Below are 115,343 nucleotides of genomic sequence, written 5' to 3'. Positions count from 1 at the left end.
ATGCATTCTAATTGTGTTCCGTTACGAATGTCTATTCCGGTTGGGCAGACATGAACGCATAATTTACAATCGATACAATCTCCTTTTCCGGTTGACGCTCTGTCTTCTTGTTTATTGAATTTGGCTCTTCCTAATTCTTTTTCACCACGTACATAATCGTAAGCAACATTGATTGATTTATTGTCTAATAAAACCCCTTGCATTCTTCCGTAGGGACAAGCAATAATGCAGACTTGTTCTCTAAACCATGCAAAAATGAAATAAAATACAGCCGTAAAAATCAATAAGGCAATAAGTGTACTGGTGTGTAAAGCCGGGCCTTCTTTTATCATTAATAGCAGTCGATCACTACTCACCAAATAAGCTAAAAATACATTGGCGATGAGGAAGGAAAATATAAAAAAGATAATCCATTTTGTAACTCTCTTTCTAATTTTTTCGGCGTTCCATTCTTGTTTTTGTAAACGAATTTGTGCTCCTCTATCACCATCAATCCAGTATTCGATTCGGCGAAAAACCATTTCCATAAAAATAGTTTGTGGGCAAAACCATCCGCAAAAAATTCTTCCAAACGCAACTGTAAACAGAGCTAATCCTACTACCCCAATGATCATGGAAACTACAAAAAGGTGAAAATCCTGAGGCCAAAACGGAAAACTAAAAATATTAAACCTTCTTTCTAATACATTGAACATCAAGAACTGATGTCCGTTAATTTTAATAAAAGGTGCGGATACTAAGAATATTAATAAAAAATAGCTTAAGAGTTTTCTTTTGTCGTAAAAAGGTCCTTTTGGCTTCTTGGGAAGAATAAAAGCTCTTTTACCTTCTTTATTGATGGTTCCGATCGTATCTCTAAAGCTTTCTTCGGGTAACTTGTTCATGCTTTTGTTTTTAAATTTACAAATCCCGCTTTGATACGGGATTTGTATTTTTTATTTTATGGCAACTTCTGCCACTGTTTTGGTAGAATCTGTAACAGTAGAATCTTTAATTGTTTCGGCTTTTGGTGCATTTTCATCGACCCAAATATCTCCTTCGGCAGGTTTTGCATCCGGTGGATTTGTTCCTTGAAGTGATAAAACATAACTGGCTACTTTTTGCAAATCAGACGGTTTTATGGTTGCTTTCCACGACACCATACCTTTACCTTCGCGACCACCTTCCATTAATGTATTGAAGACGTTTTTAATACCTCCGCCTAAAATCCAGTGTTCATCTGTAAGATTTGGTCCGATAGAACCTCCTCCATCTGGTTTGTGACATGCAACACAATTTGTTTCATATAATTTTTTACCTTCTGCTAATGCAGTTGCATCTGTTAATAAAGTAACTTTATCCTTATCCATTAAATCAGGAGCAGTTAATTTATACTTTTCAACCTCTGCTTTTGCGATAGCCATTTCGGTTTCAAATTCCGTAGCTTGGTCATAATCATTGTATATGTGGAATCTCACCAAATAAATAATGGCAAAAATGATAGTTAAATAGAACAAATTCACCCACCAAGGAGGCAATACATTGTCTAATTCTTTGATGCCGTCATAATCGTGGTCCAGCAAAATATCGTGCTCTTCTTCGATTTCTTTAGAACGAGTTAATTTTTTTGACAAACTTTGATAAAAAGCACTTTCCGTGAAAGGTAATGATTGTGCTTCCTCCAATTGTTTTTTCTGTTCTTCAGAGAGCATGTGGTAGGTTACTTTATCTACGGCACTTACTACAATTTCGATGGCGACCAATAAGAAAAGGAAAACTCCTAAAAATAAGGCAACCATTGGGTATTCGATAAAAGCCGGTTTGTCTCCTGAGTCTATAAAATATTCCATAGCACCCATTACAAGGGCAAAAATCAATGGAACTCTGACGTATGATGGAATTAATTTTTTCATTTTTTACGTTTAATAGGTTTTACTAATTATCTTCTTTTAAAGGTATATCACCTAGTTCATTGATTGTTTCTTTGCTATAGGAAAATACCCACACTAAAAGCAATACAAAGAATCCAAAGAAAATGCTCAATGAGATGATAGGATATATTTCAATTCCTACGATCGTATCCATGTGGTGTTTGATAAACTTTAGCATGACTATTTATTTTGAACAGTTTCTTTTACTTTAATATCAGTTCCTAAACGTTGCAGATAGGCAATTAACGCTGTAATTTCTCTGTCTTTCATCGGAACAAATTCTTCGCCACGAGTTGCTGCATTCTTTTTGCTTTCTTCATACGATTTTACAAAATCAGGATCGGCATAAAGATTTTTTTCAATTTGAGCACCTTGTTCGTCGATAGATTTTCTGGCATTTTTAATGTCTTCTTCTGTATAAGGAACACCTAACGTTACCATCACTTCCATTTTTTTCTCAATTAATGAATAATCCATTGGATCATTGTCATACAACCATTTGTAGCCTGGCATAATTGAACCAGGAGATGTACTTTGAGGATCCCACATGTGGTTGAAATGCCAGTTGTCATTGTATTTGGCTCCAACTCTATGTAAATCCGGACCTGTACGTTTAGAACCCCATAAGAATGGGTGATCATATACATATTCTCCTCCTTTTGAATATTCACCATAACGTTCTACTTCTGAACGGAAAGGTCTAATCATTTGCGAGTGACATCCTACACAACCTTCACGGATGTATAAATCACGTCCTTCCAATTCCATTGGTGTATATGGTTTTACAGAAGCGATAGTTGGTATGTTAGATTTCACTACTATGGTTGGAATAATTTGAATTATACCTCCAATTAAAATAGCTACTAGCGATAAAACTGTAAATTGGATTGGTCTTCTTTCTAACCAAGAATGCCATTTTTCGCCTTTCATTCTTCTTGAAGAAATTACGGCTAAGGCTGGTGCTTCGGCTAATTCATCTTCTACTTTTGAACCGGCAGCAACTGTTTTGATTACGTTATATACTAAAACTAGTAAACCTGCAACATATAATGTTCCTCCGATGGCACGCATCCAATACATTGGCATAATTTGCGTAACTGTTTCAAGGAAATTACCATATACTAAAGTTCCGTCTGGATTGAATTGTTTCCACATAGAAGCTTGTGTAAATCCTGCAACATAAAGTGGCAATGCATATAATATGATTCCCAATGTTCCGATCCAAAAATGGAAATTGGCTAATTTTTCAGAATATAATTTGGTTTTGGTCATTCGTGGTATTAACCAATAAATCATACCAAAAGTCATAAATCCGTTCCAAGCCAAAGCTCCAACGTGTACGTGAGCAATAATCCAATCTGTAAAGTGAGCAATAGCGTTAACGTTTTTAAGCGAAAGCATTGGTCCTTCAAACGTTGCCATACCATAACCGGTGATTGCAACAACGAAGAATTTTAACACTGCATCGGTTCTAACTTTATCCCAAACACCTCTTAATGTAAGAAGTCCGTTGATCATACCACCCCAAGATGGAGCAATCAACATCACAGAGAAAACAACTCCTAAGTTTTGAGCCCAATCCGGTAAAGCTGTGTATAATAAATGGTGAGGTCCGGCCCAGATATAAATGAAAATCAACGACCAAAAGTGAATGATAGATAATCGGTAAGAATAAACCGGACGATTAGCCACTTTTGGAACAAAATAATACATCAATCCTAAAAATGGTGTTGTCAGGAAGAAGGCAACGGCATTGTGTCCGTACCACCATTGCACCAAAGCATCTTGAACCCCGGCATAAACCGAATAACTTTTTAAACCAGAAACCGGTAATTCTAAACTATTAAAAATATGAAGAATAGCAACGGTAACAAATGTGGCGATATAAAACCAAATTGCTACATAAATATGACGTTCTCTACGTTTCAGAATTGTCATAATCATGTTAATACCAAATACCACCCAAATTAAAGCAATGGCAATATCAATTGGCCATTCTAATTCGGCATATTCTTTAGAAGTTGAATAACCTAATGGTAAAGTAATTGCTGCAGCAACAATGATTAATTGCCATCCCCAGAAATTAAGATTACTAAGTAAATCACTGTACATTCTGGTTTTTAGCAATCGTTGCATCGAATAGTAAACACCTGCAAAAATGGCATTTCCAACGAAGGCAAAGATTACTGCGTTGGTATGTAAAGGTCTTAATCTACCAAAACTAAGGAACGAAATTCCATCGGTTAAATTGGGAAATAAAAACATGATGGCCAATAAGAGGCCTACTAACATTCCGACTACACCAAAGACGATACATGCGTAGAGGAACTTCTTTACAATTTTGTTGTCGTAATAAAATTGTTGCATCTCCATAATTATACTTGTTTTTCTTTAATTGTTTGTATTGGTTTTTTGTTTGTTGAGATTTTGAGTTCATCGTCAAAAAGCATTCTGACGGATGGAGTGTAATCATCATCGTATTGACCGTTTTTTACTGCTCTAATAAATGCATACAGAAAAAAAATAGCCACGATGATACTAATGGTGATTAAAATGTAAATGACGCCCATACCTTAAATTTATGTTAACAAAATTAGACTTACTCGATTTTATAAAATATGATAATTGTCATGCAGTATTATTTTTTGTTGCGGGTTGAAAGTTGCGGGTTACGGGTTGCGAGTTTCGTGCATAAACATTTGTCATAATCGTTACAAAACTTACTATAGTAATGGTGCTCAATGGCATAATAATAGCTGCCACTAAAGGCGATAAATTACCAGAAACTGCATAAGTCAATCCAACAATATTATAGGCTAAAGAAAGTGCAAAACTCATATAAATTGTTTTCATGGCATTTTTGGAATACTGCATAAAAAAGCCAATTTTTTGAAACTGAGAAGCATCCAAAATTCCGTCACAAGCGGGCGAAAAAACATTAACATTTTCGGAAATAGAAATCCCGATGTTACTTTGTGCTAAAGCTCCGGCATCGTTTAAACCATCACCAATCATCATGACATTTTTGCCTTGTTTTTGAAGTTCTTCAATATATTCCAGTTTTTGTTCCGGCTTTTGATTAAAAACCAATTTTGTAGTGGATGGAAGCATTTTCTCCAATATTTTTCGTTCACCATCATTATCACCGGATAAAATAATAAGGTTGTACTTTTTTGATAATTGAAGAAATAACTGCTCTAAACCTTCTCGGTATTGGTTATTAAACACATAGCTTCCTTTATAAATCCCATTTATTTCAACATGTACTTTGGTTTTTTTATGCGTGTTTTCGCTCATATGTTCCAAAAATTGAGAAGAACCTAGTTTTATAGTTCCTTCTTCAAAAGTTGCATTGATTCCTTTACCAATTACTTCTTCAAAATGTGTTGGAGTAAGTTTAATTTGTTTGGGAATAAAATCATACAATCGTCTGCTTAAAGGATGATTGGAACCTCGAAGAGCATTGTTTAATAACTTTAAATCAAAATCAGTTAAAGGAGTTCCTTCATAAGTGATAGACGTTTTTTTATTGGTTGTAATTGTTCCTGTTTTATCAAAAACGATACTATCTACTTTGGCTAATTGTTCAATAACAATGGCATTTTTTAGATAGAATTTTCGTTTACCTAAAATTCGCAACACATTTCCCAACGTAAAAGGAGCGGTTAATGCCAATGCACACGGACAAGCTACAATCAAAATTGCTGTAAAAACATTAAAGGCTGTGTTGGTATCAATGAAAATCCAATACAAAAAAGAAATAATTGCTAAACCAAGCAAAGCCGGTGTGAAATATCGACTGATTTTATCTGTGATTGTTTTGTGTTTGATATCAATTTTCTTCTGAAAAACATCGTTACTCCACAATTGAGTAAGGTAACTTTGAGAAACCGAAAAAAGCACTTCCATTTCGATGACTTTGCCGACTTGTTTTCCGCCTGCGAAAATTTTGTCTCCTGATTTTTTTTCGATAGCAACCGCTTCTCCCGTTACAAAGCTGTAATCAATAGATGCTTTTTCGGAAATTAAAATGCCGTCAACCGGAATCAATTCTTGGTTTCTGATTAAAAGTCGATCCCCTTTTTGAATATCATATACTTGAACAGAAGTTTCTGAACCATCTGCTAAAATTTTGGTGATTGCAATCGGAAAATAAGATTTATAATCACGTTCAAAGGATAAAAAATCATACGTTTTCTTTTGAAATAATTTTCCCAAAAGCATAAAGAAAATCAGTCCGGTCATACTGTCAAAAAAGCCTTGGCCGTAATCAAATACGATGTCAACTGTGCTTCGGATAAACATCACCACAATCCCCAATGCAATCGGAATATCGATATTGAGCATTCCCGATTTGATGCTTTTGTATGCCGAAACATAATATCCGCTTGCCGAATAAAAAAAAGCCGGAAGCGAAATAGCAAAGATCAACCAACGGAAAAATCCACGGTATTCGTTGATCCAATATTCTTCTACTTCAAAATATTCAGGAAACGAGAGCAACATAATATTTCCAAAACAGAAAAAAGCAACTCCAATTTTATAAATCAAACTTCGGTCGATGACTTTTTTACCTTCATCAAAATTGTCTAAACTGATGTAGGGTTCATAACCAATGGAACAGAGAAGTTCAACTATTTTTTTGAGTGAAGTTTCTTCGGGATTGAATGTTATTCTAACTTTCTTCTCCGGAAAATTTACTTGCGAAGTAATTATTCCTGATTGAAGTTTCTGTAAATTTTCCAAAATCCAAATACACGAACTACAGTGTATATGAGGAATATAGAGTGAAACAATATGTGTTGTATCCTCTTGGAATTCGAGAAGTTTTGAAACAATATCTTCATTGTCTAAAAAATCATATTTACCTTTAATGTCAAGTGGTGTTGCACCCGGAGATGCTTGAAAATCATAATAACATGATAAATCATTTTGACTAAAAATTTCATAAACCGTCTTACAACCGTTGCAACAGAAACTTTTTTCGTCATAAATAATCTCTTCTTTTTTGTTGATTTCTAAACCACAATGGAAACAATTTCCAGTGTTCATAATTTGCTCATTTTACCTGTAACAAAGGTTGCAAAAGGATGAAAATTAAAATATGATATTTGTCATACTTTAATTATCTTTGTAAATACCAATAAATCTAAATAGTAATGAGCAAATGTGAACAATGTATTGTGAGGGAATTCAGTTCATTAAAAGCCCTAAACAAAGATGAGCTATTAAAAATGGCTAATTGTAAAACATCTTACACCATAAAAAAAGGTGAACCTATTTTTGAAGAAGGTGAATCTGTTAATGGTATATACTGCATTAAAGATGGTGTTTGTAAACTATCTAAGTTAAGTGCCAACGGAAAAGATCAAATTGTAAAATTGGTTAAACCCGGTGAACTTTTGGGTCAACGTTCGATGATTAGCGATGAGCCTGCGAATTTGAGTGCCGTAGCTTTGGAAGATATGGAGGTTTGTTTTATTCCTAAATCGGAAGTACTAGGGTTTTTCAACAATAACAACCAGTTTTCGATGAATATGATGAAAACTATTTGTGGCGATTTAAAAGACGCAGATGATCACATGGTTTCAATGGCTCAAAAAACAGTGAAAGAACGTTTAGCTGAAACTTTGCTCTATTTAGAAGACACCTTTGGCAAAAATGAAGATGGTTCACTTCACATTCAATTATCAAGAGAAGAATTAGCAGGAATGATTGGAACGGCAACTGAAAGTTGTATTCGATTACTTTCTGAATTTAACAAAACAGGTTTGATTGATATTACCGGAAAAAAAATAGTGATTTTAGATAAAAATAAATTAAAACGAATGGCGGAGTAATTTTTTGGATAAAGTATATTTTAAAACTGTTTTTTAAACAGTTTTTTTTATTTTTAACGGTACTTAGTTAATTAAAAATAATTTATGCACTCAGGAAGACAATACTCACTCAAAGAATTTTTATTTTGGACAAGAAGAGACATTTATGTTCTCTTATTTTTAGCCATTATCCCTACCCTACTATTTCAGTTATTTGAATGTAAATGGATGTCTATTCCATGGGTTCCGATTGCATTAGTCGGGACAGCCGCAGCCTTTATAATTGGTTTTAAAAATACGCAAACCTATAATCGTTTATGGGAAGCTCGTCAAATTTGGGGAGCGATTGTCAACTCGAGTCGGTCTTGGGGAATAATGACAAAAGATTTTGTTATAGCGGATAAAACTATTCACCAGGAATTAATTTATCGTCATTGTGCTTGGTTGACTGCTTTGCGTTATCAATTGAGAGAACCCAGGAATTGGGAAAATATGACCAAAAGTTATAACGTTGAATACAGCCGTTTGTTTACTATTTTAGAAAAATCAATTCCGTTGGAGGAAGAATTAAAAAAATATTTATCCGAAGAAGAACAAAAGTACATCTTATCAAAAAAGAACAGAGCCACTCAGCTCATCGCCTTTCAATCTAAACGATTAGCCGAATTATATCAACAAGGAAAAATCGAAAATTTTCAATATGTTGAAATGGAAAAACGCTTAGCCGATTTATATGACCAACAAGGAAAATGTGAACGAATTAAAAACTTTCCTTATCCTCGGCAATTTGCCAGTATCAATTTATTCTTTATTTGGTTGTTTGTCATTTTGTTACCTTTTGGAATGTTGAACGAATTTCAAAAATTGGGAGAGCATTATGTGTGGTTAACTATTCCTTTTAGCATAGTGGTTTCGTGGGTTTTTGTATCGATGGAAAAAGTAGGCGAAAGTACCGAAAATCCATTTGAAGGAAGTGCAAACGATGTTCCAATTACTGCATTGAGTCGAACAATTGAAATCGATTTAAGAGATATGTTAGATGAAGAAAATCTTCCTTCGCCAATAACAGCAGAAAATAAAATTTTAATGTAAATCTAAAAAATATCAATTATGGAAATTGAAAAAGTATTTAAAAACAACGAAAAGTGGATCGCTGAAAAACTATCAGTTGATGCCAATTATTTTGAAAATTTATCAAAAGGGCAAAGTCCTGAAATTCTCTACATCGGTTGTTCCGACAGTCGTGTAACAGCCGAGGATTTAATGGGTGTGCAACCCGGAGAAGTTTTCGTTCACAGAAACATAGCCAATATGGTGATTAGCATTGATTTAAACGTAATGTCGGTTATGAATTATGCCGTGGATCATTTAAAAGTTAACCACGTGGTGGTTTGCGGACATTATTTTTGTGGCGGTGTAAAAGCAGCTATGCAAGCACAAGATTTAGGAATTTTAAATCCGTGGTTACGTAACATTCGCGATGTGTATCGACTTCATAAAAAAGAATTGAATGCTATTACTGATGAAAACGCACGATACAATCGTTTGGTTGAACTCAATGTGCAGGAACAATGTGTCAATTTAATTAAAACTGCCGCCGTTCAAAAAGCGTATCGCGAAAGAAATTTACAAGTTCACGGATGGGTTTTTGACATTCATTCCGGAAAATTGATTGATTTAAAAATTAATTTTAAAGAAGTTTTAAAAGATATTATGGAGATTTATAATTTGGGAGAGTAAATTTTCTCCTAACTGAAAAAAATCAAGTTCGATTAGATTTAATTCTTAATTGAACTTGATTTTTTTTATTTCTGAAAACTATATTCCTTTTCAACTAAACAAATTCGAACAATATAATTTTCATACCATTTTGAAATTCCTTTTTGTTGAGCATCCAAATGATCTAAATTTTGTTTCCATTGTTTGATGGATTCCAATGATTGCCAATAGGAAACGGTAATTCCTATGTCATTTCTAGCCGATTCTACGGCAAGAAAACCTTCTTGCTTTTTGGCTAATTCAACCATTTTTGTTCCCATTTCGTTATAATCATCATCCACCTCAGTTCTGGTCGATGTAAAAATAACTGCATAATAAGGTAAATTCATTTCTATAAAATTAAGTTCTATTTAGGAAGTTTTTTTGCTTCTTCCCAAAACACATCCATCTCAGCCAATGTCATATCTGATAAAGGTTTTCCTAATTCACCTGCTTTGCTTTCTAAATACATAAATCGTTTCATGAATTTTTTGTTTGTTCGCTCCAAAGCATCTTCAGGATTAATTTTTAAAAACCGTGCATAATTAATCATCGAAAACAAAACATCGCCAAATTCGGCTTCCATCTTCTCAAAATTTCCTGATTTTACTTCTTCCTGAAATTCTGAAATTTCTTCCTGAACTTTATCCCAAACTTGATGTGGTTCTTCCCAATCAAAACCAACGCCTTTCACTTTATCTTGAATTCGACTTGCTTTAACAAGTGCTGGCAAGCTTTTCGGCACACCTTCCAAAACTGATTTTTTACCTTCTTTGAGTTTTAGTTTTTCCCAATTTTGCTTCACTTCTTCTTCATTGGCAACAACTACATCACCATAAATATGTGGATGACGATCAATCAATTTATCACAAATACTGTTCGCTACATCAGCAATATCAAAATCATTTGTTTCGCTGCCGATTTTTGCATAAAAAACAATATGCAGCAACAAATCGCCCAATTCTTTTTTGATTTCCTGCAAATCATTGTCCAAAATGGCATCGCCTAATTCGTAGGTTTCTTCGATGGTAAGATGGCGTAAACTTTCTAAGGTTTGCTTTTTATCCCACGGACATTTTTCACGCAAATCGTCCATAATATCCAATAAGCGACCAAAGGCTTCCAGTTGTTTTGCTCTTGTATTCATTTGATTTTGATTTCTGTAAAAATAAAAAATCCTACTCGAAAGCAGGATTTAATTATGATTTAATTTTTTATAAAATTATTCAGCCGGTTTTTCAGCTTCTTTCAATTCCTTTGATAATGCTTCAACCGAAACTAATCCTTTTGGTTGCAACATATTGTACCAATTAATGATTTTTTTAATATCCGAAGGATACACTCTGTCTTCATCAAATTCAGGCAAAACTTCTCTGAAATAAGTCGTTAAAATACTGTTATCGTCTTTATGAGAAATAGTAGTTGGTCCGTCATTTTCCTTTGTAGCAATGGCTTTAAAAACTTCGGCTAACTTAATTTCTTCGTTGTAGGTGTAAACGGCAATTTCAGAAAGTAAACTCACATTGCTTCGCATTCCAACAGTGATTTTTTTTCCGTCTAAAAAACTTTCTGCAACAAATCCTGTTCTGGTTTGAATTTTTAATTCGAATAATCCCGGTTTTCCCGAAATGGCTAATATTTTTTGTAAACTCATATTGTGTAATATATTAAACTTTTAAAACCTCACCCCTAGCCCCTCTCCAAGGGAGAGGGGAAAGTTTCAAGGTAATTATCTTCCTTTCTTGTTGAAAAACTTCATTCTATAATCAGGAAAAATTTTTCCGTCGATGATGTTTTGCAATCTTTTTTTAATTAACGTTTTTTTGAGTGATGATATTTTATCGGTAAACAAAATGCCTTCAATATGATCATATTCATGCTGAATAACTCTGGCGATTAGACCATCGTAAACATCGGAATGTTTAACGAAATTTTCATCAACATATTCAATTGTAATTCGCTCTTTTCTGAAAACGTCTTCACGTACTTCGGGAATGCTCAAACAACCTTCGTTGAATCCCCATTCATTGCCTTCTTCTTTTACAATTTTAGCGTTGATGAATGTTTTTTTAAATGATTTTAATTGCTCTGTTTCTTCTGTTGATAAATCATCGCTTTCGGCAAATGGAGCGGTATCAACAATGAATAAACGAATGGCTAAACCAATTTGAGGAGCCGCCAAACCAACGCCATATGCATTGTACATTGTGTCATACATATTTGCAATAAGTTCCGATAAATTGGGATATTCCGGTGAAATTTCTGCACCTACTTTTCGTAAAACCGGATCACCATATCCAACAATTGGTAAAATCATAAGAGCAATTTTAGTGAATTAGAATTTAAAAATTTTGATTAAATTCGGATGCAAAAGTAATAAAAAGAATCTTGATTTTTGCTTTAATTCAGGTAGGTTTTCTGTTAAATCATTTTTCTGGTCAAATAATCCTGTAACAAAATGGTTGCGGCAATTTCATCCACTAAACCTTTATTTTGGCGTTGTTTTTTACTTAAACCGCTGTCTATCATCGTTTGAAAAGCCATTTTGGATGTAAAACGTTCATCCACACGAACGACTTTCATCTCTGGAAATTCAGTTGAAAAGGTCGTCACAAATTTTTCAATAATTGGTGTGCTTTCTGATGGTAAACCGTTCATTTGTTTGGGTTCGCCAATTAAAACAGTAGAAACATTTTCTTTTGAAAAATAGTCTTTCAAAAAAGAAATGATTGTTTCGGATGGAATGGTTGTTAGTCCGGATGCAATGATTTGCAATTCATCGGTAACTGCAATTCCGGTTCGTTTGATTCCATAATCTATGGCGAGGATTCTTGGCATTTTATAAAGATTCTTTGTATTTAATAAAACCAAAAATGGTTACTATTTTATTTTCTGTGTCAATGAAATAAACACAAACATAGCCTTTGAAAACGTAATCTCTGATAATTTCATTATCAAAATGTATGGATTTTTTAAAATGAAATGGTCTTTTTAAGTCTTTGCGGAGATTTTTAACCAAATCAGATTTAAACTTTCTTGCAGCTTTTGGTTTATCTTTTGCAATATATTCAACTTGTTCGTTTAATGCCAATAAAAAATCCTTTTCAAATCTAATCTTCATATTTAGAAATCGTTTTTTCTAAATAATTATCAAGTTCATCAAGTGAATAATACTCGGCAGTTCCATTTGCCATTTTTTCTAAAGTGGCCTCAAGTTTTTTCTTATCGTTTATAAATGATGCATCTTCTGTGATTATTTTATAATCGTTTGAAGAAAAATTATTTAAAAACTCTACTATTTTAGTTTTGATACTTGGTTCGCAATCAATTCTTATCGTTTCCATAACAAATACTTTTTACAAATATACATGATTATTTCATCGCTTCAAACCTCGCTAACGGAGCCATTCTTGCTCTATTGAATGATAAACTATTTCCGTTTATACTGTAATTATCAACTTTTTCAAGCATTTCTGCAAATTCTTGTTCAGTTGTCATATCCGGACAAGCCATCATAGTGGAAGCTCCTTTGGTGAATTTGATTAGTGACTTTTCATCTTTCAACTCAAATCCGCCCATCATATTATTACAACCGGCAAAAGCGGAATATCTACTTTCATTGTTCAGTTGAATAAACATTTCCTTTTTGTGATCATTATTATTTATAACAGGTTTACCATTAAGTTCAACTAATCTCCATTTATTTTTAATCAAAGAAGTGTTTTCAAGACTCTTAGGGTGATATGAAACATCTTTTATCAATATTGGTGCTGGTGGCGGAGGTGGAGGTAACACTTTTACATTTGATTTCTTTTGCAACACATACTTCTCAGCCAAATCACCTTCAATTTTATTTCCATCCATATCCAATTGTTTTAGATAATTTTCTCCCACAAAATAACGATTTGGAGCATTTTCAATACCTTCTAAAATAATAGTATTTCCTTCATTGTTCCAAACATATGAACCTCTAAATTCAGACTTAGTTTTACTCTTTTTACCCAAATAGTTGGTGAATAATACATAGTTGTTTTCATCAATCCATAAAGTAGTTTCAATTCCCTCGCAATCAGCACATGGTAAAATACCTTGATACATTCCCATATAATCTAAAGAATTCTTTGCATTATGATCATCATTAACAACAACTTCAGTTGAATCTACAACCGTTGTATCGGTTGTTTCATTTTTATCCTTTTTAGCACAGCTCACTACTAAAAAAAATAGAGTCATTAGAGTAATTACTTTTATTTTCATATTTTGCTACTTTTAGGTTTATCACAAATTTACTGCTTTTTGTTTTCAAAAAATTTAAAGTTTACAAAAATCAAACCATTTTTTGTGGTTAAAAGATTTTATCTTTGTTTCAAATTAAAATAACCATGAACGAATTACAATCTATCATAGAAAAAGCTTGGGAAAACAGAGCTTTATTGCAAGAAGAAACTACAATTTCAGCCATTAGAAATGTTATTGAATTATTAGATAACGGAAAACTTCGCGTTGCCCAACCAACAACTGATGGTTGGCAAGTGAATGAATGGGTTAAGAAAGCCGTAGTGATGTATTTCCCAATTCAAAAAATGGAAACGTGGGAAGCCGGTATATTTGAATACCACGACAAAATGCTTTTAAAACGTGATTATGCTGCAAAAGGCATTCGTGTTGTTCCTCCAGCTGTGGCTCGATATGGTTCATATATTTCCAAAGGTGTGATTATGATGCCGAGTTATGTGAATATCGGTGCGTATGTTGATGAAGGAACAATGGTGGATACTTGGGCAACCGTGGGCAGTTGTGCTCAAATTGGAAAAGACGTTCACTTGAGTGGCGGAGTTGGCATTGGTGGCGTTTTAGAACCGCTTCAAGCTGCACCGGTTATCATTGAAGATGGAGCTTTTATCGGTTCAAGATGTATTGTTGTAGAAGGAATTCGAGTAGAAAAAGAAGCCGTTTTAGGTGCGAATGTTGTTTTAACCGGTTCAACTAAAATTATTGACGTAACAGGCGAAAGTCCAGTTGAATATAAAGGATTTGTTCCTGCTCGTTCAGTGGTAATTCCGGGAACTTATACGAAAAAATTTCCAGCAGGAGAATTTCAAGTTCCGTGTGCGTTGATTATTGGTCAGCGTAAACCATCCACAGATTTGAAAACGAGTTTGAACGATGCGTTAAGAGAATATAATGTGGCGGTTTAGTTTTTTTGCAACTTAATCAACTTTGCATACTTTGCATATGAAAAAAAACCTTGAATTAAAGAAATAGTTAGACCATCTAAACCGTTCAGAAATCCTTTTTTGAGAAAATAACATCTTAAAAATGCAATTGAACCGTTTAGAACTGGTTTAAAAGCGTTGATTCTTTTTCCTTGGTCATAAAGTTGTTGAGCATGCCACGTTGAATATTGATTTTTCTTAGCAATTATTTGGTCTAAAGAAGCCCAGCCATAATGAAGAATGTGAACTGAAACCTTTTTTTCGTTTTGCGTAATGATTTTTTGATGCACTTTTGAATCAGACGGTCTGGCAGTTTGCTTATTAAAAAATCTAACTTTATGATCGGGATACCATCCTGCAAAATCAATTAATTTATCTGCAAGATAATTTTTAACTCTAAAGCTAAAAGCATCGTAATTTCCAATTAAATACTTTTCTTTTACAATAAATTCTTCAGCATCTTTGTCTAAAAACTCATCGGCATCCAAATTCAAAATCCAATCATTTTTGCAGTAAGGCAAACCATGAGATCGCTGCGGACCATCACCTAAAAAAGCTTGTGAAATAACGATCGCTCCTTTCTCTTTAGCAATTTCAACCGTTCTATCTTTACTTAATGAGTCAACAATAATCACTTCGTCACACACTTTAAACAATGCATCGATGCACTTGCCAATCATTTTTTCCTCATTAAAAGTTATAACCAAACCACTTATTGCCATTTTCTAAAAATCATTAATTTGAAAACAAAAGTATAACATTTAGCATTATTTTATTCAAAAAGTGTGAATCAAAGAAACCGTTCTACAAATAGTTTGTATTTTAGCAACCGGATAAAACCTTAAATAAATATGAAAATTTTAGTGATTCAACAAAAGAGAATTGGCGATGTTTTAACGAGCACTATTCTTTGTAACAATCTGAAAAACAAATATCCGGATGCTAAAATTGATTACATGTGTTATCCAAATTGCATTGATGTTTTGCTTGAAAATCCATCGATTAATGAAATCATAGTTTTAACTAATACGGTTAGAAAATCGTATCCAAAATTATTCAAATTCATTTTTGAAATCAGAAAGAAAAAATATGATGTGGTTATTGATGCTTACAGCAAATTAGAAACCAATTTAATTACTTTCTTTTCAGGAGCAAAGTATAAAATTTCTTATGATAAAGGCTATTCGTCTTTTTTTTACAATCACAATATCAAGCGATTTAAAAACGGGACAAAATCGGAATTAGGTTTAGCAATTGATAATAGACTTTTGCTTTTAAAACCATTAATTTCTGAACCTATTACAGATTATAAACCAAAAATTTTTCTTCGAAAAGAAGAGATTGAAGCGGCAGAACAATTACTTCAAAAACATGAAATCATTTACGGTCAAAAGCCTTTAATTATGTTTGGAATTTTGGGAAGCGAATGGTATAAAACCTATCCGATTGAAAAAATGGCTAAAATTATTGATTTTACGGTTGAAAAACTCGATGCAGATATTGTCTTTAATTATATTCCTTCTCAGTTGGAAGAGGCACAAAAAGTATATGATTTTTGTGATGAAAAAACAAAAAATAACATTCATTTTGATTTGTATAGTGAAGGTTTACGACCTTTTTTGGCTTTACTTTCACGTTGTTCAATGTTAATTGGAAATGAAGGCGGAGCAGTAAATATGGCAAAAGCATTAAGTGTTCCTACTTTTTCTTTATTTTCTCCTTCGGTGGATAAAGAAACATGGCAAATTTTTGAAAATGAAAAAGAAAATGTATCAATTCACTTAAAAGATTTGAAACCGGAAATTTATGAAGAGCATGATGAAAAATACATCAAAGAGCACACTTTTAAGTATTTCGATGAATATCCGTTAGAGTTAATTTTAGAAAAATTGAATGATTTTTTCAACGAATTAAATGTCAAAAAAGCTTAAAGCGAATCAATTCCTTCTTCAATTTTAATCACTTTGTGCTTTTTATTATATGCTCTAATAGCGTTATTTGTATTCCATATTTCGGGGGAAGAATAACCTCTTTTGTGATCTAAATGCAAGCAAATAGCACTGTATCTAATTTGTTTAGACAACAATCCTAAATTAAACAATCGCTCACCTAATTCTCTGTCTAAACCGCCATATTTCATTTGGTGATTAAATCCGTTTACGGCTAGAATATCCTTTTTAAATCCGGAAGAATTGTGTCCGTTCCAGGAGCGTTTTGTTGGTGTAAGCCAATTCATAAATCCTGCAAAAAGCCTACTGTGTGTGAGTTTTGTGAGCTTAAAACTCACTTTGAGTCCATGTTTTTTAAGCCAAGCAATTTGAAAACAGTTTTGATTGAGAATATCTTCTGCTGAAATTGCCTCAGAAATAAACATTGGAAGTTTAAAATATCCACCGGACAAAAAATAGCCTTCTTCTTTATTATTTAGATGGACTTCTACAAAATCTTTTCTAGGAATACAATCTCCATCTGTAAACAAAAGATAATCTGAGGATGATTTAAGTATGGCTCGATTTAAAATTTTTGATTTTTGAAAACCATCATCTTCATGCCAAACATGAACAATTGGATGTTTAAATTTTGATGAAAAGCTATCAATTATGTCTTTTGTTTTTGAAGTAGAACCATCATCGGCAATAACAATTTCAAAATCATCTACAGATTGAACGCTAAATCCAATTAAGACTTTTCGCAACCATTCCTCTGCATTGTATGTGGTGATAATTATTGAAACTTTCATCAACTCTTTAAAAGAATGGAAATTTAGTGGTTTTTTTAGACATATTATTTCCAAAAAAGGAATTTCTTTTTCAATCTTTTTTTTCTGTAATATTTGTACTGAAAATCAGCAGTATATTTCCACAACGTTTCAAAAATTAAACTTTCAGATTCTCCGGAAATTCTAGCATACTCGTTACTCATGACGGCTACCATTTCTTTATGAGGAGTAAGTCTGCATAGGTTTTTCATTCGAAGATTAAAATCCATTTTATCATGAAATTCCATCCGATTTAAATCGACTAAAAAGAATTCATATTCTCCATTTTCGGTTTTCTTAATTAAAGTATTTCCCGGAGAATGGTCTTTGAACTCAATTCCTTTTTGATGCAATTGATAAGAAAACTGAGTAAATTGTCTTAAAATTTTATCTCGATTAGGATAATCCGGAATTTCAACCAACTCACGGTAAGTCAAATCACAATTTAAATGTTCGCTAACATAATAGCTGTCCTTCAAACCTATCCAATCATAATTTTCTAAAAAAGCAAAGGGTTGCGGAGTGCCAATTCCGTTTTCTAACAATTTATTTGCAAATTCAAAAGAACGTCTTGCTTTAGATTTTCTAAAAAAACGATAAACTATTTTGTTAATGAAGTTTGGGATTTTAAACGACTTTACATTGATTGTTATTTCATTAAATTGAAAAAGTTTAATTTTATTTCGCTTTCGATCATCAAACAATTTCCCTTTTTGATTGAAATTTTCAATTACATCAACAATTTTTTCTTTATCAACATTTTGTTGAATCAAAAAGGATGATTTCATATTTCTAATAGATGAATAAATCTTTAAATTTTTGTTGAGCCTCGGATGTTTTTAAATAGTTGGGTAAGTTATACGATAAATCAACAACTTCAAATTCCATATCTCTTCCAAACAAATCTTTACCCTTTTTTATCAATTCGCTTATCTTATTGATATCTTTAAATTCATCTAGATTATATTCTGTGTGAGAAAATGATTCCAACTTTTCAACTATTTTTTTTGCTCCACCAACATACGTAAAATGCCATCCTGCATTGGGAAGAATTTCATAAACTTCTCCTCTTCTTTTCGTTCGCATTATCGTTTTTCTAATTTTATAGGGTTTTTTCTTTAAAAGTTTATAAGGCAATAATGCTGTACAGTGCCATATACCATCTTTTGATTCTTCTTTAGACATGTTACTTCCTCCATCAAAAGTGAGTTTATTATTAAGATAGTACATAAACATATCCATCTTTAATCCATATATTTTATGAACTCCTTTTTCTATTTGATTTTTAATTACCACCGGATTTGGTATTTCATCCACATCCGAAATCATGATTATATCATCGGGCTTACAGTTAACTAATCCATTAACAACAGAATCACGTTGAAAAAATTCAATTTTCCATGGTGAAAATGGATTAATGACCGGTATAAATAATGGATATTTAGTAAGTTTTATGTGTATTATTTTATGTAAATACTTTGAAAAACGTTCTTTATTTTCTTCAAAAATGAAAGGTTTTTTTGTATTTTGAAATGTTCTGTCAGCTTCAACTAAAACAAATTTATCAACCACACCATCTAATTCATTCAATCTAATTTCCAACAAATCCAATTCGTTGAAAAAAATGAAACAATCATATAACATAATGTATTTTTTACAAATATAAAAAAATATCCTAACTTGCCAGATTATTTAAAAGTATGAAAAATAAACTTAAATGTTCACTCGTAACTCCAACATACAATTGGCCGGAGGCATTGGATTTGTTGTTATTGAGCATAATGAATCAAACGGTTTTGCCAAATGAAGTAATCATTGCAGATGATGGCTCAAAAAGTGATACAAAAGTTTTAATTGACTATTATCAAACCATTTTTCCGGTTCCATTAATTCATATTTGGCAAGAAGACATTAAAAATCGTAAGCCGCGAATAATGAATAAGGCTATTGCCAAAGCTCAATATGACTATATTATTGAAATTGATGGTGATATTATTATGAATAAACATTTTGTTGAAGATCATCTTCAATTTGCTCAAAAAGGGTTTTATCTTTTTGGCTCAAGGGTAAATATTCAACCATCGCTTTTAGAGGATCTTTTTTCAAAAAAAATAATTCATTTTAATTTATTTTCAAACGGAATAAAAAAACGAGGTAGAACAATTCGTATTCCGTTCATGATGAACTTTGCTAAAATTGTAGAGAAAAGATCCTCAAAACTCAGGGGTTGCAATATGTCATTTTGGCGAGAAGATTTCATTAAAATAAATGGTTTTAATGAAGATTTAGTGGGCTGGGGTATAGATGATTCAGAAATGATTGAACGATTGCATAATTTAGGAATCAAAGGAAAACGGCTCAAATTTGCCGGAATTGCGTATCATATTTACCATAAAGAACAATCAAAAAGTCACATCGAAATTAACCATGAAATTGAACGTCAAACAAAAGAAAAAAAACTGACTTTCATCGAAAAAGGAATAAACCAATTTTTATAATATGTTTGATATTGCAATAATTTTGATCAATTATAATTCAAGCGAGTTAAGTATTGACTGTATTAATTCAATTTATGAAAAAACATCAAACGAAATTAATTTCCAAGTAATCATAACTGATAATTGTTCTGAAAACAAAGATTTTGAAAACCTGAAAAGCTTTTGCGATAATTCAAATTTACCCAATTTAAAACTGCTTAAAAATAATATTAATGCGGGTTTTGGTGGCGGAAACATGTATGGTTTTAAACATTCTAACGCAAAATATCTTGCATTTGTAAACAACGACACACTCTTTTTGAATGATTGTTTGGCTATTTTAAAAAATGAACTTGACAATAATTTATCGATAGGAATTGCAGGAGCTCAAGCATATAAAGAAGACAATAAATTTCTAATTTCATTAGATCATTTTGCCTCTCCAGCTAGAGAAATTTTTGGAAGAAGTTTTTTGGAACTAATTAATCCTAAAAAATACCCTAAACGAAAAAAGAAATACAACTCGCCTATCGAAGTAAATTTTGTTCCGGGAAGTTTTATGTTCATTAGAGTTGATGATTTTGTAAAAGTGGGTGGTTTTGATCAGCAAATTTTTTTGTATTACGAAGAAACTGACCTCTGTTTAAGACTCGCTAAAATGAATAAATTTGCTTATTTAATTCCTGAAGCAGAGTTTATCCACTTTCACGGAGCAAGTACCGAAAAATCGTTAGCTATAAAAAAAGAACTCAAAATTTCCTTGCTTTATGTAATGAAGAAACATTACGGTAATTTTGGTTATCAATCAGTTCGATGGTTTTTACTTGTTAAATATGGATTGAGTAGTTTAATTAAAGCTAAAAACAGACCTTTGTTTTCATTAATTTGGAGAGGAGCTCCAATGAGTGAATCACTCCAATACAAACAAAAATAATTATGAACGACATCAACACCGAAATCCACAACGCCTTCGAAGTCATTCAAAACGGAGGCATCATCCTCTACCCAACCGATACCGTTTGGGGAATTGGTTGCGATGCTACAAATCCCGAAGCCGTAAAAAAAATCTATGCTCTCAAAAAAAGAGAAGAATCAAAAAGTATGATCGTGCTGATGAATGGTGAAAAAATGATGTACAATGTTTTCAAAGATATTCCCGAAGTCGCATGGCAAATTCTAGATTTATCAGAAAAACCAACGACTTTAATTTTAGATAAACCACGAAATGTGGCTCCAAATATTATTGCAGAAGACCAATCTTTGGCCGTTCGATTGGTGAAAGAACCGTTCTGTTTTAAATTGATGGAACGCATGAAGAGACCTTTGGTTTCTACTTCTGCAAACATTTCCGGTCAACCTACTCCAAAATCATTCAAAGAAATCAGTCCCGAAATTATTAAAGGTGTAGACTATGTTGTAAATTTGCACCGCGAAAAAATTTGCGATAAGCCATCCACGATTATTAAATTGACGTTGGACGCGAAGGTTCAAATTATTCGGAAATAAAGTTGTACGGCACAAATTATATTTTTTTGCCACTGATTCACTGATTTTTTTTGAATTTTTACAAACCAAAATAATAAATATATGCCTGAATATCTATACGAGAATGAGAGTTATACAATAATTGGAATTTTATATGAAGTTCATAAAAATCTTGGGAAAGGTTTTTCAGAAATAGTCTATAAAGACGCTTTAGAGTATGAATTCAATAAAAATAATATTCCTTTTGAAAGAGAAAAAGAATATAAAGTAAATTATAAAGACACAGTCTTAAAACACAAATTTTATGCTGATTTTGTGGTGTTTGATAAAATAATTTTAGAAATTAAATCTACTGATTCGTTTGTTAACAATCACTATGCCCAATGTCTAAACTATTTAAAAGTTTCAAAAAATAAACTAGCTTTATTAGTAAACTTTAACCAAACATCAGTTGAATACAAAAGAATTATAAATTCCAAGTAAATCAGTGAATCAGCGACCATAAAAATAATTAAAAATCCGTTGAATTTAAAAAGAATTATAAATTCCAAATAGATCAGTGAATCAGCGGCTAAAAAAATGAATTACACACAAGCCCTACATAACCCAATCTTCAAAATCATCTCCAAAGCAGCACAAGAGCTTGGTGTAGAAACCTATGTAATTGGTGGTTTTGTACGTGATTTTTTGTTAGAACGAGATTTCAAAAAAGACATCGACATTGTTGCCATTGGTAGCGGAATCGAACTGGCTCTCAAAGTTTCAGAACTTCTTCCAAACAAACCAAAAGTGCAGGTTTTTAAAACGTATGGAACTGCGATGCTTCGATTTCAAGAAATTGACATCGAGTTTGTAGGTGCTCGAAAAGAAAGCTATCATTTTGAAAGTCGAAATCCGGTTGTAGAAAACGGAACATTGCAAGACGATCAAAACCGACGCGATTTTACCATTAATGCCTTGGCTTTTTCGTTGAATGAAAAAAATTATGGCGATTTAATCGATCCTTTTAATGGTTTGGAAGATTTAGAAAATAAAATTATCAGAACACCTTTAGATGCTGATATTACCTTTTCGGATGATCCATTGCGAATGATGCGAGCGATTCGTTTTGCCACTCAATTGAATTTTACGATTGAAGAAAAATCATTAGCTTCCATTTTAAAAAATTGTGATCGAATCAACATCATTTCCGGTGAACGAATTGTGGATGAATTGAACAAAATTTTATCGACAGAAAAACCTTCCATCGGATTTATTTTATTGTATCAAACTGGTTTGCTAGATTTGATTTTACCGGAATTGACTGCATTAAATCAAGTGGAAGAAATTGAAGGTCTTACACACAAAAACAACTTTTATCACACTTTAGAAGTTGTAGATAACATTTGTCCGAATACCGAAGATGTATGGTTGAGATGGGCGGCTTTGCTTCACGATATCGGAAAAGCTCCCACCAAAAAATTCAACAAAAAACAAGGTTGGACATTTCACGGACACGAATTTTTGGGTGGAAAAATGGTCAAAAAAATCTTCGAACGATTGCATATGCCACAAAATCATAAAATGAAATTTGTATCAAAATTGGTGATGTTGAGTTCACGACCGATTGTGCTTTCGCAAGACATCGTTACAGATTCCGCCGTTCGACGTTTGCTTTTTGATGCCGGTGAAGACATTGAAGATTTAATGATTTTGTGCGAAGCAGATATTACCACCAAAAACCCAAATAAATTTAAAAAATACCATAATAATTTTAAGGTCGTTCGTCAGAAAATTGTAGAAGTAGAAGAACGCGATCACGTGCGAAATTTTCAACCGCCCATTTCCGGAGAAGAAATTATGGCCATTTTCAATTTAAAACCCTCTCGTGAAATTGGGGTTTTAAAAGAAGCCGTGAAAGAAGCAATTTTAGAAGGCGAAATCCCGAATGAATATGAAGCTGCTTATGAGTTTGTTTTAAAACGTGGAGCCAAGCTAGGTTTGACAAAAGTTTAAGTTTTGTTTTATCTAAGATTGATGAAAAATTCTTAATTTTATAAAAATTTAGATTTATGAATATTGATAAATTAAAATTGGAAATTATAGCCAAAATCATTGCTACTGATGATGTGGAACTTTTAAATGGAATTCAAGAAATTATTTATTCTTACAAATCTAATTTGTTGGTCAATGAACCTACTGCTACTTATGAAACTTCTGAACGAATGCATATTTTAAATGATTGGCAAAAAGAAAGAATTGAAAAAGCCCTGAAACAAGTTGAAAATGGTGAGTTTATTACTAGTGAAGAGGCAGAAATTGAATTACAAAAATGGTTCCAAGAGCAAGAAAAATTATATGGTCAGTAGAAGCGTTAGTTACAAAAAAGAGTCTATTCGAATATTGGAATCATCGAAATAAATCTACTCTTTATTCCAAAAAATTAAATTTACTTTTTAACGATAAACTATTGCAAATTGCTAAATATCCTGAAGCATCAATAGCAGTTGATTATGAAAATATAAGAATGGTTCTAGCGAGTAATTATTATCTAATTTTTGAAGTTTCACTTGAATTTATTAAAGTATTAGACATTTGGGATACTAGAAAAAATCCTATAAATTTTCCGATTTAACACTTTTGATTAATGAAATTTGATTTCATATTTTATGACAAATTATTTGATAAAAGTTTAAGTTTTGTTTCATTCAATATTATCTAAAAATTCTTAATTTTATAAAAATTTAGATAGATGAACATCGATGCATTAAAATTAGAAATTATTGCCAAAATCATTGCTACTAATGATGTTGAACTTTTGAATAAAATTCAAGAAATGATTAGCTTCTACCAAACAAATACTATGGTAAACGAACCACCATCAACATATCAAAAAACAACTAACCAAAAAGTTCGTGTTTTTAATGAACGGGAACAAAAAAGAATTGACAAAGCATTGGATCAACACAAAAATGGAGAATGTATTTCTGATGAAGAAGCCGATAAAGAAATTCAAAAATGGTTAGAAGATTAATTTGGTCTATTGAAGCCAGAACCTCAAGAAAAAACATTTTTGACTATTGGAATAATCGTAATAAATCTAAAGTTTACAGCAACAAACTGAATCAGCTTTTTAAAGAAAATTTACTTATTGTGACCAAACTACCAGATTTTGGAAATCCAACCAAAAATGACGATATAAAATTTATAATAGTCAGTCATTTTGAAATTATTTATAAAATCACTGATTCCGAAATTGTTGTTTTAGACATTTGGGACACAAGACAAAAACCTGATAACTTTCCTATCAAATAAAAATGAAAACAAACAAACCCGTCATAATTTGGCTTCTTTCCGGCTGTGTTTTATTGTTTATTATGGTAATGGTTGGTGGTATCACTCGCCTTACCAATTCCGGACTTTCTATGACCGATTGGCATTTGGTGACCGATACTTTTCCTCCTACTTCCGAACAAGCTTGGAATGAAGCGTTTGAAGAATATAAAAAATTTCCCGAATACCAGAAAATCAATATTCACAACGATTTTACATTAGACGATTACAAATTCATTTATTTCTGGGAATGGTTTCACCGCTTCATTGGTAGAATCATCGGAATTGTATTTATCATTCCGTTTGTTTATTTTTTAATAAAGAAAAAGTTAGACGCTTCAACCATTAAAAAATGTATCATCCTTTTATTTATGGGTGGATTTCAAGGATTTTTAGGTTGGTTTATGGTGAAAAGTGGTTTGATTGATAATCCTGATGTGAGTCATTATCGACTGGCTTTGCACCTAACTTTTGCGTTTATCACATTTGCATATACACTTTGGGTTGCGTTGGATTTAATCTATCCCAACAAAATTGAAGTCATTTTACCGTTGCGGAAATTAGCCCGAATTGCAATGATGGTTTTGATTATTCAAATCATTTACGGTGGATTTGTAGCCGGTTTAAACGCTGGATTAATTCATAATCATTGGCCATTGATGAGCGAAGGAAAATTGATTCATGAAACCGTTTGGATTGAACAGCCCACTGTTTTACAAAACTTAACCGAAGGAAAAAGTGGTGTTCAATTTGTGCATCGAACATTGGCTTATGTTGTGGTTGGTTTGATGATATTATTATTTGTTAGAAGTAAAAAATATTCTCTTTCAACACTTCAATCAAAATCAGTTAAAACATTGGTTTTGTTTGTGTTTATTCAATTTATTTTGGGTATTTTTACCCTTTTATTTCATGTTCCGCTTTGGTTGGGATTGGCTCATCAATTGATGGCTTTTTTATTGCTGAGTGCCATGACGTTTACTTTACATCGTTTTAGTAAATAAATTTTCAGACTATATTGTCGCAGTTTCGTTAGAATATATTAAATGTCTAAACTCGCCGCTCAGGATAAATTTTTAGATTTATCCGATTATGGTAGAACCTTCGGAAGAATTTTTGCTTTACAATTAAAAAAAACACGCTTTACTCCTATTCATGTGACGCTCCTTTTTGGAATAAGCGGATTGATTGCTATATATTGCATCCTTTATAATCATTATGTTTGGGCTGCTTTTTTTATCATTTTGAAATCCATTATTGATGCGGCTGATGGTGAATTAGCTAGGTTGAAAAAAACACCTTCCTATTCCGGAAGATATTTAGATAGTATCTTTGATATTTTCTTGAATTTCGGTTTTCTAATGGCGATTTGTTATGTTTCTTCCACATCCTTTTGGTTCACCATTTTAGCTTTTTTAGCCATTCAATTACAAGGAACATTATACAATTATTACTATGTAATTTTGCGAACAAAATCGGTTGGCGGCGATTCAACCAGTAAAATTTTTGAATACAAAACACCCAAAGCATTACCTGGAGAAAGTCAAACAGTAGTAAATATTCTTTTTAAAATTTACAATATTGTGTATGGATCGTTTGACAAAATTATTCACTTTTTAGATTTGGATGCATACAAAGTCAAAACCTTTCCTAATTGGTTTATGACGTTGCTTTCTGCTTATGGATTAGGATTTCAATTGTTAATTATTGCCATTATGCTTCCTTTAGGCTGGATTGAATTTATTGTGCCGTTTTTTGTAATTTATTCTATTTTACTATTTGTATTGATTGGAATTCGGAAAACATTCATTTCATAAATAAGTTCAAGCTTATTTTTAGTTATATTTGATAATTAAGCCAAAATTATCACTATGAATTTACTTTGGAAATACTTAAAGCCATACAGCAAATGGGTTTTTCTTGCTTTATTTTTAGCCGGAATTGCACAAATTTTAGCTTTATATGACCCTATTATTTTTGGTCAAATTATTGATGATTATGCTCTGAATCCCGGAGATAAAACCAATGAAGAAAGAGTTAGCGGTGCTACAAAATTACTCTTTTTGGCTATCGGAATCGCATTGGCATCGAAACTGATTTTATCCTTCAAAGATTATTTTATTCGCTTAGTAGTTCAAAAATTTGGTATGCAGATTTTTAACGACGGACTTCGTCAAACCTTACGTTTACCTTTTCAAGAATTTGAAGATCAAAGTAGTGGCGAAATTTTATCGATTTTACAAAAAGTACGTTCGGATACAGAACGGTTCATTTCTTCTTTTATCAATATTTTATTTTCCTCTGCAGTCGGAATCGGATTTTTACTTTGGTATGCTATCACAAAACATTGGGCTTTAATTCCTGTTTTCTTAATTGGAATTGTTTTGCTGGGCGGATTAACAAGTGTTTTAAGCCGTTCTATCAAAACATTGCAACGTTCATTGATTAGGCAAAATCGTCAAATGAGTGGAACAATTACGGAAAGTTTACGCAACATCGAATTGGTAAAAAGTCTTGGACTCACCTACCCTGAAATTCGCCGATTGAAAGTTCACACACAAGAAATCTATGATTTGGAAATGGAAAAAGTCAAAAAAATGCGAGTGCTTACTTTTTTGCAAGGAAGTATTTTGACGCTTTTAAAACAATCCATTTTATTTATTTTGCTATGGTTGATTTTTAAAGATGTTTTAACGCCGGGAGAATTAATTTCAATGCAATTTATTTCCACCGGAATTATTGGTCCGTTGCAAGATTTAGGAAGCATTATTTTATCGTATCGTGAAGCAGAAACAGCTTTGCAATTATTCAATGAATTGATGCAAAAACAACCGGAATTCAGTCCCGAAGAACCGGTAGATATTGGTCCGATTGGAGAATTGTATTTTAAAGATGTTGTTTTCCGACATAAAAATGCGAGTTATAATGCCATTCAAAATATTTCATTTAAAGCAAAATTAGGCGATACAATTGCATTCGTTGGGCCGTCCGGTTCAGGAAAATCGACTTTAGTAAAATTATTAGTTGGATTATATCGTCCGATTGAAGGTGATATTTTGTATGATTCCATTTCCATAAAAGAATTACGTTACAACAGAATTAGAAGACAATTAGGATTTGTCACGCAAGACACCCAACTATTTTCAGGAACAATTCGTGAAAATTTATTGTTTGTAAAACCTGAAGCTACCGAAGAAGAAATGTTGGAAGCCATCAAAAAAGCATCGGCTATTTCAATTCTTCAAAATTCAGAAAAAGGATTAGATACGGTTTTAGGTGAAAACGGTAAAAAACTTTCCGGTGGCGAAAAACAACGTTTGTCAATTGCCAGGGCTTTACTTAGAAAACCTCGTTTATTAATTTTTGATGAAGCCACTTCTGCTTTAGATTCGTTGACCGAAGAACAAATTACGGAAACCGTCAAAGAAATTTCGGCCAATAAACAACAAATGACCATTTTGATTGCACATCGATTATCGACGATAATGCACGCTGATACAATTTACGTTTTAGAACGAGGAAAAATTGTTGAAGAAGGCAACCACGACGAATTAGTGGCAAAAAAAGGATTATATTTTGCAATGTGGCGTCAACAAATTGGAGAACGAAAAGTTTTTGAGGTGGTTGAGGATTAATTTATTAATGCCAAGAATTTCACTAATTGCACGAATTAACTTGTGGATATTTGTGAAATTCGTGGAAAACTAAAGTGCAGAATTTTAAACTATTTCCAAACCAATAAAAAACCACAAATTCTCAAATTTTAAATTCGTGAATTTGTGGTTGATTTATAATTACTAATTCTCTATTACTTAAAACGCCGTATTAATAGAAAGTGAAAAACCTGTGCTTTCCGGAACAAAACGACAAACGCCTCCCACGCAAACCAAACCACCACGTTGACGACCATAATTCATGGCAATACGTGTTGAATTAATTCGATAAGCTCCACCAAAATTGTAATAATGTTTTTGTTTGGAAGAATCATCATTTCCATAATTGATAATATCCCAAACATAAAAAGAATATTTATCATTTAAGTTAAGTTCGACAGTTCCGCCTGCCCAATTTTTGAAATCGGCATCTGCCCACATATGTTCCGCTTCAAAACGGATGGATTTGTTGGATTCAAAATTATAAACAGCTTCTCCGGTAACAATATTCGTTCGAACATCAGAACTACCGTCTTCAACCCAAGGTTTGTTGTAGTATTGATTGATATAGTAAAAACCTGTTCGCCAATTTTCAGACAATTGTTTCTTAACTTCTAAATTATAATCAGAAAAATATTTTGTTCCAACTCCAAAAAAGTTTGTTTCATATTCGGCCGGAGTTAATCGATATTGGCCTGGTAAATTATACCAAGATGCCATATTTAAAGCGACTTTGGTTCCATATTTTCCACCTAATTTTGAGTCTTTGGCAAATTCATAAAACACATCAATTTGTCCTCCTGTTTCACCTACTTTTAAAATACTAGGATCTTTAAAATCAAAACCAGCTTGAGCTTGATATACATAAATATTGGCCAAATTTGAATGATGTTGTTTGGTTAAAGCGGGTGTGAAATTGACCACTTTATCATTAAAATTCAAACTAGTGTTATCTCCAGAAACCGTTGGAACTCTTTCGGACAAAAAAGTCATATTTTCTGTTCTACGCAATGTGGCATCAATTCCTAAACCTTGTTTAGAATAACCTAAATTTAAACTTACTGCATTACCATCTTTAATTAAATTTTCATCTAATGTATTACTGATTCGGTTTAAAACAGCATCTTTTGATTTGTAATTGTATTCAAAATTAGAATAAAAAGCATTATAACTATAATTCACTCTTCCTGAAATTCCATGTGTAATTTCATCAAATTTAGGATTTTCAATCGCTAAATCAATCGCTTCATCTCTTCCCACGTAGCTTAATCCAAAAGACAAATCAGATTTATCTAATTTTAATAATTGTGCTAACTGAAAATCGGAATCAAATCCGAAAATTTTTCCATCGGAAACATCAAATCCGGTTCGTTGTTGACCATACAAACCTGTAAGTCGAACATTATCAGAAGGACGATAAATAATTCTACCTCCACGCAAAGCCGTATTAATACCTAATGCTCTGTCTTCCCACGCACGAAGCAGCATTCCGCTACCAAATTGTTCGTAGAAATATCCAGCTGTTATATCAAATTTATTGGTTTTATAATTGATGAAATAAGTAGCAACATTGGTTCCTTCAAATTCCGGATTGTAGTTTAATAAAGCATTTTTTTCATACGCTTCAACCTGAACACCAGCTGTCCAACCTTTGATTTGATAGTTTAAGAATAAATAATTATTTGAACGAATTGGATCTTCCGGTTGAATGATTCCTCGACCTTTGTCATTCAAATACCACTGCGAATTGGATTCAAATCCGCCATAAACTCTGCCGTAGTCTTTTTTAACTTCGGTTGAATCAACTTGTGAAAATGCTAAAGCCGAACAGCTTAAAAAAGCTGATAAAAGTATTTTATTTATTTGCATTACTAAAGTTGTTTCAATTTGTTAAACAACTCTTTTTCTGCACCTTGACTGTATCCGTTGTGAACATACACAATTTTTTGATTCTTTACAACCACTGTATAAGGAACGTTGGCAATCGACAAAGCTCTTTTTAAATCTTGATTAGTATCTAACAGAACTGTGTAAGGCCAATTTTTTCCATTTAAAAGTGGTTTTACTCGTTTTTGAGTTCTGGTATCGTCAATAGAAACAGCAACAACTTCCATATTAACTTCTTTTGTCCATTCGGAATAATTTTCCTTAATAGCATCTAATTCATTGAGACACGGAGCACACCAAGTTGCCCAAAAGGTGAAGACATATAATTTATCTTTTTCATTAAAGTCGTTTTTTACATTAAATGATTTATTGTCATTTGATTTTAAAACAACATTTGGCATTTGTTTTTGAGCATGAAGGCTGAAACTTGAAATAAAAAGTAGTGTAATAATAATATTTTTCATTGTTGTGGTTTGTGAAAAGTAGTTAGTTTAAAATTTTGTTTGTATAATTAATTTAGGACAATATTAAAAAAATACTTTCAATTTTAGTTTATTAGTTAAAAAAATGTTTAAAAAAAATTAATGAAATGTGAATTATTTTGAAAAAAAGTATATTTTTGAAGAATATTAAATTTAGTTAAACTATTAATTAACAAACCACTAATTACTTTACTAAACAAACCACTAAACTATGAAAAAAACACTACTTACAGCAATTTTGCTGACTTTTGGTTTTGCAAATGCCCAATTTTTTGAAGGATTTGAAAATGGAGTTCCCGGAGCCATGACACAACAAATTATTGCCGGAACTGCGAATTGGCAGGGAGGATGTGCCGGACAGCATGGAGGAGCAACTTGCCCTATTACTGGAACTGGAAGTGCCTCTTTTTTTGTAAACAGCTATGCTCAAAATATTAATGGATTAACAACTCCTACCTTAGATTTAAGTTCTGGAGCTTATTTGCTAAAATTTAAACATATTCAAAGAAGTTGGAGTGGTGATGTAAACCCATTATATGTTAGAATCTCATCTGACAATGGTGCCAATTGGACTAATATGGTAATTTATGACCAAGGTGTTCAAAATGCTACAGAGCGAATTATAAATCTAAATGCTTTTACATTAACTACTACTACAAAAATTCAATTTGCAGTTGTAAACAGTTGGGGATATTCAACTATAATAGATGATATTGAGGTTACTGAAAATACCGCCCAAAATGAGTTAGCGTTAGAATCATTAGTTTTTGATCCTATTGAAATGGCAGGAGTTAAAAATATTTCGGGTACTATTCGAAATCTAGGAGGAAATGCTATCAACTCATTTGACTTAAATTGGAACTTAAACGGAGGAGCAACTTATACTCAAAACGTAACCGGATTGAATTTAACAGCTGGACAAGTTTATAATTATGTTCATCCAGATACTTGGAATGCTACTCCAGGAAATTATAATCTTAATGTAAATGTTACCAATGTAAATGGCACAAACGATTCTAATCCAGACAACAATACCATATCTAGAAATATTTCAATTGCCAGTGGATCAACAGCACACAAACCTTTGTATGAAAAATTCACAAGTTCTACTTGTGGTCCGTGTGCATCGTTTAACAACAGTGTGTTTAATGCTCATTACACTAATAACAATCAAAATTTTTCTTTAATTAATTATCAGGTTAACTGGCCAGGAAATGGAGATCCTTACTATACTGCAGAAGTTGGTCAACGTGTTCAATATTATGGAATTAACGGAGCTCCTACACTATTAATTAATGGTAAAGCAGCTTCTACAACAAATCCTGCAATTGTAAATCAATTAAATACAGAAGCAGCAAAACCGGCTTTCTTTGGATTAACTGCAACAAGTGAGATTGTTGGAAATAACATCAACATTACTTATAATGTAACACCTTTTATAAGTGGAAACTTTGTGGTTCAAGCTGTTGTAATTGAAAAACTAACTACAGGTAATGTAGCAACAAATGGCGAAACGTCTTTTAAAAATGTAACAATGAAAATGGCTCCTAATGCTAGTGGAACAAGTCATACTTTTGCAGATGGTGTCGTTTTAAGCAATACTATTTCCACTTCATTAGCCGCAACAAATATTGAAGAAATGACAGATTTAGACGTAGTTGTATTTATTGAAAATCCAACAACAAAAGAAGTTTTCCAAAGTCTTTACACTTCTTCAGCATTGTCTTTAAATGATAATTATGCAACAAAAAATATAAAATTATACCCAAATCCTACTTCTAACTTTGTGAATTTTACAACTGATGAAAGTGTATCTGTTTTAATTACTGATTTAAGTGGAAAAACTATAATGAACTCAAAATTCGCAAGTGGAAATGTTCAAATTGATTTAAGTCATTTACAAACCGGTATGTATATTGCAAATTTTGTAGGAGAAACATTTGAACAAATTGAAAAAATAATCAAAAACTAATTAACCTACTAAAATAAAAAATAATGAAAAAAGTATTAATCATTTTATTTGTATTTGCACAAGTATATACTTACGGTCAATTTTCTTTTACAGACCTAAGTGGAAACACAATTGCCGACGGAAGTACACTAACCTATGAAACAGCTAATTCAGAAAGTGCGAAACTTAAATTTCTTGTAACAAACGTTGGAACAAACCCAATTGACGTTCGAATCAAGTGCACAGGTATTACCGGCGGAAATGGAGTTGGATTTCAACTTTGCTATGGTGGTTTATGTCATGACAATGTTGTTACTGGTGTTGATTACCCGGACTATCAGTTTATTTTGAATGCAGGTGAAAACAATGGGAACTTTGATTATTTTGTAAATAACTTCGTAAGTTCAACACCTATTAATTTTCAATTTCAAGTGTATAGCTTAGACACAACTGGATTTCCAACTGGTCAAGCTGTTTCATTTACTTACCGATATGACTCAACTTTAGGTCTAAATTCTTTTGAAAACCTAACATCAATGGGAATAAATATTGAAAATACTAATGTAAAAAGTGACTTCAAATTCAATTCTACTCAAAGTGGAAACCTTTCAATTTTTAACTTGAATGGTCAACTAATAAAAGAATATAAATTCTCAGAAGGCAGTCAAAATTTAGGTTTATCAGAATTGAGTTCTGCTATTTATGTTGCAAATTTTTCAACAACGGAAGGAAAAACTTCCTCAGTTAAATTAATAAAAAACTAATTAAATGAATAAATTTGGTTTAATAGGTGTTTTCGTTGCTTTTTTCTGTTGCTTTTCTTGCAGCACCGATTATACTATTTTAGATCCTGTAGAATCAATCAGTTTAACGGCCGACAGTTCTGTTAAGGTAATTGGTGAAACTATTGTTTTTTCGGTTACAACCAATGCAGGAACTAACATTACAGATGAAGCCACAATTTATGTGAACAACACACTTATTGATGGAAATACTTTTACAGGCTCAGAAACAGGCGATTTAACTATTAAGGCAGAATACCTTGGAGTAGAATCTGCACCAATAACAATTCGTTTTCACGATGGTTCTGAAATTAACTTTGTTAAACGTGTTTTGATTGAAGATTATACCGGAACATGGTGTGGAAATTGCCCAAGAGTAAATCACGCTGTCGAATTGGCTTATGCACAAACAGACAAAATTGTTACTGTGGGAATTCACCGTTCAAGTTCTAATCCTGCCGATGCTAACTATGACCCTTATAATTTTGATTCTTCTGAATTGGAAGCAATCCTAAATATGTCTGGCTATCCAAAAGCTCTGTTGAACAGAATGACACGTTGGCAACCATTGGAACAAAATAATGTTACACAAGTTATTAATTTAACGCAAGGTGAAAATCCAAAATTAGGTTTAGCTATGGATGTTTCTATCGTTGGAAGCACAATAAATTTAGATACTAAAGTTAAATTCAGTAAAGACTTTTCTAATTTAAAATTAGTGGTTTATGTTTTGGAAAACGGACTAACCTACGACCAAGTTAATTATACAAATTTTTATACTGGTCCCGGAACAATTTCAAACTTTCTGCATGACCATGTGCTTAAAGCGTGCTTGACACCACTTCTGGGTGAAGCTATTGCAAATAGTAATACTGCAGTTGGACAAACGTATACTAAATCATTTTCAGTTCCGATACCTAACACTATATCTAACTTGAATAATATTGAATTCGTTGCTTTCATTGTTGATGAAAATAACAAAACAATCAATGTTAGAAAAGCGGGTGCTGGAGATAATCAAGATTTTGAAGAATTATAATTAAAACCAATTCTATACTTAAAAAGACTGTCATTTTTGGCAGTCTTTTTTTATTCTAACCAAATTTTAAAATCATTTACTCGTTCACGACTAACAATCACTTCATCTGCCTTATAAGTGGGTAGAATTACTTTTAAACGTGAATTACTGTAAACCACAATATCTTTAATTGTTTTTAAAGGGATAATAAATTTTCGGCTGACTCTGAAAAAGTCTTTTGGATTCAATTCTGATTCTAATTGTTCTAAGGTATTATCTAAAAGATAATCTCGGTTGTCTACTGTATGAAGATAAGTTCCTTTGTTTTCGCTGTAAAAACATTCCACCTCATCAATAGAAATCATTTTGAGATGTTCGCCAATTTTGATGGTAAAACGTTGTTTATATGTTTTTTCTGTAGGATTAACTAACATTCGTTTAATAGCTTCAAAATCTAAAGAAGATATACTGCTTTTTTGAAATTGATTTTTGAATTTTGAAATTGCTATATCCAATTCCTCTTCGTCTATGGGTTTTAGTAAATAATCAATACTGTTTAATTTGAAAGCCCGCAACGCATATTCATCAAAGGCCGTTGTAAAAATCACAGCACTTTTGATTTCTATTTTTTCGAAAATTTCAAAGGATAATCCGTCTGATAATTGAATATCTAAGAAAATCAAATCCGGATGTTGATTCGAATTAAACCATTGCAACGCTTCTTCCACAGAATGAAGCATTGTTTCTACTTGCAAGCCTAATTTCTCAACTTTTCTTTGAAGCAATCGGGCGGCGGGTTTTTCGTCTTCGATAATGATGATTCTCATGTTTTAAAAAAGGTAATGGTTTATTGGTGATAGGTTTTGCCCGCCTTGGCAGGAGATTACTATTTCGACTTCGTCATCTTGCGGAATGACAAAACCTGAAAACTGTGACAGAAAACTATTCCCATTTTTTATTTTTTTCTTTTTCCATGAATTCTTTGATTTTGCGTTCTTCCCAGTTTTGACCCATGATCCAATTAGGCATGAAAACCGAAAGTCCGTGGGCAACTAACCCAATTCCCCAGAAAAAGGCAGTCATAAAGTTTTTAAACTGAAAATAACTTTCGCCTTCGTTCAGGTTTTGAACATTAATTATGACAATCATTATATTGACAATGATATATACAATTGCGTGTGTGTAGAAGCCTTTTATTTTTTTTACTCGTTTTAAAGCTTCTTGATAGTTGATTTCTTCTTGTGTGTTCATTTTTTTCTGTTTTCTGTTGTCTGTTGTCTGTTGTCTGTTTGTGAAACTGCTACTAATAACTAAAAACTGCTACTGTTAACTGAATCCCTGCCCCAGATAGTAGCGGAAAGCTTTTTGCTTAAAAAATTTAGTTTTGTTGCTATAAAAAAGCGACCTAAGAAGCTCTTTTTATAGCTTACAAAAACTTATTTTTTGGGCAAAAACTTGTAGCGAATAGCTGGATTAGGCACAAATTATTCCCATTTTGTATTTTTTTCTTTTTCAATGATTTCTTTAATTTTATTTTGTTCCCATTCTTTTCCAAAAAATGGAATGATGTTAAAAACTGCTGTGGCATGAAAAAAGAGTCCGATTCCCCACCCTAACATGGGCCAATAAAACCAAATGTGTTCTGGTGAAAAGCGAAAATTGAGAAAGGCCAAAAACAAAATTACTAAAATAAAACTCGCTAAATGACCATAGAAACCTTTGATTTCTTTGACGCGTTTTTTTGCTTTTTGATATTTTTCTACATCAAATTGATTTGATTCCATGATTATTTCCATTTTTTTGAGTTGTTATCTTCTTTGTTCATTAATTCGTGAATTTTGCGTTCTTCCCATGATTTTCCGTAGCCAAAAGTTTCTAGTGCGTGAAAGATTAAACCCATTCCCCACCCTAACATTGGGAACCAAAACCACTGAAAGTCTATTGTTCTCAAATTAATTAAAATTAAAACCGGAATTACGATGCAATACGAAATGAGATTTCCGTAAAAACCTTTTAGTTCTTCTACTTTGTCTTTTGCTCGTTGATATGCTAAATTTTCGTTGTATATATTTTGTGTTTCCATGATTGTGATTTGTTTAGTTAAAATAGGTAATAAAACTTTGAATGTATTTTCATGCTCTTCAACCATCACATTTCGCTTGGTTAAAATGGCATAACGACTCACTATATTTTGCAATCCGACTCCCCTTCTATCTGTCAAAATTTCTTTTTTTTGTAAATTATTTTCAACTACTAAAAAATTATTTTCAATATAAATTTTGATATACAACGGTTTGCTTTCACTCACCACATTGTGTTTGATACAATTTTCTAAAAGTAATTGAAGCGACAATGGCACCACTTTGGCTTCTTCGTTATCAAAATTCTCTGGCAACTCATAGGTGATGCTGTTTTCAAATCGCATTTTCAACAAGTTCATATACGTTTTTGCAAAGGCTAATTCTTCTTGAATAGAAACCAATTCTTTGTCCTTTTGTTCCAAAACATAGCGATAGATTTTTGATAAAGAAGTGGTAAACTTTTGAGCATTTTCAGGATTTTCTTCTATTAAAGAGCTCAAAACATTCAAACTATTGAACAAAAAATGCGGATCGATTTGGTTCTTTAAACTTTCAAATTGGGCAGAGGCATTTCCGGCAATTACTTTTTGTTCTTTTACTTTATTTTCCTGATAATCTTTGTAAAAATAAAAGGCATGAATGGCAAGTGTAACAATGAGTGTGATGACCATTGCAACGATATAATTACCAGGATTTTCATTGGCTAGAAAATCGTGAAAAGACTTATTTTCAATAATAACATCTTCTAAAACACGCAGCAAAAAAATAACAAAGAGTGTAATTAAAAATGAAGCAAATGCACCTATAAAAATTCGTTTTCTTGTAAAACGATTGTTTTTAAAAATATCGTCTAATTTACTAAAAACAAAACTGTTAGCAAAGTATAACGAATAACCATAAAGCATTGTGTAGCCAAAATTTACAAGTAAATTGTTGTCGAAAAGTACTTTTTCGCCCATTAAAAAACGAATTAAGACAAGCACTAAAAAAACGCTCACACTAATCCAGGTTGCTCTGGGAAATTCTTTGATATACTTTTGCATTGTTATTATTGTTTACAGTCTTTTGCAGCTTCTTGTGCTCTTTCTAATCCCCATTTTGGATGAAAAACCGTTTGAGGTTTAAAAGTAGCAAAAAGTTCGATAGATTTTTCAATTCGAGCACAGATTGGTTTGGTATCGGTTCCGAAAAATCGAGCAGAACCCATTTCAAATTCGGCTTTGCTAAACACTACTCTTGGATTATTTGGTTCGATTTGTTCGGCTTTTGCATAGATTTCCATTACTTTTCCGGATAATTTCATTCCGTTGGTCATTGGGTCAAAAGCAATCCAAGCGGTGTGAATCATGGCTTGCATGACTAATAATTCAACATTATTTGGATATTTATTCAACTCAACATCCAACACTGATTGAGCTTTGGTTAATAAAGCATTCACTTGATCTTTGTCTTTCGTTGCAAAAGCGGTGGTTGTGTTTACTAAAGCTACATAATAATTCGGTAACCAGTTGTCTTTTTCCGCCGAAGCAATTCGTTCAAACATAGCTGATGCTTCAGTATTTTTTCCTTCTCCCCAAAGAGCGAAAGCTTTTCCCATTCCTTGCTCAAATTGACCTTGTGAGAATAATTGTGAAGTCACAAGTAAAACGATGGTAACGATAATTTTTGTCATAATTTAGATTTTTAGATTATTGGATTGTTAGATTCTTTGATTATTAGATTATTAGATTATTAGATTTTTAGATTTTCAGATTTTTAGATTTTTAGATTTTTAGATTTTCAGATTTTTAGATTTTTGATATTGACATTGAATTTTGATATTGATATTGTCATTTATTTTCTGATTCAAATTTCCGATGAAATAGTAACTTATAAAAAAGAGTTTGACTGAATTGTTGATTTTTAGGGATGAATTGTTTTTTTTAGTATTTTTGATAAAAGTTTGGTTATGAATACAGCAGAATTAAAATTGAGATTATTTCGTGAAATCGATACACTTGAAAATTCTAAATTAGAACGAGTTTACGGTGTTATACTCAATTTTATCAATAATGAAAATGATACAGATGAGTTTGATTCTTTATCTCCTGCAAAACAAGAAGGTTTACTAAAAGCCATTGAAGAAATGAATTCCTCTGAAGGTATCGATCACAAAATTATAATAGATGATTTCAAGCGTAAATATGAATAAACCAATTAAGTGGTCTTCTTTCGCACATAATGATTTAGCCAACTTACTTGAATATTTAGAAGCTAAATGGAATAAAAAAGTTGTCTAGTTTTCTTAAACAAACTCGATTTTTGTGTTGACTTAATCGAAAAAAATCCAAATTTATTTCCTTTTTTCAATAAAAAACTTGGTATCAGAAAATGTGTTGTTGCAAAATACAATACACTTTTTTATAAAATTTCAGATACCAAAATTGATATACTTCGTTTATATGATACTCGTCAAAATGATAAAACTTTAAAATTTTGACGTATTACAAACTACAACTTCTTATCTACAAATTCTCCAACTGATTCGTTTTCTTATTATCGCTAATCGTCCAAAAGAAACCGACAAAGAAAAAGCGATCGGCCGGTTGACTAATAGCTCTTCGTTGAAATTGGCCATTCATATCAGGTGAATTCGCATATTGATACCCAAAAACATTATCAGTTCCGATGATGTTGGAAACCGAGAAATACAAAATCTTTTGTTGCGAAAGCAAATACGCCCAATTGAAACTCAAATTTTGAAAGGCTTTTGTCTTTCCATTCATAAATTCCATTTCATTCGGATTGTTGTAAGGACGACCGGAATTGACTGTGTACGAAAATCCAATTTGCGATTTCCAATCTTCAATCCAATGTTTAGTTACAATTGATAACGTATGATCAGCAATAAAGCTTGGTGTAACTTGGTTTGGAAAGTTCAAATAATCACGTTCCGTATCGATGTACGAATACGAAACCCAATAATCGGTTTTTTTGAAGGTTTTATTATCTCTCCAGAAAATATCAATCCCTTTCGCAAAACCGGAACCTTCGTTGTTGAACGCTGAATTAAATTGGGCAATTTCTGTATCAAATTTTACTAAATCGTCATATTTTTTATAATAAGCTTCGGCTCTAAACAAACGACCATCCTTATTATGTTGAAAATTTAAGATAAAATGACTCGCTTTTTCCGATTGAAAATCATTCGAATATTTGATATAATCCGCTCTTGGAGTTTGAACGAAATCGCCATAAGCGAATGAAAATTGTCCGTTTTTTGAAACTTTGTAAGCAAAAGATGCTCTTGGTGATAATCGAAATTCATCCAATAAACTGGTTTGAGAAGCTCTTGCTCCTATTTTCATCGCTAATTTTTTACTAAAGAAAATATCTGATTCAGCATAAGCCGCAGCAATGGAATTTTGATAACCAACATTAAAAGTTTCTCCTTGAAATTCAGAAAATTTTTCATCAAAATCCGTCACAAAATAATCCGCTCCGGCTGTGATTTTAATTCGTTCGGTGATTTTTTTTCCTACTTTCATTTTTAGGTGAAGGGCATTTTCATCATTTTCAATTTGATCATCATTAATTCCGATTTTATTCAAACCCAAACCATAACTCATTCCGGTGTGAAGGTTCCAATTGTTTCCAAAAGTTCCTTTGTACGAAGCATTTCCGTAAAAGTTATCATTTCTCAAATCAAATCGAACTTTCTCCGGCTGGTTAATATCTTCCTGATTAATATCAAATTGAGACACATCAAATGCTCCATAAACTTTCAATAATCCATTCTTAAACTGATAGCGATACACCAGTTCTCCGGCTAAAGACTGATAAGGTTTATTCCAATCAACAGCTTGCGGAATCAATTTTTGATACGGTTCTAAATTGATATAAGCCGCATTAAAAGTCAGCGAATTTTTATTCCATTTTTGCGTATTTCCAATTCCTAATCCAACCGTCATCAACGAAATATCGGTTTGTTCTTGTGTTGGTTCGTCTATTGTATTCAAAGTCAACACACTTGAAAGAGCTTCACCAAATTCAGCACTATAACCTCCAGTTGAAAACGAAATTCCGTTAAACAAAAATGGTGAAAAACGTCCGCGAGTAGGTAAATTTTGTGCAGTTGCACCGTAAGGTTGAGCTACTCGGAGTCCGTCAACAAAGGTTTGAGTTTCATCGGCTTCACCACCTCGAACAAATAATCGACCACTTTCTCCGACAGTTTGAGTTCCGGGTAAGGTGTTCAACGCTCCGATGATATCTCCGGCAGCTCCGGCTGTAGTGACAATATCTAACGGTTTTAGGACAGAAACTCTGGCTTTATCTCCGGCTTCAAATGTTCCGGCAGTTACTATAACAGCATCCAACGTATTGACACTTTCTCTGAGTTTGAAGGTTTGATTTTTGAAATTATTTACATCGATTTCCTTTTTGAATGTTTCAAACGAAAGAAAACTAACCACAATTATTTTAGTTCCCGTTTCTGAAGTTAAAAATGTAAAGTTTCCATTTTCATCGGATGATGCTCCGTCATACGTCCCTTCTAAATAAATGTTTGCTCCGGAAATGGCAATTCCTTTTTCATCTGTGATTTTTCCGGAAATTTCGGTTTGAGCGTACGTTTGAATTCCGATAACAAATAATAATAGTGTAAAAATACTTTTCATTTGGTTTGATTTTGATGAGACAAAGTTGCTTCAAACCAAATCGATTAAAAATTGAAAGTGACTGAGTTGTAAAAAATGAAGGATGAATTGTGTTTTTATCAAATCGAATAAAAACTTTATTTCTACGTTTAAGTTTATGATATTTGTAAAACCAGAAAATAAACTCAATGAACCCAAAAATCCAAATCACCAAAACCGAATTGCTTTCCGATAATTGGTATCTCCTTAATAAAGTCACATTTGAATTTACTCCCGAAAACGGCGAACCCGAAATCCAACGCAGAGAAGTGTATGATCGCGGAAATGGAGCGGCTATTTTATTATACAATAAAGCAAAACAAACCGTTATTTTAACTCGTCAATTTCGATTACCGACATTTTTAAACGGAAACGAAAGCGGAATGATGATTGAAGTTTGTGCCGGATTGTTAGACGAAAAAAATCCCGAAGACTGCATCAAACGCGAAACCGAAGAAGAAACCGGTTACCGCATTCAAGAAGTAAAAAAAGTATTTGAAGCCTATATGTCGCCCGGAGCTGTCACAGAAATTTTATATTTTTTCACAGCCGAATACCAACCGGAAATGAAAGTGAGTGAAGGCGGTGGATTGGCTTCTGAACACGAATACATTGAAGTGATGGAATTGAATTTTAATCAAGCGATGGAGATGGTTTATAACGGAGAAATTAAAGATGCAAAGACGATAATGTTGTTGTTGCATGCGAAAAATCATCAACTTTTGTAATCCAAAATCTTATCAACAAAAAACAAATCTTCCCACATAAATCGTAAATAATCGTTACTTTTGCCTTCCGTAAAAATGCAACGAAGATGATTTACAAATTACGAGTAATACTCGACAACGAAGAAGATGTTTTTAGAGATTTAGCCATCGAAAACACCGATACTTTAGAAGATTTACACAATGCAATTGTGAATGCTTTTGGCTTCGATGGAAGTGAAATGGCTTCCTTTTACACCTGTGATGACAACTGGAATCAAGAAGATGAAATTCCGCTTTTTGACACTGGCGATGTTCCCGGCGAAATGCGAATTATGAGCGATTTATCGTTGGAAGATATGCTGTATGAAAAGCAAACCAAAATCATTTATGTATATGATTTTCTAAATATGTGGACATTTTTGGTTGAATTAGCCGCTATCGAAGAAAAACAAGCCGGTGCCACTTATCCAGAATTATTATATTCACTCGGATTAATGCCACTTGGAGCCAATGATCCTACTTTTGAAGCCGATGACGATTCTTTATTCTCCGAATTTGAAGACGAATTAGACGAAGATGATTTGGATATGTTTGAAGGAGGAGATGACTCTTTTGAAGATTTTGGGTTTGAAGAGAATTGGAATTAAGTGACTGAAAATCAGAAAATTATTTAAAAAAAATCCATTTAACAAACTATACGAGTTCAGTAGAGAACTAGAAGCTATGCTTGTTTCATTCATCAAAAAAATTGAAGAATCAAAGTAAAACTTAGCAACTCAGTATCTCAGCAACTCAGCAACTAAAAAATATGATCAACCTTTTCAACGCCCACATCGAATCCCTTTCCATCCACCGAGTTGGAAACAAAAGCCGAAATGAAGCTATTTTTTTATCGGAACAACCCTATCAAACTAATGACGAAATTACGCCGTTATTAAAAGAATTTTTCCTGAAATCGTTTCGCGAGAAAGAAGAAAACTATTATCAATTTGCTCACGAAGTTGATTTAGAATATAACGATATGTTCAAATTGGCTTCAGAAGTTTTTGAAAATCCTTCCAATATTCACGATGTTTCAAAGAAAATCACAAAACATTTGTTTGAACAATCTAACCATCCACACATTAAAAACGGAGAAGTTTATGTGGCTCATTTTACAAATTTAACCATCGATAACAATCAAGTAGATGCCATTGGTGTCTTTAAAAGTGAGTTGCAATCCGACTTTTTACAGTTTGAAGAAAAAGGAACAAATTTAGAAATGTTGCTTCAACACGGCATCAATTTGAATAAATTAGATAAAGGTTGTTTGATTTTCAATTACAAAAAAGAGGAAGGTTATAAAATTCTGACCGTTGACAGCAATCGATATGATGCTCGTTATTGGTTGGAACATTTTTTAAGCGTAGATGCATTTCAAGATGAAAATTTCATCACCAAAAAGTACTTGAAATTTTGTCAGGATTTTGCAAAAGATGTAGTTTTTCCTGCTGAAGACAAGAAACAAGAAGTGATGTTTATGAATCGTTCGGTAAATTATTTTGCTAAAAATGACGAATTTGAAGAAACTAATTTCTTGAATGAAGTAATGGATAATCCTGACTTAATTCCGGAATTCAAAAGTTATAAAGTTGATAAAGGAGAAAAATACAGCATTGAAGATGTAACTAATTTCCCGATCGCTAATGCTGCTGTTTCAGATGCCCGAAAGAAAATTAAAAACGTAATTAATTTGGACACCAACATTCAAATTAAACTCGATTTCATAAACCCAGAAAGTGCCGAAAAATTTGTAGAGAAAGGTTGGGACGAAGAAAAACAAATGTATTACTACTTGGTTTATTTTAATAAAGAGCAAAAATCGTAAGGACAAGTTGCGACCTGTCCGTACATGAAATAAATTTTTCATAATATTCAAATCCTCAATCAGTTAAAATGTTTGAGGATTTTTTATGCATGATAAATTGTAATATTTTTACATCATAAAATTTAAATTTTAATCAGTTTATCGACTTTATTTGGCACTTCATCTATGTTTTTGTAGTTTTCGCTAACCACAAATTAAATACCACAATTATGAAAACCTACACAACCAACAATTCCGTTTCAGCCACTTCCGTAATTTGCTCCGTTTTGGGGCACAAGTACCATTCTACCCGAAAAATCACCAATCATTTTAGCGAATATCAATGTCGCTGTTGCGGAAAACAAATGACCGAAGACACAAGAGGTCGTTTAATTTCATTAACGCCCGAACTTCGTGAGATTAATGAAACGTTGAATATGATTTTCACCAGAAGGCAAATTCACATTTAATCTAGGCTTTTATAAAATTGAATTGATTTCAAGAAACATCGTAACAAATTGTTATCTTAGTCGTCCTATCTGTAACGATTAAACAATTTATCTTGGAAACTATTCTCACTATCGAAAATCTGAACAAACGATTCGGCCCCGTTCACGCGGTAAAAAATGTCTCGCTTGAAATAAAAAAAGGAAATGTTTACGGAATTCTCGGTCCAAACGGTAGCGGAAAATCGACTACGTTAGGAATTGTATTGAATGTCGTGAACAAAACTTCCGGAGAATACCGATGGTTTGGTGGTGCGATGGAAACGCACGAAGCTCTCAAAAAAGTGGGAGCCATCATCGAACGCCCTAACTTTTACCCTTATATGACTGCTCAGGAAAATTTGGAATTGGTTTGTAAAATCAAAGGAACTCCAAATTCCAAAGTCATTGAAAAATTGGAAGTAGTTGGACTTTTAGATCGAAAAGACAGCAAATTCAGAACTTTTTCGTTGGGAATGAAACAGCGGTTGGCGATTGCTTCTGCCCTATTAAACGACCCCGAAATCTTAATTTTAGACGAACCAACAAACGGATTAGATCCGCAGGGAATTCGTCAAATTCGTGACATCATCAAAACGATTGCTTCGCAAGGAACTACTATTTTATTAGCTTCACACCTTTTGGATGAAGTTGAAAAAGTGTGTAGTCACGTTTTGGTTCTTCGAAAAGGCGAAATTCTATATTCCGGAAAAGTGGACGGAATGATTTCAAATGAAGGATTCTTTGAACTTCAAACAGATAATCTAAACGAATTAAAATCAGCTTTACAAAATCATCCTTCCATCGAAAAAATGGAAATGGAAGAAGGTAAATTAGTTGTTTATTTAAAATCCGCTTTGGAAGCAAAAGATATGAATAAATATTTAGTTGATAAAGGAATTTACCTCAATCATTTAGTCAAAAGAAAACACAGTTTAGAAGAACAATTTTTACAATTGACTAATAATAACTAAACCTTTTACCCATTACCAATAACCCATCACCTTTTTATGATACGTCTTCTTCAAATAGAATTTCAAAAAATATGGAAAAACAAAGCGAGTCGAATATTAACGATTTCGTATTTTGTCATTCTTTCTTTCATCGCCTTAATTGCATCAATCAAATTCAACATTGGAAATTTTGAATTGCGAATTGCCGAACAAGGAATTTTTAATTTCCCATACATCTGGCATTTCAACACCTATATTGCTGCCATTTTAAAATTATTTTTGGCTATTGTCATTGTTTCGATGATGGCTAATGAATATACGTACGGAACATTAAAACAGAATTTAATTGACGGTTTAAGTAAGAAAGAATTTATTTTATCAAAATTTTTAACCGTTTTAGTATTTTCAGTTGGTTCAACAATTTTCGTTTTCATAATGAGTTTGCTTTTGGGATTAAGCTTTTCATCGTATAATGAAATCGGAATTATTTTTTCTGATTTAGAATATATTCTTGCCTACTTTTTGAAACTGACTGCCTTTTTCTCTTTTTGTTTATTCCTTGGAATATTAGTAAAAAGATCCGCTTTTGCAATCGGTTTTTTGTTTGTATGGAATATTATCGAAGGCATCATTATTGGCGTTATGAAATGGAGAATCTTTAAAAATTCTGATACGGCTGATACTATTGCTCAATTTTTACCATTGGAATCAATGTCAAATTTGATAAAAGAACCTTTCACTCGATTAAGCGTTATCAAAAACATAGAAGAAACCATTGGTGGTGTTCCAAACGTAAAAGATTACGGTGTTCACTGGTACACGATGCTCATTGCGATCGCTTGGATTGTTATTTTTGTGTTAATGTCGTATAAAATTCTTCAGAAAAGAGATTTGTAGTATCTTTGCAAACGCTATGAAGTTTGCTAAAAACATTCTGTTTCTAATCCTTTCGATTGCTTTTTTACAAAGCAGTAACGCACAATACATGCAGGTGGATGACAACCGCACTGTTGAAGATTTAGTAGAAAATATTCTAATCAATTCATCTTGTGCCAATGTGTCGAATATTTCGGTTTCGGGATGGGCTTTTACGAGTGGAAATAGTTATGGTTATTTTAATGGTTCGGGTAGTTCATTTCCGTTTGCAGATGGTGTTATCATTTCCACAGGAAGAGCTGCTTCTGCCGTTGGTCCCAATTCAAATTTATTGAGTGAAGGACCAACTTCTTGGGGTGGCGATCAAGATTTGGAACAAGCTATTAATGAAGGAAATACAATCAATGCAACCGTTATCGAATTTGATTTTCTTCCGTTTGCCAACAAAGTAAGTTTTGAATACATTTTTTCATCAGAACAATATTTATCAAATCCAGGTTCAAATCAATGTAATTATTCCGATGGTTTTGCTTTTTTACTTCGGGAAGCCAGCTCATCACAATATTCAAACTTAGCTGTTGTTCCCGGCACAAATATTCCTGTAAAAATCCCGACTGTTCGTGGTTCAGGAACCATTTGTCCGCCTGCTAACGAGCAATATTTTGATGCTTTTAATGGATTTGAACATCCTACAAATTACAATGGTCAAACCAAAGTTTTAAAAGCCGAAAGCACTGTTACGCCCGGTGTTATGTATCACATTAAATTAGTCATTGCAGACCAAGGAAACAATTTATATGATTCTGCCATTTTTTTAGGTGGTGGAAGTTTTTCTGTGGAGACCGATTTGGGAATTGATCGATTAATTTCAACCGGAAATCCACTTTGTCCTGATGATACTTTACTTTTAGATGCTACAAATTCAACTGCAACTGGCTATAAATGGTTTAGAAATAACATTGAATTGATTGGAGAAAACAATCCAACTTTGTTGGTCGATGAATTTGGTGTTTATAAAGTAGAAGTCATTTTTAACCCAACTTGTTCATCTTTCGGAGAAATTGTTATTGAATATAGTACAAATCCAATTCCGAATAATACCACCATCACACAATGCGATTCGAATGGAGATGGTATAGCTTTCTTTAATTTGAACGATGCCAACACTGCTATAATAGGATCAAATACAAATGTTGGATCACCTTCCTATTATCTCACACAATCAGATGCCGAAAATAACGTAAGTCCGATTCCTAATTTTTCTTCTTTTCAAAACACAAGTATAAATCAGGTAATTTATGCTCGATTACAAAATAATTTTGGTTGTTTTGGAGTTTCAGAAGTAACGCTTTCAACCACAACAACAACTGTAACTGTTTCTCCTTTTGATTTTTGTGATGGTGATGCATTGCAAGACGGAATAACTTCCATCGATTTAAATACAGAAATTTCTCCCACAGTTTTATCAAATTTTGCACCCGGTTTGTTGGTAAATTATTATCAAACCGAAGCAGATGCACAAGTACAAACGAATCAATTAACTAACAATTACACCAATTCAACAGCTTTTGAAGAAATTATTTTTGCTCGAATTACAGATGGAGTGAGTTGTTTTGGAATTATTCCCATCACAATAAATATCAAAACATTTACACCTGAAAATTTTGAAGATGAAGAACTTTTTTTGTGTGAAAATGAATCAATAACATTTGGAGTAAGTGCTATTTTTGAAAGTTATTTGTGGAATAATGGTGAATCTACTCCAGAAATTACAATCTCTCAACCCGGAACTTACTCTGTAATTGTTAGCAATTTGGATGGTTGTTTGGCTCAAAAAACGTTTTTAGTTACGGCTTCCGGTCCGGCTACAATAACATCTGTTTCTATTAACGACTTTCAAGGAAATAATAATACCGTTCAAATCAATTATACAGGTTTGGGCAATTACGTTTTTTCATTGGATGGAAGTTATTTTCAAGAAAGTCCAATTTTCACAAATGTTGGTGCAGGAGAATATACCATCACAATTAATGATTTGAATGGTTGTGATTCCACTTTTGAATCCATCTTTGTGCTTGATTATCCTAAATTTTTCACTCCAAACGGTGATGGAATCAATGATTTTTGGAAGATTGAAAACCTCAATCAACCTTATGCCAAAATATACATATTCAACCGTTACGGAAAACTATTAAAACAAATTGGTTCTAACGGAACTGGTTGGGACGGAACATTTTCAGGCTCACCACTACCCGCTTCCGATTACTGGTTTTCTATATTTTTAGAAGACGGGAGAATCATCAAAGGACACTTCGCATTAAAAAGATAATTCGTTATCTTTGTTATCCTTTGAAAAAGAAAAATGAAAAAAATTGCTCTGTTTTTTCTATTATTTACGTTGAATTGTTTTGCACAATTCAGCAAAACGCATTACATACCACCCATTACCGGAGCCAGTATTCAACCAATTCAGAATCAATTTATTTATATTTCTTCGCCAAGTTTAACACCGGTTAATTTTACTATTAATTCTATTGGTGGAAATACGGTAAACGGAACTGTTTCTAGAGATCAACCCTATGTGTATAATATTGGATTTGGAGATAACACCTCTTTATTTGTTTCTACAGGAAATCTAAATACTGTTTTTAATAATAAAGGCTACATCATTGAAGCAGAAGACCAAGTTTATGTGGCCATTCGATTCACAGCATCTAACGAAAATAATCAAGCTAGCGGAATTGTCTCAAAAGGTTTGGCAGGACTTGGAACAGACTTTAGAATTGGAGCATTTACCAATAGAGGTTTATCAAACTTTGGTTATACCAACAATCACCTTACTTTTATTTCAGTTTTGGCTACTGAGAACAATACAACTGTATCTTTTGACGACATTAAACCCGGTGTTCAATTAATTGGGAACGCTGGTGTTGGAAATACTCCTCCACCTGTAACACTCAATCGTGGAGAAAGCTATGTGATGGCTGTGACCGGTCCAACTTTTGCCAATCGAGACGGATTAATTGGAGCCTTAGTGAGTTCTGATAAACCAATTGTGGTTAACTGCGGATCCTTTGCAGGGACAAACGGAAATGTTGATAATAATTTAGATCTAGGAATAGACCAAATTGTTTCTGCAGAAAGAACCGGAAACGAATATATTTTTGTAAGAGGTTTTGGAGATAATTTAACCGAAAGAGTTTTGATTGTTGCCCATGAAGATGATACCCAAATTTCAATTAATGGAGCTTTACAACAAACTATTGACGCTGGAGAATATGTAGCGATTGATGGTAGTTTTTATAGCACAGAAGGAAATATGTATGTTCAAACATCTAAAAATGTATTTGCTTATCAAGGTGTTGGTGGAGCAATTCAGGCCAATCAGGAAATGTATTTTGTACCACCATTAAGTTGTCAAACACCAAAAATTATTGATAATATTCCGTTAGTAAATTTAATTGGAAATATATCCTACACCACAAACAGCGGAATAAACATTGTGACAGAAACCGGTGCAGAATTAAATTTTATTGTAAACGGAATAAACTATACTTTGACTTCACTTCCTGCAGGAATCAATGTGCAAGGTCCTTTTTCAATTACAGGAAATACCGATTATGAAACCTATCAAATTGTTGGACTCACAGGAAACATTTCCGTTTTTTCTACCAAACAATTGTATTTGTCTTATTTTGGTTCTAATAATGCTGCAACCTATGGCGGGTATTACTCCGGTTTTACTTTTCAGCCCGAAATATCGTTCAATCGTTTAGATGTAAACTCTTCTAACTGCATTCCCAACGTTAGGCTATCAGTTAATACGCTTTCTCCTTTTGATACGTATCAATGGTATTTTAATGGTGTAGCACTTGTTGAAGTTGATCCCGAAAATAGCCCTACTCAACCACAATATAAACCCACTGCACCAGGACTGTACTATCTCTCTGCCACCATAGTTGGTTGTACCACCACCCTAACCCTAATATCTGATGAAATTCCAGTGAGCGATTGCCCAATAGATACTGATAATGATGGTGTAAACGATAACATTGATCAAGATTTGGATAACGACGGAATAGCCAATTGTACTGAATCATATGGCAACCAAGATATCAACTTAAGCAATACCACAACAGGAACTATTAATGTTGGAAGTTATTCAAATACATTTACAGGAACTATTTCAACAGACGGACCGGAAATTGCTGTTGCACAACCTTTGGTTGGAAATAGTAGTGGAAACTTTGTAACTCAACCTGCAATTGGTATAGACAATACCGTTTCGTATCGATTAGATTTTGCTCAACCCATTAGCTTATCAATGGAATATGTTTTGGCAGCAAACAATGTTGATTTATTGTCATCAACCGGAGAATTTATTATTGAAACTTCTGTAAATAAAACAATTACCTTACTCAATCCAAACGGACAATTGTTAGTTGATACTAATTATGACGGGATTTTTGAAAATAATGTAACCGAATATTCTTCTTTTCAAATTCGTTTCCGATTAAATAGTGCTGTTCCGCTTGCTGCTGGATCCGGAACGTTCAAATTCATGGTTCATTTGGCTGATTATATTTCAATAACACACAAAAATATCTCTGAAAATTCATCTAAAGCAACTTTCAAATTTATTGCCACATGTGTTCCAAAAGATACGGATGGAGATGGTATTCCTGATTTATTAGATTTAGATAGCGATAACGATGGTATTCCTGATAACATTGAAGCTCAAGGTCAAAATTTTATTGCTTACACTTCGGATGATCTTAATAATGATGGTATAAGTGATGCCTACGGACTTGGTTTAACTCCAATTGATACAGATGGAGACGGAATTCCTGATTATTTAGATTTAGACAGTGACAATGATGGAATTTATGATTTAACTGAATCAGGTTCAAATGCTTCCGATTTGAATTTTAATGGTGTGATTGACGGAACAAATTTCGGCACAAATGGTCTGTTTAATTCTCTTGAAACAAATCCCAATAATGGAATCTTAAATTATACCATTGCTGATACAAACGCAGATGGAATTGCAAATTATATATCTTTAGACAGTGATGGTGATTTGTGTAATGATGTAATTGAAGCCGGATTTATTGATGTAAATGGAAACGGATTAGTAGGCAATACTTCTATTTCTGTTGATGCAAATGGAATTGTTTTGGGCTCAGGAGGTTATACTACACCAAATCAAAATTATATCATTGCTGCACCAATTGAAATTTCTACGCAACCAATTGACCAAACAGCATGCACCTATCTCAACGCCAACTTTACTTTAACCGCTACTATTTCAGATAGTTATCAATGGCAGTTGAGTACAGACAACGGAACAACTTGGAATAACATTAACGACAGTGACAATTATATTGGAACATTAACCGATACGTTACAAGTTCTTGGAATTTCAAATTCAATGAATAATTATCGTTATCGTGTTGTTTTAAACCGAAATGGCAATAGTTGCGGATTACTATCTGACGATGCTGTTTTAACAATAAATCCTGCTCCGGTTTTAACTTCGCCTATTTCAATTGTGCAGTGTGACGATGATTTCTCTAATGATGGAATTTCTGATGTGAACTTGCTGCAAAAAAATAATGTGATTTCATCCAATTTTGCCAATGAAACGTTTAGTTATTTTACATCACAAATTGCTGCACAGAATAATGATTCAACTCTTCAAATCACAAATCCTTTAGCCTACAATACCGGAAATTCAACGGTTTGGGTTCGTGTTGTAAATGCATTGGGTTGTTATGAAGTGGGACAAATTAACGTTTTCGTTTCTGCCACACAAATTCCAAATACTTTTTTACGAACATTTGCCAAATGTGATGACTTTGTTGATGCAGTTAACGATGATCGAGATGGAATTGCCACATTTGATTTTAGTAGCGTGACAAACGATTTGATTGGAACTTTGCCAGCTACAACTCCATTTACAATAAAATATTATAAAACGGAAGCCGATGCTTTGGCTGAAACGGACATAAATGGAATTTCACTTGAAATTACAAACATAAACAGTTATAGAAATACTGATTTTCGTGATTTTCAACAAATTTGGGTTCGGGTCGATAGCACTTTGGATAATTCGTGTTATGGATTAGGTCCACTTGTAGAATTAACGGTAACAAAATTACCTGAATTAGAAATTGGTTTTACAGAGATTATTTGTTTTGGAGTCGATTCGATTACGTTTGATGCCGGTATAAAAGAAGGAACTATTTCGGACTACACGTATCAATGGTATCGCAATGATGTAATTATAAATAATGAAACAAATTATGAATTAACTGTTGATGAAGATGGTTTTTATAAAGTGATTGTTACTAATTCTTTTGGTTGTGAGCAAGAAAGAATAATTGAAATTGTTTACTCTCAACCTGCCACTTTTGACGATATAATTGTTGTTGATTTAGTTGAAAACAATACAGTTACCGTTTTGGTTAGTGGCTCAGGTGATTATGTTTATAGTTTAGATTCGGCAAACGGATTATACCAAACTTCGAATATTTTTGAAAATGTGATTGCCGGAATTTATACAGTTTATGTAAAAGATGCAAATGGTTGCGGAATTGTTGAACAAGAAATAGCCGTTTTAGGAGCACCGAAATTTTTCACGCCAAACGGTGATGGATATAATGATACATGGAAAATTAGAGGTGCAAATGAAAAATATAACTTTAATTCGATTATTTATATTTTCAACCGTTTCGGTAAATTAATCAAACAAATTGGAACCACTGGTGAAGGTTGGGACGGAACCTATAACGGAAGTCCGCTTCCTGCAGATGATTATTGGTATTCCATCCAATTTGAAGATGGAAGATCAGCCAAAGGACACTTTTCTTTAAAAAGATAATAATGAAAAAAATACACTTTTTATTACTCATTTTCTTTTGTTTCGGTGTTGTACAAGCTCAAAAAATAGAAGCAAAATACGGCATTGTTGAACTTTATGAAAATTTGCATCAACAAATGTACAGCCACGAAGTGTTGCAATTTGGCTTCCGCAAAACTATTCTCCCAAAAAGAAATATGCTGTTTTATACATGCATGACGGACAAATGCTGTTTGATGCCAAAACAACTTTTAATCAATCAGAATGGGGCGTTGATGAATGTTTGACACAACTTTTCCGTGAAGGAAAAATAAAAAACACTATTGTTGTGGGTATTTGGAATACAAAAGAAAATAGACATCAAGAATATTTTCCTCAAAAACCGTATGAAAATTTATCTAAAGAAGACAGAGAAAAAGTGGGCATGTCATTAGAAAAAATTGGTTTATCTAAAGAACTCAAACCGAATTCTGATAATTATTTAAAATTTATTGTTGAAGAACTCAAACCTTTTGTTGACAACACTTATTCAACATTACAAAACAAAGAAAATACTTTTATAACCGGTTCCAGTATGGGCGGATTAATTTCGATGTATGCCATTTGCGAATATCCTCAAATATTTGGCGGGGCGGCTTGTTTATCAACGCATTGGCCGGGAACTTTTGAAGTTGAAAATAATCCGATACCGGAATCTTTTTACACATATTTAAAAGATAAACTACCTAATCCTACTAATAATAAAATCTATTTTGATTACGGTACCGTTGATCTTGATGCAATGTATCCTCCTTTACAAGCAAAAGTTGATGGAATCATGATTTCAAAAGGTTTTACTAAAGAAAACTGGATAACTATAAAGTTTGAAGGTGAAAATCATTCGGAAAATGCTTGGAAAAAACGACTTCACATTCCAATGGAGTTTTTGCTCAAAAGATAAAAATCGAATATCCTTTTTGCATGAAAAAGTTATTAAATAGGAATGTTAAAAAATAAAACCAGCAAAGAAAATACAAAGGTGTTAAATCGTTAATTTAGTTGATGAAAATTCAACAAATTCTTCGCAACATGAAAACTATTTTTAACACTAATCAAATTGTATATTGCATTCTACTATTATTCTTTTTTTCGAGCGAAAACAGTTACTCTCAACTCGCAGTTCCATTTAAAGTTCGTTATCAATCGTATGTAAAAGGTGACATGACAGTTATTTCAAATAACATTGTTAATCGAAAAGAAAGTAGAACTTTTACTTCAGAACCTTATAATGACATTAGTGAAACTGCAAAATTAAACGATCAATTTGAAATGAATTACATTGACGTTGATGATGACAAATCAACCTTCAGCTCAAGTTCAGCAGGACTAAATTTAGAGAATTCATCGTCAAAAAAAATAAAATATGCAGGATTATATTGGTCTGCCACCTATAAATATGACTCAGGAATTAGAGATAAAAAATGGAATTATGTTGCTGTTGATGATAACCGATCTTCCGTAAACGAAATTAAATTAAAACTTCCAGGCCAAAATGAGTATATCGATATTTATGGTGACATTATTTTTGATGGTTTAAACATTAAAAATTTCAAAGAAAGTGCTCCTTATGCGGTTTATGCCGATGTTACAAAGCACATTCAATCTCTTCAAAATCCAAATGGAGAATATACCGTTGCAAATATTAGAGCGACACAAGGCATAATTAGTGGTGGTGTTGCAGGTGGTTGGACATTATTTTTAGTGTATGAAGATGAAACTGAGACAGGTAAATTTATCACTTCATTTGATGGTTTTGTGGGAATTACAGCCAGACCGGTTGAGATTTTATACAGCGGATTCAGCACCCTTCCGGAAGGAAAGGTAAATGCAAAATTAGCCGGATCAGTTTTAGAAGGCGATAGAAATTTAGTTGGTGATCAATTAGAAATTAAATCGGGAGAAAGTAAGAATTACACCTTACTAAGTCATTCCTTAAAACCGGTTGATAATTTCTTTAATAGTACGATTGTTATTAATGATTCCTATTTTGAAAATAGAAAACCAAACAGTATGAATACGTTGGGATTCGACACTTTTTTAATTCCTATTGAAAATGAAAACAATGCAGTAATTCAAAATAACAGCACAAAGGTTTCATTAAAATTAAAATCATCCGGCGATAGATATTCAATGTTTTTTAGTGCTTTTAATGTTGAAGTACAAGATCCTACGGAAAAAATTGAATCTGAATTAATCTCTTCTAACGTAACTACCAAAAACTCAGACATTGTAATGTCAGATGCTGTTAAAGTAATTTCATCCGAAAAACCAAATAATTCAACTTCTGCAAAAGAAGAAAACAAACCGCAATCAAATCAATACAAAAGTAATACGGAGCTTACGGCAACGGAAATTAAAGCAGAAATGGAAAAACTTTTAGTTGATGAATCTGTCAAAAAAATTGAAACCAAATTTTACAGTATTCGCGACATGATTAAAGAAAGTGAAAAATTAAATGCTGAAATTGATGAAACTAAATCAAAAAAAAGAATTACTGTTTTGCCCGGAGCCGATGTTTTAATCCCAAATCAACCCAAAGGATATTATGTGGTTGCCAACGTTTTTGCAAAACCAAATAATGCAGAACGATTTGAAGCTAAATTGAAAAAGAAAGGATTAGATGCTCAAATTTTATATAATCCAACCACTAATTTAAAAAGTGTATATATTGGAAAATTTGGAACTTGGTCTGATGCTGTTAAATTCTATTATTCAAATGCCGAAGGGAAATATACTGATGAATTATGGATTATGCTGGTAAACACATCAACCGGAACAATTTTATAAAAGATAATAAAACCTATAAAAACAAAAAATCCCGATTGCTCGGGATTTTTTTTATGATTTGTAGCGAGAACTTATTTAGCTCTGCTAGCATATTTAGTTTTAAATTTATCAATACGACCTGCAGTATCGATAAGTTTAGATTTACCTGTATAAAATGGGTGAGATGTTCTTGATATCTCCATTTTAAACACCGGATATTCAACTCCTTCGTGTGTAATTGTTTCTTTTGTTTCAACAGTAGATTTAGTGATAAAAACATCTTCGTTTGACATGTCTTTAAAAGCAACTAATCTGTAATTTTCTGGGTGAATTCCTTTTTTCATTTTGTGTAAATCTTTTTCTTATTAATGGTTGTGCTTCTTTTTGCGGCTTTTCATTTTGAAAAGGTATAAACGAGACACAACTTTTTGTTTATACTTTTTTGAACGTGCAAATTTACAACTATTTTTTAATATTCAAATCTTTAAAATACATTTTTTTAAATTCTTTTAAACTTTGATTTTCCTTACCATATTTGTAATATTACTATATTTGTACATTAAATATATTAAATTTATGGAAAATACTATCAAAAAGAACGGCTCAACTTACGGTTTAATTTTAGGAATAATTTTAGTTCTCTTTACCACCATCATGTATGTGGTTGATTTATCATTATTTACAAGTACTTGGGTTGGAATAGTCAATTTTATTATTATAATTGGTTTTGGAATCTACACTTCAATTATCAATAAAAAACTTCTCAAAGGTATAATGACTTACAAACAAGCTTTTTTGAGTTTTATATTACCAATTATAATTGGAATGGCACTATACGTTTTATATAATATTCTACTATTTAATGTAATTGATCCAGAAGCAAAGGAAGTTATTACCGATAACATTGTAAAAATGACACGTGATATGATGGCTAAATTTAATGTTCCAGCAGCAGATATCAACAAAGCAATTACGGAAATTGAAAATAAAGACAATTTTGGACCTTGGCCTCAAATTCAATCATATTTTTTTATGATTGTTTTCTATTCAGTTTTAGGTCTGTTAGTTGCCTTAATTTTTAAAACTCCTGCGAATAAAGAATAAATGAATTTATCCATAGTTATTCCATTACTTAACGAAGAAGATTCACTCCAAGAACTTCATGATTGGATTGTGCTTGTCATGAATTCCAATAATTTTAGCTACGAAATTATTTTTATTGATGATGGTAGTACTGATAATTCATGGAATGTAATTGAATCACTATCTAATCAAAATCCGAACGTAAAGGCCATTCGATTTCTAAAAAACTTCGGAAAATCACAAGCTCTTCATGCCGGATTTGCCAAAGCTCAAGGCGACGTTGTGATTACGATGGATGCTGATTTACAAGACAATCCTGAAGAAATTCCGGAATTATATGATTTAGTTTTAAATCAAAACTATGATTTGGTTTCCGGATGGAAGAAAAAAAGATATGATTCAATTATTTCTAAAAACTTACCATCTAAATTATTCAATTGGGCTGCTCGAAGAACTTCCGGTGTTCAATTAAATGATTTCAATTGTGGTTTAAAAGCTTACAGAAATCTTGTCATCAAAAACATTGAAGTTTCGGGTGAAATGCATCGGTACATTCCAGTGTTAGCCAAAAATGCCGGTTTTTCTAAAATTGGTGAAAAGGTAGTGAAGCATCAAGCCAGAAAATATGGAGAAACTAAGTTTGGAATGGAACGTTTTATCAATGGTTTTTTGGATTTAATCACCATTTGGTTTTTGTCCCGATTCGGAAAAAGACCGATGCATCTTTTTGGTGCTTGGGGTGTTTTGATGTTTATCATCGGATTTGGCTCTGCTGGTTATATCGGAATTTCAAAATTATACAGAATGTATAACGATTTACCCTATGATTTAGTGGCAAATAGTCCGTATTTTTACATTTCGCTTACCACTATGATCATTGGAACTCAATTATTTTTAGCCGGATTTTTAGGTGAAATTATATTACGCAGTAAAGAATCAAGTGAAAATTATAAAATTTCAAACGAATTAAATATGAATTAAAAAACTCAACGCCATTTAAAATTTATAACAGCCAAAATCATGAAATTAGAAATTATTCAACAACAAATCATCGAGTTAAGAGATCAAAAAGTAATGCTCGATTTTCATTTAGCCGATTTGTATGAAATCGAAACAAAAGTTCTAAAACAAGCTGTCAAACGAAATATAAATCGTTTTCCAAATGATTTTATGTTTGAACTTAGTAAAGAAGAATTTGAAAGTTTGAGGTCACAAATTGTGACATCAAAAAGAGGTGGATTGCGGTATATGCCATTTGCCTTTACAGAACAAGGAGTTGCAATGCTTTCAAGCGTTTTAAATTCTGATAAAGCAATCGCCATAAACATTGCCATTATGAGAACATTTGTTTCGCTGAGGCAATTTGCACTGAATTACAAAGAATTAAATGATAAAATAACCGAAATAGAAAAGCAATTTCCTGACATCTATAAAATTTTAAATTTTTTAATGGATAAAGAAAATTCAACTTCATCGAAAGAACGAAATAAAATAGGATTTAAAAAATAAGAATATGAATATTCCACAAAACATCTTAGACAAAGTAAACGAATGGTTAACGCCGGTATTTGATAATGAAACACACAAAATAATTGAAGAAATGATGACTTCTTCGCCTAAAGAACTAGAAGAAAGTTTTTATAAAAATCTAGAATTCGGAACCGGCGGAATGCGTGGAATCATGGGCGTTGGAACCAACAGAATTAACAAGTATACGCTTGGAAAAAACACACAAGGTCTTTCCGATTATATTTTAAAATCATTTCCTAACGAACAAACCAAAGTTGTTATTGCCTATGATTGCCGTCATAACAGCAACACATTAGCCAAAGTGGTTGCCGATGTTTTTTCGGCGAACGGAATTAAAGTGTATTTATTTTCGGCTTTACGCCCTACTCCTATTTTATCTTTTGCTCTAAAATATTTGAATTGTCATGCCGGAATCGTTTTAACCGCATCGCACAATCCGCCGGAATACAACGGATACAAAGTATATTGGCAAGATGGCGGACAATTAGTTCCACCACAAGACGAAGAAATCATCAAATTAATTGAAGATTTAAAATACAGCGAAATCAAATTTTCAGCTAACGAAGATTTAATCGAATATATTGATACGGAAGTTGATCAAGCTTTCATCAAATCATCTATAGAAAATGCTAGTTTTAACACGCCAAAAGCAGCGAAAGAAAATTTAAAAATTGTTTTCACATCGTTGCACGGAACTTCCATTACTTTGATTCCTGAAACATTGGCAAAAGCAGGTTATACCGATGTAAATATCGTAAAAGAACAAGAAGTACCAGACGGAAATTTTCCAACTGTAAAATCGCCAAATCCCGAAGAACCGGAAGCTTTGTTAATGGCAACTGATTTAGCTGAAAAAATAAAAGCTGATATCGTAATCGGAACCGATCCTGATGGAGATCGATTAGGAATTGCCGTTCGAAATTCAGAAGGAAAAATGACGTTATTAAACGGAAACCAAACCATGGTCATCATGACCGCCTTTTTATTGGAACAATGGAAACGTGCTGGCAAAATCACCGGAAATGAATTTATAGGTTCAACCATTGTATCAACGCCAATGATGACTGAAATTGCTTCTGGTTATGGCGTAGAATGCAAAGTTGGATTAACCGGTTTCAAATGGATTGCCAAAATGATTAAAGATTTTCCAAACCAAAAATTCATTGGCGGTGGCGAAGAAAGTTTTGGTTACATGGTGGGCGATGCCGTTCGCGATAAAGATGCTATTGCCGCTACCCTACTCGTTTGCGAAGTGGCTGCTCAGGCAAAAGCTGCCGGAAGCACGTTGTATCAAGAACTTTTAAACTTGTATGTTGATTTTGGATTTTATAAAGAATATTTAATTTCATTAACCAAAAAAGGAATTGAAGGAGCCAATGAAATCAAGCAAATGATGATTGATTTACGCGAAAATCCGTTGAAAGAAATTAATAATCAACGCGTGGTTTGTGTGGAAGATTATCAAAATTCTACCGTTTTGAATTTATTTACCAATGAAATTGAACCCCTACACATTCCAAAATCGGATGTGTTGATTTATTATTTGGAAGACGGAACCAAAATCTGTGCCCGCCCAAGCGGAACGGAACCAAAAATTAAATTCTATTTTAGTGTTAATGAACCACTTGATTCTATTAAGAATTTCAAAAAAGTAGAAGCTGATTTAGATCAAAAAATTAAAAACATTGTGGCAGAAATGCAACTCAACTAATGGATGAAAATTTAAGAAAAATAATTCCGTTTGCTAAAAAATTTAAAGGACATATTTTTTGGAATGTGACTTTTAATGTATTGTATGCTTTGTTTAGCACACTTTCATTTGTTGCTTTATTTCCCTTAATGGAAGTATTGTTTAAAATGAATGAACGTGTAATTGAATTACCGAAGTACACTGGAATAATGAATATTGGCTCTTACGGAAAACAATATCTTCAATACTATGTTACCAAATTATCAGAAGAAGAAGGTCCGCAATATTCATTATTACTAACGGTTGCCTTAGTTATTTCTACTTTTTTATTTAAAAATCTTTTTAACTATTTGGCCTCTCAACATTTAACGAAGGTAAAAAACGGAGTGCTCCGTGATTTAAGAGAAAAAATGTTCAGTAAAATTATCGCACTTCCTGTTTCCTATTATTCAGAAAAAAGAAAAGGTGATATCATGGCCAGAATGTTGGGTGATGTGAATGAAGTTCAAAACTCATTCTTTATGATTTTAGAATTAATTGTAAAAGAACCACTTACCATTTTGTTTGCCATCATAGCGATGATGAACATCAGTTTAAAATTGACGCTTTTTGTATTTGTTTTTATTCCAATTTCAGGATTTATCATTTCAAAAATTGGTAAAAGTTTAAAGTCGAAGTCGCAAAATGCACAAAAAGAAAACGGCTATTTAATCTCAATTGTAGAAGAAAGTTTGAGCGGATTAAAAGTTGTAAAGAGCTATAATGCTGAAAGCTATTTCAAAAACATCTTTAACAACTCGATTGACAAATTACTAAAATTAAATAACAGCATCGGTAAGAAAAACAACTTGGCTTCACCTATGAGTGAATTTATGGGAATTGTTGTGATTGCAATCTTACTTTGGTATGGTGGTAATTTAGTTTTAGTCGAACAATCCTTAAATGGTGCGTTGTTTATTGTTTATTTAGGATTAGCTTATAATATATTAACGCCTGCAAAAGCTATTTCGAAAGCATCTTATGCTGTAAAAAATGGATTGGCAGCAGCAGAACGTGTTTTTGAAGTATTGGAAGTAGAAAACATAATAACCGATAAACCAGATGCCATCAATAAGACAACATTTGAACAAAATATTTCTTTAGATAACATCAATTTCAAATATGAAGATGAGATTGTTTTGAAAAATTTCTCATTAACTATTCCCAAAGGAAAAACTGTCGCTTTAGTAGGTCAATCCGGTAGTGGTAAAAGTACCATTGCTAATTTACTCACTCGCTTTTATGATGTAAAAGAAGGAACTGTAAAAATTGATGGAATAAATATTAAAAACATGACTTTGCATTCTTTAAGAGATTTAATGGGATTAGTAACGCAAGATTCAATCCTATTTAATGATACCATCAAAAACAATATTCTTTTAGGAAAACAAAATGCAACAGATGATGAAATCATTGAAGCTTTAAAAATTGCCAATGCTTATGAATTTGTGAAAGATTTACCGAGCGGAATCAATACAAACATTGGTGATGCAGGTGGAAAATTATCCGGCGGACAAAAACAACGTCTTTCGATTGCTCGTGCTGTTTTGAAAAATCCTCCGATCATGATTTTGGATGAAGCTACTTCCGCATTAGATACAGAAAGCGAAAAATTCGTGCAAATTGCTTTAGAAAATATGATGCAAAATAGAACTTCAATAGTTATTGCTCACCGTCTTTCAACTATACAAAAAGCAGATTTGATTGTGGTAATGCAAAAAGGAGAAATTGTAGAGCAAGGAACGCACGATGAATTGTTAGCCAAAAACGGAATGTATTCTAAATTGGTGATGATGCAGTCGTTTGAGTAGGTTGAAAGTTACGGGTTGCGAGTTGCGGGTTTTTTAAAATTATAAACATAGAAAACAAAAAATGACAAGAACAACTTTCACAATTATTTTCATGGTAATTGCCGGAATATTCCTTTATGCAATGATTCATTTTGAAAAATTGGATTTGCTTGGGAAATTTAGTTTTATTCTAATTTTAGCTGGCTATACTGCAGGACAATATTCAACAAAATTTCCTAAAGAAAAAGAATGATCTATCAATCTAAAAATCAAACAATCTAAAATCCAAAATGTACATTCATAATCCAAATATAATTCTTCCCGCAGATCAAGATACCATTGTATGGAAATACTTGGATTTGTCTAAGTTTTTGGATTTGTTGCTTTCGAAAAAATTATTCATGTCGCGATCGGATAAATTTGAAGATCAATATGAAGGAACTTTTAGCGAACCTACTTACGAAGAAATTCGAAAAATTGCCGAAAACAATCCGAAGTTTTTAGATTATTATAAATCGCATCGCGAAAAAATTGTGATTAGCAGTTGGCATATCAACGAATATGAATCATTTGCCATGTGGCAAATTTTTACTAAAAACAATGAAGGTTTAGCCATTCAATCAACGGTAAAACGTTTGCAAGAAGCGTTGAAACCGGAACGAAAAACAGAACAGTTTATTGGAGAAGTCAATTATATCGATTATAAAAAAGAATATATTCCGTTTGATGATACTTTCTTTCCTTTCTTATTCAAACGAAAAAGTTTTCAATATGAACGAGAAATTCGAATTATTTCGGATGTAACGCCAAATAATATAACTGTAAATGATGGTGTAAAAATCGATGTAGATATCAATCAATTAATTGAAAAGATTTACATTCATCCCAAATCAGAAAACTGGTATAAAAACTTGGTTATTCAATTAATGGAACAACTCGGATTTAATTTTACAATTGAAAAATCAGATTTAGAAAGTGATATTCTGATTTAATTGAATGGTTTATATTCATTTAATTTCCATTCTGCATCCATCAAATCTATAAAGTAGTAAAAAACAGCATCGTCTTTATCAAAATCGCCGTTTTTATTAGTGTCTTGGATAGTTCTAAAGTATAAACGATTTTTAACTTCCATTAAATTCCAATCAATTAACTCTTGAAAATCAGGAGTGATTTTGGTGAAATTATCTCCGGAAATATCGCTAATATAAAGTGATTTAATATCGTTAGAATCTAATTTACTATCTCGATTTGTATCCATATCCGAAATAGAATAAACTAAAATATGCTTCTTTGATTTTTGAGCAAACGTATTTAAATACGTCGCCGTTTGAATCACCATCGATTTATCTGTCAATGGCTTTGAATTCACTGAATCAATATGCTGAATGTAAATATTTTTTAAGAAACCGGTAATTTCAAAACGATTATAATTCGAAACTGCATAGCTCACACGACTTGTACTGGATGAACCATAACTCATTTTAGATTTGGTATCATAAACCCTCACCTCGCCCACCGGGTGCAGTAAATAAGACGTACCTTCCATATTAACAGGAAGATCGGCTACTCTAATTTGAGTAGTATCAACTTTGGCTTCCACCTTGGTTGCAGACTCTTCATAGATAACTTTAGGTTTTTCTTCTTCTTGCTCTTTGCAACTGAATAAAACCAAAACCACCAAAAAACTATAATTGAAATTGAAACGCATACAAAATAGAGTTATGTTTCAAAGATATAAAATTTAATCAGATTATAACCTCGCTGTTAACTTCAAATTAAAAACTCGGGTAGTCATATAATTTGGAACACCGTATTGCGTTTTTGTATACACATCTCTAACCCAGGTGTTTGTAATAGCATTTTGATTATTAAATAAATTAAATATCTCTAAACCTAATGATAAATCTTTAAAACGTTTTAGCCAATGACCGTCTGGTCTCAACTCATTCTTTTCGGTCAAAACATATTGAAAACCAACGTCTGCTCTGCGATAATCTCGCAAACGCAACTGATAATCATACGGATCGGCATAGGAAGGCGAACCACCTGGCAAACCGGTGTTGTAAACCAAATTCAAATACATTTTTAAACTTGGAATATTCGGAACATAATCCTGAAACAAAACACCAAACTTCAAACGTTGATCGGTTGGTCGTGCAATAAAACCTTTGTCTTGATAATTTTCTTCGGTTTTTAAATAGCCAAAACTAAACCATGATTCGGTGCCGGGAACAAATTCACCGTTTAAACGCATGTCTAAACCATACACATACGCTTCCGCCTCATTGTCTGCTATATATCGAATACGAACGTTGTCTAACGTATACGTATTTACATCCGTTAAATTTTTATAATACAACTCACTCACTAATTTGAATGGTCTGTCCCACATTTTAAAACTGTAATCGTTACCAAGCACAAAATGCACGGATTGTTGGGCTTTTACATTGGGGCGAACTTGTCCGTCAAATCCGCGAAGCTCTCTGTAAAAAGGTGGTTGATGATATAAACCTCCGGATGCTCTGAAAACCATATCTTTTACCCAAAGCGGCTTAATGGCAAATTGTGCTCTTGGACTAAAAACCATTTGACTTTTTCCATCTAAATCATCTCCTGAAACTTGCCATTGATGCATACGTACGCCGGCATTGTACCAAACTTCACTGGAACCTAAATTCGATTTTCTACTCCATTGAGCATAGCCAGAAAATCGATCAATCGTTGTGAAATTGGTGGCTCGAACACTTTGAAAAGGTACTAACGGTCCAACATACGGATTATAAGGTTGATCGTTTACAGGAAAATCACGTGGTGGATTAATTGAAAATCCGGCTGAATCAATCACTTCCCATTCTACTAAACGATCACGAATATCTTCTTTGGTATATTTTAATCCCCATTCAAACGCATTTTCATTAAGTTTATGAAAACCTTTTACTTCTGCATTGATAATTAAAGCATCTAAATCATTACGACCATGGTTTAATTGAGTTCCAATTCCACGATTAAATTTTACATCACCAAATGTTTCTGAACCGATGTTGCTATCCACTTCTCCTAAAAAATAGGCCGCAAAAATATCAAAATGTTCTTGCTCTTGCGTGTGATAAGCCGATCCGATGAACTTTAAAGTATTGTTATCATTAATATTGTAAGAAGTTTTTAATGCTCCAAACAAGGTTTGATATTGATCTTTTTCTTGTCCGTCATAAAAAATTTGAAGTGCAATTGGTTCGTCAATCGTTCCAAAATTGGTTTGACGAGTCAAGGGTTCAAAATTATATTTGTTTTGAGAAGCATTTCCTAAAAATCCAAATTGCCATTTCGTATTCGGTGTGTAGGTTAAATAAGTTTGCACATCCGTAAAAGTTGGTCTAAAATTAGATTCCGTTTCTTGACTATTCACCAACAAACTGTTATCTCGGTAACGAACTCCGGTAATATTAGCCCATTTCTGGTTTTTACTCACGCCTTCAACCGTTAAACTTCCACCTAAAAAACTGGCTTCTAACGCGGCTGCGTAGCGAGTTGGAATTCGGTACGTGATATCTAAAACAGATGATAATTTATCACCATATTTTGCTTGAAAACCTCCGGCAGAAAAGTCAACATTCTGAACCATATCCGTATTGGTAAAACTCAATCCTTCTTGCTGACCGGAACGAATTAAAAACGGACGATAAATTTCAATTTCATTGACATAGACGAGATTTTCATCGTAATTTCCTCCACGAACAGAATATTGTGTACTTAATTCGTTGTTAGAATTAACTCCTGGCAATGACTTTAATATATTTTCAACTCCGGCATTTGCTCCCGGAATTGTTCTGATAACGGCGGGCTCAATTGTAGTTATTCCTTCTACTCTTTTTCTATTTCCAGCAGTGACAATAACTTCACCTAATAAATCTTCAGAATCACTCATTTGAAAATTATATTCATAATCTTCATTGGTTTTTAATTCTAATCTAAGAGTAGCTTTTTTTAGAGAAACATGCGTAAAAACAAGCATGATTTTTTGGTTTGCAGGAATTGTCAACGCATAAAAACCATTCACGTTAGTGGTTGTTCCCTTATCTTGGTAGTTGATATTTACACCTTCAACCGGATTATTATTTTTATCTAAAATGATTCCTTTTATTCTGGCTGTTTGTGCATTTGCTGCAAATCCGATGCAAAAAAGCATCAAAGCCACTATAAATTGTTTTGTTTTCAAAAGATGAATTTAAGGTTTTTGACTTCTAAAAAAATGTGATTCAAATATAGTAGAATTTCCGACATTATCCACAACCACAATCTTTATTTCGTTTCGTCCTTCTATAACGATGTTATCTGAAAAATCGTGTACAATCTTGTTACTTTTATAATCATAGTCAAACAAAATCCATTTTCCGTTTAAATAACCGTTGTAGGATTTAATTCCTGAAAGGTCATCCGTTATTGTAAATTGAAGATCATTTTGTTTGCTCAACCATTTGCCTTCTTGAAAGTTAACTGATTTAATTTGCGGAGCAACCGAATCTTTTATCAATTGAAACTGCCCCAAATTTCTAGTCCAAATGCTAAAAACATTCTCTTTAATTTTGGTAGAATTATAGGTTATTTTGCTTCCTTTTATTGTTGCTATGAAATATTTTTCTCTCTCTTCTATCGGAATTAAGTCATTTTGAAACGTAATATTCAAATTAGAATGAACAGGAGTGGCATCATCCTGCAAAGTCAGCACATTCTCTTTTACATCAAAATTCAAATAAAAATCTTCATAAAAAGAATTTTCAGGAATGAAAACAGAAATATTGTCTTTCGTAAAATTATAATCGTTGGAAGATTTTACAAAATAATTGGTCTTTTGTTCCTTTTTGGGAATTTTAACAGGTTGATTAGAGTACTGAATTGGAATTGTCACAGTAGTTTTATTTCCATGATAGTCGGAAACTTCCAATTTATAATTGTGCGAAAGATTATTTCCTACTTTAATTATTCCATTATTTTGATTGGAAGAAACCAAACTCAACGGATATTTTTTGGCTAAGAATAATTTTTGCACTCGCTGATTCATTTTTTTGAAACGGCTGTAATCAATATATGCATTGATGTATCGGGTTTCATCATAACTAAAAGTATCAAATGTAATTTCAAATGAAGGTTTTCCGTCTAACATTGAACTAATTTTATACACGCCATTCTTACCATAATTGTTATCCGATTGATCGTGTGTATTCACACCGATACCAATTTCGCCTTTTGCAAGAATTTTTGTAGCCAAATAACTTCCATCTTTTTGTTGAGAAATCGGAATTTGTATTGGAATTTGTGATTGATTTACCAAACCATCTTCACTTAACGGATAAACAACAATTTCATTGATAACCGGAATTCGGGTGTCTTTAACTTTTTTATCTAACCCGAAAAAGAATGGATTTATAATTTTCTCCGTTTTGGTATCTCGATATTCAAAATGCAAATGTGGTCCGCCTGAGCCGCCAGTATTTCCGGACAAAGCAACAATCTCACCTTTTTTTACAACCAAATCTTCGGGTTTAGGAAAAATATCAATTTCAAAATTTTCCAAGGTATAATGTTGCTTTTTCAAATAGGAATCAATTTTTGAAGAAGTCTTCAATAAGTGTCCGTAAACCGAAGTATAACCATTTGGATGCGTAATGTAAATTGCTTTTCCATAACCAAAAGTGGATATCTTGATTCGGGAAACATAACCATCAGCAACAGCAATGACATTTAAACCCTCTTTTTGTTGGGTTCTAAAATCGATTCCGGAATGAAAATGGTTAGAACGCAATTCGCCAAACGTTCCCGAAAGTGAAAGTGGAATATCTAACGGCGGAATAAAATCTTCTTTTGGAAATTGATTTTGAGAAAAAACCGCAATTGGGGCAAATAATAGAATGTAAAGAATGTATTTCATGGCTTTGAATTTTTGCTAATTTAAAAAATGTAATACAAAATTCAAACCAAATTCAAAAAAAATCAATATTTTACTGATTTACTTGACTTTATCTCAAAAATAAAAATGAAAACAAAATTTATTTTTTTTATTTGCGTTAATCGTTTAGGAATACTAACTTTGTAACTCGTGTAATGAATATATGCTCCTATGAGTGAAATGGTAGAAATTGTTGATTCTCTTGAAAATAGGCTCTCCAAACTGATTAGCAAAATGCAAAGTTTAGAGACAACTGTTCAGGAATTAAAGCAAGAATTGAAGAATTCTACCACAACTATACAAAAACAAGCCGCTGATATGGAAGGTTTGCAAAAACAGTATGAAACACTCAAAATAGCCAATTCATTATTAGGCAGTGACGAAAATAAAAGAGATACGAAGCTTAAAATAAATTCATTAATTCGTGAAATTGATTACTGTATTGCACAGTTGTCTGATTAATACAGCATGAACGAAAAGCTTAAAATTAAAATATCAATTGCAGACCGAGTTTATCCGTTAACGGTTGAACCTACGCAAGAAGAAGGACTACGAAGTGCTTCCAAAAAAATTGATATCATGATTAAGCAATTTGAAGAAAATTATGCTGTGCGAGACAAACAAGATGTGTTAGCCATGTGTGCTTTGCAGTTTGCCTCGCAATTAGAGCAAAAACAAATCGAAAAAACGGAAGACAATCAGGAATCGTTAGAAAGACTGAAAAAAATAAATGATTTATTGGCCAATTATCTGGAAAAATAAATACGTTCTTACACATTAATTAAGATACTGCCTACATTAGTTTCTATTTGATAAACTCAACACTAACATTTTAGAATGAGCAAATCTTCATTACTATAGCATGCCCACCTTGTAGTGGGATCCTTGAACAGTGAGTTAGCTCAAAACTTGTCATAACGAGTTTATACAATCACCTAATGTAGGCTTTTTTTATATATAAACCTTACCTAAACAAATGGACAGTACATTACTACTTATTATCGCCGGAATAGTTGGCTTAGCAGCGGGTTTTGCAATAGCAAAAGTCATTGAAAAGAGCAACGTTTCCAACCTTATAAAAAATGCAAAAAAAGAAGCCACTTCCATCCTAAAAGATGCAAAAGTGGAAGCTGAAAACATTAAAAAAGACAAATTACTTCAAGCAAAAGAAAAATTTTTAGAATTAAAATCGGAACACGAAAAAGAAATTTTATCGAAAGACAAAAAAATTGCTGAAGTTGAAAAAAGAGTTCGTGACAAAGAATCGCAAGTTTCAAGCGAATTAGCCAAAGCTAAAAAATCAGCTGATGATTTTGATGCAAAAATTATTGATTACAATAACAGAATCGAAATTCTTGACAAAAAACAAATTGAAGTCGAAAAACTTCACAAAAGTCAAGTTGAGCAATTAGAAGTTATTTCCGGTTTATCTGCCGAAGAAGCCAAAGAACAATTAGTAGAAAGTTTAAAAGCTGAAGCTAAAACGAAAGCTATGGCTCATATTCAAGATACGCTTGAAGAAGCTAAATTAACTGCTCAGCAAGAAGCTAAAAAAGTTATTATCAACACTATTCAACGTGTTGGAACAGAAGAAGCAGTAGAAAATTGTGTTTCTGTTTTCAATATTGAATCGGACGATGTAAAAGGTAGAATCATTGGTCGTGAAGGAAGAAATATCCGTGCGTTAGAAGCTGCGACAGGTGTTGAAATTATTGTAGATGATACTCCTGAAGCGATTATTCTTTCGTGTTTTGACCCGGTTAGAAGAGAAATTGCTCGATTAGCGTTACACAAATTAGTAACCGACGGTCGTATTCACCCTGCCAGAATTGAAGAAGTTGTTGCTAAAACAACCAAACAAATTGATGATGAAATCATTGAAGTTGGAAAGCGAACTGTAATCGATTTAGGAATTCACGGTTTACATCCAGAATTAATTAAAGTAGTTGGTCGAATGAAATACCGTTCTTCTTACGGACAAAATTTACTTCAACACTCGAGAGAAGTGGCCAAGCTTTGTGGAATCATGGCCGCTGAATTAGGCTTAAATGTAAAATTAGCCAAACGTGCCGGACTTTTACACGATATTGGTAAAGTACCTGATACTGAAAGTGAATTGCCACACGCGATTTTAGGTATGCAATGGGCTGAAAAATATGGTGAAAAAGAAGAAGTTTGCAACGCGATTGGTGCTCACCACGATGAAATTGAAATGAAATATTTGATTTCTCCAATTATCCAAGTTTGTGATGCTATTTCTGGTGCAAGACCTGGTGCAAGACGTCAAGTTTTGGATTCATACATTCAACGTTTGAAAGATTTAGAAGCAATTGCTTTTGGATTTAATGGTGTGAAAAGTGCGTATGCTATTCAAGCCGGACGTGAATTACGTGTGATTGTAGAAAGCGAAAAAGTTTCTGATGAACAAGCTGCTAAACTTTCGTTTGAAGTTTCTCAAAAAATTCAAACGGAAATGACCTATCCGGGACAAGTGAAAATTACTGTAATTCGTGAAACAAGAGCGGTGAATATTGCAAAATAAATCAAGTAAAAATAAATTGAAAGAAATAGGGCTAACTACCCTATTTTTTTTACTTTTAAATCGGACAAATTATTTCAAGCATGAGCGGAGAAACTTCTTCTGAAACAAAAACACTATTTAAGCAATGGCTAGAAAAATTACAACAGGAGTCTTGTAGAACAGTAAACGTTCAGTATATCTATGAATAATTGAAAAATGTTAAAAGATGAAACAAAAAATACTAAAAACAACTTTTGTCCTGTTCTTATTATGCATAAAAATACAGGCACAAAATCCTGCGGAATTTGATACTTCATTTGACACGGGAGAAGGATTTTACGGTCTTGTTACTGCAATAGCTGTACAACCTGACGGGAAAATTTTAGTAGGAGGAATGTTTAACAGCTATGACGGACAAACCCAAAATAAATTTATACGCCTGAATGCAGACGGAAGTAAAGACACTTCATTTGATATTGGAACAGGGTTTTACTTTCCACCTATCGGTTCTAGTAATAATTTGGTTCAGATTAGGCAAATTGTTGTGCAACCTGATGGGAAAATTTTAGTAGGAGGAAGATTTAGGAGTTATAATGAACAAACCCGATGGGATATTTTACGCCTGAATGCCGAAGACGGAAGTATAGATACTTCATTTATTGCAATGCAATTTCAATCTTCTAACCAAAATCCTGCTTCAATAGGAATAATTATTTTACAACCTGACGGAAAAATGATTGTTTCAGGTAGCTTTACAACACTTAATGGTCAAAACCAAAGATATATTGTACGCCTGAACGCAGACGGTAGTAAAGACGCATCGTTTAATTTAGAATATCATCCTTCTGAAATTAATTCAATCGCATTAATGCCTGACGGTAAAATTCTCATTTTGGCAAATATAAGCGGACAAGAAAAACTTATTAGATTTAATTCAGACGGAAGTTTGGACACGGATACTCTTTATGAAATTATTGAGACTGAGTTTAATACATGTTTTAAAATTGTTTTGCAACCTGACGGAAAAATTCTTGCAGAGGGAAAATTTAATCCTGATAGTCAATCTTCAGGACGCAAAATTATCCGTTTAAACACAGACGGAAGTAAGGATACTACATTTGACATCGGAGAAACAGGGTTTAGTTTTAACAGCATTTTTGCAGTTACTTTACAACCTGACGGAAAAATTTTGGTTGGAGGAGATTTTGTTGAGCTTAACGGACAACCTGAAAAAAAGCTTGTACGACTCAATTCAGATGGAAGTAAAGATACTTCTTTTGACATTGGAACAGGATTTTTAAGTGCTTATAGCTATATTCAAGCAATAACTTTACAATCAGACGGCAAAATTCTTGTAGGTGGAGAATTTACATCATATAATGGACACTCTTTTAGAAACTTGGTAAGGTTGCTTAATAATGAAGCGTTAAGCATAGTAGATTTTGACAGTACAGAAGTTAAGACACGTCCAAATCCTGTAATCAATGAATTTATGATAAGTGTTGCTTGTTCAAAAGTGGAACTGTTTGATGTTTTGGGCAAAAAAGTATTTGAACAGAATGATGTAAATTCTTCTGTTGATATCAGCCATTTATCAAAAGGACTTTATATCGTAAAAGGCCAAACTGCAAACGGAAATTATACGGTTAAAATTGTAAAGCAATAACATACTCCACGATACGAAATCGAAGATTCAACTAAGTTCATCAACATATAAAACCTTCCGAAGTATTACGACTTTGGAGGGTTTTGTTTTCTATAAAAATTCCTTATACTGACAAAGTGTTTTTTAAAGTAAAATTATGCCGATAAGAATTATCAATATCCTCCCGGTACCTCACGAACCCTTTCGTGTGGTAAATATTAAAAATCAAATAATTTAATTACACCCAACGGGTTAAAAAATAAACTCAAAACATTATTCTAAAACCGTTTTAAGATTTTAAGACGGTTTTCTTTTACTTGGGTTTTTACTGAAAACCAATAGCAGATAACCGACAACAGAAACTACTTCCTCGGATGAAACTTATTTACTATTTGCGTTAAATGCTTTCGGTCTAAATGAACATACACCTCGGTAGTGGTAATTGATTCATGTCCCAACATTAATTGAATGGAACGCAAATCGGCTCCGTTTTCTAAAAGATGTGTTGCAAACGAATGACGAAACGTGTGCGGACTAATCGCTTTGTTTAAATTGATTTTTACAGCTAAGTCTTTAATAATAGTAAAAATCATGGCTCTGGTAAGTTGCTTTCCTCTTCGGTTGAGAAACAATGTATCTTCGTGTCCTTTTTGAATGTTTAAATGTGTGCGAACATGATTTTTATATAACTCTATAAACTTTTGTGTTGTACTTCCAATAGGGACAAAACGTTGTTTATTGCCTTTTCCTGTGATTTTGATAAAACCTTCTTCAAAAAACAAGTCGGAGATTTTGAGGGTGATTAATTCAGAAACACGCAATCCACAGCCGTATAAGGTCTCCAGCATCGCTTTATTGCGTTCTCCTTCGTCTTTTGATAAATCGATAGCCGCAATCAAGGCATCAATGTCTTGAACGGAAAGCGTATCGGGTAATTTTCTGCCAATTTTTGGTGTTTCAATTAATTCCATTGGATTATCAGCACGGTAATCCTCAAAAATTAAATAGGAAAAAAAACTTTTTAAACCGGAAATAATTCGAGCTTGTGATCGTGGATTAACTTCTTTGGAAACCGCATAAATAAATTGCTGAATTTCTTCTTCGCCTATAGTAATTGGATTTTTAAGAATCGCATTTTCATCCAAAAATTGTGTCAAACGAAACAAGTCAAACGAATAGTTATCAATTGTGTTTTTTGATAAACCTCGTTCAATTTTTAAATACGACTGAAAACTTTTGATATACGTTTGCCAATTCATGTTTCAAAGTTCGACAATTTGAGGGAATAAAAAAACCACGCACAAGGCGTGGTTTAAAATTTTATTTCCTAAGAATTAGAATTTGTAGATAAGACCAAAGTTAATTGAACTTAAATCAACATTTAATCCAAAAGTGTTAGTTTTGTCAGCTCCGTCTCCACCGTTATCATCAGTGTTGTAACCTAATCCAGCCCAACCAGCTTCGATAGCCCAGTTGTTAGACAAGAAATAGCTAACACCAGCACCAGCATTAACACCAAATGTTTTAGATTTGTCTTCAACATTTCCAACTTCAGTTTTAGTAGAACCAACACCAACTGCTAATTCACCAAATACTGAAAATTTAGCAGCAGGAGTAAAATAATATCTACCAAATGCTTCTACACCAAATCCACTTGTTTTTGTTTCTGCAACGCCATTATCAACTTTTCCTGAATCAACATCTAATCTTGCACCAAGAGCAATGTTCTCAGAAATAAAGTAACCAATAGCTGGTGAAAAATTCACTCCATTAGTTTTTACATCTCCAGTTTTAGAAGAAGAAAAACCAATACCACCACTTACGAATAAATCTCCTTGAGCAAAACCACCTTCTGATGAAGTAGCTTCTTGTGCATTAGCAAATCCGAAAGCGAATACTGCTGCAACTGTTAAAATAATTTTTTTCATGTTTTACTTGTTTTAAAGTTATGATACAAAATTAGAAACTCTTTTTGTAAGTAATTATTGGACAAATTGCAGTTATTAACAATTTTATCAACATTGGTTTAACAATGTTTGTGAATTCTTAAACAATAAAAATGTTTTAAATTTGTTTTAATAGAAATCAACTAAATAATTAAAACATGAAAAAGCTATTTTTTATTATCGCATTCATGGCTATTGGGATAACCCAATCGAATGCTCAAATGTTGAAATTTGGTGTAAAAGCCGGAGCCAATTTTGCCAGTCTTGAAGGAGATGGTTTAGAAGGTTTAGAAACCTATACAAGTTTTCATTTTGGTGCTTTATTAGAATTGAAACTCTTTGAAAACTTTGCTCTTCAACCGGAGTTATTGTACTCTTCTCAAGGAGCAAAAGTAAGTAATGAAAACGTTAAAGACATCAACTTCAATTATGTTACTGTACCTGTATTAGCCAAATTTTATTTAATTTCAGATAGATTGAGTGTAGAAGCGGGTCCGCAATTTTCCTTTTTAATTGATGATAACGTTGAAGATCAATTTGAAACAGAATCATTTGATTTTGCTGCAGTGGGTGGTTTAGGCTTGAATATCACAGAAAACATTTTTGCCCAAGCACGCTATGTAGTTGGTTTAACCGAAGCTTCAAAAGATGCAGAAGTTAAAAACAGAGTGATTCAGGTTTCTCTTGGTTATCGATTTTAATTTTAAAGGTTATAATGTTTAAGTGGTTAAAAGTTTAAAAGGCTATGCTTATAAATTTTGACACAAACATAAAAAAACAATTTAGCCACGAATTGCACTAATTTGCACAAATTAATTCGTGAAAATTAGTGAAATTCGTGGCTATCTTTTTTCTACTTCCCTACTTTATCAGATACAAATCCGCCTTTGGCACTAGAAACCTCAACGGTTGCTCCGTTTGCATTACCGCTCACAATCCAGCGAACTTTAATGTTGCCCATTCCGCGGATGTTATCTACTTCGATTGATTGCGGACTGTATTTTTGTTCGGTAAATAAATTCAAATCTTCGTTTTGAACGGTCATTCCGGCAACCACTTTTGCTCCTTTTAACGTAATTAAATCCGGTCGCTCAATTTTATTTGCTACATCAATTGATGAATGCGTTGGAATAATTCGTGTATTCATTATAGTTGCAGTAACTGCTGTTAATCCTCCAGAGAGTTTTTCGGTTTTAATGTCTAAAATTTCCAATTTTGGTGTTTGATACGCATGATATAACGTGAAAGCCATGTTTCGATGAGCATCTTCCTGCAACATAAAACCGGGATGATTTCTAATGTAATTCTTTTTAGCTCCACCAATTTCAATTTCACCAAATTGCGGATGATTGAATGGTTTCCATTCCACATAACCATCTCCGAATAATAAGTATTTATCAAATTCGTTAAACTCATCGTTATCCCAACGACTGCCTGCATTTTTTTGATTGAATAATTTATAGGAAGTCATTAACTCATTGCTAAACGTAAAAATGCCTCGTGTTAACGACAGAAAATCAATTTCTCCTCCATAAACAGTGTATAAATCTTTGTGCAACACAAAATAATTATAACCCGGAATCATCTTTTCACCTAATTTACCGATGTTATCATACACTTCAATATCTTGTCTGCTGAACAACGCATCATCTTCGGCAGCACCCGGCCCGCGGAGAAACATCCCACCATAATTATGATAACTTTGTGCTCCGGCTATGTTTGGATGGCTAACAATAAAATCTTTTACAGCTCTGGTTTCAGGCAACGTTCCGGGATAAAAAAGAGCACCTCTTTGCACATAATCGGGTTGCCAATTCCAAGCCCAGTCACGATTTGGATCGTAGGTTCCCAATTGGTCTTCGTTTACTAATCCGTCTCCATCAGCATCAAGTCCTTCGTAACCTAATAATTCATAGTCGCCCATTTCATCGCCACGAACTTGATACATTCTGCTTGGGTATTTTGGATCAATTTTATACCGTCCGGTTTTAGATTTTCTTCTCATCATAACGATATTTCCATCACCATCTAAATCGTTATACTTATCTTCATTCACCAATCCATCGCCATCATTATCAAAAGGACGCATTCCTGAACGAGAAGAATTAGCCGTATTCTCTTTGTGTATAAAATTTTCGCGAGCATCCGGACTAATTGTCAACGCAATATAAAATACCTTTTCCTTTAATAAAGTATTGATAAATTTTACGGTTTGAAAACTTTCTGCCAAATACCAAGCGGTATACATTGAAATTTCAACCCCTTGCAATTCGTTGGCATGAATTCCACCATCAATATAGAAACCCGGTTTATTTTCTGTTTTATCGGTTTTGAAATCGGAAACCGTTAACAACCAAATATCTCTTCCTTCAAAAGATTTTCCGATGGATTCCATTTTTACTAAGTTTGGATAGGCTTTTACCAAATCTTTGCCAAATTGAGTAATTTGAGCATAATCGTGGTACCGATCCCAAGACATTCTCACTTTTGGATTGGCTGGCGAACCAATTGCTCTCATTCCGTTTAAATCTTGGGGAGCAATTTCATTTTTTTGAGCATTTACATTTGCCATCAACAAACATAAAATAGTGGTAAGTATATATCTTTTCATGTTTATTTTATTTCAATTCAACCTTAATTTCTTTGATTCCCGTTGTTGCACAACCGGCAGTAATTGTTGCTGTTCCTGATCCGGAAACCAGCCACGAATATTCTTCCGATTCATCGGGTTGAAGCGTGTTTCGTAAAAAGTATTTTCTTCCTGAAACCATTTTCTGATTGCCATTTAACTTAATTTCTGTTTTCATACGAGAAATAAAACGGATTTTATCACCAATTTCAGCATACGTGGGCAACATTCCTTTGTTAACCACTTTAATGGTGATGCGGAATAAATTGCTATCCAACTTTTCTACCACAGGAATTGACGTTTCAATTTTTGGCATAGCATTCATTAATTCTACCAAAAATAATTTGTGTTTTACTGCTGATTCATCTAAAAATTTAGATGGTGGATTATTCATCACATACGGAACAAATCCGCCAACTTCTGCTTTTCGGTTAGGAAAATCAGGGTGTTTAATGCTTGTCCAATTCACAAATAGATTGTTTAACTGATTTCTTTCTGACCATTTTAAAAATTCAATTTCAGGATTTACTTCTGATTTTTCTCCTTTTTTAGATTTTTCGGTTTTTGCTTCGGTTGAATCTTTTTTCTCTTCAGCTTTGTCTATCCACCAACTAGGCGTTGAAAAACTGAATTTTCCAGCATGATAATAAGCTGTTTGAGCAAAATTACCTTTTGTCATCGGCAATTTTGGTCCGTCTTTGATGGCTGCTTTTTCGGTATACAATTTTGAAACATGCTCAGCTGCTTTCACATCATTTTCCAACCAACTTTTTACAATTCTACTGCTGGCCGATTTGCTGTCGAATTTTGGAGCTTCCGATAAATTATTGTGCATTCCAAATGTTAGCACACCATAAATATGTTGATTGAGATATAAAAAATCGAGTAATGCTCTGGTTTCCGGTTCAGAAGCAACATAAACACCGGAACCTTTTTCAAAAACGGGATGATCAAACGTGAAATTTTTATCGATGTTTACACCTTCCGAAATATCCTCGTTGAATTTACCATCTTTATCATTATCAAATCCTTCGGAAATCAAATTATATTTTCCAACCTGATTTTTTGAAGGATCGGCTTTGACTAAAATTCGTTCATCATCGGGACTTTCGATATAACTTCCTGTTACATCTTCAATTCTAACTTGAGTGATAAAACCGTCGTTATTTAAATCTTCAAAACCATCTTCGCCTATTTTTCCATCACGGTCATCATCAGTTTTGGTTGCATTTCCACTTTTTTCATACTTTAATTTAGTGAAGTACGCCGAAATGGCATCAGGATTTACAGAAGGAACAAAATACAACGTTTTTTCTTCTAACAATTTAGAAAGATTGGCATCGTCAAGCAATTGCTCAATTAGTTTAACGGCAATTTGAGTACCGGCTTGGTGTTTTCCATCAATTCCGGCAGTAATCAAAAGTGCGGGTTTGGCTTTTTCGGATGATGAAAGTGTTAAAAGCCAAATATCTTTTCCGCCACTACTCTTTCCGATTGATTTAACGGAACATGATTTGTTTTTTGATGCTAATTCTTTGAGTTTTTGGGATAAATCTTCGTAGTTGAAGTAATCATTTTGGGCTTGACTGAATCCGAAAATGAATAGGAAGAAAAATAGTATTTTTTTTCTCATGTGATGCTATTTAGTTAGAAGCATAAAAATAGTTGATTCAAATCTACTAAAATGTTAATATTACACTAATGTTTTTAAATATAAGATTTGAAAGTATGATTTTTTTGATATTTTTACTCAAAATCGGTTAACTATGAAAATTATAATAATTAATGGTCCAAACTTAAATCTTTTAGGAAAAAGAGAACCGGACATTTATGGTAATCAATCGTTTGAAGATTTTTTTAAATCGCTTCAAGAGAAATATCCTAATTTGGAATTGTTTTATTACCAAAGCAATATTGAAGGGGAATTAATTGATAAAATTCAAGAAACCGGATTTTCATTTGATGGAATTATTTTAAATGCTGCGGCTTATACACATACTTCTGTTGGAATTGGAGATGCTGTAAAAGCCATTCAAACCCCAGTGATTGAAGTACATATTTCCAACACATTTGCTCGTGAAGAATTTAGACATCATTCGTATATTTCGCCCAATGCTGCCGGAATAATTGTTGGCTTTGGAATGAAAAGTTATGAATTGGCACTTTTATCACTATTAAAATAAAAATTCAATTTCAACTTTATACTACTAACTCGTCTCGTAAAACCAATACATGAAATATAAAATCGTTCTTATACTTAATTTAGTATCATTAATTTCATTCGGTCAAATCAAAGGAAAAATAACTGATGAATCAGGAAATCCTTTGCCTTTTGTAAATATTTACATTGAAAACACCTATATAGGAACAACTTCAAACGAAAATGGCTTTTATGAACTTAGTGTTCAAAATCAGGAAAAAGTAGCTGTTGTTTATCAATATTTAGGGTATAAAACGCAAAAACACATCTTAAACATAAACAAATTTCCCTATACTTTTGATGTTAAATTGATTGAAGAAAATTATAATTTGAACGAAGTTGTTCTGAGTTCAAAAGATAATCCGGCCAACGCCATCATTCGAAATGCGATTGCTAATAAGAAAAAAAACTCAATGAAAACAGCTCGATTTACAGCTGATTTTTATTCACGGGGAATTTTCAGATTGAAGAATGCTCCTAAGAAAATTTTAGGTCAAGAATTAGGTGATTTTGATGGTGCATTAGATTCTACCGGAACCGGAATTTTATATTTATCGGAAACTGTTTCAAAAATCATCTTTGAAAAACCTGATAATTTGAATGAAAAAATTATCGCTTCTAAAATTAGTGGTAGAGACAATGGTTTTAGCTATAACACGGCCAGAGCAACGATGTATGATTTTTATGACAATACGATTGAAGTAAATATCAGCATGGTTTCTCCGCTTTCTGAAAATGCTTTTAGCTATTACAAATATACTTTGGATGGTGTTTTTTATGATGAACGAAACAACTTAATCAATAAAATAAAAGTAACTCCGAGACGAGATGCAGAGCCTGTTTTTGAAGGTTATATTTATATTTTAGAAGACAGTTGGGCGATTTACGGTATTGATTTAGACATTAAAGGCTATCGAATGAAGCAAGAATTTTTAGATGTGATGAAGTTGAAACAGAATTTCAGTTTTAATGACAATAATCAACTTTGGGCAAAAAATTCGCAAAGTTTAGAATTTGAAGCCGGTGCTTTCGGAATCAAATTTACAGGAAAGTTTACGCATGTTTACAGCAATTATGACTTTAAAGATTCTTTTGACAACAAAACTTTTTCAAGAGAAATTTTGAGTTTTGAAGACAATGCCAATAAAAAAGATGATGCGTATTGGAGCCAAATGCGACCCGTTCCGTTAACCGAAGAAGAAAGTGATGATTACATCAGAAAAGACAGTATTCAGTTGGTTCGAAAATCTAAACCCTATTTAGATTCGATTGATCGTTTGAATAATAAATTTAAAATTCAGAAAATTATCACTGGTTATTCTTATCAAAATTCAGAAAAAAATTGGCGTTTAAATTATGCGGGATTGTTTAAACTTCCTTTATACAATACGGTTCAAGGTTGGAATTTATCTACCACATTGTCGTATACCAAACGAAGCGAAGACGATCGAAAATACACCACTTTTGGAACAAAATTTAATTACGGTTTTGCCGAAGAACGTTTTCGTGCAACAGGTTATTTTATGTCACGACTTAATGCCAAAACAAATAGTTTTTTGAGTATTAAAGGTGGTAGCGAAGTCACACAATTTAATCAAAACGAACCCATAGGCAAGCTTGCAAACACGGTAGTTTCTTTATTTTTAAAAGAAAACCACATGAAAGTGTATGAAAAAAACTTTGCAAGTGTTACCTATAGTCAAGAAGTTATAAATGGACTTCACATGCAGGGTTCATTGGAATATGCAGAAAGAAGTCCGCTTTTTAATAACACCGATTATGTGATTATTAAAAATAAAATTGACTTTATGTCGAATAATCCGTTAGATGAAGATGATTATTTAAATCCTGGTTTTGAACGAAATAATTTAGTGAAAGCAAATGTAAATGCTCGTATCAATTTTGGACAAAAATACTTTTCCAGACCTGATGGAAAATTCATCATTCCGAATGAAAAGTACCCTACCTTATATTTAGGCTATGAAAAAGGTTTTGCCGCAAGTGAATCAAAATATAATTATGACCTTGTTGCTGCCCGAGTATTTTATGAACAAACACTTGGAAATAAAGGAAAATTTGCCCTTAATTTAAAAGGTGGGAAATTCTTTAATGCAGATGAAATATCATTTGTTGACTACAAGCATTTCAATGGAAATCAAATTATCATCAGTCCAAATAATCGGTATTTAGATATGTTTAATTTACTTCCATACTATTCTCACAGCACAAATGATAGTTACACGGAAATGCACATTGAGCATAATTTTGATGGTTTTATTATGAATAAAATTCCATTGCTCAACAAACTGAAATCTAGCATGATTATAGGTTATCATCAATTAGCAACACCGGATAAAAAGCCTTATCAAGAATTTAGTATTGGTTTAGATAAATTAGGTTTTGGAAAATTTAAATTGCTACGATTAGATTATATTCGATCATACAACGGAACTACTTTGTTAAATGATGGAATTATGATTGGTTTAGAATTATTGAAGGTTTTAGATTAATTGATAACTTTTACATTCTTTCGTTATATCTATCTATGTAAATAATCTGATCGGGTTTGGGTGTGAATCTTGAGCTTATGTTATTATTAAACAAAAACCCAACAATCGCTTGTTGGGTTTTTAACTTTAAAACAATATAAATTAATGTCCACCGGACACTTTTTTATCAAAATCAATGCCTTGGTTTCTTAAGATTCCGCTCACTTTCCATGCATAAAAAGCTAAATAAACAAAACATGCTACTCCAACAATATAACTAAATTGAATATCAGTTTTGTCGGCAACAACTCCTTGCAACCAGCTCACGATTCCTCCACCCATAATCATCATAATTAAGAAATTACTTCCTTGATTAGTATTTTTTCCTAATCCACTAATCGCTAATGTAAAAATACATGGCCACAACGTACTACAGAATAAACCAACGCTGGTAAAAGCGTATACACTTAGCATTCCTGTTGTAGACATTCCAACAAGTAAGGCTGTAATTCCTAACGTAGAGAAAATCAATAACATTCGAGCAGGATTTCCTTTACTTGCAATATCGGCAGCAATTAAAACAACAATTACTAATGCATATACGTAAAAAGGAGTCAAATCACTTTTCGCAATGGCATTTACAACCAAGAAAACACCAAAAGCGATATAAGGAGCTAAGAATTTCAATATTTTTTGTGTGCTTGCGGTAACGCTAAATGCTTCAACAGCACCAGTCCATCGACCAATCATTAACGATGCCCAATAAAGAGAAACATAAGGAGCAATATCTTTTGTAGCAAAACCAAGTTTGCTTTCCATGAAATCAGGTAAATTACTAGCCGTTGAAACTTCTACGCCAACATAAACAAAAATGGCTATCATACCCAAAATTAATTGTGGATATTGTAAAGCCGATTTTTTGGATGGACGAGTTACATCTTCAATTTCAATTACTTCTTCTACTCTATCTGGAATAGATGAAAATTTAAGTAAAACAGCCACTAAAATAAACGCAGCCCCTAAAATTAAATAGGGAATTTTAACACTTTCAATACTCACATCTGTATTAGCTGAAGCTGCCGAACCAAAAATGGCAAAACTCACAATTAGTGGTCCAATCGTTGTCCCGAAGTTATTGATTCCTCCTGCCATCGTTAAACGTTGTGAACCTGTAGAAATTGGCCCTAACGAAATTGCTAATGGATTAGCAACTGTTTGTTGTAATGAAAACCCAAGCCCTACAATAAATAAACCCGAAAGCATTAATGGAAATGAACCATTATTTGCAGCCGGATAAAACAATAATGTTCCTAGAGCAGAAATGGTTAATCCTAAAGCCAAAGCGTTTTTATAACCAATTCGGTTAATAATATCTCGTTTGGTTAAATAGGAAATTCCCATGTAGATTAATGATCCAACGGTATAAGCAACATAAAAAGCCACTGAGACCAATTGGCTTTGTCCTTGCGTTAAATCAAATGCTTTTTTGAAAACGGGAATTAAGATGTCGTTACTTGCCGCCACGAATCCCCAAAAGAAGAATACGGTTACTAACGGAATGAATTGTCCCCACTTGGTTTGTTGTTCTTGACTCATTATTTGTTTAGTTAAAAGGTTAGTTATGAGGTTATTTTAAAATTTCTATTTATATAAATCATAAAAAAAACACCCATTTGATAAAAGACTGATAATTTTTATATGAAATAATCCTTAAATATACATTTATGTCAAAATCTATTTATCAATGAGACAAAATAGTTATCAACGAAAACGTTTTCATAATCGCATTTTTATAAAAAATACAACGTTTGCGTAAAATTGAACAATGTATTATTCAGATTTTTTGATTTCACTTCTCGGTCCGATTCCGTTATTATTGAATGCTTCAATTTGAAAATAATACACATCTGAACGATCTAAACCATTAAAATAATATTCATTTTTTCCATATACCATGATTGAACCGTATAATTTATCCGGCGATTTTCCAAAATAAATTACATAACCATCTGCCGCAGGTTCTTGTTGCCATTTGAACCAAACATTTCTTCGTTCACCTTTAATTTTTGGAGCTGAACGAAGCGGGACGAAATTTTGAACATCTTTAGGTTTTTCACTAGAACCTTTTCCGAAAGCACGAAATCCGCTTAACGCAAATTTTCCTGTTGGCATTCCGTGATTTTCGAGTTTTAAAAACCTTGTTTTTATTGGAGTTTGAAATTCAATGTATTCATGTGGAACATCTTTGGTGCTTTTGCTTTTATCAACAATCACTTTCCAATTTTTTCCATCGTTTGAAGCATATAAAATGTATTTGTGACCCGTTGTATTTTCAGGTTTTCCCATTAATTCTGCATCTTGATCGGCATAATTAATTTGAATGGCATTCACCGTACTCATTTCGCCTAAATCGGAAATAATAAATTCGCCTTTGTTTCCGGTTTTTGCACTCCAATAGGTTTTAATGTCTTCATTTACTGCAAAATTAGCTTGAAATCCGCCCAAGGTTGAAGAAACCTGAACTGGTTTGTTGTAATTCAGTAACATCCAACCTGAAAAGTGTTCAGTCAGATGATTCTTCTTTTGTGATGGTAAAAAGGTGGGGTAATCACCGTATGCAGTATTACTGTACATCACACCATCGTCATCAAATCCTGATGGCCAAATTCCGATACGGCGTTCGAAGTTATTTTTCACACAGATTCCAATCGTGGAAACGTGCCAATATTGATTGTTATTGTCTTGATAAGTTCCGCCATGCCCTGCTCCTCTTGCAAATCCGCCCGGTTTATAGGAAAATGGATTATGGGGTTGGTATTCAAATGGTCCCAACGGATTATTTCCAACATAAACTCCATCAGCATAACCACTGAATTCGGTTCCGGGAGCTCCGTATTGCAAGTAGTATTTATTGTTGTGTTTGGTCATAAATGCACCTTCGGTAAAAGGTTGTAAAAAGGTATTATCGTTGTTCTCGCCAAATCGTTCCCAACCGTGTTCATCATCATTTAATGCTAAAACGGGAACAGGTTCACCTTCCGGCTGAAATGTTTTTCGATTTAATTTCAAACCATACAACGGATATAAATTACTGGAACCGTAATACATATACACCTCATCTTTTTCCTGATCCCAAAAAATTTGCGGATCCCAAGCTCCGGCTTGATGTTTGTGAACCAATTCCTTCCAATCATCTACTTCCGGATTTTTACTCATCCATAACGGAAATTCTTTAGAATGTGTTGAACCAATCACTAACAACGTATCATTGACAAATGACAAAGAAGGAGCACATAATTCGTCGTACACTTTATGTTCGGGACGAAGAAATTTTCGCGACACAAATTCCCAATTCAACATATCGTTGCTGTGCCAATAACCCCATTGATTGGTGGAAAAGAGATAGTATTTGTCTTTGAAAAAAGTAATCACAGGATCGGCAGTGGCTCTGTGTTTTCCTTGTGTAACAAAATTTGGAATTGGACAATAGCCGTAATCAATATTGATTGGATTACAATAGGTTTTTTGTTGGGAAAACGCAGAAGTTATTCCCATCAAAAAAAATATTATGATATATAGGTTTTTCATATTCAAAAATTTAAAAAAAACCCTTTGAAAAGCTCAAAGGGTTTTCAAGTAAACAAAAACTCAATTATTTAACTAACTCAAATTGTACTTTTTCGGTAGTATCAGAATTTGTTCCGATGAAAACGTCAAATTGTCCCGGTTCGGCAACAAATTCTAAATCGGAATTATAAAATTTTAAATCTTCTTCGGTAATTTCAAAAGAAACAGTTTGCTTCTCTCCTTTTTTCAAAAGTATTTTTTGGAAACCTTTTAATTCTTTTACCGGTCTCGTTACAGAACCAACAAGGTCGCGAATGTAAAGTTGAACGACTTCTTTTCCGTCATAATTTCCGGTATTGGTCACTTCAACAGAAGCAATAATTTTTCCGTTGGGATTCAATTTAGAATTAGAAATTTTCAAATTTGAATAGGAAAATGATGTGTAACTCAATCCATATCCAAATGGATATAAAGGTTCATTGCGTTCATCGATGTAAGTTGTTTTAAATTTTTCAAATTTTCCTTCTTTGTTTCCTAGAGGTCTTCCTGTGTTTTTATGATTATAAAAAATCGGAATTTGTCCGACACTTCTAGGGAAAGTCGCCGTTAATTTTCCGGATGGATTTTCGTCACCAAACAATACATCGGTGATGGCATAACCTGCTTCTGTTCCTGGAAACCATACATTTAAAATGGTTGAAACTTTTTGATTTTCTTCCACCATAACCAAAGGTCTTCCTGTGAATAAAACCAAAACAACCGGTTTTCCTGTTTTTAAAAGAGCATCTAATAATTCTTTTTGAACATCGGGAATTCCTAATTCGGTGCGGCTACTTGATTCACCACTCATTTCAGACGATTCGCCAATGGCAGCAACAATTACATCGGCTTGAGCAGCAACTTGCAACGCTTCGTTTAGCAATTCTTCTTTAGTTCGGTTATCTCGGTTTAATGTTTTTCCGAACATGGTAGCTCTTTCTTCATAAGCGGCATCAGCGACCAAATTACTTCCTTTGGCATAAATTACTTTAGCTGATTTACCTAAAATTTCCTGCATTCCTTTGGTTAAACTAACAGCACTTTCGTGTTTGGTAGCTACACTCCAAGTTCCCGGCATATTTAGTGAATTATTTCCGAGTGGACCAATTACAGCGATTGTTCCTGATTTTTTTAAAGGTAAAATTCCCTTCTCATTTTTTAGTAATACGAAAGATTCTGCGGCTGTTTTTCTTGCTTCTGAACGATGAGCTTGTGTGAAAATATCTGTTTTATTTCGTTTTAAATCACAATAACGATACGGATCTTCAAACAAACCTAAATCGTATTTTGCATTTAGAATTAAACGAGTAGCATTATCAATTTGTTGAACAGTTACTTTTCCTTCATTAACCGATTTTTTAAGTGTGGATAAAAATCCTTCACCTACCATATCCATTTCAATTCCGGCATTTAATGCTAAAGCAGAAACGGTTTGTAAATCGCCCATTCCGTGATCGGTCATTTCCGGAATTCCGGTGTAATCTGTCACTACAAAACCATTGAATTTCCATTGTTTACGAAGTACATCGGTCATTAACCATTTACTTCCGGTGGCTGGAATTCCGTCAATTTCGTTGAACGAAGCCATCACCGAACCAACTCCGGCATCCACAGCAGCTTTGTATGGAGGAAAATATTCGTTATACATTCGTATATGACTCATATCTACCGTGTTATAATCACGGCCGGCTTCGGGAGCACCGTATAAAGCAAAATGTTTTACACATGCTAAAATTGTATTATTTAAAGATAAGTCCTTTCCTTGGTATCCATTTACCATCGCTTTGGCAATTTGACTACCTAAGTAAGCATCTTCACCGGAACCTTCGGAAACTCTTCCCCAACGAGGATCGCGGGAAATATCCACCATTGGTGAAAACGTCCAGTTGATTCCGTCTGCACTGGCTTCTTTGGCAGCAATTTGAGCACTGCGTTCAATTAAAGGCATGTTCCATGTGCTGGATAATCCGAGTGGAATTGGAAAGGTGGTTTCATAACCGTGAATAACATCCATTCCAAAAAGCAATGGGATTTTAAGTCGGCTTTTTTCTACAGCAATTTTTTGAACTTCTCTAATTTTTGATGCTGATTTTATGTTAAATAATCCGCCTACTTTTCCTTCTTCAATATTTTTTGCTACGTTAGAACTATTGGCTTGACCGGTTGTAATATCACCGGAAGTAGGTAAGTTTAACTGACCTATTTTTTCATCTAAAGTCATTTTAGAAAGTAAATCTTCGATAAACTCCGATTTAGAAACAGGAGCTTTGGTTTTATTTCCTTTTTGAGCAAATAATGACGTTGATATAAGAAGAGCTAAGACTATTGATTGTATTAATTTCATGTTTCTATTTTTTAATCTGTTGGAACATCCATTCATAAATTGCAGCGTTATTGTAAACTCTGGTCCAACTGTCGTGATTGGCGTCATCAAAAATTGTTAATTCTAAATCTTTTGAACAGCCTTTTAATTTTTTGTAAATGGTGATAGAGTAATTTACATCCACTACATCATCCACTAACCCATGAAAAATTCGGGTTGGAATGTTGGCAATTTTGCAATTTTCTATCATTGGCACACGATCAACAAAACCACAAATTGGGACTAAAGCAGCAAAAGTTTCGGGATGGGCAAAGGCTAAATTCCAAGCTCCCCAAGCTCCCATGCTTAATCCTGTGAGATAAATTCGATTGGTGTCGATATTATTATTTTCTTTTATAACTTTTTGAATGAGTTGGTGTAACGATTCTGATTCCCAATAAGCCTCTTGCGGACATTGAGGAGCTAACACATAGGCATCTAATTCATTACTTTTTAAATAATCAAAAGGGCCGTGTGATTTTACTTTTTCTAAATCGTTTCCTTTTTCACCTGAACCATGCAGGAAAATTAAAAGTGGTTTTTTAGTAGTTGTTGATTTGGGTTTGTGTAACAAATAGTTGTAATTATATTGTTTTGTAATGGCTGTGGAAAATGAGCCACTACCAGTTTGCGAAAAACCTTGTGTAAAAAACAATACGACTAAACTAATTGTTATGTATTTCATTTTAAGCATTATATTTAATTTAAAATCCGTGTTGGGAAGAAGTGAAACCTAAATTTTGCAATCCGGTTCGAACCTCCGGTGCTTGCATAAATAAATTCCACAATAATCCGGTACGGTGGTTTTCTATCATTGGTGCAATTGTTCCTTGATCGATAGCAAGATAACGTTGTGTTACCCAGTTATAATGTGGGGAAAAAGCATCGTATGGTCCGGCTAAACCTACATAAACATTTCTTTTTTCTTCATACAAATAACGTAAAAATTTCATAGATTCTACTGGTGTATAGGGAAATGAAGACAACGCAGCAGTTGGTGTTATTACTCCTTTATCATTATTAGGTTGATGAGCGGTATAACCCGTTGTGCCGTCAGCATTTCTCGTATAACTGGCTGTTAATCCCCAACATTTATCGGAATAACCATTAAAATTATTTGGATTTGCGATACTGTGTTGATAAATTATTTGGGTATGATTTTTATTCAAATCCCAATAGTTTGCGTATTGATCAGTTAAGCCTCTTGGGTCTAACCCTAAATGAGAGTAATGAGCCCAAAACATTGGGCCAACTGTTCCGGAAGCTCCGTCGTGATTCAAGATAACCGGAATTCCGTATTGGCTTCCGGCATGAACAATATTTCCGTTGCGAGCCCAAGTTTCGTGATAGGCTTCAGATTGTATTGGATGTGTTGGAGAAGCTGCAGCCATGACATACGTAATCAAACATTCATTGTAACCTTGTATTTTATGATTCATTTGCCAACCATTACTTGGTGACCAGTGCCAATAAAGTGCATTTTCGCCTTTGGTGTACCAATCCCATTCTACGCCTTTCCACAAATCATCTGCTTTTTGAGCTAAGGCTTGTTCTGCGGAATTTCCGTTTTTAAAATATTCTCTTAGCGTTATTAAACTTTGACATAAGAAGGCTGTTTCTACTAAATCGCCACCATTATCATTTGCTCCAAACGGAATAACATCTCCTGTGTTTCCGTTCATCCAATGTGGCCAAGCACCATGAAAGCGATCGGCATTTTCGAGAAAGTTTAGAGCTGTTTGCAAACGAGTAACTGCTTCTGTTCTGGAAACAAAACCTCGTTCGATACCCACAATGATTGTCATTAATCCGAAGGCAGAACCTCCGGTGGTAACGATATGTTGTTCAAAAGCCGGGTTATCAATATGATATCGTTCACGTGCTAATTTTGAATTTGGGTGAGCCAAATCCCAGAAGTACTTAAAAGCGTCTTTTTGAACTTGTGTCATTAACTCTTGATCTGTTAAAACAACAACAGGTTGAGTAGGTAAAGGAGTCCCGTTTGAATTTGAATTAGTCCCACTATCTGAACAAGCCAAAGTGGTTACTAAAAAAATTAAATAAAAATTGATATAGATTACTAACTTCATAACTAACGGGACTTCTTTTTTTAAATAAAACATAAATTATCTTCCATCTTTTTCTAACAGATACAATGAACGAATGTCTGTATCTGAAAGGGCTGTGTTATACATTCTAAACTCGTCTATCATTCCTGTGTAAGGCAACATCCAACCATCCGGAGCACCCCATGGAGCACCTAAATGTTGTTGAAAGCCTCCTAGAACAAAACCTTGTACATTTGAATTTGAAAGTTCTCCTAATGGAACTCCGTCTACATTTGGGTCGGAAGTATATCGATTAGATAAACCTTCTGGGAGGACCAATTTTGTTCCATCAACATAAATATTATACTTGGATGTTTCTGCATTATATGACCAAACTAGATGTTTCCAGTCTCCATACATTCCTTCTAGTCGGTTGTCGCCAGTATGCTCTATCCATTGTCCAGACCATGGAATTGATGGTGTAACATCTTTTTGAAGATGGATTTTGATCAACATTTTATCCTCTGTAGTTCCTTCGATTAAAACAAATATGTTACCCCAAAAATCAGTTGTTTTTGGTAACATGAACAAACACTGAGCACCACCTGTATGTTGTGTGGTTTTAATCCACATAGCTGAAGTTATGCTGCCTAATCCGGAAACTGAATTACTTACTGTTGAATAAGATGCAAAACCAGTTGAAGAACCTTTATATGCATTTCCTTTTACACCTGATTCAAACGTTACATTTGTAGCTGTTCCGCCAGTTAATCCGTTCTTAGAATCATCTACATTGCCTTCAAAACTCATTTTTGCAACTAGATTGTCAGGTGCAATATCATCTGAGTTTTCATAACCTCCGATGGGTTCATAAGGAATTGGTTCATTGCTGTCTAAATCTTCTTCGCAGCCAATCATCATAAAACCAAGAGCTAAAGTTGATAGGAATACTATTCTATATTTATTTTTCATAATTTATATTTTAAAATTAATAACTACTCAGGACACAATTATCCTGAGTAGTTTTATTTATTTAGTAATTTGGATTTTGGATTGACAAACCATTTGTTTCATTAATAAAACGTTGTGGTAAAGGGAAAACTTCATGTTTACCAACAACAAATTCTTTTCCATGAGCTGCAAAAGCTTGTTGTGCTTGACCTGTTCTCACTAAATCAAAATAACGGTCATGTTCAAACGCTAATTCTACTCTTCTTTCTTTCCAAATGGCAAGTTTAACATCGGCTGGCGATACAGCTGGTGTGTCTGCTAAATTAGCTCTGTTACGCACTTTATTTAATTCGATAATTGCCTCACCAGTACTTCCCAATTCATTAAAAGCTTCTGCTCTCATTAATAAAACTTCTGCATATCTTAAATACCTAATGTTAACATTGGTTTCCCAATCGCCTGAGTTAATAGAAGAGTATGCTTTGAAATTATACATTGGGTTTTCAACTGTTAATGGAACATCTCTTCCATCATATAAAACAGTTCCGGCAAAAATAATAGTAGCATCTCTTCGAGTATCTCCGGTTTCATAAGCATTTAATAAACTTTCCGAAGGCGTGTTGAATCCCCAACCCCAACCTCCGGCACCACGAGCACCTTGGGTTGCAGAGTAGCCTTGAATTCCTTTTGCGGGATTTCCTCCAAAACCTTGAATCTCAAAAATTGATTCTTGGTTGTTCTCACCGGTTGTTTTGAAAATTTCAGCATAATCCGGAGTTAAAGAATAACCTGACAATTGGTTGGTATATTCAATTACTTTGTCCCATTTACTTTGATAAAGAGAAACTTTTGCCAATAAAGTTAAAGCTGCTCCTCGAGAAGCTCTGGCAATTTCAGTTGCTGGATATGAACTTTTTTCCGGCAAAATTGCTATTGCATCGGTTAAATCTTGCTCAATAAAAGCATAAATTTCTTCTTTAGATTTTCTTGTTAATTGCATTATTCTGTCTTCTTCAGAAGAAGGGTTTGGAATTTTATCAATTAATGGAACACCTCCATAAATTCTAACTAAGTTAAAATACATTACTGCTCTCAAAAATTTAGCTTCACCCATTAATCGGTTTCGTAAACCTTCATTGGCTTGATCTAATTGTGGAATGTAAAAAAGAGCTTGATTACATCTGTTAATTCCTTCATATTGAGCTCTGAATACTTCTTCAACAGAAACGCTAGACGAATTATGGGTTAAATTATCCAATAAATCTTTATCAGTACCTGTATCACCGGGAGAAGAACCTTTATCGGCATCATCTGAGGCAATACTGGTAATTCCGTTCCAAGAAAATGAACTCATGTTCCATTCTAAAAACTTGGAATAAATGGAAGTCACAAAACTTTTTGCTCCTTCATCGTTGTTAAATAGACTCAAATCGGCTGTTGAAATAGATTCCGTTTGATCTATATCTAAATAATCATCGCTACACCCAATCAGGTAGATTGAAGTGAGGATAAAAATGGAATAAAATATCTTTTTCATAGTTTAAAATTTTAAATTAACACCAAATACAAACGACTTAACAGTAGGATATGCATCAATTTCTATACCTTGAGAACGGTACGGATCACCGTCATTATTTAACTCAGGAGAAAATCCTGAGAATTTTTGAAAAATGAAAGGGTTAATTGCATTTGCATAAATTCTAACAGAAGTAATATGTTCTGAAATTTTTGGTAATGTGTAACCTAATGTTATGTTGTTGATTCTAAAGAAATCACCTGATTCTAAATAATAGGTTGAAGCAACCGGAACTGAATTAAACGGAGCTGGGTTTGCTGCAGAAGTGTTGGTAGGTGTCCAGAAGTCTGTTGCAACATCATATTCTATATTTTCACCTGAAAAACGTTGGGCCTTTTTACCATTGTAAACTTTGCTTCCGCCGGTTCCATATCCATCAATTGAGAAATCAATATTTTTATAATTTGCACCTACCGAAATTCCGTAAGTAGATGTAGGAACAACAGATCCAACAAATTTTCTGTCATCAACAGTTAATTGATCTTCTGATACAATATCGCCATCAGCGTTAAAGAATTGCATTTGTCCTGTTTCATCAAAGCCTGCATGTTCCCATAGAAAGAAACTTCCTAAAGGTTGATCTATTGCATCAAACGATAATAATTTAGTATATTGACCGTTTCCTAGAACTCCACCTTGAAAAAACGAAACATTAGGATTTGTTATACTTTCTAGATTATTTTTATTACTGGATATATTTCCTCCAACCCAATAGGAAAAGTTTTCGCCAATTTTGTCATCCCAACGTAAAGAAAACTCAACCCCTTTATTGGTTACTTCACCAACATGTCCGGGAGAAGCTTGGGAAGTTCCAGCTGTTAAATAAGAATCTACATTCAATATCAAATTAGTTGTACTTTTATCATAAATATCAAAAGTTCCTTTTAATTTACTATTAATTAGGCTAAAGTCTACACCAACAGATAATTCTTCTATAACTTCCCATGATAAACTAGGATCTACTTGAGAGTTAATGGTGATTCCCGGATAAATAATATTTCCGCCTAAAGTAGAATTCAAGTTAGATGTAAAGGCTTGATTATTTAATGGAACTCTTTCATTACCTAATCTACCCCAGCCTCCTCTAAGTTTTAAAAAATTAAGAAAGGTGTTATCTTTTAAAAACGATTCATTTGAAACAACCCAACCTAAACCAAACGAAGGAAAATGACCCCAACGATAATCCGTTTGATATTGCGATGTACCGTCACGTCTTAGAGTGGCTGTAATCAAATATTTATCCATCAATTTATATTGTGCACGACCAAAATAGGATAATAACCTTCTTTCGTTTAACACAGTATTACTTATAGCATCACTCAAATTAGATGTTGAAAAATTAAATGCCCAATAATTTGAGTTTGCGGGAACATCTCGTCTTGTGGCTGATAAAGTTTCATTTGAACCATAAAAATTAATTTCCGTTCCCAATGTAAATTCAATATCATGAATATCTGAGAACACTTTATTATAAGTTAAAAAGTTTGCTAAATTCCAATCAAAATTTTCTCCTCTTGATTTTGTCAACAGGTTTATTGGAGCGTTAGCATCATAAAGTTCTTCAGTTCTTGTTGGATCTTGAGATAGCCAAATATTTCTTGTGTCATTAAAATTATAACTCTTCCAATTATTGTAACTAGCAGTAAATTGAGAAGTATATTTTAATCCATCCATAATTTTGTAATCCAACGTTAATCCGGCTTGCAAATTTATATAGCGTTGCTCTTCATTAAAATAATCTAGTTGAGCTACAGGATTTCCTACATTATTAAATGATGAACCTGTTTCTGAGGCAAAACCATCTTCTCCAACAAATGAAACCCCATATTTTCCGCTAGGAAAATAAACGGGAACAATTGGGGATTGTTTATACGCATTTGTGAAAGCCGATAATGGTTTTGGATTAGATTCTGTAATACCAATGTTTAATGTTTGTTTTAAAGAGAGTCTATCAGAAATTTTAATATCATTGTTATTACGTAATGTAATACGTTTATAATCTAAACCATTTAGAATTGCCTTTTCATCATATAAACCAGCACTAAAAAAGTATTTTATAGATTTAGAAGCTCCTGAAACAGAGATGTTATTTTGACTATATACACCAGTACGAGTAATTTCGTCAAACCAATTGGTATTAGTAGGTTGATCTTGTGAAAATGTGGTTGTACCAAGTGCAATATTTGAATAACGTGAGAATTTATTGCTTCCCGCCATTTTAATCCTTTCTAAAGGGCTTCTAAAACCAACAAATCCATCATATTCAACAGTCATTTTTTCAGATGTTCCAGCTTTGGTAGTGATAATGATTACACCATTTGCTCCACGATTACCATAAATTGCTAAAGCAGAAGCATCCTTTAAAACATCATACGTTAAAATGTCTGATGAATTTATATTATTAACATCTCCCAAAGGAACTCCATCCACAATATAAAGAGGATTTCTTCCACCTAACGCTGTATTAAGACCTCTAATCACAACTGAGGGTGAACTACCCGGAACATCACTACTTGAGACTTGAACTCCGGCTGCTTTACCCTGAATTGCTTGAGTTGCATTTAATACCTTTCGATTGTTTACTTCCTCACTGGTTAATGAAACTATTGAAGCGGTATTGTCAACCTTTTTACGAGTACCATAACCAATCAAAACAACGTCATCCAAAGTGGTTTCATCATCTTCTAACATTACATTTAGTATTGATCCTGTTACTTTTTGGATAGAAGTTTTCATTCCAATCATTCGGAATTCCAAATCTTGTCCGTTTTGTGCATTAATTGTGAAATTACCATCAAAATCGGTTACTGTATTGACATCGGTTTGCAATGCCCTGATTGTGACTCCGGGCAGAGGCATTCCGCCTTTGTCTACAACTGTACCTTTGACTTCCTGAGCTAATATGTATAATGGGAGTACCATCATACACAAAGTTAAATAAAAGTTTTTCATCATTTGTTTAAGTTAGTATTACTGAGTACTAATATACAAACTAAAACGTTATAGTATATCATTAAAACCACACTACACGAGTACATCAATTCCTTAAAATAAAAAATTAAATAATTGATTTTCAATAGTATAAAATGTTAATTTTTTAAAATAAGTACATCAATAAAAACACAAATGATGTAGTAGTGATGAGTTATGTATTTAATAAAAAATATATGAAAAAAATATAATTTATGCATTTAAAGAATGCTATTTATAAATTAATCATAAACCTAGAAAGGCTTTCTTCTGAATTTAATTGAATCTTTTTACGAAGTCGATAACGGTGTAACTCTACACCTCGATAGGAAATATTCATTAATGGTGCAATTTCTTTTGAAGATAAATTCATTCGTAAGTAAATTGAAAGCTTGATATCCTTTGAAGTTAATTCAGGATAGGTGTTGGTTAATTTTTGTACAAATTCTTCATGACTTTGAATAAGATTTTTTTCAAAATTTTCCCATTCGCGTTGATTAATTGCATTGGATTTAATGGCTTTCTTAATCTTTGTTTTAACCGTGTTGATATTCTTCTCTTCTTCTAAAATGCGTTGAATGCTTTCAATCATCTCTGATTGTTTGGCAATAGATAGTGATTTCCCGGCTACTTCCGAAGCTTTTGATTGAACTTGCATTTCCAAAATATGCTTTTCATAATCTTGCAATTTGAGTTTGTTTTCAGCTTCCATTTCCAATTCCATAATCTGGCGATGATGTTTCAGTTCTTCTTCTTTAAGTTTGATTTTTTCTTGATATCGCACTTTATTCCATCGATAATATAAAAACAAAATTCCGCCAACAATCGCAAAATAAAGAATTATCATCCAAATTGAAAGATACCACGGCTTTAAAACAGTAAATGAAAATTCACCTGTTTTCACGAATTCAAATCCGTTTGTAAAATAGACTTCAATACTATTATTTCCGCTGGATAAATTATTCAAAATCAACTTACCATCTGTTAGTGGTACTATTGACTGATTATTTAATTTATAAAATAGTGTCGATTTTTTATTTCCAAAATATTCAGAAACAAAATGCAAAGTCAAACTTTGGTTATTAGGAATATTTGCTTCATCATCTAAAATTTTTCCATTAAAATAAGCTTCAATCTCTACTTTTTGATTTATAAAATTATTTTTATTTGATTCAAATTGCAAAAATCCATCATCTAGATTAACTAAATAATGCTCATTAAATTTAAAGATTCTAGTTTCTTGGTTGATTATTTTTCCTTCGTAATATTTTTTTGGAATCAATTTCCAGGAAAAATGATCGTTGGATTGATTAATTATATAAAACAAACCTCCTTTCAAAATGGCAAAACTTGAATCATCAATTGGAATTACTTCACTGATATTTTTAAAATTTTGATTGAATAATTCATATTTTTTTAGAACATCTGTCACACCATCCAAATAATACCATTCAGAGTTAATATAATATAAAACATCATTTTTATACTTGAATATTTTTACCCCAAAATCACTTTTAATATTATTTTTTTCAGTCAAATTAAGATAGGAAACTAGCTCTAGCTTTTCATTGTATTTTATTTTAAAAAGTCCTCGATAACTATCCGAAGCTATAATCTCATACTGTCCGGTTTGCACAAAATCTTTAATTGGTCTGTAAACTGTGTTTAGTCGTTTATATTGAGAGAAATCATTTTTATTCTCAAAAAACGCTAAGCCAAGATAGTTAGATTGAATGTATCGGTCGTGATACAGGTCTTTTTTCAACTGCCAACCACCATTTAAAGGATTGATTTTTCTGTATGATTTAAAATCATATAAAAAAGTACCGTCATTGTGCCCTATTACAAAATTATCATCAATTTTCTTTACATTCCAAACTTGTCCTTGTGAATTAGGAACAATTTTTAGTGATTTATTTTCGTACGTAAAAACACCATGATTAGAAGCTAATAAATACCCGTTTTTTGAAGCTGCTATAGAATAAACAGTTCCCAATTCGCCGGTATTATCTGAAAAAATTCGGAATGGAGAATTGATTTCTATGTGCGAAATTCCGTTATCCAAACCCAACCAAATGTCATTTTCTTTATCAACAGAAATACTCAGAACAGAATTGTTGGAAAGTCGGTTATTGCGATTAATATTGATAAATTCTCCTGAATCCATCTGAACAATATAAACTCCTTTTGAAGCTGTTCCTAGAACCAATTTATTCTTTTGATAGAATTTTGCTGTTATAATTACTTCCGATTTTAAAGCTTCATTAATGGGATGATTCCAAGGTTGCAATTTTTCGTTTTTTTCAACAAAAACACCATTTTTTAAAGTAAAAATATAAATTTCATTGTTGTTCTTTGCAATAGCGTGAATGACATTATTCAGAACAGCATCCCACTTTTTTATGTAGATGAAATTCTTTCCATCAAATTCAAAAACGCCTCTGTTAACCGAAGCAACATAAATTTTCGAATCGATTACGAAACAATACGAAATCAAAAAAGGAACTTCAACTCGTTTGATCGAATTATTATTATAAATAAAAATTTCGTTAAAGGATTGAAAATAAATGGTGCCGTTTAATTCAAAAATTTTCCAAATTTCTTCATTTTTAGAAGCATCTTTAAAAAAATCTTTGTCTTTGGTAAGTGAATAATAACGCATGATTCCATTTTCTCTTTTCCAATAACCAAATTCGTTATAGGAACCACAATATATCTTTTCATTATGAGCAAAAACCGAACGAATTACGGTTTTGTTTGGCAACGAATAACGTTCCCATTTCACACCATTATATCGAAGAAAATAATGATTGTTGGCAAAATACATGGCGTTATCTTTTCCTTGCGTAACGCTCCAGACTTGATTATCGCCATTGTAATTGGATTTTGTGAAATTTTCGACAAAAGGAAGCAGTTCCTGAGAAAATACATTCAAAGAAAATAAAAGAAAAAACAAAAATTGAAATTTCAATTTCATGCAGTAGTTATTATTTCTCAAATGTAAAAAACTATTCGGACTTAAACACTACTGTTCAAAATGCAATCTATTTTGAAGTAACTAAACCCTCATTTACATAATCCTGTAAATACGAAAACCGAGGTGTTAATTTTCCGTTTTCGGTAATTTTTGCACGTTGAAGAATTCCATCTTTGTCATTGTTAAAAAAAGCTGGGATAACATGTTCCATAAACATTTCGCCAAAACCTTCGCTCGCATCTTTGGGTAATTCGCAAGGCAAATTATCTACGCTCATGACCATTATTGAACCGGGATGCGTGTAAGACACCTCTTTATGTTCATAAGGCAAATAGCCAAAAAACGGATCTGCTATCGTTGAAGCTTTAATAGTACAAGCAATGGGTCCGTTTACATCACAAGAAATATCAGCTACTACTTTAATTTTACAATCTTTAGCTTTAAGCATTTCTTGTGTTAGGATGTAAGGAGCATCATTTCCATAAAAATGACCGGTTATAAAAACATCGGAAACTTTGGTAAAACGTTCAAAATCGGAAACATATTCTTTTGGATTTGCATAAAAATCTTGGTTGTCCAAAACTTTTCCGTCTTTTCGTTTGTTGTAATCCAGCACATCAAGTTGGACATATACCGGTTCTGAATAATTTTTGGTTAGAAAATTTTCAACGGAAACTTCTTTAATTTTCATTCCGTCTAAAATCTCTTTTGATCCCATTCCAACCTTTCCTTTACCTGTAAGGACAATCTTAATTGGTGGTAAAACTTGTCTTTTTAATTTTGCAATTAGTTCTTCTTTACCTTTTAATGTCTCGGCTTTTGGTATATTGAAAAGTTCAAATTTAATTCCAAATCCGCGAAAAGCATTATAAGTTCCTACAATTCCGGCATAACGACCAAAACCAATTAATCGACGGTTTTGAGCATCCACAATTGTTTCATGATCATATAATTCGATATTTTTGTCTAAAACAGCTTGAAGTAATTTTCGATTATGAACTTGCTTTTTTATAGTGTGAGAGAAGAAAAAGTATTTTTTATTTGGAATTAAAGCATCCACAGGAACTTCTTTGACACCAAGTAAAACATCACAATCTGAAAGATCTTCCGTAATTTTAATTCCTTCTGCAACATAATCTGCATCAGGAAAAACCCTAATATCTGATGCTTCTACTTTTATTTTCGCCTCAGGAAATTGTTGTTGTAACCGAACCAACTCTTCAGGTGTAAAAACAACTCTTCTGTCTGGTGGATTTTTGCGTTCTTTGATGATTCCGAATGTCATTTGTGATATTTTTATAGCAATTTTTAAAAATTGTTTCAAATATAACAATTATGGATTCCTGAAACAAATATTATTCTTTAAAATGTTAGTATTTAGTTTAGATTTCAGTTGGAAGTATTTCAGCTTCAATTTATTCTGAATTATTTTTCTCTAAAACAATTTCATTTTCCGAATTTATCACTTTATAAAGTCCTTTATTTTTTTCATCCCAAAGAGTGAGATAACTTGCATCATCTTGCAAGTTTTTTAAATAAATTTCATCTTCGGCTAAGTAAGAAAAAATTGTTCTAAAAAAATTCACACTGGATTTAAATTCATGTTTAAATGTTGGAGGTTCATTATTGGGCCATTTAATTGCTAGAGCTGCTGTAAAAACTGAATTAATTAAATTTTCATCAGAAGTAGTATTTGTTGTCTGCAGAGTATAATCCCAACCTACAAAACCACCATGATCAGCAAGTATAATTATCATTGCATTTGGATCATTTTCAGAAATAAGTTGAAATACATTTTTCATCCATTCGTTAACATCTTCAATGGATTTTAAGTAAAGTAAACGTTCTTTTTCCTTAGTAGTTGTAGCGTCTTTAAAGGTTGTTATATGTCCCGGTAAAAGTTTTTCAATGAAGTAAAAGTTCTTTCCATTTTCCTCTTTGTTTTTTTGTAAAACGAGAGGTAAATCCACTAAAATCGATCGTTCTGCTTCTAATCCCTTGCTTAAAAAAGAAATGTTGTTTACATCAAAATTGGTATAGTCAAATTTGATATTTGGGCGATTAATTAAAAGATAAGGGAGCTCTGCCAAAAAGTGTGTTTTATAACCATTGTTTTTAAAAATAGATACAACTGTATTTTTATCCATAATAATTTTTCGCTCATCGAACAAATTATTATAGTGGTGTTTCATACTAAACAAAGAACTATTTGAGGATAAGGTGCTAAAATAATTACTTCTAAAACTATGATACAATTTAAAATTGTTAGTTTCTAACCAACTTTCAAATGTAGAGTTATCATACTTATAATAACCTTTTCTAAGCTCTGAAAAATTGGCATATCCATCGGGTTGAATAACATAAATATTTGGCGTTTTTTTAAAAATAACTTCTTCAATGTTATCCGGTTGTTCTATCCACTCATCAGAATATTTAAAAAATGATTTGGAAATTCTATAGAACCCTAAACCTGTTGTGAGGACTAAAATAAATTGAATTATTAACAACTTTTTAAATAATTGTTGAATATTTCTACAAGCTATTGCAACGAGAACGGCCAAAACAAAAACAATGATTATTTTGTTAAATCCCACTGTTGCGTGAAGTGCTAACATAACGAGGTAGAAAAAGACAAATCCACTTAAAAATGGTAAAACTGTAGTTTTAAATAATCGTAAATATTTTGACTTCAAAAGAAAGTAAACGCCGTAAAAAACGACCATTGGTAATAGTATAAATCGAGATATAAAGAAGAAAAAATGATCCCAAGAATTTACAAAATCAAAATTATTAGTAAAGTAAAAAGCCCACGGATACATTCCTGAAGCTAATGCTGCTATCAATGGAAGAACGGAATCTTTCTTTAAAACATTTACAATTTTATCTTTCATTGTTTTAAAAAAATTATTTTCTTTTTAACAAATATAGAATCCGATCTGATTCCTGAATTACTATTTTATTTGAAATTATAAAAAAGTGAGCATACTCTTTTTCAAAATTTTCTTCATTATAGAAGTCAAAATGTTTAATAAATTCTCTTTTTCTGACTAAAAGTGATTGAACCCAAGAATCCTCACGAGTAGGAAATTCGAGTATTAAATTTTCTGAAAAACCGGCAAAAAATTCGGCTGACTTGTAAAAGGGAACATTTCCGGACAATGTAATATGGTGAATAAGTGCCAAAGCCATTGTGAGATCGGGTTTGTATTCTTTTAATCTAATTAGTAGAGATTCTCTTTCGGTATTATTAAACCCAATGGATGGCGAAGGGTTTAAAACATCGCAAACAAAAGGAAGGATTTTGGTTTCTTTATTTTTTAGTATGTTTTTATAATTAAAATCAACAGCGTTTTGGTCTATGTCTGTTACTAAAATTTCGTCGGCTTGAGCTAATAATTCTCTACCAAAAGTTCCGTCGTTTCCACCAACATCAATTACTTTCTTCACATTAATTTCTAAAGCCCATTGCTTAATTAATAAAGCCTTTTGATTAAATGAAGTTGTATTATAATTAGTTTTATTATAATAATCGCCCCATTCGGTTTGTTGATTTATTTCTAGCTTTTTTATAAAATCATACAAACTTTCAATAATATTATTTTGAGCTTTTTTTGAAAGTGGTTTTATACTATTTTCTGCTTTATAATCGTCACTATATTTATTTTCCATCTTTGCCAATAGATGAATATTTGTATAAGTAAAAGCATTCAGTTTTGTTTTCCACGGAAGTAAAGATGCTGTTGTTCTAATTGGAATTCCATCACTGTGCAAAGTAAGCATTTTGAGCATATCTGCACCATGGTATTTTGCTAAAAGCAATGGACTCAAAAAGTGCGAAACAAACTGTTTATAGGCTCTCCAAGGAGTTTTCTCTTCATAAAAATCAAATGAAAGTGTATCGATAAAAATCGCTCTTCCTTTGTGAAAAGTAACATTAAAAGCGGAAGCATCTTTTAGAATAAACTCATTTGCTAAAGCTAATCGATGAATTTTTAACGTCAGAAGAGCAGCATGTTTATATTGTTCAAAACTCCATTCATACGGATTTGTGATAAATGAAATTTGTTCAGGTTTAATTATAATTTCATCCTCATCACGAGATAGTTCTTCGTGTGGTATGAGTAATTTGGAATCGATTAATTTTTTGTAAAAACCGGAAGAAGTTAAAGCATCATATTGAGAAAAATAAATTGGATTTATGCTTCTCTTCACAACTCCGTCTTCTTGAAAAACTACTCCGGAAGGATCTCTAAATGAAGACGCATGCGTTTTTTTATTTGATGTTTGACTCATTTTCTTTTGTATTTTCTTTTTCTTCTACTTCATCAATCGAATCATAAAAATCATCCTCCTTTTTGTGAATGCCTAAAAAAGATTTAATCTTATACATAATCGTTTTAGAAAAAAGAGCAACACCTGCCACAACAGCTATCGTTGCTTGTGCAATCATAGTTCCCAACCCTGGGTCGAAATATAGAAAATACATAATAGTTTTATTACTGTAAATTTGCATTTACTTATTATAATTCAAATGTAAGATTAATGAATAGGACTAACAAGTTTTATTTATGACAATTTTTCATGTATATTTGTGGTCTGGTTTTTGATTATGGTTACCGGTAACCGGTTACGGATAACAGAAAAAATGGGGTCGACCGGTTTTGACAGCGGGTGGAACTAAACGGTAAGCACGTCGAGCATTGGACATTTGGCTCGTAAATATCAAGGTTCACAACTTATAAACGGCGAAAATAATTACGCTTTAGCTGCTTAATCTGAATTATAGTAAGATTTGCCTCGTTCCTACTAGGTAGGAAAGCTGGATTCTCCTCAAAAGCCTTGGTTTGTGGCGTTTGATTCAGGAGAACTGTAAAAATAAACCTAGGAAGAGTAAAGCTTTAAATCCCTTCTGACAACTATAAAGCTAAGCAAGAAGTGGCTGCCTTTGGCCTTGCTTTTTGTCGAAAACCAAATCAGAGGATAAACGCGTAGAAAGCTCTTTGGTTGCTTGTTTGGACGAGAGTTCGATTCTCTCCGACTCCACATTTTTATTATCAAATTAAGCTAAAACCCTGTAAATCGTATGATTTACAGGTTTTTTTGTTTTTACTACTATTCAAATTATTCATTAAATCGTAATCTGTACAAATCTAATTCGGTTACCCTTAAACTTCTAAAAAATAGGGTAACCGAATTTTACGGCAGACCAATGATAGCAAGCAGTTCAAAAGATGAACATCTTGCTTCAAACGAGTAAAAAATGTAATTTGAAAACGTTAAAAGTCACCACAAAATGAAACATAAAATTTCAATACTATTCCATTTAAATAGTTCGAAAGCTTCCAAAAAAGGATTATATCCCATTTATCTGCGAATAACCATAAATGGTGCAAGAATAGAATTAAGCACATCAAAATTTGTAGAAAAATCAAAATGGAATGCTTCTGCAGGTAAAATTAAAGGAACTAATGAAGAAGCAAGACTAATAAATAGTCATCTTGATATTCTCAGAAGCAAAGTGTATGAAACTGAAAATTGGATGATTAATAACAATCAGGATATTAATGCACAAACTTTCAAAAATAAATTTCTTGGTGTTGAGGAAAAACAACGGCAGCTCATTTTAATCTTTGAAGATCATAACAAGCTTATGAAAGAATTAATTGGTTCAACCTTCGCCAATAATACTTTCAAAAAGTATGAAACAACACTAAGTCATACTAAAGAGTTCCTAAAATTTCAATACAATCTGAACGACATTTCAATTAAACGGGTTGACATTGCATTTATAAATGACTTTGATTTCTTCCTACGAAATACAAAGAAATGCAACAACAATTCTACTATAAAATACATCCGGAACTTTGGAAAAATAATTAAACAATGTTATGTAAACGGTTGGTTAGAAAGAGACCCATTGCTCAATTACAAAGGAAAAGTAAAAGAAATTGAAAGAGTCTATTTAACCCAGGAAGAGATTGAGTCACTTTTGAATAAAGAGTTTAAAATCAAACGACTTGAATTGGTTAGAGATATGTTCCTATTTAGCTGTTTTACCGGATTAGCTTACATTGATGTTTATAATCTAACGAACTCAAATATAATCATCGGTATAGACGGCGAAAAATGGATTTCAACAAAAAGACAAAAAACAGAAAGTCCTTCTAGGATTCCAATTCTACCGGTTAGCCAAATGATTATTGATAAATACGAAAACCATCCACAATGTAAAAATGAAGGGAAGCTCCTCCCTATTCTATCCAATCAAAAAATGAATGCCTATCTGAAAGAGCTAGCTGATATTTGTGAAATCGATAAAGAACTAACATTCCATATTGCTAGACATACTTTTGCCACAACTGTAACTTTAACAAATGGAGTCCCTATTGAATCCGTGAGTAAAATGCTTGGTCATAAAAACATTCGTACTACTCAACATTACGCAAAAGTTTTAGATAAAAAAGTGAGTGAGGATATGACTATCCTAAAAAGTAAATTTACTTATACTTTAAATACCGTTTTAAAAACTAAATCTAACTAGTTATAATCAATAAAAATACCACTCTCCGTAATACTGTGAGGCTCTTCGACTTTCTGCCAACCTTAAACAATTTAACATTCCTTTTGGACAAAAAATGCAACCTTTCAGTACGTACTTTTGCAATAAACTATTATCACCATTCTTGGTATTTGTAAGCTAAGTGTAAGCAAAATATTTTGACAAAAAATACTCTCACTTTCTAACATTTTTAATACCGTAGTAAATAAACTAGTGAGTAATAGATAGGATGAATTTGCAAATAAATTCATTCTAAAAATCAAAAATTTTAAATAAAAAATAATCTAATAGCAATATTCATCTACATAAATTAAAATTTATTTTCAAATCAAATGTATGATTCGAGGTAAATATTCCTAGTTTTCAATCTTACAACTATAATATTTCAATCTGATGAATAGTACACTATAATCAAGTATGTCTGCGTACGGTTACAAATCCAATGTTGATTAAATTGGGTCATTTATTAGATGGAAAGCATTCCACCCGTATTCAAATTCCGTAAGGTTTACTGGAAGGAAGCAGTTTTAGTGCTTGGAATGTTTCGTGCATATTGTTAGGAGAACCAGTAGAGTAAAAAATCCCTACCGATTTCCTGTTAATCAACCAATCAACTAAAACAATTAATCTTTTATTTTAAAAACTTTCGTTAATATATCATCCATCAAACACCATTTGGTTAATGATGATTGTAATAAATTGGCTCCTACAAAAGCAGTGAACCACAACCAATTTTGGTTGACATAGATTGCTAGAACTATACTAATTAATATAAATGTTCCTGCGATGCCGCGTACGATTCTGTTTTTCATATTTTTAAGGTTCTAAAGTTATGAGGCACTAAGGTTCTGAGGTTGGGGACTATTTTTAACTTAGTCCCTCTGTTTTTCAGCACCTTAGTACCATTTATATAAATTTTTCTATACTAAATGTTGCTAAATGCACTTTTGATTTGGGTTCTAATTCTTGGTTGAAAGCGAGAATTAAATCATATAATTTTTCCAAATTTTCAACCGGAACAAAGGCATAAAATGCAATGGATTCGTTTTCGTTTACTTCGCTTCCAAACCAATTGGATGCCAAGGCTTCTTCGGATAAATCTTTAAATCCGGTTACATCACGATACGAATAGGTTTTTACACCGGATTGTTTGAGCAAATGCTGTATCTCTCGTTTGAAAGAATGGACAGCGGTTATTAATACTAGTTTCATTCTTTTGAGTTGCTGAGTTACTGAGTTGCTGAGTTGCTGAGATTTTGCTAATTACTATTCACTAATTACTAATCACTTTTCTTTTCCCATTTTTTGCGTTCGGTGATGTAATAAATCAATGGAACTACAATTAAAGTTAAGAGTGTCGATACAATCGCTCAGGCAACTAACGAAATCGCTAATCCTTGAAAAATCGGGTCGAATAGGATAATCGAGGCTCCAATTACAACAGCTCCGGTGGTTAATAAAATTGGTGTGGTTCGCACGGCTCCGGCTTCAATGATTGCTTGTTTTAATTCGATTCCGTCGTTTAATCTAATTTCGATGAAGTCAATTAATAAAACCGAGTTTCGAACCATTACACCAGCCAAAGCAATCAAATCATTATGCAATTAAACGAATTTGAAAATGATTTAAAGGTTAAATAAAAAAAGGACACTTTATAAAAAGTGTCCTCCATTCAACCAATAAAAATTATTTCAACCTCTAGAAATAATCTACGTTCGCGTACCGCCATGACCACCGGCTACAATTTTTAAAATTCTTATATTTAAATAGAAAAATTTAAAAAACTGCAAAAATGGATTTTGCATTTTACGTTTTTGAGAATTTGATATTCTTTGCATAATTATGTTTTTATTTAGGAATTAACTTTTGTAGGTTTATCCCCGAAATTTATTCAGGAATCAACCACCAAAAAGGCTTCATTTTTGCTTTGTAAAGAAAGGCGTAATGAAGTGAAAGTTTTACCCAATGTCCGGCCAAACCTATGTCACCAAATGTTTTCTTAATATCTCTACCGCCTGTTTCGCTATATTTTTTATAATCGGGCACAATTGGAAAAGTAGTTATACTTACGCCACTACCTTGCGTTAATCCGTATCCGGCAGAAGCAATGCAAGCTGCCCCCATGTTACCTAATGAACCTTTGTGTTGCAATGATTCTTTTCCTGATTTAATAGAATCGATAATATTATCAGCTACTAATTTTGCTGTAATTCCCGAAGGCATTCCTGTTCTAGGTGGTGATGGAAAAATTTCTGTTCCGTTTCTACTTTTTCTTGGTCTTGAAATAGAATGTGGCGGAGCAAAAGCAATTCCGGGTGCGAAAATATTTTTATAACTTGGGTTTTGATAGGTTTCGGGCCAATCTTGAACAGTCCATTCTTCATAGGGTTTTGGAGTGTAATCTGCATCAACGACCATAAAACCTCGAAATAATTTTTCAGTAATATTTTGTCCAACTTTATCAAAAGCTTGAAATCCGTGACCTGAAAAAGACGGAATTAACATAGCAAAATCGAACATTTCTGTTTTAAATTCGCCTTCTAAATTTTCGTAATGCATGATTCCGTCTTCAACTTTGTTAACGGCTGCACCTAAAATCCACTTGATTCCTCTGTCTTCAAAAATCATTTCGATCATATCTTTCGATTTCATATTGAAACCGTTGTATTCCATGAGCATGCCGTCCATACCAAAATCACCTAATTCATATTCGTTGGAAATCCATGTAATTTCAACTTTATTGCGAACACCGAATTTTTGCAATTCTTTTTCCACATTCAAAATATATTCAAAGGCTGCACCTTGACAGGTTGCTTTTCCATGTCCTGTTCCGATGAGAATTTTGGCTTTTTTATCCGACTTTTTTAATTGATTTATTAATTTATGAAGTGCTTCCGAAGCATGTTCGGCATGATCATACGTGCAAACAGAATATACTTTATTGGTTGCTGGTTGTAAACCTTCGGTTAACTCAAAAGCTAATTTGGGTCCGGTAGCATTTATTAAATAGTCGTAGGTCACTTTTTCTTGTTTGCCTAGATTTTCGCCAAAAACACCTTCTACTAAAATAAACGGTTTTGTTTCTGAAGCATCACCTTCCGGATGAAAAGAAACGGCTTTGGCTTGTTTATAGCCAATTCCTTTTCGCTTGTAAAGAGGTTCTAGAGGAAAAATGACTTCTTTTGATTTCATTCTACCTATTCCAACCCAAATATTAGAAGGAACCCATTGGTAATTTCGATTGGGAGAAACGACCACTACTTCATGCTCTTTTGATAATTTTCTTCTTAAATGAGCTGCTGCAGTATGTCCCGCTATGCCAGCTCCTAAAACTACAATTTTTGTCATTTTTTCTGAAATATTTTACTAAAGTAGAATGAATCAAGATGATAGAAAGCAACAAATGTTACATAGAATAAATATTTAAAAAACCGATAACTAAAAATCGGTGATTAGACTTTCAATTATCGGTTTAAAAAAAATACAATCTAGTTATTGATTAGCTCCTCTTCTATTTTTACCTTGTCGCCATCCGTTCCATTTTGGAAAACCTTTGTCGTTTCTTAGTTCTAAAATATAATCTCCTTTTTCTATCGTTTTAGCAATAATAGCAGGTTTATTTTCATAAGTAACTTTTGAACCATTTACAGTAATTTCATCACCAACTGCAAAATGGACATCTTGATTATCTAAAAACCAATCTGGACCGAGATGCACAGAAATTAGTTCATTTTTAACCGTTTTCATGGTTAAATGAATTCCTGTAGACATTCCTTTTTCAGGAATTATTTTTTCAACCTTTTCAACCTTACCCTTTATCTCGATAACAGTAGCCGTATTGTATAGCCTGTTATAATTTGTATTGGTACCCCATCCACCACTTCCACGTTGAGCCAATCCTAAAAAAGGCAACAACAAAAAGAATAAAACCCATGTTTGAATTTTAAAATTTTTCATGATAATAATAATTTAAATTTGTGAATATTCACATCATTAAAATTACTATTTAGAGACAGTTCTAAACATGATAAATATCATTCTTAACAACTCATTAACAAGAGTTTAATTGAAGAAAAAATTAAGATTTACAAAGTAGAATATAACTCAATTTTTGTTCTTACATTTTAGCTTAGAACACTAAAAAGATAACAAAATATTGAAAAATCTAATGTTGATTATCTAGACTAAAAAAATTAATAACTGGTATCGTCTAATTTTACTTTTCCATGAAAAGTTCGATATAGAAAAATAAAATAAAAAGCCAGTAGTGGAGCTCCAATCAATACAATTGTAAGCATGATTCCAAGCGATTTTTGTGAAGAGGCAGCATTGTAAATGGTAATACTATATTCCTGATTAATTGTCGAAATTAATAATGTGGGATACAATTGAAAAGCCACTAACATGAGTAAAAATGCCATTGTTAATGATGAAAATAACAATGCTTGAAAATACTTCTTCTTAGAAACCAAACGTGGCACATTGGCAACAGCTAAAAAAGCCAATATAGGAATGATAAAAAAAAGTGGATTTTCTCGGAAATTATCTGTTACACCCGGAATAAAAATCAACGTATAAAGCGAAGTAATTGAAAAACTGATAATGAAAAATATCATTCCTTTACGGAGTAAAAAAGTGAGTCTGGCATGTAAACGACCTTCCGTTTTTAATAGCAAAAAAATAGCTCCTTGGGTCATAAAAAGTGATAATGTTGTGAAGCCCGTCATCAAAGCATAAGGAGATAAAAAGGTGAAAAATATTCCACCCTGATAAGAATAATTAGGTCCGATAGCAAAACCTTGCAACACATTTCCCAATACTACACCCAATAAAAAAGCAATTAAAGTATTGGAAATAAAATAAATATAATCCCAAGATGTTCGCCACCATTTCATTTCTTCGGCACTTCTGAATTTGATTGCGGCAGAACGTAAAACCAATAACATTAAAAACAACATAAACGGAATATACATGACTGAAAGCATTGTTGCATACATCACCGGAAAACCGGCAAAAAGTGCTCCACCTCCTATAATTAACCAAACTTGATTGGCATCCCAAAGCGGTCCAATAGCATTTATCGCAATGCGGCGACTTTCATCTTTTCTTAAAAATAAATGCCAAGCACCTGCACCATAATCAAAGCCTTCTAAAATAGCATAACCCGAGAATAACAAGCCAACCACTAAATACCACAAAGTTGGGTAATCAATACCTAAAAAAGTTTCCATGTTTTCCATTATTAAATTGAATTAAAGTTAGCTTCTTGCTCATCATAAGGGCCGTGTTTGATTTTTTTGTTAAGTGAATACAAAAACAATAAAAACAAAAGCGTATAAATCACTAAAAATAAAATCAATGAAAATAAAATTTGGTTTGCCGAAACTTCCTGTGAAAATCCCTCACTTGTGCGAAGATGACCATATACAATCCAAGGTTGTCTTCCCATTTCGGCAGCAAACCAACCGGCTTGATTGGCAATTTGCGGCAATAAAACGGAAAAAGAAAAGATCCATAATATCCATTTCGTTTCAAATAATTTCCCCCTCCACCATAAAAAACAGGCGTAGAAAGTTAGAGCAATTAAAAACATTCCAATTGAAATCATGATGTGATAAAACTGAAAAACAGCATTGACTTGACTTGGTTGATCTTCTTTTGGGAAGGCATTCAATCCAGTTACCGGAGCTTGAAAATCCTGATGAACTAAAAAAGATAATCCACCGGGAACTGCAATTCCGGAAACTTCTTGTTTTTCATTATCCACCCAACCTAAAATATACAAATCTGCCGGAGCAGAAGCTTCATAATGTCCTTCCATTGCTGCCAATTTAGCCGGTTGATTCTTCGCCACGCCATCTGCTGAGCTATGACCGGAAAGTAACTGAGTAAAAGAAACAATCGTTGCTACTACCAAAGCAATTTTAAATGCTTTTTTAGAAATGGCTTCATACCTACCTTTCCTTAAGTAGTATGCATGCACACTTAAAACTAGAAAGGCACCTGCTAAGAAGGCACCTTGCCAAACATGAATAATTCTGTCTACACTGGAAGGATTGAAAACCATTTCCCAAAAATCGGTCACTTCTGCTCTGGCATTAAACCCTTCTCCAACGATATGATAGCCGGCAGGTGTTTGTTGCCAACTGTTTGCTACAACAATCCATACGGCAGAGAACATTGAGCCTAAAAAAACACCAATCGTAGAAATAAAGTGAACTTTTGGTGAAACGCGATTCCATCCGAAAATTAAAATACCCAGAAAAGTACTTTCTAAACCAAAAGCAAACAAACCTTCTGCGGCCAAAGCACTGCCGAATATATCGCCAACATAGCGGGAATAAACGGCCCAATTGGTACCAAATTCAAATTCCATGATAATACCTGTTGCTACACCGATTCCGAATGTAATAGCAAAAATTTTAAGCCAAAAACGGGTTAAAACTTCGTATTCTTTATTTCCTGTTTTGAGATAAAGTCCTTCAAAAATCACCATTAATAAACCTAATCCAATACTTAAAGGCGGATAGATATAATGAAAAGCTATGGTGAAAGCAAATTGTATTCGAGCTAAAATTTCAACATCCATTGTGTATTTTTTTAAGATTCAATTTCTACTATTTTTTTAATGATTTCATCTTTTGAAAGCACTTCTTTTGCTTCCCAAATTAATTTACCCTCGACAAAAAGTGCCAGAAGAGGCAACGAATCAATTTGTAATTCATTAAATGTTAAAGGCAAATTGTTAATTTCTAAGGTATGAATTTCAACCCTCTCACCAATGGCTTTTTTAACCTCTTGCAGAGTTGGATCAATCATTTGGCAAGAATCACACGTTGACGATTTAAAATTAATCAATACCAAATTATTTGATTGAATGATGGATAAAATTTCATTTTTCATTTTGAATCTGAATTAGGTAGTTGACAATTTCCACTACTACACGTATTCAATAAGGCTTGAAAAAGAAAAAAAGCAGCAAAGAATAAGAAAAAATACTGTTGAGTAGTGATGGCATGGTAAGCAATTCCGATAGCGATAATTAATCTAATCCATCGCATTAGATGCCAGTTAGTGAAAAGTAATTTTTTCATCTTTAGAAAGTTTGTCGTAAAAGTAATTTATGGCTATAATCTAAAATGTAACATGTATTACATAACTACAACAATATTTACTACTTCTTTAATAAAATAACATATTAACGTTTTATTTTCGGAAAAAACCGTCCTACTTTCTCCTGATATTCCTTATACGAATTGAATTTTTGAGCAAGTTGTTTCTCTTCATAGGTTGATTTTAAATAAAACCAAATGAATAACAAACCTGCAATTAAAAGTTTATAAATTGAATACTTATAAAGTGCATAACCAAACGCTACCATTAAAATTCCGGAGTAAATGGGATGCCGACTGTATCGAAAAAATCCGTGAGTAAGTAAAACTGCTTTTTGGGTTGGTGTAGGAAAAACAGTTAAGTTGGTTTTCAATTCAAAAACAGTCAATAGTGCAATCATAAAACCGATAAAAGCAATAACCATTCCGAATGTTGCTAACGGTTTTGGAATAGCTAATGGTTGAAAAAAATCAAACATATAGATTCCAAAAAGAAGAAATTGGATAACAACAAAAATGTAATCTTTACTCGTTTTTTTCATGTTTTGTTCCAATAAACCGAATGACCGCACCTTTTCCTTGGTGATACGAACCTTCTGCTAAATCAATAATTGCTGTTTTAAGAGAGTCGAAACCAATGGATGGAAACTCGTCTGTTACTTCCTCTTCCGAAAAAAGCATAGCTAGTTCTTTTGGTCCACCGGAAGTAAATTGCAGTTGATTTTTTTCAAAAGCTTCAAATAAAATTTTGCCATTAGGTTTGAGAAAAGAGATCAACTTTTGATGAGCTTGTTTGCGAATTACTGCCGGAAAATGGGCAAAAATGAATACTATCGCATCAAAACTTTCAGGTTCAAAGGATAAATCCATCACATCAGAAACTAGATAATCAAGTTGTACGTTTTGCTCTTTGGCAAGTGTTAAAGCCTTCGCTTTAGCCAATTCACTGTAATCAAAAGCAAAAACATCGTATCCATTTTGAGCTGCAAAGACAGCATTTCTCCCCTCTCCTTCCGCCACAAATAAAACTTTACCTTTAGGTAGTTGATGTAAATTTTCTTTTAGAAATTGGTTTGGTTCTTTACCGTAAGCAAACTCCTTTTCAGCATAACGTTCGTTCCAAAATTGTTTCATCATTCTTTTTTCTTGGGGGAAGTTACAAACAAGTTAAACAATAAACCACCCATTAAACCTCCATATAATGTACTGTTTAATGGTTTGGAGGTGATGGCACAGGTTCCGCTCAAGCAACCAATATAATGATAATAGGCATAACCCAAAATCAGTCCGACTACAACCCCTATTCCTGTAATTATTAATTCTTTTTTACTCATTTAGTTTACCAATGGCACAATTTACATATGATTTAGCTTTTTTTAAGACAGAATTACTTCCTTTTTCAGGGTAACCCAATTCATTTAATTTAGACAATATCGTAGATTTTTGAACTAAACCCGTTACATAAATGGTGTTTTTTTCAATATTAATTTCTACATCATCCACTTCTTCCATCTTTAATAAATTTGACTTTATGCTATTCACACAACCACCACATTTAATATTTTCGACCTCAATAAATACGTTCATTTTTATCTTTTTAAATTATTTTTTAAAAGAAATACTCCAAATCCCTCGTACTTCATTTTCATCATATCCAACCGCCAAATCCTTGGAATATAATTTCAATATTTGACGTTGCACTTCCGGTTTGATTTGTTTCCCGTGACATTGCAAACACATAGTATTGGTTTCTATCGGGTAATAAAATTGAATTTTATCTCCTTTTTCAAGAGCAACAGGTTTGATGACTTTTTTATCAACCAAATCTTTTTTAAATTGAGCAATATAGTATAATTCCTCTGCATTGGCTTTGTTATTAGGGTTTCGATTCTTGTCGGAAACTCTTTTTATAGTAGCATTAAACTGCGTTGACATACTATCCGTTAAAGGGATGGCTTGAATGTTACAAAATGTCAAGGCTTCCATAGTTCCTTTTTGTTGAATCGCTTCCATTAAGTTCTTGCCTAATACTTTTTTGGTGCCTAATGCATAATCTAAACCAATATCAGCATACGTTTTAACTACTTCAACTTCTTCTAATTTTTTACCGGATTGTGTCCAATTTTCATTTCCGTGACTTTCCCAATGTGCTTTAAACCATTCGGGTTCTTCAATTTGATAGTCATACATAAAGGCAGCAATTTTTTCTATACTACCTTCCGGAAAAGCTTGTTTTGGCATGAGTCCATGTTTTTTAACTGCACCATACATTAGGGCTTTTTCTTCTGTAGGATTAGCTACAAACGCTTTCACATTTTCAATAAATTCGGCTTCGTTATACCCTTCTCTATCAATATATCTGGCTTTGATGGCTACCATTGGTGGTGCAATTCTTCCTTGATTTTCATCAGCTAACGGACTATGGCATAGATAACAATGGGTTTCCATTAATTTTTTCGCTTCAAGTGGGTCAAAAGTGGAAGCAATAGCATTTTCTTCCTCTACATTTTGGTACTCTTTTTTCCCATCTTGACAACTTGTCAAAAATAAAATAGCTAATAGAAAACTTATAATTTTCATGTTACTTGGTATTTTTTTCAAAAGTAAACAATCATTATATGTTAAGTTGTAACGTATGTTACAGAAGGCATTAATTAAAATTTAATAATAAATAACAAAAATCTATCGTTTAAGAAAATTAATAGAAAAATACTATGTTATGAAACTTTTGTTACAATCCATATAAAAAAAACAGTTGAAATTTGTGCCATTAAAACATAATAATTTATAAAAACATAAAAATGGAAAACCAAGTATTTATGCCAAGAATTGGTGAACAAGCACCTGAATTTACAGCAATTTCAACACAAGGAACTATCAACTTCCCAAAAGATTATGAAGGAAAATGGGTAATCTTTTTTAGTCATCCGGCAGATTTTACACCGGTATGTACCTCAGAGTTCATGACTTTTGCAAGTATGGAAAAACAATTTCAAGAAGCAAACTGCGAATTATTAGGATTATCGGTGGATGGTTTGTACAGCCACATTGCATGGTTGAGAACCATCAAAGAAAAAATTGAGTACAAAGGAATGAAAAATGTAGAAGTGAAATTCCCTTTGATTGAAGACATTACAATGGAAGTATCTAAAAAATACGGAATGATTATGGAAGGCGAAAGTAATACCAAAGCGGTAAGAGCGGTATTCTTTATCGATCCGAAAGGAACTATCCGCACCATTTTGTATTACCCATTAAGCATCGGACGGAATTTTGATGAAATTTACAGAGCTTTGATTGCATTGCAAACCGCAGATGCCTTTGATATAGCATGTCCGGCAGACTGGAGACCAGGTGATGATGTTATTGTACCTACTGCTGGCTCATGCGGAGTAGCTAAAGAACGTATGGATGATACTGAAAACTTAGATTGTAAAGATTGGTTTTTCTGTACCAAAAAGTTAGATAAAGATTTGGTTTTAAAAACTATATTAAAAAAATAAATACAGCGAATTTCACGTAATAGCCGCTCTCGAAAAAGAGCGGCTTTTTATATCTTATCACTGAAAATAAAATACACTTAATTATTTTATTTTGATTTTATGATTCTTTTCATAGTATGCCAAATAGCACAAATACTCTAGTAATAAATTTTCGAAACACACAGTATAAATTCGGGAATTTACCACTCAAAAAAAGCAGCAATAAAGCATTCATTAAAATTCCATTTAACTATTTTTCAAATCGTTCTGCGTATAATATGACTGGAATGGTTAGGGTTTCACGCCTAAAATTCTTCTTCAGTCATAATGTTATTTGTCATGGCACCTACAAGACTACCTGTAGATACTGCATTGGCTACTGAACGCATTGG

Annotated in this window: 108 protein-coding genes, 1 other RNA gene and 1 pseudogene (2 of these 110 cut by a window edge); 48 read left to right on the top strand and 62 right to left on the bottom strand. The window is 32.8% G+C overall.

The features are described from left to right. The 6 genes in view from ccoG to M0M57_RS12495 are tightly spaced (at most 58 nt apart) and all read right to left on the bottom strand, a layout consistent with a single transcriptional unit that may run on beyond the window. Positions 1-884, bottom strand: the 5' portion of a protein-coding gene (gene ccoG / locus M0M57_RS12520; protein WP_248433367.1) for a cytochrome c oxidase accessory protein CcoG. 535 nt of this gene lie to the left of the window's left edge; only the first 884 of its 1,419 coding nucleotides appear in the window; the start codon lies at positions 882-884; the stop codon falls past the left edge of the window. 51 nt (positions 885-935) lie between these two features. Next, on the bottom strand, positions 936-1,892 hold the full coding sequence (locus M0M57_RS12515; RefSeq protein WP_248433366.1) for a cbb3-type cytochrome c oxidase N-terminal domain-containing protein: 957 nt from the start codon (positions 1,890-1,892) through the stop codon (positions 936-938). A 22-nt stretch (positions 1,893-1,914) separates the two neighbouring features. After that, positions 1,915-2,088 (bottom strand): CcoQ/FixQ family Cbb3-type cytochrome c oxidase assembly chaperone, encoded by a 174-nt coding sequence (locus M0M57_RS12510; RefSeq protein ID WP_248433365.1) that lies wholly within the window; start codon positions 2,086-2,088, stop codon positions 1,915-1,917. Positions 2,089-2,090: 2 nt separating this feature from the next. After that, positions 2,091-4,283 (bottom strand): cytochrome-c oxidase, cbb3-type subunit I, encoded by a 2,193-nt coding sequence (gene ccoN, locus M0M57_RS12505; protein ID WP_248433364.1) that lies wholly within the window; start codon positions 4,281-4,283, stop codon positions 2,091-2,093. Between the two features lie 2 nt (positions 4,284-4,285). Beyond that, positions 4,286-4,480, bottom strand: a complete 195-nt coding sequence (gene ccoS, locus M0M57_RS12500) for a cbb3-type cytochrome oxidase assembly protein CcoS (RefSeq protein ID WP_248433363.1) — start codon at positions 4,478-4,480, stop codon at positions 4,286-4,288. A gap of 58 nt (positions 4,481-4,538) precedes the next feature. After that, on the bottom strand, positions 4,539-6,962 hold the full coding sequence (locus tag M0M57_RS12495) for a heavy metal translocating P-type ATPase (protein ID WP_248433362.1): 2,424 nt from the start codon (positions 6,960-6,962) through the stop codon (positions 4,539-4,541). 107 nt (positions 6,963-7,069) lie between these two features. Here M0M57_RS12495 and M0M57_RS12490 point away from each other — a divergent pair, with 107 nt between their 5' ends. The 3 genes from M0M57_RS12490 to M0M57_RS12480 all read left to right on the top strand — a co-directional run bounded on the left by M0M57_RS12490 (position 7,070) and on the right by M0M57_RS12480 (position 9,469). Further along, the gene (locus tag M0M57_RS12490) at positions 7,070-7,750 is read left to right on the top strand and encodes a Crp/Fnr family transcriptional regulator (RefSeq protein WP_248433361.1); all 681 of its coding nucleotides are present in this window, start codon (positions 7,070-7,072) and stop codon (positions 7,748-7,750) included. A gap of 84 nt (positions 7,751-7,834) precedes the next feature. Then, a complete protein-coding gene (locus M0M57_RS12485) occupies positions 7,835-8,821 on the top strand; it encodes a bestrophin family protein (RefSeq protein WP_248433360.1) in 987 nt (328 codons plus the stop codon). Between the two features lie 18 nt (positions 8,822-8,839). Then, entirely contained in the window at positions 8,840-9,469 is a 630-nt protein-coding gene (locus tag M0M57_RS12480; protein WP_248433359.1) for a carbonic anhydrase, read from the top strand. A gap of 65 nt (positions 9,470-9,534) precedes the next feature. Here M0M57_RS12480 and M0M57_RS12475 read toward each other — a convergent pair whose 3' ends face one another. The 8 genes from M0M57_RS12475 to M0M57_RS12440 all read right to left on the bottom strand — a co-directional run bounded on the left by M0M57_RS12475 (position 9,535) and on the right by M0M57_RS12440 (position 13,744). Continuing rightward, positions 9,535-9,837, bottom strand: coding sequence for an antibiotic biosynthesis monooxygenase family protein (locus M0M57_RS12475; protein WP_248433358.1), 303 nt, complete (start codon positions 9,835-9,837; stop codon positions 9,535-9,537). A gap of 17 nt (positions 9,838-9,854) precedes the next feature. Continuing rightward, the gene (mazG, locus tag M0M57_RS12470) at positions 9,855-10,634 is read right to left on the bottom strand and encodes a nucleoside triphosphate pyrophosphohydrolase (protein ID WP_248433357.1); all 780 of its coding nucleotides are present in this window, start codon (positions 10,632-10,634) and stop codon (positions 9,855-9,857) included. 75 nt (positions 10,635-10,709) lie between these two features. Continuing rightward, the gene (locus M0M57_RS12465; RefSeq protein ID WP_248433356.1) at positions 10,710-11,141 is read right to left on the bottom strand and encodes a DUF5606 family protein; all 432 of its coding nucleotides are present in this window, start codon (positions 11,139-11,141) and stop codon (positions 10,710-10,712) included. A 75-nt stretch (positions 11,142-11,216) separates the two neighbouring features. Continuing rightward, positions 11,217-11,804, bottom strand: coding sequence for a peptide deformylase (def, locus tag M0M57_RS12460; RefSeq protein ID WP_248433355.1), 588 nt, complete (start codon positions 11,802-11,804; stop codon positions 11,217-11,219). 104 nt (positions 11,805-11,908) lie between these two features. Continuing rightward, entirely contained in the window at positions 11,909-12,325 is a 417-nt protein-coding gene (ruvX, locus tag M0M57_RS12455; RefSeq protein WP_248433354.1) for a Holliday junction resolvase RuvX, read from the bottom strand. A 1-nt stretch (position 12,326) separates the two neighbouring features. Beyond that, entirely contained in the window at positions 12,327-12,608 is a 282-nt protein-coding gene (locus M0M57_RS12450; protein WP_248433353.1) for a type II toxin-antitoxin system RelE/ParE family toxin, read from the bottom strand. Further along, positions 12,598-12,831 (bottom strand): hypothetical protein, encoded by a 234-nt coding sequence (locus M0M57_RS12445; protein ID WP_248433352.1) that lies wholly within the window; start codon positions 12,829-12,831, stop codon positions 12,598-12,600. The genes M0M57_RS12450 and M0M57_RS12445 overlap by 11 nt, the downstream gene beginning before the upstream one ends. Before the next feature lie 28 nt (positions 12,832-12,859). Next, positions 12,860-13,744 (bottom strand): copper resistance protein NlpE N-terminal domain-containing protein, encoded by an 885-nt coding sequence (locus tag M0M57_RS12440; protein WP_248433351.1) that lies wholly within the window; start codon positions 13,742-13,744, stop codon positions 12,860-12,862. A 125-nt stretch (positions 13,745-13,869) separates the two neighbouring features. Here M0M57_RS12440 and M0M57_RS12435 point away from each other — a divergent pair, with 125 nt between their 5' ends. Continuing rightward, positions 13,870-14,685 carry a 2,3,4,5-tetrahydropyridine-2,6-dicarboxylate N-succinyltransferase gene (locus M0M57_RS12435; protein WP_248433350.1) on the top strand — a complete coding sequence of 272 codons (816 nt, stop codon included), beginning with the start codon at positions 13,870-13,872 and terminating at the stop codon, positions 14,683-14,685. On the opposite strand, the gene M0M57_RS12430 is transcribed toward M0M57_RS12435, so the two are convergent. After that, positions 14,682-15,425: a glycosyltransferase family 2 protein gene (locus tag M0M57_RS12430; RefSeq protein WP_248433349.1), complete on the bottom strand. Its 744-nt coding sequence runs from the start codon at positions 15,423-15,425 to the stop codon at positions 14,682-14,684. The genes M0M57_RS12435 and M0M57_RS12430 overlap by 4 nt on opposite strands. A gap of 129 nt (positions 15,426-15,554) precedes the next feature. Between M0M57_RS12430 and M0M57_RS12425 the strand changes: the two genes are divergently transcribed. Beyond that, positions 15,555-16,634: a glycosyltransferase family 9 protein gene (locus M0M57_RS12425; protein ID WP_248433348.1), complete on the top strand. Its 1,080-nt coding sequence runs from the start codon at positions 15,555-15,557 to the stop codon at positions 16,632-16,634. Here the strand turns inward: M0M57_RS12425 and M0M57_RS12420 are convergent. From M0M57_RS12420 to M0M57_RS12410, 3 genes are read right to left on the bottom strand one after another with little or no spacing between them, the layout of a single operon-like run. Next, the gene (locus M0M57_RS12420; protein ID WP_248433347.1) at positions 16,631-17,443 is read right to left on the bottom strand and encodes a glycosyltransferase family 2 protein; all 813 of its coding nucleotides are present in this window, start codon (positions 17,441-17,443) and stop codon (positions 16,631-16,633) included. The genes M0M57_RS12425 and M0M57_RS12420 overlap by 4 nt on opposite strands. Before the next feature lie 44 nt (positions 17,444-17,487). Beyond that, entirely contained in the window at positions 17,488-18,249 is a 762-nt protein-coding gene (locus tag M0M57_RS12415) for a lipopolysaccharide kinase InaA family protein (RefSeq protein ID WP_248433346.1), read from the bottom strand. A gap of 4 nt (positions 18,250-18,253) precedes the next feature. Next, positions 18,254-19,105, bottom strand: a complete 852-nt coding sequence (locus M0M57_RS12410; RefSeq protein WP_248433345.1) for a glycosyltransferase family 17 protein — start codon at positions 19,103-19,105, stop codon at positions 18,254-18,256. A 56-nt stretch (positions 19,106-19,161) separates the two neighbouring features. Here M0M57_RS12410 and M0M57_RS12405 point away from each other — a divergent pair, with 56 nt between their 5' ends. From M0M57_RS12405 to M0M57_RS12350, 12 genes are all read left to right on the top strand, one after another. Continuing rightward, complete coding sequence (locus M0M57_RS12405; protein WP_248433344.1) at positions 19,162-19,959, top strand: glycosyltransferase family 2 protein; 798 nt, start codon at positions 19,162-19,164, stop codon at positions 19,957-19,959. A 1-nt stretch (position 19,960) separates the two neighbouring features. Beyond that, positions 19,961-20,872: a glycosyltransferase family 2 protein gene (locus M0M57_RS12400; RefSeq protein WP_248433343.1), complete on the top strand. Its 912-nt coding sequence runs from the start codon at positions 19,961-19,963 to the stop codon at positions 20,870-20,872. Positions 20,873-20,874: 2 nt separating this feature from the next. After that, positions 20,875-21,444 carry an L-threonylcarbamoyladenylate synthase gene (locus M0M57_RS12395; protein ID WP_248433342.1) on the top strand — a complete coding sequence of 190 codons (570 nt, stop codon included), beginning with the start codon at positions 20,875-20,877 and terminating at the stop codon, positions 21,442-21,444. Between the two features lie 81 nt (positions 21,445-21,525). Beyond that, on the top strand, positions 21,526-21,906 hold the full coding sequence (locus M0M57_RS12390; protein ID WP_248433341.1) for a GxxExxY protein: 381 nt from the start codon (positions 21,526-21,528) through the stop codon (positions 21,904-21,906). Positions 21,907-22,002: 96 nt separating this feature from the next. Further along, a complete protein-coding gene (locus tag M0M57_RS12385) occupies positions 22,003-23,418 on the top strand; it encodes a CCA tRNA nucleotidyltransferase (protein ID WP_248433340.1) in 1,416 nt (471 codons plus the stop codon). Positions 23,419-23,474: 56 nt separating this feature from the next. Next, positions 23,475-23,771, top strand: a complete 297-nt coding sequence (locus tag M0M57_RS12380) for a hypothetical protein (RefSeq protein WP_248433339.1) — start codon at positions 23,475-23,477, stop codon at positions 23,769-23,771. Continuing rightward, positions 23,735-24,037 (top strand): type II toxin-antitoxin system RelE/ParE family toxin, encoded by a 303-nt coding sequence (locus tag M0M57_RS12375; protein ID WP_248433338.1) that lies wholly within the window; start codon positions 23,735-23,737, stop codon positions 24,035-24,037. Before M0M57_RS12380 ends, M0M57_RS12375 begins: the two co-directional genes overlap by 37 nt. A gap of 117 nt (positions 24,038-24,154) precedes the next feature. Next, positions 24,155-24,436: a hypothetical protein gene (locus tag M0M57_RS12370; RefSeq protein WP_248433337.1), complete on the top strand. Its 282-nt coding sequence runs from the start codon at positions 24,155-24,157 to the stop codon at positions 24,434-24,436. After that, positions 24,421-24,717: a type II toxin-antitoxin system RelE/ParE family toxin gene (locus tag M0M57_RS12365; RefSeq protein WP_248433336.1), complete on the top strand. Its 297-nt coding sequence runs from the start codon at positions 24,421-24,423 to the stop codon at positions 24,715-24,717. Before M0M57_RS12370 ends, M0M57_RS12365 begins: the two co-directional genes overlap by 16 nt. 2 nt (positions 24,718-24,719) lie before the next feature. Continuing rightward, positions 24,720-25,739, top strand: coding sequence for a COX15/CtaA family protein (locus M0M57_RS12360; RefSeq protein ID WP_248433335.1), 1,020 nt, complete (start codon positions 24,720-24,722; stop codon positions 25,737-25,739). A gap of 42 nt (positions 25,740-25,781) precedes the next feature. Continuing rightward, the gene (locus M0M57_RS12355; protein WP_248433334.1) at positions 25,782-26,552 is read left to right on the top strand and encodes a CDP-alcohol phosphatidyltransferase family protein; all 771 of its coding nucleotides are present in this window, start codon (positions 25,782-25,784) and stop codon (positions 26,550-26,552) included. A 54-nt stretch (positions 26,553-26,606) separates the two neighbouring features. Continuing rightward, positions 26,607-28,370, top strand: coding sequence for an ABC transporter ATP-binding protein (locus M0M57_RS12350; protein WP_248433333.1), 1,764 nt, complete (start codon positions 26,607-26,609; stop codon positions 28,368-28,370). Positions 28,371-28,547: 177 nt separating this feature from the next. On the opposite strand, the gene M0M57_RS12345 is transcribed toward M0M57_RS12350, so the two are convergent. Then, entirely contained in the window at positions 28,548-30,257 is a 1,710-nt protein-coding gene (locus M0M57_RS12345) for a DUF6029 family protein (RefSeq protein WP_248433332.1), read from the bottom strand. 2 nt (positions 30,258-30,259) lie between these two features. Continuing rightward, positions 30,260-30,739 carry a TlpA family protein disulfide reductase gene (locus M0M57_RS12340; RefSeq protein WP_248433331.1) on the bottom strand — a complete coding sequence of 160 codons (480 nt, stop codon included), beginning with the start codon at positions 30,737-30,739 and terminating at the stop codon, positions 30,260-30,262. Between the two features lie 229 nt (positions 30,740-30,968). Between M0M57_RS12340 and M0M57_RS12335 the strand changes: the two genes are divergently transcribed. Genes M0M57_RS12335 through M0M57_RS12325 form a run of 3 tightly spaced genes read left to right on the top strand, consistent with a single transcriptional unit; the run spans position 30,969 to position 34,529 of the window. Further along, positions 30,969-32,729 carry a T9SS type A sorting domain-containing protein gene (locus tag M0M57_RS12335; protein WP_248433330.1) on the top strand — a complete coding sequence of 587 codons (1,761 nt, stop codon included), beginning with the start codon at positions 30,969-30,971 and terminating at the stop codon, positions 32,727-32,729. Between the two features lie 23 nt (positions 32,730-32,752). Continuing rightward, positions 32,753-33,472 carry a T9SS type A sorting domain-containing protein gene (locus tag M0M57_RS12330; RefSeq protein WP_248433329.1) on the top strand — a complete coding sequence of 240 codons (720 nt, stop codon included), beginning with the start codon at positions 32,753-32,755 and terminating at the stop codon, positions 33,470-33,472. 4 nt (positions 33,473-33,476) lie between these two features. After that, positions 33,477-34,529 carry an Omp28-related outer membrane protein gene (locus tag M0M57_RS12325; RefSeq protein WP_248433328.1) on the top strand — a complete coding sequence of 351 codons (1,053 nt, stop codon included), beginning with the start codon at positions 33,477-33,479 and terminating at the stop codon, positions 34,527-34,529. 50 nt (positions 34,530-34,579) lie between these two features. On the opposite strand, the gene M0M57_RS12320 is transcribed toward M0M57_RS12325, so the two are convergent. The 5 genes from M0M57_RS12320 to M0M57_RS12300 all read right to left on the bottom strand — a co-directional run bounded on the left by M0M57_RS12320 (position 34,580) and on the right by M0M57_RS12300 (position 38,261). Then, positions 34,580-35,335, bottom strand: coding sequence for a LytR/AlgR family response regulator transcription factor (locus M0M57_RS12320; RefSeq protein ID WP_248433327.1), 756 nt, complete (start codon positions 35,333-35,335; stop codon positions 34,580-34,582). A gap of 115 nt (positions 35,336-35,450) precedes the next feature. Beyond that, the gene (locus M0M57_RS12315) at positions 35,451-35,759 is read right to left on the bottom strand and encodes a 2TM domain-containing protein (RefSeq protein ID WP_248433326.1); all 309 of its coding nucleotides are present in this window, start codon (positions 35,757-35,759) and stop codon (positions 35,451-35,453) included. Positions 35,760-35,992: 233 nt separating this feature from the next. Beyond that, positions 35,993-36,304, bottom strand: coding sequence for a 2TM domain-containing protein (locus M0M57_RS12310; protein ID WP_248433325.1), 312 nt, complete (start codon positions 36,302-36,304; stop codon positions 35,993-35,995). Continuing rightward, positions 36,295-37,632, bottom strand: a complete 1,338-nt coding sequence (locus tag M0M57_RS12305) for a 2TM domain-containing protein (RefSeq protein WP_248433324.1) — start codon at positions 37,630-37,632, stop codon at positions 36,295-36,297. The genes M0M57_RS12310 and M0M57_RS12305 overlap by 10 nt, the downstream gene beginning before the upstream one ends. Positions 37,633-37,637: 5 nt before the next feature. After that, on the bottom strand, positions 37,638-38,261 hold the full coding sequence (locus M0M57_RS12300; RefSeq protein WP_248433323.1) for a hypothetical protein: 624 nt from the start codon (positions 38,259-38,261) through the stop codon (positions 37,638-37,640). 276 nt (positions 38,262-38,537) lie between these two features. On the opposite strand from M0M57_RS12300, the gene M0M57_RS12295 reads away from it, so the two are divergent. After that, on the top strand, positions 38,538-38,780 hold the full coding sequence (locus M0M57_RS12295) for a hypothetical protein (RefSeq protein ID WP_248433322.1): 243 nt from the start codon (positions 38,538-38,540) through the stop codon (positions 38,778-38,780). Positions 38,781-39,093: 313 nt separating this feature from the next. Here M0M57_RS12295 and M0M57_RS12290 read toward each other — a convergent pair whose 3' ends face one another. After that, on the bottom strand, positions 39,094-41,247 hold the full coding sequence (locus M0M57_RS12290; protein ID WP_248433321.1) for a TonB-dependent receptor: 2,154 nt from the start codon (positions 41,245-41,247) through the stop codon (positions 39,094-39,096). Between the two features lie 167 nt (positions 41,248-41,414). Between M0M57_RS12290 and nudK the strand changes: the two genes are divergently transcribed. From nudK to M0M57_RS12240, 10 genes are all read left to right on the top strand, one after another. Next, positions 41,415-41,993 carry a GDP-mannose pyrophosphatase NudK gene (gene nudK / locus M0M57_RS12285; RefSeq protein WP_248433320.1) on the top strand — a complete coding sequence of 193 codons (579 nt, stop codon included), beginning with the start codon at positions 41,415-41,417 and terminating at the stop codon, positions 41,991-41,993. Positions 41,994-42,079: 86 nt separating this feature from the next. Continuing rightward, the gene (locus tag M0M57_RS12280) at positions 42,080-42,619 is read left to right on the top strand and encodes a plasmid pRiA4b ORF-3 family protein (protein ID WP_248433319.1); all 540 of its coding nucleotides are present in this window, start codon (positions 42,080-42,082) and stop codon (positions 42,617-42,619) included. A gap of 161 nt (positions 42,620-42,780) precedes the next feature. Continuing rightward, complete coding sequence (locus tag M0M57_RS12275; protein ID WP_248433318.1) at positions 42,781-43,839, top strand: nucleoid-associated protein; 1,059 nt, start codon at positions 42,781-42,783, stop codon at positions 43,837-43,839. Between the two features lie 209 nt (positions 43,840-44,048). After that, positions 44,049-44,288: a hypothetical protein gene (locus tag M0M57_RS12270; RefSeq protein ID WP_248433317.1), complete on the top strand. Its 240-nt coding sequence runs from the start codon at positions 44,049-44,051 to the stop codon at positions 44,286-44,288. Positions 44,289-44,380: 92 nt separating this feature from the next. Then, entirely contained in the window at positions 44,381-45,277 is an 897-nt protein-coding gene (locus M0M57_RS12265) for an ABC transporter ATP-binding protein (protein ID WP_248433316.1), read from the top strand. Positions 45,278-45,313: 36 nt separating this feature from the next. Next, positions 45,314-46,153 carry an ABC transporter permease gene (locus M0M57_RS12260; protein WP_248433315.1) on the top strand — a complete coding sequence of 280 codons (840 nt, stop codon included), beginning with the start codon at positions 45,314-45,316 and terminating at the stop codon, positions 46,151-46,153. A gap of 16 nt (positions 46,154-46,169) precedes the next feature. Further along, entirely contained in the window at positions 46,170-48,461 is a 2,292-nt protein-coding gene (locus M0M57_RS12255) for a choice-of-anchor L domain-containing protein (protein WP_248433314.1), read from the top strand. Positions 48,462-48,494: 33 nt separating this feature from the next. Then, positions 48,495-53,015: a T9SS type B sorting domain-containing protein gene (locus M0M57_RS12250; RefSeq protein WP_248433313.1), complete on the top strand. Its 4,521-nt coding sequence runs from the start codon at positions 48,495-48,497 to the stop codon at positions 53,013-53,015. 139 nt (positions 53,016-53,154) lie between these two features. Beyond that, positions 53,155-53,934: an alpha/beta hydrolase gene (locus M0M57_RS12245; RefSeq protein WP_248436756.1), complete on the top strand. Its 780-nt coding sequence runs from the start codon at positions 53,155-53,157 to the stop codon at positions 53,932-53,934. Between the two features lie 128 nt (positions 53,935-54,062). After that, positions 54,063-55,820, top strand: coding sequence for an SPOR domain-containing protein (locus M0M57_RS12240; RefSeq protein ID WP_248433312.1), 1,758 nt, complete (start codon positions 54,063-54,065; stop codon positions 55,818-55,820). 71 nt (positions 55,821-55,891) lie between these two features. Here M0M57_RS12240 and M0M57_RS12235 read toward each other — a convergent pair whose 3' ends face one another. Next, positions 55,892-56,143 (bottom strand): type B 50S ribosomal protein L31, encoded by a 252-nt coding sequence (locus tag M0M57_RS12235; RefSeq protein WP_112084757.1) that lies wholly within the window; start codon positions 56,141-56,143, stop codon positions 55,892-55,894. Positions 56,144-56,375: 232 nt separating this feature from the next. Between M0M57_RS12235 and M0M57_RS12230 the strand changes: the two genes are divergently transcribed. The 7 genes from M0M57_RS12230 to M0M57_RS12200 all read left to right on the top strand — a co-directional run bounded on the left by M0M57_RS12230 (position 56,376) and on the right by M0M57_RS12200 (position 62,923). After that, positions 56,376-56,903 (top strand): DUF4199 domain-containing protein, encoded by a 528-nt coding sequence (locus tag M0M57_RS12230; RefSeq protein WP_248433311.1) that lies wholly within the window; start codon positions 56,376-56,378, stop codon positions 56,901-56,903. Next, positions 56,904-57,863, top strand: a complete 960-nt coding sequence (locus M0M57_RS12225) for a glycosyltransferase family 2 protein (protein WP_248433310.1) — start codon at positions 56,904-56,906, stop codon at positions 57,861-57,863. 39 nt (positions 57,864-57,902) lie between these two features. Beyond that, positions 57,903-58,391, top strand: coding sequence for an ORF6N domain-containing protein (locus tag M0M57_RS12220; protein WP_248433309.1), 489 nt, complete (start codon positions 57,903-57,905; stop codon positions 58,389-58,391). Positions 58,392-58,395: 4 nt separating this feature from the next. After that, complete coding sequence (locus M0M57_RS12215) at positions 58,396-60,123, top strand: phospho-sugar mutase (protein WP_248433308.1); 1,728 nt, start codon at positions 58,396-58,398, stop codon at positions 60,121-60,123. Further along, entirely contained in the window at positions 60,123-61,952 is a 1,830-nt protein-coding gene (locus M0M57_RS12210; RefSeq protein ID WP_248433307.1) for an ABC transporter ATP-binding protein, read from the top strand. The genes M0M57_RS12215 and M0M57_RS12210 overlap by 1 nt, the downstream gene beginning before the upstream one ends. A gap of 61 nt (positions 61,953-62,013) precedes the next feature. Further along, positions 62,014-62,184, top strand: coding sequence for a hypothetical protein (locus M0M57_RS12205; RefSeq protein WP_248433306.1), 171 nt, complete (start codon positions 62,014-62,016; stop codon positions 62,182-62,184). Positions 62,185-62,221: 37 nt separating this feature from the next. Next, entirely contained in the window at positions 62,222-62,923 is a 702-nt protein-coding gene (locus tag M0M57_RS12200; RefSeq protein WP_248433305.1) for a hypothetical protein, read from the top strand. Here the strand turns inward: M0M57_RS12200 and M0M57_RS12195 are convergent. Genes M0M57_RS12195 through M0M57_RS12185 form a run of 3 tightly spaced genes read right to left on the bottom strand, consistent with a single transcriptional unit; the run spans position 62,920 to position 67,860 of the window. Next, positions 62,920-63,642: a hypothetical protein gene (locus M0M57_RS12195; protein ID WP_248433304.1), complete on the bottom strand. Its 723-nt coding sequence runs from the start codon at positions 63,640-63,642 to the stop codon at positions 62,920-62,922. The two genes, M0M57_RS12200 and M0M57_RS12195, sit on opposite strands and share 4 nt — an antisense overlap. Positions 63,643-63,684: 42 nt before the next feature. Beyond that, positions 63,685-66,150, bottom strand: coding sequence for a TonB-dependent receptor (locus M0M57_RS12190; RefSeq protein WP_407647432.1), 2,466 nt, complete (start codon positions 66,148-66,150; stop codon positions 63,685-63,687). Positions 66,151-66,159: 9 nt separating this feature from the next. Next, positions 66,160-67,860: a M23 family metallopeptidase gene (locus M0M57_RS12185; RefSeq protein ID WP_248433303.1), complete on the bottom strand. Its 1,701-nt coding sequence runs from the start codon at positions 67,858-67,860 to the stop codon at positions 66,160-66,162. Positions 67,861-68,049: 189 nt separating this feature from the next. Here M0M57_RS12185 and M0M57_RS12180 point away from each other — a divergent pair, with 189 nt between their 5' ends. The 4 genes from M0M57_RS12180 to M0M57_RS12160 all read left to right on the top strand — a co-directional run bounded on the left by M0M57_RS12180 (position 68,050) and on the right by M0M57_RS12160 (position 72,065). Further along, on the top strand, positions 68,050-68,340 hold the full coding sequence (locus M0M57_RS12180) for a hypothetical protein (RefSeq protein ID WP_248433302.1): 291 nt from the start codon (positions 68,050-68,052) through the stop codon (positions 68,338-68,340). A gap of 6 nt (positions 68,341-68,346) precedes the next feature. After that, on the top strand, positions 68,347-68,640 hold the full coding sequence (locus M0M57_RS12175; protein ID WP_248433301.1) for a cell division protein ZapA: 294 nt from the start codon (positions 68,347-68,349) through the stop codon (positions 68,638-68,640). 214 nt (positions 68,641-68,854) lie between these two features. After that, entirely contained in the window at positions 68,855-70,420 is a 1,566-nt protein-coding gene (gene rny / locus M0M57_RS12165) for a ribonuclease Y (protein WP_248433300.1), read from the top strand. A 205-nt stretch (positions 70,421-70,625) separates the two neighbouring features. After that, the gene (locus tag M0M57_RS12160) at positions 70,626-72,065 is read left to right on the top strand and encodes a T9SS type A sorting domain-containing protein (RefSeq protein ID WP_248433299.1); all 1,440 of its coding nucleotides are present in this window, start codon (positions 70,626-70,628) and stop codon (positions 72,063-72,065) included. A gap of 341 nt (positions 72,066-72,406) precedes the next feature. On the opposite strand, the gene xerD is transcribed toward M0M57_RS12160, so the two are convergent. Together xerD and M0M57_RS12150 are read right to left on the bottom strand one after the other, a co-directional pair. After that, positions 72,407-73,303: a site-specific tyrosine recombinase XerD gene (gene xerD / locus M0M57_RS12155; protein ID WP_248433298.1), complete on the bottom strand. Its 897-nt coding sequence runs from the start codon at positions 73,301-73,303 to the stop codon at positions 72,407-72,409. A gap of 75 nt (positions 73,304-73,378) precedes the next feature. Then, on the bottom strand, positions 73,379-73,972 hold the full coding sequence (locus M0M57_RS12150) for an outer membrane protein (RefSeq protein ID WP_248433297.1): 594 nt from the start codon (positions 73,970-73,972) through the stop codon (positions 73,379-73,381). 176 nt (positions 73,973-74,148) lie between these two features. On the opposite strand from M0M57_RS12150, the gene M0M57_RS12145 reads away from it, so the two are divergent. Next, complete coding sequence (locus tag M0M57_RS12145) at positions 74,149-74,691, top strand: porin family protein (protein ID WP_248433296.1); 543 nt, start codon at positions 74,149-74,151, stop codon at positions 74,689-74,691. A gap of 152 nt (positions 74,692-74,843) precedes the next feature. Here M0M57_RS12145 and M0M57_RS12140 read toward each other — a convergent pair whose 3' ends face one another. Next, positions 74,844-76,601, bottom strand: coding sequence for a M14 family metallopeptidase (locus M0M57_RS12140; RefSeq protein ID WP_248433295.1), 1,758 nt, complete (start codon positions 76,599-76,601; stop codon positions 74,844-74,846). 7 nt (positions 76,602-76,608) lie between these two features. After that, positions 76,609-78,252 (bottom strand): M14 family metallopeptidase, encoded by a 1,644-nt coding sequence (locus M0M57_RS12135; RefSeq protein ID WP_248433294.1) that lies wholly within the window; start codon positions 78,250-78,252, stop codon positions 76,609-76,611. Positions 78,253-78,385: 133 nt separating this feature from the next. On the opposite strand from M0M57_RS12135, the gene aroQ reads away from it, so the two are divergent. Both aroQ and M0M57_RS12125 read left to right on the top strand, forming a co-directional pair. Continuing rightward, positions 78,386-78,802, top strand: coding sequence for a type II 3-dehydroquinate dehydratase (gene aroQ / locus M0M57_RS12130; RefSeq protein ID WP_248433293.1), 417 nt, complete (start codon positions 78,386-78,388; stop codon positions 78,800-78,802). A gap of 49 nt (positions 78,803-78,851) precedes the next feature. Next, positions 78,852-81,329 (top strand): DUF5686 and carboxypeptidase regulatory-like domain-containing protein, encoded by a 2,478-nt coding sequence (locus M0M57_RS12125; protein WP_248433292.1) that lies wholly within the window; start codon positions 78,852-78,854, stop codon positions 81,327-81,329. 141 nt (positions 81,330-81,470) lie between these two features. Here M0M57_RS12125 and M0M57_RS12120 read toward each other — a convergent pair whose 3' ends face one another. The 13 genes from M0M57_RS12120 to M0M57_RS12060 form a co-directional block, all read right to left on the bottom strand. Further along, a complete protein-coding gene (locus tag M0M57_RS12120) occupies positions 81,471-82,904 on the bottom strand; it encodes an MFS transporter (RefSeq protein WP_248433291.1) in 1,434 nt (477 codons plus the stop codon). Between the two features lie 234 nt (positions 82,905-83,138). Further along, on the bottom strand, positions 83,139-84,896 hold the full coding sequence (locus M0M57_RS12115) for a family 43 glycosylhydrolase (RefSeq protein ID WP_248433290.1): 1,758 nt from the start codon (positions 84,894-84,896) through the stop codon (positions 83,139-83,141). Between the two features lie 64 nt (positions 84,897-84,960). Beyond that, the gene (gene bglX, locus M0M57_RS12110) at positions 84,961-87,258 is read right to left on the bottom strand and encodes a beta-glucosidase BglX (RefSeq protein WP_248433289.1); all 2,298 of its coding nucleotides are present in this window, start codon (positions 87,256-87,258) and stop codon (positions 84,961-84,963) included. Positions 87,259-87,262: 4 nt separating this feature from the next. Beyond that, entirely contained in the window at positions 87,263-87,961 is a 699-nt protein-coding gene (locus M0M57_RS12105) for a carboxylesterase family protein (protein ID WP_248433288.1), read from the bottom strand. Positions 87,962-87,980: 19 nt separating this feature from the next. Next, positions 87,981-89,366: a glucoamylase family protein gene (locus M0M57_RS12100; protein WP_248433287.1), complete on the bottom strand. Its 1,386-nt coding sequence runs from the start codon at positions 89,364-89,366 to the stop codon at positions 87,981-87,983. A gap of 36 nt (positions 89,367-89,402) precedes the next feature. Further along, positions 89,403-90,296 carry a LamG domain-containing protein gene (locus tag M0M57_RS12095; RefSeq protein WP_248433286.1) on the bottom strand — a complete coding sequence of 298 codons (894 nt, stop codon included), beginning with the start codon at positions 90,294-90,296 and terminating at the stop codon, positions 89,403-89,405. A 61-nt stretch (positions 90,297-90,357) separates the two neighbouring features. Then, positions 90,358-91,812 carry a RagB/SusD family nutrient uptake outer membrane protein gene (locus M0M57_RS12090; RefSeq protein WP_248433285.1) on the bottom strand — a complete coding sequence of 485 codons (1,455 nt, stop codon included), beginning with the start codon at positions 91,810-91,812 and terminating at the stop codon, positions 90,358-90,360. Between the two features lie 3 nt (positions 91,813-91,815). Further along, positions 91,816-94,776, bottom strand: coding sequence for a SusC/RagA family TonB-linked outer membrane protein (locus tag M0M57_RS12085; RefSeq protein WP_248433284.1), 2,961 nt, complete (start codon positions 94,774-94,776; stop codon positions 91,816-91,818). A 280-nt stretch (positions 94,777-95,056) separates the two neighbouring features. After that, entirely contained in the window at positions 95,057-97,798 is a 2,742-nt protein-coding gene (locus M0M57_RS12080; protein ID WP_248433283.1) for a helix-turn-helix and ligand-binding sensor domain-containing protein, read from the bottom strand. A 67-nt stretch (positions 97,799-97,865) separates the two neighbouring features. Next, entirely contained in the window at positions 97,866-99,083 is a 1,218-nt protein-coding gene (locus M0M57_RS12075; protein ID WP_248433282.1) for an NAD(P)-dependent oxidoreductase, read from the bottom strand. A gap of 130 nt (positions 99,084-99,213) precedes the next feature. Then, positions 99,214-100,689 carry a sulfatase-like hydrolase/transferase gene (locus M0M57_RS12070; protein ID WP_248433281.1) on the bottom strand — a complete coding sequence of 492 codons (1,476 nt, stop codon included), beginning with the start codon at positions 100,687-100,689 and terminating at the stop codon, positions 99,214-99,216. 13 nt (positions 100,690-100,702) lie between these two features. Next, a complete protein-coding gene (locus tag M0M57_RS12065; RefSeq protein ID WP_248433280.1) occupies positions 100,703-102,091 on the bottom strand; it encodes a class I SAM-dependent methyltransferase in 1,389 nt (462 codons plus the stop codon). Continuing rightward, positions 102,072-102,284, bottom strand: a complete 213-nt coding sequence (locus tag M0M57_RS12060; protein ID WP_248433279.1) for a hypothetical protein — start codon at positions 102,282-102,284, stop codon at positions 102,072-102,074. The genes M0M57_RS12065 and M0M57_RS12060 overlap by 20 nt, the downstream gene beginning before the upstream one ends. A gap of 161 nt (positions 102,285-102,445) precedes the next feature. Between M0M57_RS12060 and ssrA the strand changes: the two genes are divergently transcribed. Then, positions 102,446-102,844, top strand: a transfer-messenger RNA (tmRNA) gene (gene ssrA / locus M0M57_RS12055). A 247-nt stretch (positions 102,845-103,091) separates the two neighbouring features. Then, complete coding sequence (locus M0M57_RS12050) at positions 103,092-104,339, top strand: site-specific integrase (RefSeq protein WP_248433278.1); 1,248 nt, start codon at positions 103,092-103,094, stop codon at positions 104,337-104,339. A 641-nt stretch (positions 104,340-104,980) separates the two neighbouring features. Here the strand turns inward: M0M57_RS12050 and M0M57_RS12045 are convergent. The 14 genes and pseudogenes from M0M57_RS12045 to M0M57_RS11980 all read right to left on the bottom strand — a co-directional run bounded on the left by M0M57_RS12045 (position 104,981) and on the right by M0M57_RS11980 (position 114,049). Beyond that, a complete protein-coding gene (locus M0M57_RS12045; protein ID WP_248433277.1) occupies positions 104,981-105,169 on the bottom strand; it encodes a YgaP family membrane protein in 189 nt (62 codons plus the stop codon). 94 nt (positions 105,170-105,263) lie between these two features. Further along, positions 105,264-105,569: a hypothetical protein gene (locus M0M57_RS12040; RefSeq protein ID WP_248433276.1), complete on the bottom strand. Its 306-nt coding sequence runs from the start codon at positions 105,567-105,569 to the stop codon at positions 105,264-105,266. A 68-nt stretch (positions 105,570-105,637) separates the two neighbouring features. Beyond that, a pseudogene (locus M0M57_RS12035) lies at positions 105,638-105,949 on the bottom strand (efflux RND transporter permease subunit); the annotation flags it as partial. Positions 105,950-106,244: 295 nt separating this feature from the next. Then, positions 106,245-107,705 (bottom strand): NAD(P)/FAD-dependent oxidoreductase, encoded by a 1,461-nt coding sequence (locus M0M57_RS12030; RefSeq protein WP_248433274.1) that lies wholly within the window; start codon positions 107,703-107,705, stop codon positions 106,245-106,247. Between the two features lie 144 nt (positions 107,706-107,849). Beyond that, positions 107,850-108,314: a hypothetical protein gene (locus M0M57_RS12025; protein ID WP_248433273.1), complete on the bottom strand. Its 465-nt coding sequence runs from the start codon at positions 108,312-108,314 to the stop codon at positions 107,850-107,852. 236 nt (positions 108,315-108,550) lie between these two features. Then, on the bottom strand, positions 108,551-109,588 hold the full coding sequence (cydB, locus tag M0M57_RS12020) for a cytochrome d ubiquinol oxidase subunit II (protein WP_248433272.1): 1,038 nt from the start codon (positions 109,586-109,588) through the stop codon (positions 108,551-108,553). Positions 109,589-109,599: 11 nt separating this feature from the next. After that, positions 109,600-110,946 carry a cytochrome ubiquinol oxidase subunit I gene (locus M0M57_RS12015; RefSeq protein ID WP_248433271.1) on the bottom strand — a complete coding sequence of 449 codons (1,347 nt, stop codon included), beginning with the start codon at positions 110,944-110,946 and terminating at the stop codon, positions 109,600-109,602. A gap of 11 nt (positions 110,947-110,957) precedes the next feature. Next, on the bottom strand, positions 110,958-111,260 hold the full coding sequence (locus M0M57_RS12010) for a thioredoxin family protein (protein ID WP_248433270.1): 303 nt from the start codon (positions 111,258-111,260) through the stop codon (positions 110,958-110,960). Further along, complete coding sequence (locus M0M57_RS12005) at positions 111,257-111,451, bottom strand: hypothetical protein (RefSeq protein WP_248433269.1); 195 nt, start codon at positions 111,449-111,451, stop codon at positions 111,257-111,259. Before M0M57_RS12005 ends, M0M57_RS12010 begins: the two co-directional genes overlap by 4 nt. A gap of 104 nt (positions 111,452-111,555) precedes the next feature. After that, on the bottom strand, positions 111,556-112,011 hold the full coding sequence (locus M0M57_RS12000) for a methyltransferase family protein (protein WP_248433268.1): 456 nt from the start codon (positions 112,009-112,011) through the stop codon (positions 111,556-111,558). After that, positions 111,995-112,606 carry a class I SAM-dependent methyltransferase gene (locus tag M0M57_RS11995; protein WP_248433267.1) on the bottom strand — a complete coding sequence of 204 codons (612 nt, stop codon included), beginning with the start codon at positions 112,604-112,606 and terminating at the stop codon, positions 111,995-111,997. Before M0M57_RS11995 ends, M0M57_RS12000 begins: the two co-directional genes overlap by 17 nt. Further along, on the bottom strand, positions 112,603-112,803 hold the full coding sequence (locus M0M57_RS11990; protein ID WP_248433266.1) for a DUF6132 family protein: 201 nt from the start codon (positions 112,801-112,803) through the stop codon (positions 112,603-112,605). The genes M0M57_RS11995 and M0M57_RS11990 overlap by 4 nt, the downstream gene beginning before the upstream one ends. Then, positions 112,796-113,056: a heavy-metal-associated domain-containing protein gene (locus M0M57_RS11985; RefSeq protein WP_248433265.1), complete on the bottom strand. Its 261-nt coding sequence runs from the start codon at positions 113,054-113,056 to the stop codon at positions 112,796-112,798. The genes M0M57_RS11990 and M0M57_RS11985 overlap by 8 nt, the downstream gene beginning before the upstream one ends. 15 nt (positions 113,057-113,071) lie before the next feature. Beyond that, entirely contained in the window at positions 113,072-114,049 is a 978-nt protein-coding gene (locus M0M57_RS11980) for a c-type heme family protein (RefSeq protein WP_248433264.1), read from the bottom strand. Positions 114,050-114,270: 221 nt separating this feature from the next. Here M0M57_RS11980 and M0M57_RS11975 point away from each other — a divergent pair, with 221 nt between their 5' ends. After that, on the top strand, positions 114,271-114,972 hold the full coding sequence (locus M0M57_RS11975) for a peroxiredoxin (RefSeq protein ID WP_248433263.1): 702 nt from the start codon (positions 114,271-114,273) through the stop codon (positions 114,970-114,972). A 284-nt stretch (positions 114,973-115,256) separates the two neighbouring features. On the opposite strand, the gene M0M57_RS11970 is transcribed toward M0M57_RS11975, so the two are convergent. After that, on the bottom strand, positions 115,257-115,343 hold the end of the coding sequence (locus tag M0M57_RS11970) for an NAD(P)/FAD-dependent oxidoreductase (RefSeq protein WP_407647488.1). It continues 822 nt past the right edge of the window; 87 of the gene's 909 nt are visible here — the last part of the coding sequence; the start codon falls outside the window, past its right edge; the stop codon is at positions 115,257-115,259.

It is taken from the genome of Flavobacterium azooxidireducens, assembly GCF_023195775.1.
In the GTDB taxonomy this organism is placed as follows: domain Bacteria; phylum Bacteroidota; class Bacteroidia; order Flavobacteriales; family Flavobacteriaceae; genus Flavobacterium; species Flavobacterium azooxidireducens.
This window is presented reverse-complemented; position numbering and strand designations above follow the sequence as displayed.

What these genes read in the sequence shown, in the direction of transcription:
- mazG (WP_248433357.1), bottom strand. Translation starts at nt 10,634, where the DNA reads ATGAATACAAGAGCAAAACAACTGGAAGCCTTTGGTCGCTTATTGGAT.
- M0M57_RS12240 (WP_248433312.1), top strand. Translation starts at nt 54,063, where the DNA reads ATGAAAACTATTTTTAACACTAATCAAATTGTATATTGCATTCTACTA.
- M0M57_RS12095 (WP_248433286.1), bottom strand. Translation starts at nt 90,296, where the DNA reads ATGAAAAATAAATATAGAATAGTATTCCTATCAACTTTAGCTCTTGGT.
- M0M57_RS12320 (WP_248433327.1), bottom strand. Translation starts at nt 35,335, where the DNA reads ATGAGAATCATCATTATCGAAGACGAAAAACCCGCCGCCCGATTGCTT.
- M0M57_RS12375 (WP_248433338.1), top strand. Translation starts at nt 23,735, where the DNA reads ATGGTTCCAAGAGCAAGAAAAATTATATGGTCAGTAGAAGCGTTAGTT.
- M0M57_RS12410 (WP_248433345.1), bottom strand. Translation starts at nt 19,105, where the DNA reads ATGTTATATGATTGTTTCATTTTTTTCAACGAATTGGATTTGTTGGAA.
- M0M57_RS12360 (WP_248433335.1), top strand. Translation starts at nt 24,720, where the DNA reads ATGAAAACAAACAAACCCGTCATAATTTGGCTTCTTTCCGGCTGTGTT.
- M0M57_RS12210 (WP_248433307.1), top strand. Translation starts at nt 60,123, where the DNA reads ATGGATGAAAATTTAAGAAAAATAATTCCGTTTGCTAAAAAATTTAAA.
- M0M57_RS12075 (WP_248433282.1), bottom strand. Translation starts at nt 99,083, where the DNA reads ATGACATTCGGAATCATCAAAGAACGCAAAAATCCACCAGACAGAAGA.
- ruvX (WP_248433354.1), bottom strand. Translation starts at nt 12,325, where the DNA reads ATGCCAAGAATCCTCGCCATAGATTATGGAATCAAACGAACCGGAATT.
- M0M57_RS12450 (WP_248433353.1), bottom strand. Translation starts at nt 12,608, where the DNA reads ATGAAGATTAGATTTGAAAAGGATTTTTTATTGGCATTAAACGAACAA.
- aroQ (WP_248433293.1), top strand. Translation starts at nt 78,386, where the DNA reads ATGAAAATTATAATAATTAATGGTCCAAACTTAAATCTTTTAGGAAAA.
- M0M57_RS12510 (WP_248433365.1), bottom strand. Translation starts at nt 2,088, where the DNA reads ATGCTAAAGTTTATCAAACACCACATGGATACGATCGTAGGAATTGAA.
- M0M57_RS12100 (WP_248433287.1), bottom strand. Translation starts at nt 89,366, where the DNA reads ATGAAGTTAGTAATCTATATCAATTTTTATTTAATTTTTTTAGTAACC.
- M0M57_RS12435 (WP_248433350.1), top strand. Translation starts at nt 13,870, where the DNA reads ATGAACGAATTACAATCTATCATAGAAAAAGCTTGGGAAAACAGAGCT.
- M0M57_RS12000 (WP_248433268.1), bottom strand. Translation starts at nt 112,011, where the DNA reads ATGAAAAAAACGAGTAAAGATTACATTTTTGTTGTTATCCAATTTCTT.
- M0M57_RS12260 (WP_248433315.1), top strand. Translation starts at nt 45,314, where the DNA reads ATGATACGTCTTCTTCAAATAGAATTTCAAAAAATATGGAAAAACAAA.
- M0M57_RS12125 (WP_248433292.1), top strand. Translation starts at nt 78,852, where the DNA reads ATGAAATATAAAATCGTTCTTATACTTAATTTAGTATCATTAATTTCA.
- M0M57_RS12385 (WP_248433340.1), top strand. Translation starts at nt 22,003, where the DNA reads ATGAATTACACACAAGCCCTACATAACCCAATCTTCAAAATCATCTCC.
- M0M57_RS12430 (WP_248433349.1), bottom strand. Translation starts at nt 15,425, where the DNA reads ATGGCAATAAGTGGTTTGGTTATAACTTTTAATGAGGAAAAAATGATT.
- M0M57_RS12330 (WP_248433329.1), top strand. Translation starts at nt 32,753, where the DNA reads ATGAAAAAAGTATTAATCATTTTATTTGTATTTGCACAAGTATATACT.
- M0M57_RS12370 (WP_248433337.1), top strand. Translation starts at nt 24,155, where the DNA reads ATGAACATCGATGCATTAAAATTAGAAATTATTGCCAAAATCATTGCT.
- M0M57_RS12070 (WP_248433281.1), bottom strand. Translation starts at nt 100,689, where the DNA reads ATGAAAGATAAAATTGTAAATGTTTTAAAGAAAGATTCCGTTCTTCCA.
- M0M57_RS12395 (WP_248433342.1), top strand. Translation starts at nt 20,875, where the DNA reads ATGAACGACATCAACACCGAAATCCACAACGCCTTCGAAGTCATTCAA.
- M0M57_RS12485 (WP_248433360.1), top strand. Translation starts at nt 7,835, where the DNA reads ATGCACTCAGGAAGACAATACTCACTCAAAGAATTTTTATTTTGGACA.
- M0M57_RS12300 (WP_248433323.1), bottom strand. Translation starts at nt 38,261, where the DNA reads ATGACAAAAATTATCGTTACCATCGTTTTACTTGTGACTTCACAATTA.
- def (WP_248433355.1), bottom strand. Translation starts at nt 11,804, where the DNA reads ATGATTTTACCAATTGTTGGATATGGTGATCCGGTTTTACGAAAAGTA.
- M0M57_RS11980 (WP_248433264.1), bottom strand. Translation starts at nt 114,049, where the DNA reads ATGAAAATTATAAGTTTTCTATTAGCTATTTTATTTTTGACAAGTTGT.
- M0M57_RS12220 (WP_248433309.1), top strand. Translation starts at nt 57,903, where the DNA reads ATGAAATTAGAAATTATTCAACAACAAATCATCGAGTTAAGAGATCAA.
- M0M57_RS12270 (WP_248433317.1), top strand. Translation starts at nt 44,049, where the DNA reads ATGAAAACCTACACAACCAACAATTCCGTTTCAGCCACTTCCGTAATT.
- M0M57_RS12025 (WP_248433273.1), bottom strand. Translation starts at nt 108,314, where the DNA reads ATGAAAAATTTTAAAATTCAAACATGGGTTTTATTCTTTTTGTTGTTG.
- M0M57_RS12180 (WP_248433302.1), top strand. Translation starts at nt 68,050, where the DNA reads ATGAGTGAAATGGTAGAAATTGTTGATTCTCTTGAAAATAGGCTCTCC.
- M0M57_RS12345 (WP_248433332.1), bottom strand. Translation starts at nt 30,257, where the DNA reads ATGCAAATAAATAAAATACTTTTATCAGCTTTTTTAAGCTGTTCGGCT.
- M0M57_RS12050 (WP_248433278.1), top strand. Translation starts at nt 103,092, where the DNA reads ATGAAACATAAAATTTCAATACTATTCCATTTAAATAGTTCGAAAGCT.
- M0M57_RS12045 (WP_248433277.1), bottom strand. Translation starts at nt 105,169, where the DNA reads ATGAAAAACAGAATCGTACGCGGCATCGCAGGAACATTTATATTAATT.
- rny (WP_248433300.1), top strand. Translation starts at nt 68,855, where the DNA reads ATGGACAGTACATTACTACTTATTATCGCCGGAATAGTTGGCTTAGCA.
- M0M57_RS12060 (WP_248433279.1), bottom strand. Translation starts at nt 102,284, where the DNA reads ATGTATTTTCTATATTTCGACCCAGGGTTGGGAACTATGATTGCACAA.
- M0M57_RS12250 (WP_248433313.1), top strand. Translation starts at nt 48,495, where the DNA reads ATGAAAAAAATTGCTCTGTTTTTTCTATTATTTACGTTGAATTGTTTT.
- M0M57_RS12400 (WP_248433343.1), top strand. Translation starts at nt 19,961, where the DNA reads ATGTTTGATATTGCAATAATTTTGATCAATTATAATTCAAGCGAGTTA.
- M0M57_RS12275 (WP_248433318.1), top strand. Translation starts at nt 42,781, where the DNA reads ATGATCAACCTTTTCAACGCCCACATCGAATCCCTTTCCATCCACCGA.
- M0M57_RS12465 (WP_248433356.1), bottom strand. Translation starts at nt 11,141, where the DNA reads ATGAGTTTACAAAAAATATTAGCCATTTCGGGAAAACCGGGATTATTC.
- ccoN (WP_248433364.1), bottom strand. Translation starts at nt 4,283, where the DNA reads ATGGAGATGCAACAATTTTATTACGACAACAAAATTGTAAAGAAGTTC.
- M0M57_RS11985 (WP_248433265.1), bottom strand. Translation starts at nt 113,056, where the DNA reads ATGAACGTATTTATTGAGGTCGAAAATATTAAATGTGGTGGTTGTGTG.
- M0M57_RS12340 (WP_248433331.1), bottom strand. Translation starts at nt 30,739, where the DNA reads ATGAAAAATATTATTATTACACTACTTTTTATTTCAAGTTTCAGCCTT.
- M0M57_RS12305 (WP_248433324.1), bottom strand. Translation starts at nt 37,632, where the DNA reads ATGCAAAAGTATATCAAAGAATTTCCCAGAGCAACCTGGATTAGTGTG.
- M0M57_RS12425 (WP_248433348.1), top strand. Translation starts at nt 15,555, where the DNA reads ATGAAAATTTTAGTGATTCAACAAAAGAGAATTGGCGATGTTTTAACG.
- M0M57_RS11995 (WP_248433267.1), bottom strand. Translation starts at nt 112,606, where the DNA reads ATGATGAAACAATTTTGGAACGAACGTTATGCTGAAAAGGAGTTTGCT.
- M0M57_RS12310 (WP_248433325.1), bottom strand. Translation starts at nt 36,304, where the DNA reads ATGGAAATAATCATGGAATCAAATCAATTTGATGTAGAAAAATATCAA.
- M0M57_RS12325 (WP_248433328.1), top strand. Translation starts at nt 33,477, where the DNA reads ATGAATAAATTTGGTTTAATAGGTGTTTTCGTTGCTTTTTTCTGTTGC.
- M0M57_RS12015 (WP_248433271.1), bottom strand. Translation starts at nt 110,946, where the DNA reads ATGGATGTTGAAATTTTAGCTCGAATACAATTTGCTTTCACCATAGCT.
- bglX (WP_248433289.1), bottom strand. Translation starts at nt 87,258, where the DNA reads ATGAAATTAATACAATCAATAGTCTTAGCTCTTCTTATATCAACGTCA.
- M0M57_RS12235 (WP_112084757.1), bottom strand. Translation starts at nt 56,143, where the DNA reads ATGAAAAAAGGAATTCACCCAGAAAATTACAGATTAGTTGCTTTTAAA.
- M0M57_RS12280 (WP_248433319.1), top strand. Translation starts at nt 42,080, where the DNA reads ATGATTTACAAATTACGAGTAATACTCGACAACGAAGAAGATGTTTTT.
- M0M57_RS12420 (WP_248433347.1), bottom strand. Translation starts at nt 17,443, where the DNA reads ATGAAAGTTTCAATAATTATCACCACATACAATGCAGAGGAATGGTTG.
- M0M57_RS12215 (WP_248433308.1), top strand. Translation starts at nt 58,396, where the DNA reads ATGAATATTCCACAAAACATCTTAGACAAAGTAAACGAATGGTTAACG.
- ccoS (WP_248433363.1), bottom strand. Translation starts at nt 4,480, where the DNA reads ATGGGCGTCATTTACATTTTAATCACCATTAGTATCATCGTGGCTATT.
- M0M57_RS11990 (WP_248433266.1), bottom strand. Translation starts at nt 112,803, where the DNA reads ATGAGTAAAAAAGAATTAATAATTACAGGAATAGGGGTTGTAGTCGGA.
- M0M57_RS12225 (WP_248433310.1), top strand. Translation starts at nt 56,904, where the DNA reads ATGAATTTATCCATAGTTATTCCATTACTTAACGAAGAAGATTCACTC.
- M0M57_RS12295 (WP_248433322.1), top strand. Translation starts at nt 38,538, where the DNA reads ATGAATACAGCAGAATTAAAATTGAGATTATTTCGTGAAATCGATACA.
- M0M57_RS12350 (WP_248433333.1), top strand. Translation starts at nt 26,607, where the DNA reads ATGAATTTACTTTGGAAATACTTAAAGCCATACAGCAAATGGGTTTTT.
- M0M57_RS12515 (WP_248433366.1), bottom strand. Translation starts at nt 1,892, where the DNA reads ATGAAAAAATTAATTCCATCATACGTCAGAGTTCCATTGATTTTTGCC.
- M0M57_RS12010 (WP_248433270.1), bottom strand. Translation starts at nt 111,260, where the DNA reads ATGAAAAATGAAATTTTATCCATCATTCAATCAAATAATTTGGTATTG.
- M0M57_RS12230 (WP_248433311.1), top strand. Translation starts at nt 56,376, where the DNA reads ATGGAAAATACTATCAAAAAGAACGGCTCAACTTACGGTTTAATTTTA.
- nudK (WP_248433320.1), top strand. Translation starts at nt 41,415, where the DNA reads ATGAACCCAAAAATCCAAATCACCAAAACCGAATTGCTTTCCGATAAT.
- M0M57_RS12335 (WP_248433330.1), top strand. Translation starts at nt 30,969, where the DNA reads ATGAAAAAAACACTACTTACAGCAATTTTGCTGACTTTTGGTTTTGCA.
- M0M57_RS12365 (WP_248433336.1), top strand. Translation starts at nt 24,421, where the DNA reads ATGGTTAGAAGATTAATTTGGTCTATTGAAGCCAGAACCTCAAGAAAA.
- cydB (WP_248433272.1), bottom strand. Translation starts at nt 109,588, where the DNA reads ATGGAAACTTTTTTAGGTATTGATTACCCAACTTTGTGGTATTTAGTG.
- M0M57_RS12080 (WP_248433283.1), bottom strand. Translation starts at nt 97,798, where the DNA reads ATGAAATTGAAATTTCAATTTTTGTTTTTTCTTTTATTTTCTTTGAAT.
- M0M57_RS12175 (WP_248433301.1), top strand. Translation starts at nt 68,347, where the DNA reads ATGAACGAAAAGCTTAAAATTAAAATATCAATTGCAGACCGAGTTTAT.
- M0M57_RS12475 (WP_248433358.1), bottom strand. Translation starts at nt 9,837, where the DNA reads ATGAATTTACCTTATTATGCAGTTATTTTTACATCGACCAGAACTGAG.
- M0M57_RS12085 (WP_248433284.1), bottom strand. Translation starts at nt 94,776, where the DNA reads ATGATGGTACTCCCATTATACATATTAGCTCAGGAAGTCAAAGGTACA.
- M0M57_RS12005 (WP_248433269.1), bottom strand. Translation starts at nt 111,451, where the DNA reads ATGAAAAAATTACTTTTCACTAACTGGCATCTAATGCGATGGATTAGA.
- M0M57_RS12315 (WP_248433326.1), bottom strand. Translation starts at nt 35,759, where the DNA reads ATGAACACACAAGAAGAAATCAACTATCAAGAAGCTTTAAAACGAGTA.
- M0M57_RS12135 (WP_248433294.1), bottom strand. Translation starts at nt 78,252, where the DNA reads ATGAGAAAAAAAATACTATTTTTCTTCCTATTCATTTTCGGATTCAGT.
- M0M57_RS12380 (WP_248433339.1), top strand. Translation starts at nt 23,475, where the DNA reads ATGAATATTGATAAATTAAAATTGGAAATTATAGCCAAAATCATTGCT.
- M0M57_RS12440 (WP_248433351.1), bottom strand. Translation starts at nt 13,744, where the DNA reads ATGAAAATAAAAGTAATTACTCTAATGACTCTATTTTTTTTAGTAGTG.
- M0M57_RS12185 (WP_248433303.1), bottom strand. Translation starts at nt 67,860, where the DNA reads ATGAAATACATTCTTTACATTCTATTATTTGCCCCAATTGCGGTTTTT.
- M0M57_RS12105 (WP_248433288.1), bottom strand. Translation starts at nt 87,961, where the DNA reads ATGAAATACATAACAATTAGTTTAGTCGTATTGTTTTTTACACAAGGT.
- M0M57_RS12040 (WP_248433276.1), bottom strand. Translation starts at nt 105,569, where the DNA reads ATGAAACTAGTATTAATAACCGCTGTCCATTCTTTCAAACGAGAGATA.
- M0M57_RS12390 (WP_248433341.1), top strand. Translation starts at nt 21,526, where the DNA reads ATGCCTGAATATCTATACGAGAATGAGAGTTATACAATAATTGGAATT.
- M0M57_RS12120 (WP_248433291.1), bottom strand. Translation starts at nt 82,904, where the DNA reads ATGAGTCAAGAACAACAAACCAAGTGGGGACAATTCATTCCGTTAGTA.
- M0M57_RS12445 (WP_248433352.1), bottom strand. Translation starts at nt 12,831, where the DNA reads ATGGAAACGATAAGAATTGATTGCGAACCAAGTATCAAAACTAAAATA.
- M0M57_RS12200 (WP_248433305.1), top strand. Translation starts at nt 62,222, where the DNA reads ATGTACATTCATAATCCAAATATAATTCTTCCCGCAGATCAAGATACC.
- M0M57_RS12090 (WP_248433285.1), bottom strand. Translation starts at nt 91,812, where the DNA reads ATGAAAAAGATATTTTATTCCATTTTTATCCTCACTTCAATCTACCTG.
- M0M57_RS12415 (WP_248433346.1), bottom strand. Translation starts at nt 18,249, where the DNA reads ATGAAATCATCCTTTTTGATTCAACAAAATGTTGATAAAGAAAAAATT.
- M0M57_RS12205 (WP_248433306.1), top strand. Translation starts at nt 62,014, where the DNA reads ATGACAAGAACAACTTTCACAATTATTTTCATGGTAATTGCCGGAATA.
- M0M57_RS11975 (WP_248433263.1), top strand. Translation starts at nt 114,271, where the DNA reads ATGGAAAACCAAGTATTTATGCCAAGAATTGGTGAACAAGCACCTGAA.
- M0M57_RS12150 (WP_248433297.1), bottom strand. Translation starts at nt 73,972, where the DNA reads ATGAAAAAAATTATTTTAACAGTTGCAGCAGTATTCGCTTTCGGATTT.
- M0M57_RS12160 (WP_248433299.1), top strand. Translation starts at nt 70,626, where the DNA reads ATGAAACAAAAAATACTAAAAACAACTTTTGTCCTGTTCTTATTATGC.
- M0M57_RS12490 (WP_248433361.1), top strand. Translation starts at nt 7,070, where the DNA reads ATGAGCAAATGTGAACAATGTATTGTGAGGGAATTCAGTTCATTAAAA.
- M0M57_RS12290 (WP_248433321.1), bottom strand. Translation starts at nt 41,247, where the DNA reads ATGAAAAGTATTTTTACACTATTATTATTTGTTATCGGAATTCAAACG.
- xerD (WP_248433298.1), bottom strand. Translation starts at nt 73,303, where the DNA reads ATGAATTGGCAAACGTATATCAAAAGTTTTCAGTCGTATTTAAAAATT.
- M0M57_RS12480 (WP_248433359.1), top strand. Translation starts at nt 8,840, where the DNA reads ATGGAAATTGAAAAAGTATTTAAAAACAACGAAAAGTGGATCGCTGAA.
- M0M57_RS12195 (WP_248433304.1), bottom strand. Translation starts at nt 63,642, where the DNA reads ATGCGTTTCAATTTCAATTATAGTTTTTTGGTGGTTTTGGTTTTATTC.
- M0M57_RS12140 (WP_248433295.1), bottom strand. Translation starts at nt 76,601, where the DNA reads ATGAAAAGATATATACTTACCACTATTTTATGTTTGTTGATGGCAAAT.
- M0M57_RS12115 (WP_248433290.1), bottom strand. Translation starts at nt 84,896, where the DNA reads ATGAAAAACCTATATATCATAATATTTTTTTTGATGGGAATAACTTCT.
- M0M57_RS12255 (WP_248433314.1), top strand. Translation starts at nt 46,170, where the DNA reads ATGAAGTTTGCTAAAAACATTCTGTTTCTAATCCTTTCGATTGCTTTT.
- M0M57_RS12405 (WP_248433344.1), top strand. Translation starts at nt 19,162, where the DNA reads ATGAAAAATAAACTTAAATGTTCACTCGTAACTCCAACATACAATTGG.
- M0M57_RS12030 (WP_248433274.1), bottom strand. Translation starts at nt 107,705, where the DNA reads ATGACAAAAATTGTAGTTTTAGGAGCTGGCATAGCGGGACATACTGCA.
- M0M57_RS12495 (WP_248433362.1), bottom strand. Translation starts at nt 6,962, where the DNA reads ATGAACACTGGAAATTGTTTCCATTGTGGTTTAGAAATCAACAAAAAA.
- M0M57_RS12355 (WP_248433334.1), top strand. Translation starts at nt 25,782, where the DNA reads ATGTCTAAACTCGCCGCTCAGGATAAATTTTTAGATTTATCCGATTAT.
- M0M57_RS12145 (WP_248433296.1), top strand. Translation starts at nt 74,149, where the DNA reads ATGAAAAAGCTATTTTTTATTATCGCATTCATGGCTATTGGGATAACC.
- M0M57_RS12065 (WP_248433280.1), bottom strand. Translation starts at nt 102,091, where the DNA reads ATGAGTCAAACATCAAATAAAAAAACGCATGCGTCTTCATTTAGAGAT.